Origin of the sequence: Rubrivivax gelatinosus (genome assembly GCF_004340905.1) — a bacterium.
Lineage (GTDB): Bacteria > Pseudomonadota > Gammaproteobacteria > Burkholderiales > Burkholderiaceae_C > Rubrivivax > Rubrivivax gelatinosus.
Genome location: NZ_SLXD01000017.1, coordinates 1 through 89,240, shown reverse-complemented (window position 1 = coordinate 89,240; position 89,240 = coordinate 1). Strand labels below are relative to the sequence as shown.

Here is an 89,240-nt window from a genome sequence, read left to right as displayed (position 1 = left end):
AACGACTCGGCCAAGATGGCCACCGACAAGGGCGTCATCCAGGGCTACTGCGGCGTGGCGACGGTGGACGCCGAGCACCAGGTCATCGTCGACGCGCAGGCCCACGGCACCGGCTCGGAGCAGGCGCTGCTGCTGCCGGCGGTGCGCGCCGCGCAGGCGCACATGAGCGCGGACACCGTCGTCACCGCCGACGCGGGCTACCACTCGGAGAGCAACCTGAAGACGCTGGCCGAGATGGGCGTCAACGCCGTCATCGCCGACAACCAGCGCCGCCAGCGCGACCCGCGGCTGGTCGACCAAGCCAAGCACCGCAAGGTGCCCGACCCGCTGCACGACAAGACCCGCAAGACGAGCAAGACCGTGCTCTTCGGCCCGAGGACTTCCGGCACGATGCGCTGCGCCGCTGCTGCAGCTGTCCGGCCGGGCACACGGCGCAAGGCGGCCACGAGGCGCAGCAGCGCGGGTACGTGTCGCTGCGCTACCGCTTCCAGGCCGCGCAGTGCGGGCCGTGTGCGCTGCGCGGCCAGTGCCTCAGAAAACCCGAGACGACCGCAGCGCGGCAGGTGGCGTTCTTCCAGGCCAACACCGGCAGCGCGCACCCGTACACCCAGCGCATGCGCGCGCTCATCGACAGCGAGGCCGGGCGCGAGCTGTACGACCGCCGCATGGGCACGGTGGAGCCCGTCTTCGCCAACCTGCGCCACAACAAGGGGCTGCGGCGCTTCACGCTGCGCGGGCAGACCAAGGTCGACGCCCAGTTCAAGCTCTTCTGCCTGGTGCACAACATCGAGAAGTTGGCCAAGGCGGGGTACGGGATGGGGTGATGGCCCCGGTGTGAGGGCTTGCGGGGCCTGCCGGCCGCATCCGCCGCGTTAACCGGCCTGCCGCGTCGATTTCGGGCGCTCGATCGCGAAAACAGTTCCGCCCAATGAAACGGCGCCCGAAGTGGGCGCCGTGTCGTGTTCGGGGCTGCAAAACAGGGTTTTGCTACAGCCTCAACGTTTGAATTCACCGGTCTTGCGCAGCTTCATGCGCAAGGTCCGGCGGAATGCCGGGTTGGGCTAGGCTTGAAGAGATGTTGCTCAAGTATTTCGCAACAACGAGCTGTGAACAAACTCTTCTTCTCCGGGCTATTTTGGTAGATACCCTTGAATGATTGTTGCATCGCTTCGCGACAGCTTTCTCGCCCGAAAGTTCTAGAGCTAATAAACCGAAAACCGCCCCCACGTTGCTGAGCGATCGACAGCGTATATATCTCCTTTGTGAAATCCATGCTATTTAAAGGCAACGCCAAGCGATAGCCGCTGTCGATGGTTAGATCCGAAAACACCACAAGCCGTTCGGCGTCAGTTATATCTGGACAGGGAACCATCAGTGTCCCGAATTTCTTCGAAAAGGAGACAACTTCACCAAAGCTGATCCCGTGCTTCATTATGTTCTGGCCGTTCTTCGGCGGATCAAATTCGTATAAATCAGATTTTGAGTATGCATGCTCAATTGCCTGGACCGCGAAATACTGGTCTGGAAATATCTTCTTTAAGCAAAATAGGTGAATATCCAGGGCCACAAAATGCTCAACGTCTTTAGTGCCATTGATCACGTCAACAAGTACCTCGGCTCGATCCGTTGACAGCTCCAACTTTTTACGATGCGCTCTGACGTCGATCTGGTTTAGTTGTTCAAGCTGCGGCCGCAGTGAGAGCGGTATCTCTGGGAACCTGTCCATCAGCTACCCACCTTCAGACTTGTCGATACATAGGCCCAACGTTCGAGCTGAGCCGCGCGCGGAGGCAGGCAGCGTAAGCCCGGGCTGAGACAATGTACGGAGTACCTCAGCCCGGGCTTACGCTGCCTGCCGTAGCGCGTCGGCTCGAGCGAGGGGTTTGGCTTCACTCGCTTGGCGCCGGCTTGAATCTTTCGAGCCGAGAAATTGCGTTGTTGATGTGTGGATCCACTATCCATTGCAGTGACATGGAGCTCACTTTTCCTGCTCGTACGGCGACTTCTTGGCGAAGCAAGCTGCCAACTTCAATGAGCCAGCCAAGCTCTGGCAGCAGTTCAGGATTGAACTGGTCAAAGCTATAGCGCTCCTTGAAAGTGTAGGCCACTGTTCTCCGGTTCTCGGGCGTTGTCGCCAGCAGGCGCCCTATGAAGTCTATCGGTGGAACGAAGTGGAGAATCGCCGTCTTGTAGTATCGGTTCTCTGCGTCGTTGTTGAGAACAAGGCGACGATAGAAGAGGTTTGTGTCAGTGTCGACCAGCGAGAGCAGCGCATTAGCTTGAGCAGGAAGACTTGCCTGCAAAGCGCTGCGACGACGCTCGTCGATGTATTCAAGGAAGTCCTGAAAAGCGTTGTCCTCCATACTGGCAAACCCAAGGCCGGCGTAAGAGTCCCGCTCAAAAGGCGACGGGCGCATGTTGGGTTCGATCATCGGTATCTCGCCACTCGCCAAGAGTTCGCTGACGTACTCCCTTGCCGACGTAACGACCTCCTCAACGGAGCGGCTGTAGATGCCGTGCTTGGCGTATCGGATCAGTAGGCCGGTGACATGGATGACTTCGCCAAGATTTCTGTAAGACCGGGCTGCCCACTCAGCGTCGACAGTAGCCAAGACACTTGCAAAATCATCGTCACTGAGGTTGGCGCCGTACCACAGCTTGACCCAGGTTGGCTGATTCTTGTCTTGGAAGTACTTGCTTTTCAGAAGCGACGCATTGAGTTCGGCTCGGGGTACCGAGCCGGTAGAGAAGATTGCCACCAAGACAGGCTGCTGGACGAGCGATGTGTACAGATTCAACCCTGAGTATTTTGCGCGGATGTCGTGGAAGTGTTGGTCGGGATCAGGCTCGTTGTTGTTCCGTCGCAGGTAGAGGCCCCAGTGGTCTTGCAGCTTTTCAACCTCGGATGGCTTGATCGCCCCGCTGTGCACCTCAAACGAATAAGCCAGAAACAGCGCAAGCAAGTCTTTTAGGAGCTCATCTGACTGTAGGACTGAAGGTTCCAAGGATTGAAGGAGTCTATCGAAATCCCACAGTGCGTGGCGAACCAATCGAAGGTTTTTATACTTCGAGCACTCGTAGACTTGCGTGATCAGTGGAAAGTTGGACCGAACAACCTGCTGCGCTCGTATGCTTGGCAAGTCCGCAGCGAAGTGCTCAAGAGCCAAGCCCACCTCGGGAATGACTTCAAATGTTCTTCCTATCAGCTTTTCTTTGATCCGAGCATAACCCGCAGCAGTGCCGGAAGCAGTTTTGAGAAGCTCCACCTCGTTTGCGATGAGTATGGCTTTTATTCCACCGTGCTCGATGAACTGGTTGACATAGCCCAGGAGGTCCGCAATTGGGATCGAGCATCGCTCCAGATCGTCGAGCACCAGTATTTTGGTCGCGTCAAGCGAGATTCGTTCAAGAAGCTTTTCAGCGGGCAGTCCGCCTGAGATGCTTCCGTCCGACTTTCCATCGCCATCAATATCGAAGTTGAGAGAGGTCTTAAGGACGCCGCGCGCAAGTCGATGCAGTACTCTGACCGGCTTTGAGCCAAGCACAGGGTGAAGCAGCCTGAAGAACTCTGACTCGATATCGTCGAAGGACTGCACCCCATACAGACTTAAGTAGAGTACCCGCTTAGGTTGATTTAAGTGAGTCTTGACAAAGTCCTTTATGAACCACGTCTTGCCACTTCCCCACAAGCCAACAAGCAAGACAGCGTACTGAGGCTCCTTTGGAAGACCGCAGTAGTAGTCTAGGAACTCGCGGATGTGCTGGTTGTCACTCATCGATGTTGGGGTTTATTGCAACGCTCAAACTTGCCGGCCGTTGCTTGTGAAGCCTAACGTTGCCGTTGACCGGCTGCCGCAGTCCGGTTGAACGGCTTGTTATGCAAAGCCCCAACGACGGAGCCGCGGTGGTTGTGCGCGGATGAAGGCACCGCGACACCCGCGATGACCGCACGCAGCAAGGGCGGCGGCGTTGGTCGTTACTGCGCGGCCGATGCATACCCGTGTTCCAGCGCCCCCACCGGCCCGCGGCCGTTACGGCAGCGCTCCTGGCTCGGCCGCGCCCCGCGGGCCGGCGCGCCGATGCTTGCGTACCCTGCCAGAGCCTGGCCGCCGCCTGGCGCCGCCGGCGGCCCGCCGAACTGAATCGAACTGGCCTTGAAATTAGCCGTTGCATAACTATTGTTATATGCAGCAACCAGACGCCGCATAACAAATCCAACGCTCGCGTAACAGACACCCTGGACGACAACTCAAGCCCTTGTCGCGCTTGAGATTTCCGTCGCCGTGCGATCCTCTCCGCAGGCGTAAAAAAGACGCCGAAAACGGCGTCGGTCGCGCACGATTCTGTGCCGCCCGATCATGGCCGCCAAGCCCACCGCCCGTCTTCGGGGGGAGGCCGCCAATCCGAGCGAACAAACCCCTCCCCGCCCTGCCGCGGACGCCGGGTGGCCGGTGGAGTGAAGTAGAGGAGGAGGCCCGGCGCAGCCGGGCCGGGGGACATGAACGGAACCGGCCACCCGGTGGCCGCGGCACGCGCAGGCGGTGGCGCACCCGGCCGGACGACGTCCGGCTCAACCAGCCAACAAGAATGGAGCGTCGACTGACGACGACGCCGACGCCGTCTCAGCAGCGGTGCCGACCGCGGTAGCCGTCCCCGCCAACGCGGCGGCAAGCGCGCCTCAAGCTCAGCGCTTGCGCCCCTTCGCCACAGAGCCCGGCTTTCCACCGCCGCCCACCGCCGGCCGCACACGCGCTGATCCGGCCGAAGCCGATGCCGACGACGACGCCGGCTTGCCACCAGCCCCCCGCCCCGGTGCCGCGCCCCGCGCAGCCCCGCCACCCGCCGCGCCAGCGGATGCCCCCCGCCCACACGGCAACCCCGCCCGCGGCGGCAGCCCCGTGTGCTGCGTCAGCACCGTGCCCTTGGACGGCGTGCTGTTCTTGCGCCGCGCGCTCTGGTAGCTGCCGTCGGTGGCGGGCTGGTAGGTCGGGATCAGGTGGTGCTTGCCGTTGCCGATCAGGTCGGCGCGGCCCATCTCCTTCAGCGCCTCGCGCAGCAGCGGCCAGTTGTTCGGGTCGTGCCAGCGCAAGAAGGCCTTGTGCAGCCGGCGGCGGCGTTCGCCGCGCACCACGTCCACACGTTCGCCGCGTTCGTCGCGGTGCACGCCCTTCAGCGGGTTCAGCCCCGAGTGGTACATCGCCGTCGCGGTGGCCATCGGGCTGGGGTAGAAAGTCTGCACCTGGTCGGCCTTGAAGCCGTTCTGCTTGAGCCACAGCGCGAGGTTCATCATGTCCTCGTCGGTGGTGCCCGGGTGCGCGGCGATGAAGTACGGGATCAGGTACTGCTTCTTGCCCGCCTCGGCGCTGAACTGGTCGAACAGCTGCTTGAAGCGGTCGTAGCTGCCGATGCCCGGCTTCATCATCTTGGACAGCGGCCCGCGCTCGGTGTGCTCGGGCGCGATCTTCAGATAGCCGCCGACGTGGTGCGACACCAGCTCGCGCGTGTACTCCAGGCTCTTCACCGCCAGGTCGTAGCGCAGGCCCGAGCCGATCAGCACCTTCTTGACGCCCGGCAGCGCGCGCACGCGGCGGTAGATCTTCACCAGCGGGCCGTGGTCGGTGCGCAGGTTCTGGCAGATGTCGGGGTAGACGCAGCTCGGCTTGCGGCAGGCGGCCTCGATCTCGGGGCTCTTGCAGCCCAGGCGGTACATGTTGGCCGTCGGCCCGCCCAGGTCGCTGACGACGCCGGTGAAGCCCGGCATCGTGCGCATCTGCTCGACCTCGCGCACGATGCTGTCGGCGCTGCGGCTCTGGATGATGCGGCCCTCGTGCTCGGTGATCGAGCAGAAGGTGCAGCCGCCGAAGCAGCCGCGCATGATGTTCACGCTGAAGCGGATCATCTCCCAGGCCGGGATCTTGGTCGCGCCGTCGTGGCGGCCGAACTCGTCGGCGTAACGCGGGTGCGGGCTGCGCGCGTACGGCAGGTCGAAGACGTGGTCCATCTCCGGCATGTTCAGCGGCAGCGGCGGCGGGTTGATCCACACGTCGCGCTCGCCGTGGCGCTGCACCAGCGCCCGCGCGTTGCCGGGGTTGGTCTCCAGGTGCAGCACGCGGCTGGCATGGGCGTAGAGCACCGGGTCGGCGCGCACCTGCTCGTACGAGGGCATGCGGATCACCGTGCGGTCGCGCGGCGGCGGCGCGGCACGCGCCGCGCGGCGCGGCACGATCGTGATCGGCTGCTCGGAGACAGCGGCAGCGGCAGACGCCGGTGCAGCCGGCTCGGCGTCGATGACGGTCGGGTCGGCGGCCTCGGGGCCTTCGATCGCGTTGCCGCCGGCGTGGTCGGGCGGCTCGTAGGGGTTGGGCAGCGCGTCGACGCGGCCCGGCAGGTCGACCTCGCTGGAGTCGATCTCGACGAAGCCCTGCGGCGCGAAGCCGCCGCGCACCAGGAAGGCGGTGCCGCGGATGTCGGTCATCGTCTCGATGGGCTCGCGCCGCGCCAGGCGGTGGGCGATCTCGACGATGGCGCGCTCGGCGTTGCCGTAGACCAGCAGGTCGGCCTTGCTGTCGGCGAGGATCGAGCGCCGCACCTTGTCCTGCCAGTAGTCGTAGTGGGCGACGCGGCGCAGGCTGGCCTCGATGCCGCCGATGACCACCGGCACGTCCTTGTAGGCCTGCTGGCAGCGCTGGGTGTAGACCAGCGTCGCGCGGTCGGGGCGCTTGCCGGCAGCCGCACCCGCCGTGTAGGCGTCGTCGCTGCGGATGCGGCGGTCGGCCGTGTAGTGGTTGATCATCGAATCCATGTTCCCGGCGGCGATGCCGAAGAACAGGTTCGGGCGCCCCAGCGCCTGGAAGGACTCGACGGCGTTCCACTCGGGCTGCGGGATGATGCCGACGCGGAAGCCCTGCGCCTCCAGCACGCGGCCGATGACGGCCATGCCGAAGCTCGGGTGGTCGACGTAGGCGTCGCCGGTGACGATGACGATGTCGCAGGAGTCCCAGCCGAGCGCCTCCATCTCCCGCCGCGTGGTCGGCAGGAAGGGCGCGGGGCCGAAACGCTTGGCCCAGAACGGCTTGTAGCCGGTGAGGGCGCGCGCCGGGCGCGGCGCAGTGGGGGCGTGGGACACGGCGTGCTCTCGGGTGGGGACAACAGGGCGAACCCGCGATTGTCGCCGCCAGGCGGTCGCCCAGGTGGCGGCAGGGCCGCAGCGGGCGCGCGGCGTGGCATTCGTCTCGCCGTGCGATGGCGATTCGCGCGTTTGCTCAAGTTGGCGCGCGTGCACGTCGATACGCGGGCGATGGACGCTTACTGGCCCCCATTGCTCGCCGCCGCACTGGTCTTCGTGGTGTTCAGCGTCGCCGCGGCCTGGTGGCACCGGCGCCGCGTGGCACAACTCCGGCGCCTGCTGGTCGACGCCGAAGACTCGCGTTTTGCGGCCGAAGCCGAGGCCCGCGAACTCAAGCGCCAGCTGCATCCGGCCCCGGCGCCCCACGACCAGACCGAACGCCGCGCCGCGCTGGACCGTGCGCTGGCGCCGCAGCAGGCCGCCCGCGCCGCCGACGCCGGCTGGGCCGAGACCCAGCCGATGTCGATGAGGCCCGACCCGCGCGACTTCGCGCCGACGCAGCCGTGGGTGGAGCCGCCGCCGCGCTGACCCGGCGCCGCCCCGCCCCGCCCGCTCAGCCCGCCGCCACCGCCGTCTCGTCGGCGTCGTCCTCGCCGAGGAAACCGCCGCTCTGGTGCGCCCACAGCCGCGCGTACAGGCCGCCGGCGGCCAGCAGGCTGCGGTGGTCGCCGACCTCGACGATGCGGCCGCGGTCCATCACCACCAGCCGGTCCATCGCCGCGATCGTCGACAGCCGGTGCGCGATCGCGACCACCGTCTTGCCTTCCATCAGCTTGTACAGGCTGTCCTGGATCGCCGACTCGACCTCGCTGTCCAGCGCGCTGGTGGCTTCGTCGAGCAGCAGGATCGGCGCGTCCTTGAGCATCACGCGGGCGATGGCGATGCGCTGGCGCTGGCCGCCGGAGAGCTTGACGCCGCGCTCGCCGACGTGGGCGTCGTAGCCCTGGCGGCCCTTGGCGTCGGCCAGGCCGGCGATGAAGTCGGCCGCCGCGGCACGCTCGGCGGCGCGGCGCATGTCCTCGTCGCCGGCGTCGGGCCGGCCGTAGAGGATGTTGTCGCGCACCGAGCGGTGCAGCAGCGAGGTGTCCTGCGTGACCATGCCGATCGCCGCGCGCAGGCTGGTCTGGGTGACGCCGGCGATGTCCTGGCCGTCGATCAGGATGCGGCCCGAGTCGATGTCGTACAGCCGCAGCAGCAGGTTCACCACCGTGCTCTTGCCGGCGCCGGAGCGGCCGACGAGGCCGATCTTCTCGCCCGGGCGGATGACGAGGTCGAGGTCGTCGAGCACCGGCTTGCGCGCGTCGTACGAAAAACGCACGGCCTCGAAGCGGATCTCGCCGCGCGAGACCTCCAGCGGTTTGGCCTCGGGCTTGTCGAGCACGCTGCGCGCCTTGGACAGCGTGGCCATGCCGTCGTGCACGGTGCCGATGTGCTCGAACAGCGAGGCCATCTCCCACATCACCCAGTGCGAGATGCCGTTCAGCCGGAAGGCCATCGCGGTGGCCGCGGCGACCGCGCCGACACCCACCTGGCCCTGCGTCCACAGCCACAGGCAGACGCCGGCGGTCGACGCGATCAGGCCCACGCTCAGCGCCTGGTTGGCGATCTCGAAGCCGCTGACCAGCCGCATCTGGCCGTGCACCGTGCCCATGAACTCCTGCATCGCGCTGCGCGCGTAACGCGCCTCGCGCTGCGAGTGCGAGAACAGCTTGACGGTGGCGATGTTGGTGTAGGCGTCGGTGATGCGCCCGGTCATCAGCGAGCGTGCATCGGCCTGCAGCTGGCCGACCTTGCCCAGGCGCGGCACGAAGAAGGCCAGACAGCCGATGTAGCAGAGCAGCCAGCCGGCGAAGGGCAGCACCAGCCACAGGTCGAAGCCGCCGACGATGCCCACCAGCGTGACGAAGTAGATCAGCACGTAGACCAGGATGTCGGCCAGGATCAGCCAGGTGTCGCGCACCGCCAGCGCGGTCTGCATCACCTTGGTGGCGATGCGCCCGGCGAACTCGTCCTGGTAGAAGCCCATGCTCTGCTCGAGCAGCTGGCGGTGGAAGTTCCAGCGCAGCCGCATCGGGAAGTTGCCGAACAGCGACTGGTACTTGACCAGCGCCTGCACGCCGGCGAGCACGATGCTGGCCACCAGCACGCCGGCCAGCAGCGCCAGCGTGCGGCCCTCCTGCGCCCACAGCCGGGCCGGCTCGACCTTGGCCAGCACGTCGATGACGTGGGCCATCATGCTGAACAGCAGCGCCTCGAAGGCGCCGATGCCGGCGGTGAGCAGGGTCAGCGCGAGCAGCAGCCCGCGCATGCCGCGCGAGCATTCCCAGAGGAAGGCGACGAAGGTCTTCGGCGGCGTGGGCGGCAGCGCATCCGGATAGGGATGCACCAGGCGTTCGAAACGCTGGAACACGGCGGGTCTCCAAGGCGCCTGGCAGGCGCGGCCGCGGCGGCACGACGGGCCGGCGGCGATGGGCGGCCGGGTCGGCCGCGGGGGGCGATTATCGGCACGGCGCGTGACACGCGGCGCGAGTGCCCGCTGCAGACGCGGGGGTGACAGGCCCGGCCGGCTCTGGGGCGATCTCTCCAATCGTGCTGGCTAAGATCGTCCGACAACCACAAGCACCGGAGACAAGCGTGTACGACTACCTGATCGTCGGGGGAGGGTCGGCGGGCTGCGTGCTCGCCGCGCGCCTGTCCGAAGACCCCGGCGTGCGCGTCGCGCTGCTGGAGGCCGGCGAGCCCGACCGCAGCGCGCTGATCCACTGCCCGGCCGGCATCGCGCTGATGGCGCGCACCGGCCAGGCCAACTGGGCTTTCGAGACCGTCGCCCAGGCCGGGCTGGACGGGCGCGCCGGCTACCAGCCGCGCGGCAAGGTGCTGGGCGGGTCCAGCTCGATCAACGCGATGATCTACATCCGCGGCCAGCACCAGGACTACGACGACTGGGCCGCCGAGGGCAACCCGGGCTGGGGCTGGGCCGACGTGCTGCCCTGGTTCCTGAAGTCCGAGCACAACGAACGCGGCGCCGACGCCTGGCACGGCAGCGGCGGCCCGCTCAACGTGATGGACCTGCCCGAGCCCAACCCCTGGACGCGGCGTTTCATCGAGGCCGGCCGCCAGGCCGGCTTCGCCGAGAACCCCGACTTCAACGGCGAATGCCAGGAAGGCGTCGGCATGTACCAGGTGACGCACCGCGGCGGTGAACGTTTCAGCGCCGCCAAGGCCTACCTGGCGCCGGCGCTGGCGCGGCCGAACCTGGAGGTGATCACCGGCGCGCAGGCGCTGAAGGTGGTGCTGGAGGGCCGGCGCGCCACCGGCGTCGAAGTGCTGCAGGGCGGCACGCGGCGGGTGCTCGCGGCAAGGCGCGAGGTCATCCTGTCGGCCGGCGCGCTGCAGTCGCCGCAGCTGCTGCTGCTGTCGGGCATCGGCCCGGGCGCCGAGCTGCAGGCGCTGGGCGTGCCGGTCGTGCACGACCTGCCCGGCGTCGGCCGCCATCTGCACGACCACCCCGACGTCGTGCTGCTGGTCGACGCGCCGGGCGCCAAGGAGACGGTGGGCGTGTCGGTGGGCGGCGCGCTGCGTGTGCTCGGCGGCGTGCAGCAGTGGCGCCGCCAGCGCCGCGGCCTGCTGACGACCAATTTCGCCGAGTCCGGCGCCTTCCTGCGCACGCGCGCTGGCGAGACCCGGCCCGACGTGCAGCTGCACTTCGTCATCGGCAAGCTCGTCGACCACGGCCGCAGCGCGGTGTGGGGGCACGGCTGGTCGGCGCACGTCTGCGTGCTGCGGCCCCGCAGCCGCGGCCGCGTGACGCTGAAGGCGGCCGACCCGCTGGCCCCGCCGTGCATCGACCCCGGCTACCTGAACCACCCCGACGACCTGCGCCGGATGATGGACGGCGTGCGGCTGACGCAGCGCATCCTCGAACAGCCGGCGCTGGCCGGCGGCGGGCGCACCGAGGTGGCGGGGCTGGACGACGCCGCGCTGGAGCACTGGGTGCGCCAGCACGCCGACACGATCTACCATCCGGTCGGCAGCTGCCGCATGGGGCCGGGCCCGGGCGACGTCGTCGACGCCGAGCTCAGGGTCAAGGGGATCCTGGGCCTGCGGGTTGCCGACGCGTCCATCATGCCCAGCATCGTCTCCGGAAACACCAACGCCCCGACCGTCATGATCGGCGAGAAGGCCGCCGAGTTCGTGCGCCGCGCCGCCGCCCACGTGTGATGCGCCTGTCGGTGCTGGACCAGTCGCCGGCGACGGCCGGCCGCGGCGAGGACGAGGCCATCCGCGCCAGCGTCGCGCTGGCCGAACTCGCCGACCGCCTGGGTTACGAACGTTTCTGGGTCAGCGAACACCACAACATGGACGCGCTGGTCGGCACCGCGCCCGAGCTGCTGCTGGCCGCCGCCGCGGCACGCACGCGCCGCGTGCGCCTGGGCAGCGCCGGCGTCATGCTGCCGCACTATGCGGCGCTGAAGGTGGCCGAGCAGTTCCGCGTGCTCGACGCGCTGGCGCCAGGGCGAATCGACCTGGGCGTCGGCCGCGCGCCGGGGGGCGACCTGCGCACCGCCGCGGCACTGAACCCGAACGCACTGACGGCCGCCGAGGCCTTCCCGCGCCAGGTGGCCGACCTGCAGGCCTGGGTGGGCGGCGGGCGCCATGGCGGCGTCGTCGCGCACCCGCGGGCGCCGGCGGGCTCGGGCGCCGCGCGCACGCCGCAGCTCTGGATCCTCGGCAGTTCGACCTACGGCGCGCAGCTCGCGGCGCAGCTCGGCCTGCCCTACGCCTTCGCCTATTTCTTCTCCGACGGCCAGGGCGTCGAGGCGGCGCTGGATCTGTACCGCGGCCTGTACCAGCCCAGCGAACGCCATCCGAAGCCCGAGGCGACGATCTGCGTCTGGGCGCTGGCCGCCGACGACGGCGACAGCGCGCGCCAGCAGGCGCTGCCGCGTGAACGCTGGTGGCTGGACCGCCGCCGCGGGCGCATCGCGCCGCTGCAGTCGCCCGAGGAGGTGGCGCTGGCCGGCTTCTCGCCCGACGAGCTGGCGCTGCTGGCCGGCACACGCGAGCAGGCGCTGGTCGGCAGCGCCGCCGAGGTCGGCGCGCGGCTGCGCGCGCTGGCCGCCCGGCTGGCGCTGGAGCACGTCGTCGTCAACACCTGGACCTACGACGAAGCCGTGCGCCAGCGCTCCTACGCCTTGCTGGCGGCCGAGTTCGGGCTCGCCGGCTCGCCCCAGGCGTTCTCGTAGACCGCGTCCTGCCACGGGCGGCGCGAGCGCCAGCCTTCGATCTCCAGCATCGGCGCCGGGTAGAAGGCCTCGACCGGCCCCAGGCAGAGGATGGCCAGCGGCATCGCGCCGGCGGGCATCGCCAGCAGCTCGGCCAGCGGCTGCGGCTCGAACATCGACACCCAGCCCAGGCCCAGGTTCTCCACGCGCGCGGCCAGCCACAGGTTCTGGATCGAGCAGGCGAGCGAGCAGACGACCATCTCGCGCGGCATCGTGCGCCGGCCGAAGACGGTGCCGTCGTCGGGCGGCAGCGCCGCGACCAGCAGCTCGGCGCATTCGCGGATGCCTTCGACCTTCAGGCGCAGGAACTCGGCGGCACGTTCGCCCATCGCGCTGGCGGTGGCGTCGCGCTCGCGGGCGACCAGCGCGGCGATCGCTTCGCGGCGCGCCGGGTCGCTGATGCGCAGGTAGCGCCAGGGCTGCATCATGCCCACCGACGGCGCGTGGTGCGCCGCCTGCAGCAGGCGCTGCAGGGTCTCGGGCGCGATGCGCTCGCCACGGCGGAAGTGGCGCATGTCGCGCCGCCCGGCCAGCAGGCGCTGCAGCCGGCGGGCGTCGGCCGGGCCGTAGTGTTCACCGCCGGGGGCGGCGGGCTGCGCGGCGGCCGGCGTGGCCTCGAAGTGCCGCGACAGGCGCACCGTCTCGCCGACGACCAGCGTGCCGGCGCCGGCGGCCAGCGCCGCCAGGCCGGTGGCGACGACGGTCTCGCCGTCGATGCGCGCGGCCGGGGTGTCCGCCGCCAGGCCGTGGCGTTGCAGCTCGGCGGCGATGCGGGTGGCCTGCGGGCCGCCGTCGGCGAAGACCCGCGTCTGGCCCGGCTCGGCCAGCGCCGACCAGTCGGCCGTGTCGAGCGCCCCGGCGTCCAGCAGCACGCAGCGCGACGCCAGGCCGGGCGCGGTCAGCGCTATGCCGGCGGCAGACACTGCGGCCAGGGCGGGCGGCAGGCCGCAGCAGGCGGGATCGGGACGGATTTCGGAGCGGGACATCGGCGGCGGCGGCAGGCGCGCCAAGGCGGCGCGCCGCGATGATACGGAGCCGCCAGGCCGCCGCCCAGCCGCGGCGGCCGTGCTCAAAAACGAGGCAATCCAGGAAAACCATAGGCCTGGCGCGCACTTGCGCGCCGGCCCCACGGTTTGTCCACAGGGATGCCAACGTCGGCCGGGGACATCCGGCCGGCAGCGTTCAGAGCGTGATCGACAGCGTGTTGTCGCCCGGCTGCGGGTCGTTCCACAGGCCGAGCACGAAGCCGCCGAGCATCGCCGTCATCGGGTCGGTGCTCTGCGCCATCGCCTGCAGCGTGGCCAGCACGCTGGCGTCGTCCAGCTGCTCGTCGCCGGCGTAGTGCGCCACCATCGCCGGCACGATCAGCGGCACCAGCGCGGCGACGGTCGCCTCGGGCAGCGAGTACGGCGCCGCGGTCAGCATCGCCGCCACCAGGGTCTCCAGCCCGGTCTCCAGGTAGTCCTGCGACCAGGCGATGAAGTCGCTCGGGTGGCTGCTCGTCGACTCGACGGTGCCGCTGGTGATGGCCAGCGTGCCGGCGGCGCGGTCGATCGTCACCAGGCGGTAGGGGCTGGGTGCAGTGACCGTCGAACCGGTCTCGACGTCGTGCACCATGACGCCGTCGTAGCTGGCACGCACGATGTCCTGGGCGTGGTAGTGGCCGGTGAAGACCACCGTCAGCCCGGCCGCGGCGAACGCGGCGGCCAGCGTTTCGCGGTCCTCGACGAGGTACTCGGGGAAGAAGCTCGACTGGCCGGGAAAGTGCTCGATCAGGCCGTGGTGCATCGTGCCGATGGCGGCGATGCCGCGTTCGCGCGCCTTGGCCAGCCAGCTCTGCAGCCAGGTCAGCGTGGCGGCGCGCACGCGGCCGGCGGTGATCGGCGTGCTCGGGTCCGCGCTTTCCGCGTAACGGCAGGAGTCGATGGCGAACAGCCAGACGCCTTCGCCCAGCTCGGCGACGTAGCTCAGCGAGGCCGGGTCGCGCGCGATCGCGTCGCCGTAGCCGCAGCGGGCGTAGATCGTCGCGAAGGCGGCGGCGTCGACGGTCTCGGCAGCCGTCGCCGGCACGGTGCTGAAGTCCTTGGCGTCGGGGTTGGCGACGTCGTGGTTGCCGGGGATCACGTAGGCCCGCACGCCCTGGGCACGCAGCGCCTGCAGCCGGGTGGCGAGCAGCTCGTGGTTGACACGTTCGCCGTCCTTGGTCAGGTCGCCGGAGATCAGCAGCGCGTCGGGTTTGGCGGCCACGATCGCGGCCAGCGCGGCGTCGAAGATCTCGACGCTCTCCTTGATCATCTTGCGGTCCTGCAGCAGGTAGGCGTCGAGCTCGCTGCTCGTGCCCAGCGTGGTGCTGTCGTAGAGGTGCACGTCGCTCAGCACGGCCAGGCGCAGCGGGCGGTCGTCGTCGCCGCCGCTGCCGCCGCAGCCGGCGAGCCAGGACGGCAGCGCGATGACGGACGCCAGGCCGGCGGCGGTCTGGAGGAAACGGCGGCGCGGGAGCGCGGGACGGGGCTTGTGGTCGTTCGGGGTGTTCATGACGTTCCTGTGGCATTCGTGCCGGCGGCACGACAGGCGGCATTGCAGGTACCCGCCGTGATCGGGCGATGACGCCGCGCCGGCATCGCGACGATCGTTGAGCCCGGTCATGCCCGCGGGCACGCGGCGCGCACCGCCACGGCTCCGTCATGTCCGCTTCACCCGGGCGTCACCCCCGGCCGTGACGATCGCGGTCCATGCCCGACACGACCCTGACTCCGCCGCACGCCGCCGCCCCGATCGAGGACCGCGCCGGTGCCCTCAGCTCCCGCGCCCCGCAGCCGAGCACGCCGGCGGAGGTTGCGCTCGCCGTCGACTGGGCGCGCGACGAGGACGAGGTGCGCGAGGCCCAGCGCCTGCGCCACGAGGTCTTCGTCGGCGAGATGGGCGCCCGGCTCGAGGTGCCGGCCGGCACGCCGCCGGGGCTGGACGTCGACCGCTACGACGCCTATTGCGAACACCTGCTGGTGCGCGCCCCCGGCGAAGCGGGCGAACCCGGCCCGGTGGTCGGCACCTACCGCGTGATGACGCCGGCGGCCGCGGCACGCGCCGGCGGGCTGTACAGCGACAACGAGTTCGACCTCGGCCCGTTGGCGCCGCTGCGCTCGACGATGGTCGAGCTCGGGCGCTCCTGCGTGCACCCGGACTGGCGCTCGGGCGGCGTGGTGATGGCGCTGTGGGGCGCGCTCGCCGCCTTCATGGTGCGCAACGGCCTGGAGACCATGGTCGGCTGCGCCAGCGTGGGCATGCGCGACGGCGGCCACGCCGCCGCCAGCCTGTGGCGGCGCCTGGAGGCCACGCACCTGGCGGCGCCCGAATGGCGCGTCACGCCGCGCCTGGCGCTGCCGGTCGACGAACTGCGCCAGGACCTGCCGGTCGACGCGCCGCCGCTGCTCAAGGGTTACCTGCGCTGCGGCGCGCGGGTGCTCGGCGCGCCAGCCTGGGACCCCGACTTCAACACCGCCGACCTGCCGGTGATGCTGCGCCTGGCGGACCTGCCGGCGCGTTACCGGCGGCACTTCATCGGGGCTTGAGCCCGCCGGCGGCTTGCCCGCCCGCACGGCCCCGGTGCGCGCGCCCGGCGGCCGTCGCAGCCTGCCACAAATTGTGGCAATCCGTTGAAAGCCCCGTTGAATCAAGCACCTGGCGGCGCCGCACACGAGTTGTCCACAGGGATGCCAACGTCGGGCGTGGAAATTCACACGGAAGACGCCGCAACCCGGCGCACCGAGGCCGGGCACCGGGAGAACACCGTCTGCACCGGGGCGGCGCATGGGTTGTCAGACAAGGGAAGTTGAGCAAGCTTCGGGCCTGCGGAGGCCCAAAAGCAGGCCCCAAAAGCAGGCCCCAAAAAGCGAAACCCCCTCCGGCCCAGGGGACCGGAGGGGGCGGGTGACCTCTCGTCACCGATGGAGCTCCAGAGGAAAGTGGTCCGGGGCTCCCGACGCGCAGGAATTGCGCCGTCTTCCTAGTTGCCTGCAGTCAGGCCTCTCGAAGTTAGGCGACGCGCCACGCGGATTCAAGGCGTAATTCGCGCCGGCGTCGCGTCAAGGGGGCGAGATCAAACGTTCGGCGAGCGAGCGCACGCGCTGCTCCACCGCGGCGTCCATCGTGATCGGCCGCCCCCACTCGCGCGAGGTCTCGCCGGGCCACTTGTTGGTCGCATCCAGGCCCATCTTGCCGCCCAGGCCGCTGACCGGGGAGGCGAAGTCCAGGTAGTCGATCGGCGTCTCGGAGACCAGCGTCGTGTCGCGCACCGGGTCCATGCGCGTCGTGATCGCCCAGATGACTTCGCGCCACTCGCGGATGTTCACGTCCTCGTCGGTGACGACGATGAACTTCGTGTACATGAACTGGCGCAGGAAGCTCCACAGCCCGAACATCACGCGTTTGGCGTGGCCCGGATAGGCCTTGCGGATGGAGATCACCGCCATGCGATAGCTGCAGCCTTCGGGCGGCAGATAGAAGTCGGCGATCTCCGGAAACTGCTTCTGCAGGATCGGCACGAAGACCTCGTTCAACGCCACGCCCAGCACCGCCGGCTCGTCGGGCGGTTTGCCGGTGTAGGTGGAGTGGTAGATCGGGTCGCGCCGGTGCGTGATGCGGTCGACCTGGAACACCGGGAACCAGTCCTGCTCGTTGTAGTAGCCGGTGTGGTCGCCGAACGGGCCTTCCAGCGCGTGCAGGTAGCCGCCGCGTTCGCACAGCCTGACGCCGCGGTCGGACTCGCCGGTGAAACCCGCCGGCGCCGGCGGGATGTGGCCCTCGAGCACGATCTCGGCGCTGGCCGGCACCTGCAGCGCACGGCCTTCGCCGACACCCGACTCGACGAGCTCGGTGCGGCTGCCGCGCAGCAGCCCGGCGAACTGGTACTCGGACAGGCTGTCGGGCACCGGCGTCACCGCGCCGAGGATGGTCGCCGGGTCGGCGCCGAGCGCCACCACGATCGGGAAGGGCTTGCCGGGGTTGGCGAGCGCGAACTCGCGGAAGTCCAGCGCGCCGCCGCGGTGCGCCAGCCAGCGCATGATCAGCTGGTTGCGGCCGATCAGCTGCTGGCGGTAGATGCCCAGGTTCTGGCGCAGCCGCGGGTTGGCCACCGCCTGCGGGCCGCGCGTGACGACCAGGCCCCAGGTCAGCAGCGGGCCGGCGTCGCCGGGCCAGCAGGTCTGGATCGGCAGGCGGCCGAGGTCGACGTCCGGGCCTTCGAGCACCACGTCCTGGCAGGGCGCGCGGCGCTGCACGGAAGGCTTCATGTCCCACAGCGCCTTGGCCATCGACAGCAGCTTGCCGGCGTCCTTCAGGCCCTTGGGCGGCTCGGGCTCCTTGAGCCCGGCCAGAAGCCGGCCGACATCCCGCAGTTCGGCGGTCGACGAGGCCCCCATTCCGAGGGCTACACGTTGGGGGGTGCCGAAAAGATTGAGCAGCACCGGGATCGAGAACCCGGTCGGGTTGCGGCACAGCACCGCCGGGCCGCCGGCACGCAGCAACTGGTCGCCCAGCGCGGTCATCTCGAGCACCGGAGACACCGGATCGGTGAGGGTGCGCAGCTCTCCGCGGGCCTCGAGCTGGGTGATGAAGTCCCGCAAGTCTCGGTAGATCATTCTTTCTGGATATAAGGGAAAGCTTTCATATTCTTGACCGGATATGAGAGCCTTCCTAAAATTCGTGCTGCCCTTGGATCTGGATCAGGGCAGACCCGTACCGTCCGCATCGTAATCATCAGGATCACCAGGACGGTCGCTGCAGTCCCGCTCCGCGCGGCCCGTTCGTCGGTCGCTTGCGGTAGTCGGTCGATTATCGCCGTCGCCCTGCCCCAGCGCCCCCTTGGCGCCGCGGCCTTCGGGCATCCGTGACGGCGTTTGGAAGAGGGATGCGATGAAAGCCATTGCCGTGCTGCGCAGCGCGCAGCAAGCCACGGGGCGCTCGCTGACGGTATTCGCTCGTGACGTCGGTCACGGCCTGCTCGAGATCGGGCACAACACCCTGGCCGTGGTCGGCCTGGCGGTGGTGGCGGTGCTCGTCTTCGTGGCCGGTCGGGAGGATCTGCGTCAGCAGGCCGAAACGATGGCCTTCGAGTGGTTGCAGACGCGCCATGAGGTGCGTGTCGCAGCGACCGCCGAAGCCGAGCTGGTGCCGGCCGAGCCGGAAGCCGTCAACCGTGCCACCGCGGCCGACCCGAAGGCGTTGACGCGCCAGCAGGCGGCCGTCGCGAGCTGGATCTCGCGCCGCTACAAGGTGGCGCCCGAGCCGATCAGCGCGCTGGTGCAGGAAGCCTGGGCCATCGGCCAGAAGGCCGGCCTGGACCCGACGCTGATCCTGGCCATCATGGCCGTCGAGTCGAGCTTCAACCCGTTCGCGCAGAGCTCGGTCGGGGCCCAGGGCCTGATGCAGGTGATGACCCGCATTCACGACGACAAGTACCAGGCCTTCGGCGGCACGCACGCGGCGTTCGACCCGATCAGCAACCTGCGTGTCGGGGTGCAGGTGCTCAAGGAGTGCATCACGCGCGCCGGCGGCCTGCAGCAGGGCCTGAAGCACTACGTCGGCGCCGCGCTGCAGGACAGCGACGGCGGCTACGTCGACCGCGTGATGACCGAGCAGGACTACCTGAAGCGCGTCGCCGCGGGCAACCGCGTGTCGATCAACGCGCCGATCATCGTGCCGCGTGAACCCGCGCCGATGCCGCTGCCGCCGGCGCAACCGACGCCGCCGCGCGCCGAGCAACTGGCGATGCTGGGCCGCTGAAGCGCGGCGTTTGACCTCGCCACGGCGGCGGCCCCGGCCGCTGCCGTTACACTCCGCCTCCTGCGCAACTGGCGATGAGGGGCCGCACCTGCCGGCCCCGAGGTGGACTGACCACCGGGAAGCGCAGGCCGGCCATGCGGCCGGCGCCCGCCGTTCGCCTGGGCAGCCCTCGACGACGCTCCGCCGCGGGCGCTCGAAGGCCCTTCACTCCGAAGAGGACTGCCGTGTTCGACCGTACCCAATCCACGCTCGCCAACGTCGACCCTGAAATCTGGGCGACCATCCAGGACGAGAACCGCCGCCAGGAAGAGCACATCGAGCTCATCGCGTCGGAGAACTACACCAGCCCCGCGGTGATGGCCGCGCAAGGCTCGCAGCTCACCAACAAGTACGCCGAGGGCTATCCCGGCAAGCGCTACTACGGCGGCTGCGAGTACGTCGACGTCGTCGAACAGCTGGCGATCGACCGCGTCAAGCAGCTCTTCGGCGCGAACTTCGCCAACGTGCAGCCAAACTCGGGCTCGCAGGCCAACCAGGCCGTGTTCTTCGGCCTGCTCGAGCCGGGCGACACGATCATGGGCATGAGCCTGTCCGAAGGCGGCCACCTGACGCACGGCATGCCGCTGAACATGAGCGGCAAGTGGTTCAAGGTCGTCAGCTACGGCCTGGACGCCAACGAAGCCATCGACTACGACGCGATGGAGCGCCTGGCGCACGAACACAAGCCGAAGCTGATCATCGCCGGCGCCTCGGCCTACAGCCTGCGCATCGACTTCGAACGTTTCGCCAAGGTCGCCAAGGCCATCGGCGCCTACTTCATGGTCGACATGGCGCACTACGCCGGCCTCGTCGCCGCGGGCGTCTACCCGAACCCGGTGCCGCATGCCGACGTCGTGACGTCGACGACGCACAAGAGCCTGCGTGGCCCGCGCGGCGGCATCATCCTGATGAACGACGAGGCGATCGCCAAGAAGATCAACAGCGCGATCTTCCCGGGCATCCAGGGCGGCCCGCTGATGCACGTCATCGCCGGCAAGGCCGTGGCCTTCAAGGAAGCGCTGGCGCCCGAGTTCAAGGCCTACCAGCAGCAGGTGGCAGCCAACGCCAAGGTGCTGGCCGAGACGCTGATCTCGCGCGGCCTGCGCATCGTCAGCGGCGGCACCGAGAGCCACGTGATGCTCGTCGACCTGCGCCCCAAGGGCCTGACCGGCAAGGAAGCGGAAGGCCTGCTGGGCAAGGCCCACATGACCTGCAACAAGAACGGCATCCCGAACGACCCGCAAAAGCCGATGGTCACCAGCGGCATCCGCCTGGGCACGCCGGCGATGACGACACGCGGCTTCAAGGAAGACGAGGTGCGGCGCACCGCGCACCTGATCGCCGACGTGCTCGACAACCCGCACGACGAGGCCAACCTGGCCGCGGTGCGCGAGAAGGTCGCGGCGCTGACGCGCGACTTCCCGGTCTACCGCTGAACAGGAGCGGCGGCGCATGCGTTGTCCGTATTGCGCCCACGGCGAGACGCAGGTCGTCGAGACCCGCGAGTCCGACGAGGGCGGCGTCGTGCGCCGGCGCCGCCGCTGCCTGAAGTGCGAGAAGCGTTTCACGACCTACGAACGCGCCGAGGTCGCGATGCCCGCCGTCGTCAAGAAGGACGGCGCACGTGTCGAGTTCGACCCCGAGAAGCTGCGTTCGTCGATGCTGCTGGCGCTGCGCAAGCGCCCGGTCGGCGTCGAGAAGCTGGACGCCGCGATCGAGCGCATCCAGGAGCAGCTCGTCGCCGGCGGGGGGCGCGAAGTGCCCAGCACCCGCATCGGCGAGCTCGTGATGCGCGAACTCGAGAAGCTGGACAAGGTGGCCTACGTGCGTTTTGCGTCGGTCTACCGCAGCTTCGAGGACGTCAACGAGTTCAGCCAGCTGATCCGCGACATCTGAGGCGCTGATCCCCCGCGTGGGGGCCGCCTCCGGCGGGCGCCCGCGCACCCGCCGCGAGGGGAGCGCGAGAGCGCCCCGGTCTTCCTAGAGTGCCTCGGCACGGGAGGACCTTCGATGGCCACGATCCGGATCCCAGGCCCGCGCCGTCTGCGCGGGATGACGCTGGTCGAAAGCGCCGTCACGGTGGCGCTGGCCGCCGTCGTGCTCGGCCTGGCCGTGCCGGGCTTCGCGACGATGCACGAGCGCGAGCGCCTGCGTGGCGTGGCGGCGCAGCTCGAGACCGACATCATGTTCGCGCGCAGCCTCGCGGCGGCACAGTCGGCCAGCGTGCGTCTGGAGTTCGACGGCGCGCACTGCTGGCTGCTGCACGACGGCGCCGCCGGCTGCCGCTGCGACGGCATCACGCCGGACTGCGAAGGCCGCAGCGTGCTGCGTTACGAGAACCTCGGCCCCGGCCACCCGGTGCAGGTGCAGTCCAACAGCGCCTCGATGGTCTTCGAGCCGACACGCGGCACGGTCACGCCGACGGCGACCGTGCGCCTGTCGCTGCCGTCCGGGCCGCACCTGCATCTGGTCGTCAACCTGATGGGCCGGGTGCGGCGCTGCTCGCCCGACGGCCTGCCGGGCGAGGTCCCCTGCTGATCCCTTGAACGCGGGTCCGCGGCGGCGACGAGCGGCGCCCAGGCCGCGACGAACGGTGCCGGCGCCGTCACGGCTGCGAATAATCGGTCACATGTCCATCCGCTGCCGTCGGTGTCGCGCCTGCAAGCCGGCGCGGGGCTTCACGCTCGTCGAGCTGGTGATCACGCTGGTCGTGCTGGGCATCCTCGCCGCGGTCGCCCTGCCGTCCTTCATGGACAGCATCCGCAAGGGCCGGCGCGCCGATGCCTACGCCGCGGTCGCGGCGGTGCAGCAGGCGCAGGAACGCTGGCGCAGCAACCACGCCCAGTACACGACCTCGCTGTCCGACCTGGCCCTGGGCAGCACGAGCTCCTCGGGCTACTACACGATCGAGCTCGCCAGCTCGGGCGCCAGCGGCGACACGCTGGCCAGCGCCTACGTCGTCACCGCGCGCGGCAACCGCGGCAGCAGCCAGGCCTCTGACGGGCAGTGCCGCAACCTCAGCATGCGGCTGCGCGGCGGCAACCTCGAGTACGCCGGCTGCGGCAGCTGCGAGGACTTCAGCTACGCCGTCTCCAACGCCTGCTGGCCCCGATGACGACGTTTCGCCGCCCCCGCTGCCACGGCCTGACGCTGGTCGAGCTGATGGTCGTCGTCGCCTTGCTGGGCGTGCTGCTGGCGCTGGGCGCACCTTCGCTGTTCGACTACATCCGCGTGCAGCGCCTGAAGAGCATCAGCGCCCAGTTCGGCACCGACGTGCAGTACGCACGCAGCCAGGCCGTGGCGCACGGCCTGCGCTCCTTCGTGCTGTTCCCGGCGGCGGGCTCGGCGGTGTCCTGCTACACGATCTACGAACTGCGCCCCGGTGCCGACGCCACCAAGCTGTACTGCGACTGCACACGCGGCGCGGGCCAGGCCTGCCCCAACCCGGTGTCGGTGGAGCTGCGCACCGTGGCCTTGCCGGGCGACGGTGGCGTGCACCTGAAGCTGCCCGCCGGTGACCGCGGCTTCGGCTTCGACCCGCTGACCGGCGGCCTGCTGACGCACAGCTCGGACTGGCTGCCCGAGCCGCTGAACGCCTTCGTCGTCAACGCCGAGCTCGACGGCTCGCGCTCGCTGCGCACGACGATCGGCCGCGCCGGCCGGCCGACCGTCTGCGCCAGCCAGGCTTCGCTGGGAGCAGCCGCATGCTGAAGCGCCGCCTTCCGGCCGGCGGCCGCCGCGGCCAGCGCGGCCTGTCGATCGTCGAGCTGATGGTCGGCGTGACGATCGGGCTGCTGGTCGTCGCGGCTTCGGCGCTGCTGGTCTCGGGCCAGCTCACCGAGAACCGCCGCCTGCTGCTGGAAACCCAGCTCCAGCAGGACCTGCGTGCGAGCACCGACATCATCGTGCGCGACCTGCGCCGCGCCGGCATCTGGCACGACGCGCAGAACAGCGGCCCCTGGTCGACCGAGAACACGCAGCCGCAGTGCAACCGCTACGCGACGGTGGTGATGGGCCCGGACGCCGACTCGGTCGTCTACCGCTACTACCGCAGCGGCGACAACAACAGCGCGCTCGGCATCAAGCTCGAAAACGGCGTGCTGAAGTCGGCGATCCACACCGCCGCGGTCGTCAACGGCACGACCTGCGTCCAGAACGCGACGCCGACCGGCTGGCAGGAGCTGACGGACAGCCGCACGATGCGCATCACACGCTTCGACGTCCACGATGCCGACGACGACGAGGATCCGCCGCTGCCCGACCCGGTGCCCCTGCCCTGCGCCAAGCTCTGCGACGACAACACCGACAGTTGCTGGCCGCGGCTGAAGGTGCGGCTGCTGAAGGTGGAAATCGAGGCCGAATCGGTCGCCGACCCGAGCGTGACACGCTCGATGGAGGCGACCGTCAAGCTGCGCAACGACTTCGTCGAGTACCGCGACGCCGCGCACCCGACACGCGTGTGCCCGACATGAGCGGCCGCAGCCCCCGCCCGCCCCGCCGCCGCCAGCACGGCCTGGCCGCGCTGGCGGTCGTGCTGCTGCTGTTCTTCGTCGTCTCGCTGGTGGCGGCCTACACCAGCCGCAACCTGATCTTCGAGCAGCGCACCGGCGTCAACCAGTACCGCTCGACGCAGGCGATGGAAACCGCCGAGGCCGGCCTGGAGTGGGCGCTGCTGAAGCTCAACGGCGGGCGCATCGACGCCGACTGCGAACCCAGCACCGACACCAGCGACACCAGCTTCCGTGAACGCTACCTGGTGACCAACGCCGACACCGGCTTCATCGGCGCGCGTGTCGACGGCAGCGGCAACGTCGCCTTCGCCACCTGCGTGCGCGACGGCGAGAACTGGAGCTGCCGCTGCCCGGCCAGCGGCATCACGCTGCCCGACGCGCCCACCACCGAGGGCCCGCACCCGGCCTTCCGCGTCGCGATCATCGGCTCCACCGCACGGCCCGGGATGGTGCGCATCTACGCCAACGGCTGCACCCGGCTGGTCGAGGACTGCCTGACCTTCTCGCCCAACATGAGCGCGCTGCCGATCGTGCGCGCGGTCGCACCATCGGGCGAAGGCTTCGCCGCGATCTCCACCTGGGCCGGCATGACCGGGCGCGTGGCGGCGGTGGAACGCGACGGCAGCAAACGTGTCACGGTGGCGCTGCCGCGGGACACGCTGGTGGTGCGCGAGACCGTGTCCACCGCGGCCGGCGGCACGCTGCGCGTCGCGCGCACCGGGTCGGACACGGGCTATGCGGTGCGCCTGGGCGGCGCCAGTCTCCCGTCAGCCGTGGAGACGCTGGGCGCCCCGGGCTCGCCAGCCGACGCCGGCACCACGCTCGTCGGGGATGACGCACTGAAAGACCTTGCCGAGCCTGGCGGCCCGCCGGCCGAGGTCCGCATGTTCGCCTCGGTCTTCCTGATGCGGCCCGAGACCTACCGCGACCAGCCGGCCGCCGTGGTGCTGGACTGCAGCGCCGTCACCTGCGACGGCGAGGCCGTCGAGGACACCATCGCGCTGAACCCCGGGCGCCCGATCTGGGTCGAGGGCGACCTGCTGCTCGACGGCAGCGGCGACATCGGCAGCAGCGCCGCGCCGGTCACGATCGTCGTCACCGGCGAGCTGGATTTCGACACCGGCGGCCGCACCGTCTACGGGCTGATCTACGGCCGCGCCGCCGACTGGCGGCTCGCCGGCACGGCGCGCGTCGAAGGCGCGCTGATCGCCGAGAACAACCTGATCGTCGAAACCGCCGCCGGCAGCACGATCGACTACGACGCCGACGTCGTGCGCCGCCTGTCGACGCTGGCCGGCTCGTTCGCACGCCTGCCGGGCGCCTGGAAGGACTTCCCGTGAACGCGGCCGGGCGCAGCCGGCGGCGTGCACGCGGCGTCTCGCTGGTCGAGGCGATGGTCGCGCTGGCGGTGATGGCGATCGGCCTGCTGGGTGTCGTCGGGCTGCAGGCCACGCTGCGCGCCAACGCCGACGTCTCGCGCCAGCGCAGCGAGGCGGTGCGCATCGCGCAGGAGCGCCTGGAGATACTGCGCGGCTACCGCTCGCTCGACGGTGCGAACGGCGTCAGCTACGAGTCGACGATCGCCACCGCACCGGGCCAGCCGATGCCCACCGCGCTCGCGAACACCGAGTTCACGCTGTACCAGACCGTGACCGAACTCGAGCCGGAGGCCGGCCGCGCGAAGATGGTCGAGCTGAAGGTGGCCTGGCGCGACCGGCGTGCCGAGAACGACAACCAGTGGGTCGATTTCGCCACCTTCATCGCCGGCACGCCGCCGGACCTGTCGGGCGCGCTGTTCATGCCCGGCAACACGACCGGCCTGGCCTTGCCCGGGGGGCGCCATCCGGCGATCCCGTCCGAGGCGGAGCTCGACGAGGGCGGCAGCACCAGCACCTTCCGGCTGCCGGACAGCGGCGGCGTGTCCTGGGTCTTCAACAACCTGACGGGCGTCATCGTCAGCATCTGCATGCCGTCGACACCCTGCGTCGCGAGCAACGCCTACCTGCTGTCGGGCTACGTGCGTTTTGCCACGGGCCAATCGCCGACACCCGAACTGGCCGAAGTGCCGCCGTCCTTGTCGGAAGCCGACCAGGACTCGATCCCGGACATGCCCGCGCCCTTCGTCACCGTGCAGCGCACCGGCTCACCGCTGCCGCCGGTCGTCGACTGCCTGCACCGGGTCTTTGCGGGCTACGTCGCCTACTACTGCGCCGTGCCGCTGGCCTCGGCCAGCACGACCTGGTCGGGGCGTTCGACACTGCAACTGAGCAAGCTTGCGACGCTGCCGCGCGACGACGTGCCCGGCACCCTGAGGGACGCCGACAAGCTGCGCGTCTGCCGCTACACGCCCATGCCGCGCCCGCCGCGCAACATCGACCACCCGCTGGACTACGTCGACGTCGTCGGCGCGCTGACGAACCAGAACTTCCTCGTCATCAGCGCCGGTGACGGCAGCAACCGTTTCGCCTGTCCGGACGACGACCCCGACACGGCGCCGATGACCAAGACGCTCGAACACCAGCCCGAACCCGAGCCGGTGCCGACGACGACGTCTTAGCATCGCGGCGCGGCAAGCTGCCGCTGCCTGGACCCACCCCGCGCCGATGTCTCCGCTGGACCGCACCCGTTTGTTCGAAGCCCTCGCCCTCGCCGAGGGCTCGATCGGCCTCAGCGACCCCAACCCGCGTGTCGGCTGCGTCATCGGCCACGAAGACGGCCGCGTGCTCGGCCGCGGTGCGACCCAGCGTGCCGGCGAAGCCCACGCCGAGGTGATGGCGCTGCGCGACGCGGCGGCCGCCGGCCACGCGCTGCGCGGCGCCACCGCCTGGGTCACGCTGGAGCCCTGCGCCCACCACGGCCGCACGCCGCCGTGCTGCGACGCGCTGGTGGCCGCGGGCGTCGCGCGCGTCGTCGTCGCGGTCGGCGACCCGTTCCCGCAGGTCGCCGGCGCGGGCATCGCGCGGCTGCGCGCCGCCGGCGTGCAGGTCGAGATGGCCGACGCGGACATCGCCACGGCCGCGCGTGAGCTCAACATCGGCTTCTTCTCGCGTGTCGAGCGTGGCCGCCCCTGGGTGCGCATGAAGATCGCCGCCTCGCTGGACGGCCGCACCGCGCTGCCCAACGGCGCCAGCCAGTGGATCACCGGCGCCCAGGCGCGCGCCGACGGCCACGCCTGGCGCCGGCGTGCCGGCGCCGTGCTGACCGGCATCGGCACCGCGCTGGCCGACGACCCGCGGCTGGACGTGCGCCTGGTGCCGACCGCGCTGCAGCCGATGCGCGTGCTCGTCGACTCGCGGCTGCGCCTGCCGGCCACCGCGCGGCTGCTCGCGCCGCCGGGGCGCTGCCGGGTCTTCCACGCCGCCGCGCAGCCGGCCGACACGCACCCGCTGCGCCTGGCGGGCGCCGAACTGCACGCCCGCCCCGGCGCCGACGGCCAGGTGGACCTGGCCGCGGTGCTGGCCGATCTCGCGGCGCTGGGCGTCAACGAACTGCACGTCGAAGCCGGCGCCCGCCTCAACGCGGCGCTGCTCGCCACCGGCCGGGTCGACGAGCTGCTCGTCTACGCCGCGCCTGTGCTGCTCGGTGCCGGGCGCGGCATGGCGGCGCTGGGGCCCTACGACAGCCTCGCCCAGGGCCTGCGCTTCACCTTTGCCGGCACCACCCGTGTCGGGGATGACCTGCGCCTGCTGCTGCGTGCCATGTGAATGGGGGGATGCCTCCTAGGGGGGCGTCGCTATCATCGTTTCGAGGGGTTGCGCCGTCCGGGTGCCGCTCGTGAGGAGGGTCTCGATCGATGGTCTCCATCCAACGCTGTGCACGGTTCGCGCTGACCGCGTGTTCGCTGTTCTTCGCGGGCGCGGCGCTCGCGGTGCCGACGACCTATTACGGCTTCGACGAAAGCCCGCAGGGCCAGGTGCCGACCGATGGCGAGTCCTATGCGGTTCGCTCCCAGTTCCTGTCCGACCTGAAGAGCGGCACGGTCGCGGGCGAGAGCTTCGAGAGCTACGAGTACCGCTCGACGCCGGCGACCCTGTTCGGCGGCAAGGCGGGCCTGTCGGTGGCCGACGTGCAAGGCCGCAGCCAGATCGGCCAGGAGACCTTCGACGACGGCGGCGTCAGCTCCGGGCGTTTCAACACCACGCCCGAGGGCCAGTATTTCTGGGAAAGCTCGCGTTCCTTCACGCTGACTTTCGCCACCGCGATCAACGCCTTCGGCTTCTACGCGACCGACGTCGGCGACTTCGACGGCCTGCTGACGGTGACCGTCAACGGCGAGGACTACGACGTCTACGGCGAGACCGGCGGCGGCACCGGCAGCCGGGGCTCGCTCACCACCACCGCCGACACCGACCCCGACTCGACCAACGGCAGCCTGATCTTCTGGGGCATCGTCGACCTCGAGACGGCCTTCAGCGAGATCGTCATCACGATCACCCAGAACCAGGGTGCCGACGCCGACGCGCTGGGCTTCGACGACCTGCTGGTCGCGACCACGGCGGCCCAGCCGCCGTCGGAGGTGCCCGAGCCGGCCTCGCTGGCGCTGGCCGCCTTCGCGCTGGCCGGTGCCGCGGTGGCACGCCGCCGCCGCCAGGGCTGACGCCGCCGCCGCGGGCGGCTCGATTTCACGGGCGGGCGCCGCGAGGCGCCCGCCCTTTCGTTTGCCTGTCCGGGCCGCGCCGGGAGCGACGCCTACAATTCCACGATGCCGATTTCCCCTGTCCCCGAGCTGGTCGCCGAACTGGCGGCCGGCCGCATGGTCATCCTCGTCGACGAGGAAGACCGCGAGAACGAGGGTGACCTCGTGCTCGCCGCCGAGCACGTCACCCCCGAGGCGATCAACTTCATGGCCCGCTACGGCCGCGGCCTGATCTGCCTGACGCTGACGCGCGAGCGCTGCGAACGCCTGCACCTGCACCCGATGGCCACGCGCAACGGCACCCGCATGGGCACCGCCTTCACGGTGTCGATCGAAGCCGCCACCGGCGTCACGACCGGCATCTCGGCGGCCGACCGCGCGCGCACCGTGCAGGCCGCCGTCGCGCGCGACGCCACGGCCCACGACCTGGTGCAGCCCGGCCACATCTTCCCGCTGATGGCCCAGGACGGCGGCGTGCTGATGCGCGCCGGCCATACCGAAGCCGGCTGCGACCTCGCCGGCATGGCCGGGCTGACGCCGGCCGCGGTGATCTGCGAGATCATGAAGGACGACGGCACGATGGCGCGCCTGCCGGACCTGGAGGTCTTCGCCCGCGAGCACGGCCTGAAGATCGGCACCATCGCCGACCTGATCCACTACCGCAGCCGCAACGAGACGCTGATCCAGCGTGTCGGCCAGCGCCGCGTGACGACGCCGCACGGCGAGTTCGACTGCATCGCCTACCGCGACAAGGGCGGCGGCCTGCACCTGGCGCTGACCCACGGCCACTGGACGCCGGCCGACGAGGTGACGGTGCGCGTGCACGAGCCCTTCACCGTCTTCGACGTGCTCGACGCCTGCGGCGGCAGCCACTCCTGGCCCCTGCCGGCGGCGCTGGCCGCGCTGCAGGCGGCCGAACGCGGCTGCGCGGTGCTGCTCAACTGCACCCACGACATCGAGACGCTGCTGCCGCAGGTCGTACCGCCGGAGCAGCGCGAGGCCGCACCGCGCACGCCGGCCGACCTGCGCACCTACGGCGTCGGCGCGCAGATCCTGCGCGAGCTGGGCGTGCGCCGCATGCGCCTGCTCGGCAACCCGCGCCGCATGCCCAGCATGCCGGGCTACGGCCTGGAGATCACCGGCTTCGTCGCCGCGCACGCCTGAGGAGCACCATGCAGAACGCCGAACAGGGCCAGGCCGCCGATCTCGACGGCAGCGGCCTGCGCATCGCCATCGTGCGGGCGCGTTTCAACGACCCGATCACCGCCGCGCTGGCCGAGGCCTGCCGCGCCGAGCTGGCGCGCCTGGACGTGGACGCGGCCGACGTGCGCGAAGTCACCGTGCCCGGCGCGCTCGAGGTGCCGGTGGTGCTGGCCGCGCTGGCCGCCTCGGGCGGCTACGACGCGCTGGTCGCGCTGGGCTGCATCATCCGCGGCGAGACCTACCACTTCGAACTGGTGGCCAACGAAAGCGGCGCGGGCGTCACGCGCGTCGCGCTGGACCACCGCCTCCCCATTGCCAACGCCATCCTGACCGTCGAGAACGAAGCCCAGGCCTGGGCCCGTGCCGAGGACAAGGGCCGCGACGCCGCGCGCGTCGCCGTCGAGATGGCGAACCTGCTGGAAGACCTGTCTTGAGCACCGAACCCACTGCCGCGCGCAAACGCGCCGCGTCCAAGTCCTCGCGCCGCCGTTCGCGCGAGATCGCGCTGCAAGGCCTCTACGAGTGGCTGATCAGCGGCGCCGACGCCGGCACCATCGACGCCCACATGCGCGAGCAGGACGGCTTCGACAAGTGCGACCGCGCCCATTTCGACGCCCTGCTGCACGGCTGCATCGCCGAAGCCTCGGCACTCGACGCGGTGCTCGCGCGCCACGTCGACCGGCGCACCAACCAGCTCTCGCCGGTCGAGCACGCGGTGCTGATGATCGGCGCCTACGAGCTGACGCACTGCCTGGAAGTGCCGTACCGCGTCGCGATCAACGAGGCCGTCGAGCTGGCCAAGAGCTTTGGCGGCACCGACGGCCACAAGTACGTCAACGGCGTGCTCGACAAGGCCGCCGGCGACCTGCGCCCGGCCGAGGTCGCCCAGCGCCGCGCCCAGGGGGCCTGATGCGCATCGCCAGCCGGGTCGCGCGCATCGACCCGTTCTACGTCATGGAGTGCGCCAAGGCGGCCGACCGCATCGCCGCCAGCCCCGCCTGCGACCCCGCACGCGGCGGCGAGCCGATGATCTACCTGAACATCGGCGAACCCGACTTCACCGCGCCGCCGGGCGTGCAGCGCGCCGCCGAGGCCTGCCTGGCCGCCGGCCGCACGCAGTACACGCCGGCGCTGGGCCTGCCCGCGCTGCGCGAGCGCATCGCCGGCTGGTACCGCACGCGCTGGGGTGTGGAGGTCGACCCGGCGCGCATCGCCGTCACCGCCGGCGCCTCCGCCGCGCTGCAGCTCGTCTGCCTGGCCTTGTTCGAGGCCGGCGACGAAGTGCTGATGCCGGACCCGAGCTACCCCTGCAACCGCCATTTCGTCGCCGCCGCCGGCGGCACGGCGCGGCTGGTGCCGGCCGTGCCGGCGGCGCGTTTCCAGCTCGACGCCGGCTCGGTGGCGGCGTTCTGGACGCCGGCCACGCGCGGCGTGCTGCTGGCCTCGCCGAGCAACCCGACCGGCACCTCGATCGCGCCGGCCGAGATGGCGGCCATCGCCGAGACCGTGCGCGAACGCGGCGGCGTGACCATCGTCGACGAGATCTACCTCGGCCTGGGCTACGACGAGGCCTTCGGCCACAGCGCGCTGGCGCTGGGCGAGGACATCGTCTCGATCAACAGCTTCTCCAAGTACTTCAGCATGACCGGCTGGCGTGTCGGCTGGGTGGTGCTGCCGACGGCGCTGGTCGGCGCGGTCGAGAAGCTGGCGCAGAACCTCTTCATCTGCCCCTCGACGGTGGCCCAGCACGCCGCGCTGGCGTGTTTCGAGCCCGAGGCCATCGCCGAGTACGAACGCCGGCGCGAGGAGTTCCGCCGCCGCCGTGACTTCATCGTGCCCGAGCTGCAGAAGCTGGGTCTCACGGTGCCGGTCATGCCCGACGGCGCGTTCTACGCCTGGGCCGACTGCTCGCGCTTCTCGCCCAGCAGCTGGGACTTCTGCATGCGCATGATGGAGCGCGCCCACGTCGCGATGACGCCGGGCCGCGACTTCGGCCCGACCGCCGCCGAACGCTACCTGCGCCTGTCCTTCGCCAACTCGATGGCCCAGCTGGAGACCGCGATCGCGCGCCTGGCGCGCGAACTCCGATGAGCCGGCGGCAGCCCCGCCGGCCGCCGGGCCGTTGCTGCGCTGCCGCATAATCGCCCGCCGATGTCCGAGCCCGCCGAATTCCGCCACCGCGTCCGCGTCTACTGGGAAGACACCGACGCCGGCGGCGTCGTCTACTACGCGAACTACCTGAAGTTCTTCGAGCGTGCGCGCACCGAGTGGCTGCGCTCGCTGGGCATCGGTCAGGAAGCCGGGCGCGTGGCCACCGGCACCGTCTTCGTCGTCGCCGACGCCAGCGTCTCGTACCGCCGCCCGGCGCGGCTGGACGACGAGATCGTCGTCACCGCGCGCGTGTCCGAGCTGTGCCGCGCCTCGCTCGTCTTCAGCCAGCAGGCCTGGCGCGGCGAGGAGCTGCTGGCCGAAGCCCAGGTGCGCGTCGGCTGCGTCGACGCCGCGACCTTCCGCCCCGTGCGCATCCCGCTCCCGATCTTCGACGCCCTCCGATGAACCAGGATCTCTCGATCATCTCCCTCGTGCTGCAGGCGAGCGCCGTCGTGCAGCTCGTGATGGCCGGCCTCGTGCTGGTCTCGCTGGCCAGCTGGACCGTCATCTTCGGCAAGCTCTTCGGCCTGCGCACCGTGCGCAGCCGCAACGAAGCCTTCGAACGCGAGTTCTGGTCCGGCCGCAGCCTGACCGAGCTGAACCAGGCGGCGACGAACAAGGCCGACGCGGCGCCGATCGAACGCATCTTCGCCAGCGGCATGCGCGAGTTCCTGAAGCTGCGCGAACGCCGCCTGGACGCCGGCGCCCAGCTCGACGGCGCGCGCCGCGCGATGCGCGCGAGCTTCCAGCGTGAGCTCGACGCGATCGAGAGCCACCTGAGCTTCCTCGCCTCGGTCGGTTCGGTCTCGCCTTACGTCGGCCTGTTCGGCACCGTCTGGGGGATCATGCACGCCTTCGTCGGCCTGTCCAACCTGCAGCAGGTGACGCTGGCCACCGTCGCGCCGGGCATCGCCGAGGCGCTGGTGGCCACCGCGATCGGCCTGTTCGCGGCGATCCCGGCGGTCGTCGCCTACAACCGCTTCGCACGCGACATCGACCGCATCGCGACCCAGTTCGAGACCTTCATCGAGGAGTTCTCGAACATCCTGCAGCGCAACGCGACCGGCCCCGCAGGGAGCGTCTGAGATGCCGGCCGTGGCTTCCCGCGGCGGCCGCGGCCGCCGGCGCTCGATGAACGAGATCAACATGGTCCCGTTCATCGACGTGATGCTGGTGCTGCTGATCATCTTCATGGTCACCGCGCCGCTGATCACCACCGGCCTCGTCGACCTGCCCTCGGTCGGCAAGTCGCAGCAGCGCCCGAGCGCGGTGGTCGAGATCGTCGTCGGCAGCGACGAGACCCTGAAGCTGCGCCTGATCGACGGCAGCAAGGCCGGCGAGCCCGACGCGGTCAAGCTGCCGCAGCTCGTCGAGCGTGTGCGCGAGGCCCAGGGCGGCAAGCCCGAGGTGCCGGTGGTCATCAGCGCCGACCGCAACGTCAAGTACGAGAGCGTCGTGCGCGTGATGGACACGCTGCAGCGCGCCGGCGTGCAGCGCGTCGGCCTCTCGGTCAAGCAGGGAGCCTGAACCCGTGGCGCACGACGCGCTGCAGCCCCGCCCGCCCGACAGCCTCGTGCCCGGCGCCGGGCTGGCGCTGCTCGTTCACGCGCTGCTGATCGTCGGCCTGACGGTCGCGGTCGACTGGCATTCGGCCGAGCCCGAGACCATCAGCGCCGAGCTCTGGGCCGCGGTGCCGGAGTTCGCCGCGCCACCGCCGGCACCCGAGCCGCCGCCCCCGGAGCCCGAACCCAAGCCCGCCCCCGAGCCGAAGCCGGCGCCGCCGCAGGCCGCGCCCGACCGCGACGCCCAGATCGCCACCGAACGCGCCGAACGCCGCAAGAAGGAAGAGGAGCGCGAGAAGCGCGAGCTCGCCGAGAAGCAGGCGGCGCAGAAGAAGGCCGACGAGCAGAAGGCGCGCGAGAAGGCCGAGGCCGAGAAGAAGGCCAAGGCCGAGGCCGACGAGAAGAAGAAGGCCGAGCAGCAGAAGCTCGCCGCCCAGAAGGCCGAGGCTCAGCGCCTGGCCAAGCTGCGCGAGGATCAGCTGAAGCGCATGCAGAACTCGCTCGGCGGCACCGGCACCGGCTCGCCGACGTCCACCGGCACGGCCGCGCGCGACGCCGGGCCGTCGGCGTCCTACGGCGGCAAGCTGCGCCGGCTGATCAAGGACAACACGATCTTCAGCGAGTCGGTGGCCGGCAACCCGCAGGCCGAGGTCGAGGTGCGTGCCGGCCCGACCGGCACCGTCATCGCGCGCCGCCTGGTCAAGTCCAGCGGCGTGCCGTCCTGGGACGAGGCGGTGCTGCGTGCGATCGACCGCATCGGCACGCTGCCGCGCGACGTCGACGGCCGCGTGCCGCCGGTGATCGTCGTCACCGCGCGGCCCCACGACTGATCAGCACTCGGCGCCGCCGGCCGCGCGCAGGTCCTGCGCCGTGGCCAGCGCGGCGGCCAGCGCCACGCGCACGCCCTCGACCTGGGTCGCCAGCGGCAGGCTGGGCCCGGGCCGGCGCGCCGCCTGCGCCGGCAGCAGCGGCAGGTGCATGAAACCGCCGCGCACGCCCGGCCGCGCCGCCAGCCGGTGCATCAGGCCGTAGAAGACGTGGTTGCAGACGTAGGTGCCAGCGGTCTGCGACACCGAGGCCGGCAGGCCGGCGGCGTGCAGCGCCGCGACCATCGCCTTGACCGGCAGCGTCGCGAAGTAGGCCGCCGGGCCGCCTGCGAGCACCGGCTGGTCGACCGGGCAGGCGCCGAGGTTGTCGGGAATGCGCGCGTCGTCGACGTTGATCGCCACGCGCTCGACGCTGAAGTCGGCACGGCCCGCGGCCTGGCCCAGGCACAGCACCAGCGCCGGCGAATGCCGCGCCAGCGCCTCGTCCAGCGCCTGCAGCGCCGCGCCGAAGGCGCAGGGCAGGCGCTGCGCGGCGACACGCGCGCCGCCGATCGGGTGGCCGTCCAGCGCCGCGCAGACCTCCCACGACGGGTTGATCTCTTCGCCGCCGAAGGGCTCGAAGCCGGTCAGCAGCAGGGTCGGGAGGCTATCGGTCATCGGATTAATGTCACTTTAAGTCGCGAGCCAGACAGTGCCGGCCGTGAACACCGCCGACACCGACCCGCCACGCTGGACGATAAACGCCCGCGTCGAGACCCTGCTGCTGGGCGCCAGCGTCTTCTGGGCGCTGGCCGTCAACCAGCGTTTCTTCGCCGGCGCGCTGGCCGGCCACCCGGGCAGCAGCCTGGGGTTCACGCTCGCGCTCGGCCTGGCACTGGTGGCGCTGCACTTCCTGCTGCTGGCGCCGTTCGCCACCCGCGTCACCGTCAAGCCGCTGCTGGCGCTGATGTTCGTCGCCACCGCCTTTGCCGCGCACTACATGAACCGGCTGGGCCTCTACCTCGACCCGTCGATGCTGCGCAACGTGCTGCGCACCGACCTCGCCGAGGCCAGCGAACTCTTCACGCCCTCGCTCGTGCCCGACCTGCTGCTGCTGGCCGGGCTGCCGATGCTGCTGCTCTGGCGGGTGCGTCTGGTGCGCCGCGGCGGCTGGGTCTCGGCGCTGGGCCTGCGCATCGCCTCGGTCGGCGTCGCCGCGGCGCTGCTGGTGGGCACCGTCGTCGCGCAGTACCAGCCGCTGGCCTCGCTGATGCGCAACCACAAGGAGCTGCGCTACCTGGTGACACCGGCCAACTACCTGTGGTCGCTGGCCAGCGTCTTCGGCCGCGAGGCGCGCGCCAGCGGGCCGAAGACGCCGATCGGCACCGACGCCCGGCCCGGCCAGAGCTGGCAAGACGGCGGCCGGGCACGCGTGGTCGTCTTCGTCGTCGGCGAGACCGCACGCGCGGCCAACTGGGGCCTGGACGGCTACACGCGCCAGACCATGCCGGAGCTGGCCACGCTGCCGGTCGTCACCTTCGGCGACGTGACCAGCTGCGGCACCAACACCGAGGTCTCGGTGCCCTGCATGTTCTCGGCGCTGGGCCGGCGCCATTACGACGAGCGTGCGATCCGCGGCAGCGAGTCGCTGCTGAACCTGCTGGCGCGCGCCGGCGTCGGCGTGCGCTGGCGCGACAACCAGGCCGGCTGCAAGGGTGTCTGCGACGGCGTGCCCTCGGAGACTGCGGCTGCGGTGGCACCTGCCGCGCTGTGTCCCGACGGCCGCTGCCTGGACGAGGCCCTGCTCGCCGGCCTGGACGACTGGCTGGCCGGCGTGAAGGGCCGCCAGATGCTGGTGCTGCACCAGCTGGGCAACCACGGCCCGGCCTACTTCCGCCGCTACCCGCCGCAGTTCGAACGTTTCAAACCCGCCTGCCGCGACGAGGACCTGCGCAACTGCTCGCGCGACGAGATCGTCAACGCCTACGACAACGCCCTGCTCTACACCGACCACCTGCTGGCGACGCTGGTGCGCACGCTGCAGGCGCACGCCGACCGCGTCGACGCGACGATGGTCTACGTCTCCGACCACGGCGAGTCGCTGGGCGAGAACAACTTCTACCTGCACGGCCTGCCCTGGCCGATCGCACCGCAGGAGCAGAAGAAGGTGCCGATGCTCGTCTGGTCGAGCGCCGGCGGCTCGCTGGACACCGCCTGCCTGGGCCGCCGCGCCGCCCAGCCGGCCAGCCACGACAACCTGTTCCATCTGATGCTGGGCCTGCTGGACGTGCAGACGGCGCTGTACGAGCCGGCGATGGATCCCAGCCACGGCTGCCGCCGGGACACCACGCCCTGATGGCCGCCGCCCTGCTGCGACGCGAGCTCGGCGTCGTGCTGGCCGCGCTGCTGCCCGTTCTCGCCTGGGACGCCAGCGGGCTGGACCTGCCGCTGCAGCGCCTGCTCGGCGGGCCCGAGGGTTTCGTCTGGCGCTCGCACTGGCTGACGAGCACCGTGCTGCACCAGGGCGGGCGCGCGCTGGCCTGGGTGATCGTCGTGCTGCTCGCGCTCAACGTCGTGCGGCCGCTGCTCGGCTGTGCGCTGACCCGCACCGAGCGGCTGCGCTGGCTGCTCGTCACGCTCGCCGTCTTCGCCGTCGTGCCGCTGCTCAAGAGCGGCAGCGCGACCAGCTGCCCCTGGTCGCTGGCCGAGTTCGGCGGCAACGCCTCCTACGTGTCGCACTGGCGCTGGGGCGTCGCCGACGGCGGCCCGGGCCACTGCTTCCCGTCGGGCCACGCCACCGCCGCGGCGGCCTTCTTCACCGGCTGGTTCGCGCTGCGCGGGCGCCATCCGCGCGGCGCGCGCCGCTGGCTGGCGGCGACGCTGCTGCTCACGGCGCTGCTCGGCGCCGCGCAGATGGCGCGCGGCGCGCACTACCTCAGCCACGTGCTCTGGGCGGCCTGGGTGTGCTGGCTGGCGGCCACCGTCACCGCCCCGCGGGCGTTGCCGCAGCCGGCCTACACCGGCTCGCCGTAACCGCCGCCGCCGGGTGTCTCGACGACGAAGACGTCGCCCGGCGCCATCACCACCGAGCCGATGTGGCCCAGCGGCTCGACACGGCCGTCGGCCCGTTCGACGCGGTTCACGCCCGGCGCGCCCGGCCGGCCGCCGGCCAGCCCGAAAGCCGGCACCTCGCGGCCGTTGCTGAGGATGGACGCGGTCATCGCCTCGAGGAAACGCACCCGGCGCACGCCGCCGTCGCCGCCGCGCCAGCGGCCGGTGCCGCCCGAGCCGGCGCGCAGCGCGTAGCTCTCCAGCAGCACCGGGAAACGCTGCTCCAGCACCTCGGGGTCGGTCAGGCGCGAGTTCGTCATGTGCGTCTGCACGACCGCCGTGCCGTCGAAACCCGGGCCGGCACCCGAGCCGCCGGAGATCGTCTCGTAGTACTGGTGGCGCTCGTTGCCGAAGGTGAAGTTGCTCATCGTGCACGGCCCCGAGGCCATCACGCCGAGCGCGCCGTAGAGCGCGTTGGTGACGCACATCGAGGTCTCGACGTTGCCCGCCACCACCGCCGCCGGCGGCCGCGGGTTGAGCATCGAGCCCTCGGGCACGATGACCTTCAGCGGCTTCAGGCAGCCGGCGTTGAGCGGGATGTCGGCGTCGACCAGGGTTCGGAAGACGTAGAGCACCGCGGCCATCGTCACCGCCTTCGGGGCGTTGAAGTTGTTCGCCAGCTGCTCGCTGGTGCCGCTGAAGTCGATCGTCGCCTCACGCGCCGCGGTGTCGACGGTGACCTTCACGCGGATCAGGGCACCGTTGTCCAGCGGGAGCTCGAAATCACCGTTCTTCAGGGCACCGATGACCCGGCGCACCGACTCCTCGGCGTTGTCCTGCACATGGCCCATGTAGGCGGCCACCGTCTCGCGGCCGTACTGGGCGACCATCGCACGCAGCTCGTGCACGCCTTTCTCGTTGGCGGCGATCTGCGCGCGCAGGTCGGCGAGGTTCTGCTCGGGGTTGCGCGCCGGGTGCGCGCCGGACGTCAGCAGCGCGCGCATCCCGGCCTCGCGCAGCCGCCCGCCTTCGACCAGCAGCACGTTGTCCAGCAGCACGCCTTCCTCGGCGATCGAGCTCGAGAACGGCGGCATCGAGCCCGGCGTGATGCCGCCGATGTCGGCGTGGTGGCCGCGGCTGGCGACGAAGAACGCCGGCTTCGCATCCGCGTCGGCCAGGTAGACCGGCGTGACGACGGTGACGTCGGGCAGGTGCGTGCCGCCGTGGTACGGGTCGTTGAGCACGTAGACGTCGCCCGGCTTCATCCCGGGGTTGCGCACGATGACGCTGGCGATGCTCTCGCTCATCGAGCCCAGGTGCACCGGCATGTGCGGCGCGTTGGCGATCAGCCGGCCCTCGGCGTCGAACAGCGCGCAGGAGAAGTCCAGCCGCTCCTTGATGTTCACCGAGTAGGCGGTGTTCTGCAGCCGCGAGCCCATCTGCTCGGCGATGCTCATGAAGAGGTTGTTGAAGACCTCCAGCAGCACCGGGTCGGCGTCGGTGCCGACGGCGTGCGCGGCGGCACGCGGCGCGATGCGCTCCAGCTCCAGCGAGGCGTCCGGGCGCACCCGCGCGCGCCAGCCAGGTTCCACAACCGTCGTCGCGTTGCGCTCGGCGACGATCGCCGGGCCGTCGATGCTCGCACCGGCGGCGAGCGTCTCGCGCTGGTGCAGCGCCGCGTCGTGCCAGCCGCCGTGATCCCCGTGGTAGAGGCGCACGTGCGCCGCCGGCTCGGGCGTGAACGGCGCCGGTTCGGCCGCGATGTCGGCAACGCCGAAGGCTTCGCCCGAGGCCACCGCCTCGACGCCGACGGCCTCGACGACCAGCGTGCGCCCGGGCATCGTGAACGCGAAGCGGCGGCGGTAGGCGGCCTCGAACGCCTCGGCCAGCGCCGCGGCGTCGCTGTTCCAGGCGAGTTCGAGCGCGGTGTCGGTGCCGGCGTACCGCAGGTGCAGGCGCTCGCGGCAGTCGATGGTCTCGCGCGCCACGCCCTGCGAGGCCAGCTCGCCGGCCGCCACCGCGGCCAGTTCGTCGAGCCGGGCACGCGCCGCGGCCAGGCCGGCGGCGTCCAGCGGCGCTTCCAGCGAGGCCTCGCGCATCACGATGCGGTCGGCCAGCCCCATGCCGTAGGCCGACAGCACGCCGGCCAGCGGATGCACGAAGACGCGGCCCATGCCCAGCGCGTCGGCCACCGCGCAGGCGTGCTGGCCGCCGGCACCGCCGAAACACTGCAGCGTGTAGCCGGTGACGTCGTAACCACGCGCCACCGAGATGCGCTTGATCGCGTTGGCCATGTTCTGCACCGCGATCGCGAGAAAACCTTCGGCCAGCGCCTCGGGCGTCGTCGGCCGGCCGGTCGTGGCCTGGACCTCGGCGGCCAGGGTGGCGAAACGCGTGGCGACGCCGTCGGCGTCCAGCGGCTCGTCGGCGCCGGGGCCGAAGACCTTCGGGAACCAGGCCGGCTGCACACGCCCGAGCAGCACGTTGGCGTCGGTCGTCGCCAGCGGGCCGCCGCGGCGGTAGCAGGCCGGGCCCGGATGCGCGCCGGCGCTCTCCGGGCCGACGCGCAACCGGGCGCCGTCGAAGGCCAGGATCGAGCCGCCGCCGGCGGCCACGGTGTGGATGCTCATCATCGGCGCGCGCATGCGCACGCCGGCGACCTGGGTCTCGAAAGCCCGCTCGAAGTCACCGGCCCAGTGGCTGACGTCGGTGCTGGTGCCGCCCATGTCGAAGCCGATCAGCTTGCGGTGGCCGGCCGCCGCGGCGGTGCGCACCATGCCGACGATGCCGCCGGCCGGGCCGGACAGGATCGCGTCCTTGCCCTGGAAACGCGTGGCCTCGGTCAGCCCGCCCGAGCTCTGCATGAACAGCAGCCGCACGCCGGGCATCTGCGCGCCGACACGGTCGACGTAGCGGCGCAGGATCGGCGACAGGTAGGCGTCGACAACCGTCGTGTCGCCACGCGGCACGAACTTCATCAGCGGGCTGGTCTGGTGCGAGGCGCTGACCTGGCTGAAGCCGGCCTCGTGCGCCAGCCGCGCCGCGGCGGCCTCGTGCGCCGTGTGCCGCCAGCCGTGCAGGAAGACGATGGCGCAGGACTTGAACCCGGCTTCGCGCGCCTCGGCCAGCGCGGCGGCCAGCGCCGCCTCGTCCAGCGGTTGCAGCACGCTGCCGTCGTCCTGCACACGTTCGTCGGCTTCGACGACCCGCGCGTAGAGCAGCTCGGGCAGCACGATGTGGCGGTCGAAGAGCCGCGGCCGCGCCTGCCACGCGATGCGCAGCGCGTCGCGGAAGCCGCGTGTGGTGACCAGCAGCGTCGGCTCGCCCTGGCGTTCGAGCAGCGCGTTGGTGGCCACCGTCGTGCCCATCTTCACGCAGTCGACGAGCTCCGGCGTGATCGCCTGTCCCGGCGCCAGGCCGAGCAGGCGGCGCATGCCCTCGACGGCGGCGTCCTCGTAGTGCTCCGGGTTCACGGACAGCAGCTTGAGCGTGTGCAGCGCCCCCGCCGGGTCGCGGCCGACGACGTCGGTGAAGGTGCCGCCACGGTCGATCCAGAACTGCCAGAGCCTCTTCGTCACGCGTCGCTCCTCGAAGCCGCCGATCGCGGCGCCGTCGAGTCTAGAAGCGCCGGGACGCGGCCGCCCCGGGGGACGACCCTGCGCCTGCAGGGGCGGCAGCACCGTCTGGCCCGGTTTCGTTGCGCTGTTCGAACCATCGCGGCCTCAGTCGCGGCCTAGCATCGGGGTCACGGCGCCATGGACCGGGCTCGGGCCTGGGCGTGCGCCGGAGACGGAAACACGATGACCGACCTGTCCTTTCCCCCGCTGCCCGGCGACGGCGAGCCTGCGCTGCCGCGCCACGAGCCTTTCGCCTGGCCGACGCCGCCGCTGCCGGGCTACCCGGCACCGTCGCGCGCGACCCAGCCCGAGGCCTGCGAGGTCGAGGGCCTGAACGGCAAGGGCATGGTAGGCCGGCTGATGTACTTCCACCCCGCCGACGGGCTGCTGAAGCTGCGGGTGGCCGCCTCGCGCATGACGATGACGCTGCGCTTCGACCAGTTCCGCCGCCTCAGGCTGCTGCAGCCGCTGGCGCCGCTGGGCAGCGGCGAGGCCGACACCGTGGCCGACGGCGGCGACGCGCGTCCGGCCGAACCCTTCGCGCTGCTGTTCAAGGACGGCACGACCGTCGAGGGCCTGACGATCGGCCGGCACGAGACCGAGCAGGGCCTGTACGTCTTCGAGCCGCTGGACCTGGCCGGCTCGGTGCGGCGCAGTTTCTTCCCCCGCGCCAGCTACCACCGCGCCTCGCTGGGCGGCAGTGCCTGGGCCGAGACCGACGCCGCGGTGCTCGACGAGGCCCCGCTGGCGGACGATGCGCCGGCGGGTGCTCCCGCCGTCTGCCAGACGCTGGGCGTGCGCCCGGTGGCCAGCATCGAGGACCTGGCGCAGGCCATCGACGACCAGGCGCGCATGCCGATGGTGCGCATCGGCGAGGCGCTGATCGCGCTGGGCTTCATCACGCCGCGCGAGCTCGACCTCGCGCTGGAGCAGCAGAAGAAGGAGCGCGGCGTCGCGCTCGGCCAGCTGCTGGTGCGCGAAGGCGTCGTCACGCAGGCCGACCTGCAGACCGCGCTGGCGCGCAAGATGCGCTACCCGCTGGTCGACGCGGCCAACTTCCCGGTCGACCCGCGTGCGCTGCAGCGCCTGCCCTTCGCGATCGCCCAGCGCCTGAGCGCGCTGCCGCTGATGCTGCACGGCGGACGCCTGGTCGTCGCGCTGGAAGACCCCTCGCTGCGGCTGACGATCGACGAGATCGAGTTCGCGTCGCAGTGCAAGGCCGTGCCGGTGCTGGCGCGCGCGGGCACGCTGGCCGCCGCGCTGCACGCCGCCTACGAGAAGGTGGGCGCCACGAACGAACTGGCGCCGCGCCGGCTCGCCGACGGCACGACCACGATCGAGTTCGAACCCGAGGACACCGGCAAGCTGCTCGCGTCGCTGGAGCAGACGCCCGAGGCCAAGGGCGGCGAGGACGACGGCCCGGGCATCGAGCAGAGCGACAACTCGCTGGTGCGGCTGATCAACACGATGATCCTGGAAGCCCAGGCCCAGGGTGTCAGCGACATCCACGTCGAGACCCAGCCCGGGCGCGAGAAGGTGCGCATCCGCTTCCGCAAGGACGGCCAGCTGCGCCCCTACCTGGAGCTGCCGCACACCTACCGCAACGCGCTGCTGGCACGGCTGAAGATCATGTGCGACCTCGACATCAGCGAGCGCCGCAAGCCGCAGGACGGCAAGATCAACTTCGCCCGTTTCGTGCCCGGCCAGCGGCTGGAGCTGCGTGTCGCGACGATCCCGACCTACGGCGGCCTGGAGGACGCGGTGCTGCGCCTGCTGGCCAGCGCCAAGCCGCTGCCGCTGGACAAGCTGGGGCTCAGCGCGCACAACTTCGAACGTTTCAAGGCCGTCGTCGCGCGCCCCTACGGCATGGTGCTGTGCGTCGGCCCCACCGGCTCGGGCAAGACGACGACGCTGCACTCGGCGCTGGGCTACATCAACACGCCCGACCGCAAGATCTGGACGGCCGAGGACCCGATCGAGATCACCCAGGCCGGGCTGCGCCAGGTGCAGGTCAACCCACGCATCGACTGGACCTTCGCCAAGGCGCTGCGTGCCTTCCTGCGCGCCGACCCGGACGTCATCATGGTCGGCGAGATCCGCGACCAGGAGACCTCGCAGGTGGCGATCGAAGCCTCGCTGACCGGCCACCTGGTGCTGTCGACGCTGCACACCAACAGCGCACCCGAGACCGTCACCCGGCTGCTGGACATGGGCATGGACCCGTTCAACTTCGCCGACGCGCTGCTCGCCGTGCTGGCCCAGCGCCTGGTGCGCCGGCTCTGCCCCGACTGCCGCCAGCCGCACGAGGCCACCGAGGCCGAGCTCCGCGAGCTGCTCGCCGACTACCGCCACGCGATGGGCGACGCCGAGGGCGTGCCGGGCGACGACGAGGTGCTGGCCGACTGGCGCCGCCGCCACGCCGGCGCCGACGGCCGGTTCAAGATCTACCGCCCGGCAGGCTGCCCCAAGTGCGGCGGCAGCGGCTACCGCGGCCGCGCCGCGATCCACGAGCTGATGACCGTCTCGCGTGCGATGCGCCAGCTGATCCAGACCGGCGCCCGCGCCGAGGAACTGCAGCGCCGCGGCCTGGCCGAAGGCATGCGCACGCTGCGCCAGGACGGCATCGACAAGGTGCTGGCCGGCCTGACCACGCTCGACGAGGTGCGCGCGGTCTCGAACTGATCGCCGGCCGCCAGACCTGAGCCCCGGCCCGCGCGCCGTGTGGGTGGAATCGCCGATGCGGCGGCCCCGCCGCTTCGCGCAGACTGGGGCGTGACTTCCAAGCGCCTGCCCCCCGCCGCCGCGTCGGCCGCCCGCCGGTGACGGCGCGTGCCGCGGTACGCGGCCTGGTCAAACGTTATGGCGAGCGGGTCGCGCTCGCCGGCCTGTCCTTCACGCTCGAGCGCGGCCAGCGTGTCGTGCTGCTCGGCCCCAACGGCGCCGGCAAGTCGACGCTGTTCCAGGTGCTGACGGGGCTCTTCGCCGCCGACGAAGGCGACGTCGAGGTCGCCGGCTTCTCGCTGCGGCGCTCGCCGGCACGCGCGCTGGCCGAGATCGGCGTCGTCTTCCAGCAGATGTCGCTGGACCTGGACCTGTCGGTGCGCCGCAACCTGCGTTTCCACGCCGCGCTGCACGGCATGCCCTCGCGCCTGGCCGAGGCGCGCATCGCCGAGGACTGCGCCGCGCGTGGCCTGGGCGCCGAGCTGGACCGCCCGGTGCGCGAACTGTCGGGTGGCAACCGGCGCAAGGTCGAGCTGGTGCGCGCGCTGCTGCACCGGCCGGCACTGCTGCTGATGGACGAGCCCACCGTCGGGCTGGACCCGAAGTCGCGCCGCGAGCTGCTCGCCGCCATCGACGCCGACGTGCGCGCGCGCGGCAGCACCGTGCTCTGGGCCACCCACCTCGTCGAGGAGGCCGACGGCGCCGACCGCGTGCTGGTGCTGCACCGCGGCCGGCTGCTGGCCGACGGGCCGCCGCCGGCGGTCAGCTCGGCGCTGGGCGGCGGCTCGCTCGAAGACGCCTTCCTGCAGGCCACCGCATGAACGACGGCCAGACCACCACGCCCGTGGCCGCCGAGGCGCTGCCCGAACGCCGCCGCGGCGCGGCGCACGCGCTGCAGGCCATGGGCGCGATCGTCATGCGCGAGCTGCTGAAGTTCTCGCGCCAGTACGGCCGGCTGGTGTCGGCGCTGGTGCGGCCGCTGCTGTGGCTGGCGGTGTTCGCGGCGGGTTTTCGCAACGTCTTCGGCGTCGCCATCGCGCCGCCCTACGACACCTACATCCCCTACGACGTCTACATCGCACCGGGGCTCGTGGGCATGGTGCTGCTGTTCAACGGCATGCAGAGCAGCCTGGCGATGGTCTACGACCGCGAGATGGGGCTGATGCGGCTGCTGCTGACCGCGCCGCTGCCGCGCTCCTGGATCCTGCTGTCCAAGCTGCTGGCCACCGCGGTGCTGTCGCTGGCGCAGGCGGCGGCCTTCGTCGCCGTCGCCGCGTTGCTGGGCACGGCGCTGCCGGTGTTCGGACCGCAGACGCCGCAGGTGCTGCTGGCGGCCGTCTGCTCGGCGCTGATGCTGGGCGCGCTGGGGCTGCTGCTGTCGGTGCACATCCGCCAGCTCGAGAACTTCGCCGGCACGATGAACTTCGTCATCTTCCCGATGTACTTCATGTCCACCGCGCTGTACCCGCTGTGGAAGCTGCAGGAATCGGGCGCCGAGTGGGTCTGGCAGATCGCGCGTTTCAACCCGTTCACGCACGCCGTCGAATGGATGCGTTTCGCGCTCTACGGGCAGGACGCCGGGGTCTCGCCCTGGATCGTCGTCGGCACGCTCGTCGTCTGCTTCGTGCTCGCGAGCTGGGGTTACGACCCGCAGCGTGGTTTCGGCGCGCTGACGCGGCGCCCGGGCCCGGCAACCTAGGGGGCGCCCGTCCCCACGTGAGACGAGGCCGACATGACGCAGGTTAAGGTGGCCCGATCACCATGCGTCCTCACGGCGTCCACCTCCATCACGGCCTGGAAACCGGCCACCAGCAAGGTGGCGAGCTGTCGCATCCGCTGTTCGACCTGCTGGCGGCGGTGCAGGCCTCGGGTTCGATCCAGCGCGCCGCGGCATCGCTGGGTGCGTCCTACCGCCACGTCTGGGGTGCGCTCAAGCGCTGGGAGTCCGAACTCGGCCGGCCGCTGGTCACCTGGACCCAGGGCCACCCGGCGCAGCTGACGCCTCATGCCCAGGCGCTGCTGGCGCGCGAGCGCCTGCTGCGCGCGCGCCACGCGCCGCAGATCGCCGCGCTGCGCGCCGACCTGGAGCGCCTGTTCGAGTACGCCGCCGGCGACGAGGCCCTGGTGCTGGAGCTGCCGGCCGTGCCCGATCTGGCGCTCACGCTGCTGCGCGACGCGGCGATCGAGCGCCACGGCCTGCACCTGGCGCTGCAGCCGCGTTGCAGCGCCGACGCGCTGGCGGCGCTGGCCAGCGGCCGCAGCCCGGTGGCGGCGTTCGCGCTGCCGCAGGACGCGGCGGCCGAACCGGCGCTGGCCGCGCCGCTGGCGGCGCTGGCCGGCGGCGGGTTCGTCGTGCTGCTGGCCTTGCGGCGCACGCTGGGGTTGATGGCGCCGGCGCAGGCGCTGCCCGGCGGCGTGGCTGCGGTCGTCGAAGCCGGGCTGCGCCTGGCGGGACGGCCGCCGGGTTCGTCGGCCGAGATCGTCTGGCGCCGGCTGTGCCGGCGTGCCGGCTTCGCGCCGCCGGTGCCGGCGCGCGTGGAGCCCACGCACGAGGCTGCCGCCACGGCCGTCGCCCAGGGTCTGGCCGACGCGGCCTTCGGCTGCGAGAGCGCGGCCGCGGCGCAGGGCCTGGCGTTCCGGCCGCTGGCCGAGGACCGGCTGCTGCTCGCCGCGGCAGCCGAGGCCCCCGAGCCGCCCGCCTTGGCGGCGCTGCGCGCGGCCGTCGCCGACGCCACCTGGCGCCAGGCGCTGTCGGCGCTGCCGGGCGTCGAGCCGCTGCCGGCGGCGACGGCGCTGGCCTCTTGAACGCCCAGCGGCCCGAGCGCAGGCGGCCCCGACCGAGGACGACGGGCAGGAACGTGCCGCCTGACTGCCGTTCCTCAAACTGGCTGGAGCACCCTCACGGAGGGGGGCTCGGGGGAGCCGTGCGTTCAGCCGCAGGCTAGGAGTCCGCGCGGCTTCTGCCGCGCGGACTCCTAGAGCGCGCCGACCCAGCGCAGCGCCAGCAGCGCGCTGCGCGGTGCACCGGTCTCGAAGAAGCGCCCGTTGGCGTCGTTGACGATCAGGCTGCCGGCGTAGTCGCGGTCGAAGAGGTTGTCCACGCGCAGCAGCAGCTCCAGCCGGCGGCCCTCGCCGACGGCCAGCGTGTGGCTCCAGCGCAGCGCCGCCAGCGCATAAGCGCCGGCGAAGTCGGTGTTGCGGTCGTTGGCCGCGGTGCGGCCGGCGGCGCGCCATTCGACCCCCCACTCGCCGGCCGCCGCGCTGCGCCAGGCGGCTTCGGCGAAGGCGCTGGCGCGCTGGGTGCCGGCGATGCGGTTGCCCGCCGGCACGGTGACGTCGGGCGCCGGGCACGGGATGCCGGAGCAGGCACGGAAGTCGTCGCGGTAGCGTGCGTCCAGCAGCGTCAGCGCCCAGCGCGTGCGCCAGGCCGGCGCCGGGCGCCAGGCGGCGGCCAGCTCGGCGCCGCGGCGCAGCGTGCGGCCGACGTTCTGGTACGAGGCGCGCCCGCCGGCGTTGCTGGCGATGCCGATCTCGTCGTCGACCAGGGTCTCGAACAGCGCGACATCCAGGTCCAGCGTCTCGCCGGCGCGCCATTTGGCGCCGACTTCGAGCTGGCGGCTCTTCTGCGGCTGCAGCGCCTCGTTGAAGCCGCTGGCGCCGTCGGCGCGGTAGGCCAGCTCGCCCAGCGTCGGCGCCTCGAAGCCGCGCGCCGCCGAGGCGTGCAGGTTCAGCCCCGGCATCGCCTGCCAGCGCAGGCCGATCACCGGGTTGGCGTAGCCGAAGGACAGATCGCCGGAGTCGTCGCCGTTGGCGAGGTAGCGGTCGTCGGCGGACAGCGTGACGCGGCCGGCGCGCAGGCCGGCGCTGGCCGCCCAGCGCGGCGCGAAGCGCCACTCGGCCTGGGTGAAGACGTCGCGCGTGCGGGCACGGTCGATCTCGTCGCGACGCTGCGTGCCGATGCGGCCGTAGACCGGGTTGCCGTCGGCGTCGAGCACGTAGTTCTCGTATCCGCGGCGGTCGTCGCGCTGGTCCTCGAGCGAGGCGCCGGCCATCAGGTCCAGCGCCTCCCAGGCCCAGCGCCACTGCGCCTGGGTGCCGCGGTAGTCGCGGTCGAAGTCGGCGACGCCGCCGCCGTGGCGCGGGTTGTCCTGCGTGCCCTTGGCGATCGCCAGCCATTGCGTGACGCTGCGCCGTCCGGCATAGGCGCTGGCCTCGAACTCGCGCAGCGCGCCGTCGGCGAAACGGTGGCGCCAGTTCACGCCCAGCTGATCCTGCCTGGAGCGTTTGCGCGTGTCGTAGGTCTGGGCCTCGGGCGCGGTCTGGCGCGGGTCCTCGTCGAACTGTTCGCGTTTGAGGCCCAGCGGATCGTCGGCCGGCTGCTCGTAGTGGCTGGCGCTGGCGATGACGGTGTCGGACTCGCCGCGCCAGCCCACGCGCAGGTTGCCCAGGCGGCGTTCGGCCTCGCTGTGCGGGCGGAAACCCTCCCAGTCCATCGCCGAACCCGAGGCACGGATCTCCCAGCCGCCGGCCAGCGGCGCCTGCACCGCGGCGCGCAGCTGGCGCAGGCCGTAGGTACCCAGGTCCAGCCCGGCCTCGGCCTCGGCACGGCGCACCGGCGCGCTGAGCACCGAGATCACGCCGCCCGAGCTGTTGCCGTAGAGCGCCGAGAACGGCCCGCGCAGCACCTCGATGCGTTCGGCGCCGGCCAGGTCGATGTGCGAGACCTGGCCCTGGCCGTCGGGCCCGCTGGCCGGGATGCCGTCGGCCAGCAGGCGCAGGCCGCGCACGCCGAAGCCTGCCCGGGCGCCGAAACCCCGCGAGCTGATCTGCAGGTCCTGGGCGAAGTTGCTGCGGTTGGCGACCACCAGCCCCGGCACCCGCGACAGCGCCTCGCTGAGGTTGATCATCGGCCCGGCCTGGCGCAGGTCCTCGGCGCCGACGACGCCGATCGCATACGGCGCGTCGAAGGCCAGGCGCTCGGCCACCGAGCCGGTGACGACGATGGTCTCGGTCTGTGCCGCCGCCGGCCCGGCGCCCAGGCCGGCCAGCGCCGCCAGCAACGGCGCCAGCGCGGGGCGCGGCGGGCGGCGGCAGGCTCGGGAGCGGGGCGGGCGACGGGCGGCGTGGACCATGGATGCGAGGGCGGATGGGTGGCAATGCGCCGATCAGGCCGGAGCGCGCCGGCCGCGCGCAGCCGCGATAACCCTCGGACGAAGCGCCGGCGCATCGCGGCGCCGGGCGGGCCTCGCGGGGATCATGAATCGCGCCCCGGGAAAGCCCGGTGCGGGCCCGGATCAGGCCCCGGCCAGGAAGATCAGCGCGGCGTTGACAGCGTAGGCCGCCGCCAGGCCGACGCTGACCCAGCTCGCGGTACGCAGCACGCGCCCCTGCGGCCGCATCACCAGGCCGACGATGACCAGGCCCGTCATCACCAGCGCGGTGGCCGCGCTGCCGGCGTGCGCCGGGTCGGCATCGGCGAGCAGCGGGCCGCGGGTGTAGACCAGGTCGTCGATGGCCAGGACCAGCACGTTGAACAGGTTGCTGCCCAGCAGGTTGCCGATCGCCATGTCCAGCGCGCCCAGGCGCAGCGCGGAGACCGTCACCGCCATCTCGGGCAGCGTCGTGACCAGCGCCATGAAGACGGTGCCGACGAAGCTGCGCGACAGGCCCAGCGCCTGCGACAGCCCGTCGGCCAGCCCCGGCAGCCAGGTGCCGGCCGCCAGGACCACCAGCGCGGCGGCACCGAAACGACGCCACTCGCGGCGCAGGCGCACGCCCGGCGGCCGGGTGGCCGCGGCGGGCGCCCCCGACGCACGCTGCGCGTTCTCGTGCGCGAACACGCTGCGCAGTGCGAGCAGGTACAGCGCCAGCAGCACCGGGCTGTACAGCCCGACGCCGAGGAACTGCGGCGCGGCGGCTCCGGTGACCAGGCTCATCGTCACGAAACCCAGCATCACGACGCCGAAGCCGGCGGACAGCAGGTGCGTGCTGCCGGCCTCGCGGTACATCGGCTGCCCGCGCTGCAGCAGGTCGACGACGACGAGGAAGGCCAGGTTGACGACGCAGGCACCGAGCGCATTGCCGACGGCAAGGTTGGGCGCGCCGACCAGCGCCACGGCGCTGACACCCGAGGCCAGCTCGGGCAGCGAGGTCACGGTGGCCAGCAGCGCCAGGCCCACCCAGCCGCGGCCCCAGCCGTAGGCCGCGGCCAGCGTGTCGGCACTGCGGCTGAGCACGAAGCCGGCCGCCGCGATCGCCGCAGCGCAGAGCAGGAACTGGATCGACAGCCAGGCCAGGTTCACCTCGGCCCCTCCCGCCGGCGCCGGCGCCGGCCACGGCCGCGGCCCGAGCCGGCATCGCGGAGATGCCAGGCCTGCCGGCTGGCGCTCGGAAGATCGGCAGAAGTTGCACGCTGCATGCGCAGGCCTGGGTCGTCGGGTTCCCGGTGCGATCCATTCTGCGCAAGACGATGACACGCCGGGCGCGGGGATTTGCCGCCGCTGCGCGCTGTCAAGCCAGAAGCCTGCAGCGCCCCGGCGCGGGGAACTTCGCCCGCCGGCACGGCTCCCTGGCAGAGGATGGTCAGGCCACGGGGGCGTGGCGGCCGCCGCGAAGGAGCACTCGATGACGACCCACGATCCACGGCCGCCACGAACCGCGGCAGCCCATGCGCTGGCCATGATGGTCGCGGCCAACGGCCGCGCCGACCCGCGCGAACTGCAGGCGCTGGAGGAACTCGACGCCTTCGGCCGGCTCGGCGTGCCACGCGCGCGGTTCGAGACCCTGGTGGACGAATGCCTGCACGAGGTCGGCAGCGGCCTGGCGGGCAGTTCCTGGCTGCACGCACGCGACCAGGCCTGCGTCGACCGCCTGCTCGACGCTGTCGTCGACGCGCAGGACCGGCTGCTGGTCTGCCGCCTCGCAGCCGCCGCGCTCACCGCCGACGGCCAGGTCTCCTGGGACGAGCGGCTGGTCTTCGACCATGCGCTGGCACGCTGGCACGTCACCCGCGCGATGCTGACCCAGGCCATCCTGCACGACCACACGCCCGCCGCCGGGCGCCACGCCCGCCCGCTGGTCGAGCGCCCGCTGGCCGGCTGAACGGCAGCCGCGCCGGGCCCGGCCTCAGGCCGCGCAGCTGCGAAAGCCGCAGAACATCGTGTCGGCCTGCGGCGGCGCGAAGCGGCGCGCCTTCGGGTGCACCTGGCGCCGCCGCGTCATCCAGGACGCACCCCGCAGCACGCCGGCCGGCTGCGGCGGCAGCGCGTCCAGCGCCGACGCGCCGGCGGCGCAGCCCGGCCAGGCGCGTGCGCTGCCGGCGACCCACTCGAACACCTCGCCCCAGAAGAAACCGCGGCCGGCGCCCTGCAGCGCGGCGCATTCCCACTCGGGTTCGGTGGGCAGGCGCCGGCCGGCCCAGCGGCACCAGGCCTCGGCTTCGTGGCGGCTGACGTGCAGCGCGGCCTGCCCCGGCGCGGCGCGGCGCAGCTCGCCGTGGCGCTGCACCAGCACGCCGCCGCGCAACTGCTCGACGTGGCGCGGCGCGCGCCGGCCCTCGGCCTGAAGCCAGGCCCAGCCGGCTTCGCTCCAGCATTCGCGCCGGTCGTAGCCGCCGTCCTCGGCGAACTCGGCGTAACGCGCCCAGGTGACCGGCCGGGCGTCGATCTCGAACTCGGGCAGCAGGACCTCGTGCGCCCAGCGCTCGTTCTCGGGCACCGCGCCGCCGCCGGGCGCCGAGCCCAGCATCAGGCGCTGCGCCGGCAGCCACAGCGGGTCGTGTGCGGCCGCGGCCGGCGGCTCGCGCCAGGGCAGCGGCGGCTCGCCGCCGGCATGCAGCTGCAGCGCCGCGGCCCGTTCGGCCAGCGCCTCGCCCAGACGGTCCTCGTGACGCAGCGCGCAGCGAAAGACGTACAGCCCGGCGTCGTCGGCATGCGCCGGGCCCAGCAGCTCCAGCGTCGTGTCCAGCGTCTGCGCCAGCCAGGCGCGCAGCGTGTCGGCCGTGGGGGCCGGCGCGGCGCCGGCCAGCCAGGCGTCGATCGCGGCGTCGGCCGGCGGCAGCCGCAGCGCCGAGGCGTCGGCGGCCTCGCCGCACTGGCGGCGCACGTTGCGCGCGATCCAGCGGTCCTGCCAGGCGCCGGCGCGCGCGGCCAGGACCTGCGGCGCCGGCCCGCCGTCGCTGCGGGCGAGCGCGTCGCGCGCCTCGAAGGCCGCGAGCCAGCGTAGCGTGTGGTTGCGCGCGTCCATCAGCGCCAGCGACAGCAGCTCGGCGCCGGCGACACGCATCGCCTGCGCGTCGTCCAGCGCGGCGGCACGCGGCCTCACGAGCCCACGAGCCCGTTGCGGATCGCGTAGACCGTCAGTTCGGAGTTGTTGGCGAGCTGCAGCTTCTCGAGCACACGCGCGCGGTAGACCGAGACGGTCTTGGGGCTGAGCATCAGCTCCTCGGCGATGTCGGCCAGGCGCTTGCCCGAGGCGATCATCACCAGCGTCTGCAGCTCGCGGTCGGAGAGTTTCTGGTGCGGCGTCTCGAGCACCGGCGCGGTCAGGCTCTCGACGAGCATCTGCGCGATCTCGGGCGTCACGTACTTGCGCCCCTGGGCGACGGTGCGCACCGCGTCGACGATCTGGCGCGGCTCGCCGCCCTTGTTGACGTAGCCGAAGGCCCCGCCGCGCAGCGCCCGGATCGCGTACTGGTCCTCGGGGTACATGCTGACGATCAGCACCTTCACCGCCGAGCCCTCGTCCTTCAGCGCGTGCAGCGCGTCCAGGCCGCTGCGCCCGGGCAGGTTGATGTCCAGCACCAGCACGTCGCAGCTCGTGCCGCGCATCAGCGTGCGCAGCTCGCCGTAGTCGCCGGCTTCGCCGACGACGCGGATGTCGGGCGCGTCGGACAGCGTGTCGCGGATCCCGCGGCGGATCAGCGCATGGTCGTCGCAGAGGATGACGTCGATCATCGGGTCGCTCCGTGACAGCGGGCCGCTACAGCGAGGCCCAGGCCGAAGGGTCGTGCTCGCGGTCGTCGCGCGGATCCAGCAGCGCGCCGGCGCCCGGGGTCAGCGGCACCGACAGGATCAGCGTCGTGCCACCGGGCCCGCTGCTGAGGTCGATCCAGCCGCCGACGGTGGCCGCCCGCTCCTTCAAGCCGCGGATGCCGAAGCTCTGCGCCTTGGCCAGGTCGACGCTGGACAGGCCGCGGCCGTTGTCGCTGATCTCCAGCGACAGCACGCCGCCGGTCAGCGACAGGTCCAGCGAGACCCGCGTCGCCTGCGCGTGCTTGGAGATGTTGGTGAGCGCTTCCTGCGCCGTGCGGTACGCCACCAGCGGCACGCCCAGCGGCAGCTGCGGTTTCTCATGGCTGGTGCGGAAGGCGCAGGGCACGCCGCAGCGGCGCTCGAAACGCCCGGCCAGCCACTGCAGTGCCGGCACCAGGCCCTGCTCCAGGATCGCCGGGCGCAGGTTGTGCATGATGCGCTGGCTGGCCTCGATCGCGTGCGTGACGGTGTCCAGCGCGCTCTGCACGCGCAGCTTCAGCTCCGCTGTCGTGACGCGTTGCCCGATCCAGTGCAGGTCGAACTTCAGCGCGGTGAGCGAGCCGCCGACATCGTCGTGGATCTCGCGTGCGATCGCGTTGCGCTCGGCCTCGACCGACAGCTGCAGATGCTGCGCCAGCTCCGACAGCCGCTCCTGCGAGGCCTGCAGCTCCAGGTCGGCGCGCAGCTTGGCGCGCCGCGTCTCGGCGGCGGTGATGGCGTGTTCGATCGCCGGCGCCAGCCGCGCGAGGTTGTTCTTCAGCAGGTAGTCGCTGGCGCCGTTGCGCATCGCCTCGACGGCCGTGTCCTCGCCGATCTCGCCGGAGACCAGGATGAAAGGCACCAGGCTGCCGCGCTCGCGCACGATCTCCAGCGCCTGCAGCCCGGTGAAGGCGGGCAGGTTGAAGTCCGACAGGATCAGGTCCCAGGGCCGTGCCAGCGCCTCGACGAAGGCCTCGCGGCTGTCGACACGCTCGACCTGGACCTGCAGGCCGGCGCGGCGCAGCTGCGCCATCGCGAGCGCGTGGTCGGCTTCGGAGTCCTCGAGGTGCAGCAGGCGCACCGGGGGCAGGGGAGCGCTCATTCGTGAAGTATCGCGCACCCGGCACGACGGGCCGGCGTGCTCCCAGGCACGGGGACGCAGAAATATGACGCGAATCGCCGCGTCTTCCGCTCAATGTTTGCAGGCCGCGTGCCGAAAATGGTTCGGAAGAGGCCCGGCCGGCCGCCCCGGGATGCACGCATCTGGTGCACCGGCGACCGGCCTGACATCGAAAAACCGAACACCCGGAGTCCGGATGCTCACCCAGGAAGCCCACGACACTGCATTCGACGGCGCACTGCCCCTGCTGGCAGCCGCCGACCTGCAGGACGACCTGCTCGTCGCCAGCAACGATCTCGATCGGCTGCAGCGGCTGCTCAGCGACGCCTGCGATGCGCTGCTCGGCCACTTCTACGGCGCCACCGGCGAACTCAAGCAGTTGCTGCACGCCGCCACGCCGCACCCGGAGATCGACAACCACCAGCTGCACGTGGCGATGGAGCACATGGCCGGCGCGATCACGGCGATGCAGTTCCAGGACATGGCTTCGCAGCTGGTCCACCACACGGCAAAGCGGCTGCGCAACTGCGCCGACCGCCTGGCCCGCGACACGATGGGCGACGACGAGGACGGCGTGACGCTCGTCGAGGAGGCGCCGCTGCGCCCCAACCCCGTGACCCAGGACGAGATGGACGCCGGGTCCATCGAGCTCTTCTGAACGCCCGGCGCCCGAGCATCCCAGAACTCCAACCTTCCTCCCGAGAGACCTCCTATGCACTCGATCCTTGCCGTTGATGACAGCGCCTCGATGCGCCAGATGGTGTCCTTCACGCTGAAGAACGCCGGATTCCAGGTCGTCGAGGCCGTCGATGGCCAGGACGCCTACGAGAAGGCGAACCAGCGCGACTTCAACCTCGTGCTGACGGATCAGAACATGCCGCGCATGGACGGCATCAGCCTGACCAAGAAGCTGCGCGAGAACCCGAAGTTCAAGAGCACGCCGATCCTCATCCTGACCACCGAGTCCAGCGACCAGATGAAGCAGGCCGGCCGCGCCGCCGGCGCCACCGGCTGGCTGGTCAAGCCCTTCGACCCCGCCAAGCTCGTCGAAGTCATCGGCAAGGTCATTCGCTGAGGTCCCGGTCGGGACCCCAGCAGGCAAACGGAGCACGACCATGGCCGACACCCAACAAGAAGGCGCCCACCTGTCGGCGGGCATCGATCTCTCGCAGTTCTTCCAGGTTTTCTTCGAGGAAGCCGGCGAGAACCTCGAGACGATGGAGCAGATGCTGCTCAACCTCGACATCGAGAACGCGGACGACGAGGAGCTCAACGCGATCTTCCGCTGCGCGCACTCGGTCAAGGGCGGAGCCGCGACCTTCGGCTTCACCGACGTGGCCGAGCTGACGCACGAGATGGAGACGCTGCTGGACAAGCTGCGCCGCCACGAACTGGCGCCCACCGCGGCGATGGTCGACGTGCTGCTGGCCTCGGGCGACGCGCTGAAGGCGCAGCTCGCGCGCCACCAGGGCAACGGCGCCGACCCGGTCGACACGCGCGACCTGCTGGTGTCGATCCGCGCGCTGGTCACCGGCCAGGCCGCTGCCGCGCCGCTGGTCGCCGCGCCGGCCCCGGTCGCCGTCGCGCAGACGCCGGCCGCCGAGCCCGTGCCCGCCGCCGCGCCGGCGGCCGGCACCGCGCGTGCGCTCGAGCTCACGGTCGGGCCGCTGCCGGACACCTCGATGGCCGACAACCTGGTCGAGCTGTTCAAGGAGATCGCCGACCTGGGCACGATCGAGCCGCTGGACGCCGGCCGCGCCGCCGACGGCATGCGCCGCTTCAAGGTCGTCACGACGACCGCGGACAACGACCTGCTGGACCTGTTCACCTTCCACGTGGCGCGCGAGCAGCTCAAGCTCGGCCCGCTGGGCCCGGGCTACGGTTTCCACGCCGGCGCCCCCGGCGCGCCCGAGCCCAGCAAGGCCGAACCCGAACTCGGCTACGGCTTCTTCGACGACGCGCCCGGCGCGCCGCAGGCCGAAAGCGCCGCCGCACCCGCCGCCGCCGCACCGGCTGCCGAGCCGGCCCGCGCCGCCGCGCCGGCCGCCCCGGCGCGCGTGGCGCCGAAGGCCGAGAAGGCCGCCGGCAGCCCCGAGTCGAGCACGCTGCGCGTCTCGGTCGAGAAGGTCGACCAGCTGATCAACCTCGTCGGCGAGCTCGTCATCACGCAGGCCATGCTGGCCCAGAACAGCAAGGGCGTGGACGCCGCGCTGTACCAGCAGATGTCCTCCGGCCTGGCCGATCTGGAGCGCAACACCCGCGACCTGCAGGAAGCGGTGATGTCGATCCGCATGATCCCGATGTCGCTGGTGTTCAACCGCTTCCCGCGCATGCTGCGCGACCTGGCCGCCAAGCTCGGCAAGAAGGTCGAGCTGATGCAGGTCGGCGAAGCCACCGAACTGGACAAGGGCCTGGTCGAGAAGATCACCGACCCGCTGACCCACCTGGTGCGCAACAGCTGCGACCACGGCATCGAGATGCCGGAAGAACGCCTGGCCAAGGGCAAGCCCGAGACCGGCACGATCACGCTGATCGCCAGCCACCAGGGCGGCTCGATCGTCATCGAGGTGCGCGACGACGGCAAGGGCCTGAACCGCGAGAAGCTGCTGAAGAAGGCCCGCGAACGCGGCCTGGACGCGCCCGACACGATGACCGACCAGGAGGTCTACGGCCTGATCTTCGCGCCGGGCTTCTCGACCGCCGACGTCGTCACCGACGTCTCCGGCCGCGGCGTCGGCATGGACGTCGTGAAGAAGAACATCACCGCGCTCGGCGGCACGGTCGAGATCGACTCGGCCGAAGGCTACGGCATGACGGTGCGCGTGCGCCTGCCGCTGACGCTGGCCATCATGGACGGCATGAGCGTGGGCGTCGGCGAGGAGTGCTACATCCTGCCGCTGTCCTCGGTCGTCGAGTCCTTCCAGGTGCAGCCGGGCATGATCAAGACGATCGGCGGCACCGGCCGCGTCGTCGAGGTGCGTGACGAGTACATGCCGGTGGTCGACCTCGAGCGCGTCTTCGACGTGCCGCGTTTCGACTTCGAGCGTGTCAGCAACATCATGGTCGTCGTCGAGGCCGAGGGCGGGCGCGTGGCGCTGCTGGTCGACGAGCTGCTCGGGCAGCAGCAGGTCGTCGTCAAGAACCTCGAGTCCAACTACCGCAAGGTCGACGACGTCTCGGGCGCCACGATCATGGGCGACGGCCGCGTCGCGCTGATCCTGGACATCGGTTCGCTGGTCCGTCGATCACGGCATTGACCCCCCCGAAGCGCCTGCGGCGCTCCCCCCCAGGGGGGCGCCGCCAGCGGCCGGGCAAAGCCCGTCCGCGGCGGCAGCTTGACGCTGACGCACCAGTGGCCTGCCTTTGAAAGTAACGCGATGAATGCACTGCTTGCCCTGATGCGCGGATTCACGATCCGCACGCGCATGCGCGGCGCGATCGCGGTCGTGCTGCTGTCGTTCGCGCTCGTCGGCCTCACCGGCTTCGTCGGCGGCCTGAAGCTGCGTGAACTGAACCAGAAGATCCTCGAGCAGTCGCGCGGCGAGCAGACGGCGACCGCGGCCATCGGCAAGCACCTCGCGGCGGCCCGCCTGCACGAGAAGCAGATGGTCATCGACTACGAGGACGCCGCCGCGATCGCCCGGCTGCGCGAGGAATGGAAACGCGAGATCACGGCGACCTCGACGGCACTGGCCTCGCTGCTCGAAGGCGAGGACGACGAGGACAACGCGCTGGCGCGCACCGGGATCGAGCAGCTGGCCGCCTACGAGAAGGCCGCCACGGCGGTGCTCGCCCGGGCCGAGGAAGGCGTGTTCGACAACGCCCGCGTGGTCGTGCGCATGCTCGGCCGCGCCGACAGCCACATCATCGCGGTCGAGGAGGCCGCCACCAGGATCGAGAAGATCGTGATGGCCGAGAGCACCGCGGCCGCCGAGCGCTTCGACGAGACGATGCAGCAGGCGATGGTGGTCTTCGTCGGCCTGATCGCCGTCGTGATGCTCGTCATCACGCCGATGACGCTGGCCAACTCGCAGTCGATCACCAACCCGATCGACCACGCCCGCAAGGTGGCGCAGGCGATCGCCGACGGTGACCTCACGCGCCCGATCCAGCTCCAGGGCCGCGACGAAGCCAACGACCTGCTGGCGGCGCTGGCGCGCATGCAGGAGTCGCTGCAGCGCATGGTCGGCCAGATGCGCAGCTCGGCCGACAGCATCGAGCTCGCCAGCCGCGAAGTCGCCGCCGGCAACGCCGAGCTGTCCAGCCGCACCGAGCAGACCGCCGGCAGCCTGCAGCAGACGGCCAGCGCGATGGAACAGATCACCGGCACCGTGCGCCAGAGCGCCGACGCCGCGCGCGAGGCCAGCCACCTGGCCGGCAACGCCGCCGAGGTCGCGCAGCGCGGCGGCGAGGTCGTCGGCCAGGTCGTGACGACGATGGACGAGATCAACGCCAGCTCGCGGCGCATCGGCGACATCATCGGCACCATCGACGGGATCGCCTTCCAGACCAACATCCTGGCGCTCAACGCCGCGGTCGAGGCGGCGCGCGCCGGCGAGCAGGGCCGCGGCTTCGCGGTGGTGGCCGGCGAGGTGCGTTCGCTCGCCCAGCGCAGCGCCGAGGCGGCGCGCGAGATCAAGGCGCTGATCGGCAACTCGGTCGAGAAGGTCGACACCGGCGCGCGCCTGGTCGCGGCCGCCGGCAGCACGATGACCGAGATCGTCGACAGCGTGCAGCGCGTCAACCAGATCATCAGCGAGATCAGCCGCGCGGCCGTCGAGCAGAGCTCGGGCCTCAGCCAGGTCAACGGCGCGGTCTCCGAACTCGACGGCATGACGCAGCAGAACGCCGCGCTCGTCGAGCAGTCGGCCGCGGCCGCCGAATCACTGAAGGAACAGGCCCAACGCCTGGGCGCGATCGTCGCCGCCTTCCGCACTGCAGCCGGCTCGGTCGGGCCGGCCGCCCAGGAGCTGACCACCCCGGTGGTCTGACGAGGCCGGCAGGCCTCCCCGGACCTCACGGGCGGAAGCTCGCCCTCTGGAGAAAACGATGAAAACCCTGTCCAACCTGCGCATCGGCACCCGGCTCGGGCTGAGCTTCGCGGCCGTGCTCGCGCTCATGGCGATCATGACGGCGGTCGGCATCTACGAGCTGCGCCGCATCGGCACGCTGGGCGCCGAACGCGATGTCGCGATCGAACGCGCCGCGGACCTGGAGACCTGGAAGTCCAACACCCGGCTGAACCTGGCGCGTGCGCTGTCCATCGCCGCCTCGGGCTTCCAGGAAGCGACCGTGGCGGCGATCGAGCCGCAGATGAAGAAGACCACGGCCGAGATCAGCACGCTGCAGAAGGCGCTGGAAGCGGGCAGCGAATCGGCCGACGAGAAGGCGGCTTTCGCCGACATCGCGGCCAAGCGCAAGGTCTACATCGACACCCGTAACAAGGCCTCGGCCGCGTTCAAGGAAGGCAGCGTCGTCGAGGGCGAGCGCCTCGTCAACGGCCCGATGACGAGCACCGCCGAGGCCTATCTGGCCGCCATCGAGGCGCATCAGCAGCGCGCCAAGGCGCATGCCCAAGAGCTGGCCAACCGGGTGAGCGGGGCCATCCGCACCGCGGTCTACACGCTCGCCGGCATGCTGGCCGCCGCCATCGCCGCCGGCCTGGCGCTGGGCTGGTCGATGACCCGCTCGGTGACACGGCCGCTGGCCGAGTCGATCGAGGCCGCGCAGCGCATCGCCGCCCACGACCTGACCCAGCCGGTGCCCGACACCGCGCGCGGCGACGAGATCGGCACGCTGCTGCGCGCGCTGCGCGACATGCAGGCCAGCCTGACGACGATGGTCGAGCAGATCCGCACCGGCACCAGCTCGGTGGCCGGTGCCAGCGGCGAGATCGCCTCGGCCAGCACCGACCTGTCGCACCGCACCGAGCAGACCTCGGGCTCGCTGCAGCAGACGGCCAGCACGATGGAGGAGATCACCGCCACCGTCGCCCAGACCGCCGACTCCGCGCGCACCGCCAACCAGCTGGCCAGCAGCGCCAGCAGCGTCGCCCAGCGCGGCGGCCAGGTCGTCGCCCAGGTCGTGCAGACGATGGAGGAGATCAACGCCAGCTCCAAGAAGATCGCCGACATCATCGGCACCGTCGACGGCATCGCCTTCCAGACCAACATCCTGGCGCTCAACGCCGCGGTCGAGGCCGCGCGCGCAGGCGAACAGGGCCGCGGCTTCGCGGTCGTCGCCGGCGAGGTGCGTTCGCTGGCGCAGCGTTCGGCCGAGGCCGCGCGCGAGATCAAGACGCTGATCGGCGGCTCGGTCGAGAAGGTCGAGTCGGGCGCCCGCCTGGTCGGCGACGCCGGCAGCACGATGAACGAGATCGTCGCCGGCGTGCAGCGCGTGGCCGACATCATCGGCGAGGTGATGGCCGCGGCCACCGAGCAGAGCCAGGGCATCGGCCAGGTGAACTCGGCGATCGCCGGGCTGGACCAGATGACGCAGCAGAACGCGGCGCTGGTCGAGGAAAGCACCGCTGCGGCCGAGTCGCTGCGCGAGCAGGCCGACCGCCTGTCCGCGCTCGTCGCCACCTTCCGCGTGCCGGGCTCGAACGCCGGCAGCCCGGTCAGCGCCCCGCCGCCGGCCCGGCCCGCGCCGGTGCGCGCGCAGGCCGCGCCGGTGGCCGCCGCCGTGATCGCCCGGGCGCGCGACAGCGCCCGCCCGGCGACGCCGACGCCGGCGCCCAAGGCCGCCACGACGGCCCCTGCACCCAAGGCCGCGGCGGCACCCGCCGCGCGCGCCGAACCGGCGGCTCCCGCCGCCCCGTCCTCGCCGCGTGCCGACGACGACTGGGAAACCTTCTGACACCCGCCAACGGCGTCGCCCGCGTGACGACGAGAGCTGTATGAACCTCGACTTCAACGACCGGGCGATGCTCGCCTCGATGGCACTCGTCGTGCTCGGCGCCGCGGCCTACGGCGCCGTCAACGACGGCATCGGGCTGGCCCTGGGCGGGGGCGTGCTGCTGCTGGCGGCCGCCGCCGCGCTCGCCGGCCTGGGCGGCGGCAGCCGCCACGCCAGCAGCTTCATCGGCCTGCCGGTGCTGGGCATGGCCACCGTGGCGCTGCTGATCCACGTCGCGCACGGCGCCGCCGAGGCGCACTTCGCGGTCTTCGCGCTGCTCGCCGCCACCGTCGTCTACCGGCGCTGGGAAGCCGTCGTCGCCGGCGCGGCGGTGATCGCCGTGCACCACCTGAGCTTCAACTACTTCCAGCAGTGGGGCTGGGGGCCGATGTGCTTCACCGAGCCCAGCCTGCTGAAGGTCGTCGAGCACGCCGCGTTCGTCGTCGGCGAGTCCGCGGTGCTGGTGATGCTGGCGCTGCGCAGCCGCGCCGACTACCGCACGACCGACGAGCTGGTGGCGATCGCCGAGGGGCTGGTCGACGCACGCGGCGACGTCACCTTCGAGCCGGCGCACCTGCCGGCGCAGTCGCCGGCCGCGCACCGGCTGCAGCAGGCGCTGCGCCACATCGAGAAGACGCTGGCCGCGGTGCGCACGAGCGCGGACTCGATCCGCACCGCCTCCAGCGAGATCGCCACCGGCAACCTCGACCTGAGCCAGCGCACCGAACAGACCGCCGGCAACCTGCAGCAGACCGCCAGTTCGATGGTGCAGCTGACCGGCAACGTGCAGCAGAGCGCCGACGCCGCGCGCCAGGCCAACCAGCTCGCCGGCAGCGCCGCCGACACCGCCCAGCGCGGCGGCGTGGTCGTCTCGCAGGTGGTCTCGACGATGGACCAGATCAACACCAGCTCGAAGAGGATCGCCGACATCATCGGCGTCATCGACGGCATCGCCTTCCAGACCAACATCCTGGCGCTCAACGCCGCGGTGGAGGCGGCACGCGCCGGGGAGCAGGGCCGCGGCTTCGCGGTCGTCGCCGGCGAAGTGCGGGCGCTGGCGCAGCGCTCGGCGGCCGCGGCGCGCGAGATCAAGACGCTGATCGGCGACTCGGTCGACAAGGTCGAGGCCGGCGCCCGGCTGGTGGGCGACGCCGGCAGCACGATGCAGGAGATCGTCGCCAGCGTGCAGCGCGTCACCGACATCATCGGCGAGATCACCGCCGCCACCAGCGAGCAGAGCACGGGCATCGGCCAGGTCAACGCCGCGGTCAGCCAGCTCGACCAGATGACGCAGCAGAACGCCGCGCTGGTGGAGGAGTCGGCCGCCGCCGCCGGCTCGCTGCGCGAGCAGGGCACCCGGCTGGCGGAGCTGGTGGCCACCTTCCACCTGACGCAGACGGCGCCGCCGCCGGCACTGGCCCAGGCGGTGATCGCGCGTGCCGCCGACAGCGCACGCACGGCGGCCGCGGTTCCTGCGGCCCCCCGAGCCCGCGAACCGGCCGCGCCGGTGCGGGCCACCGCCCCCGCGGCGGCCAGGCCTGCCGCTCCCGCGCCCGCCAGGCCCGCGCCCGCCCGCCCCGCCCCGGTGCGCACCGAGCCCGCCCGCGCGGCCGCCCCGGCGGCGCGCGACGACAGCGACTGGGAAACCTTCTGACCCCCGGCGTGGCAGACGCCACACCCGAGCCCTCAACTCCGCGGCGTGACGGCCGATAAACCCGTACGACGCCTTCCTGAAGGAACCGAAATGGACATGCTGACCGAAGTTGCCCCCAACGCCCGCACCGAGCGCTCCCGCGCGGGGCTCGCCTCGCCGGCCTCCGCGGCCGCCGAAGGCCAGGCCGGCGGTGAATTCCTGACCTTCCGCCTCGGCGGCGAGGAGTACGGCATCGACATCCTGCGCGTGCAGGAGATCCGCTCCTACGAGCCGCCGACGCGCATCGCCAACGCCCCGTCGTTCATCAAGGGCGTGGTCAACCTGCGCGGCGTGATCGTGCCGATCATCGACCTGCGCCTGAAGCTCGGCTGCGAGAACGCCGAGTACAACGGCTTCACCGTGGTCATCGTGCTCAACGTGCGCGGCCGCGTCGTCGGTGCCGTCGTCGACTCGGTGTCGGACGTGCTGGAACTCAACCGCGAGCAGATCAAGCCGGCGCCCGAGCTCAGCTCGAGCATCGAGGCCCACTACATCACCGGCATCGGCGCGGTGAAGAACGGCGACGCCGAGCGCATGCTGATCCTGGTCGACATCGAGGCGCTGATGAGCAGCGCCGACATGGGCCTGATGGACAGCGTCACGCACTGACCCCCGGGAGACGGGTGGCGCCGACGGCGCCGCCCCGCCCGCATGAGGACCGCTCGCCCCGCAAGCCGGAAGGCTGGACGGTCGCGCCGCCGCCGCCCCGGGCGGCATTGCCGTTTGCAGCCGGCGCCGGCCCTGCACGCCCGCGACGGACTCGCCGGGCGCTGCCGCAGCCGCGCCCCGCGGCCGCCGCGCACGCGACCGCGCCGCCTGCGTTTCGCCGCCGTTGCGGCGCGCACCGGCAGCGTCTGCCGGTCGGCGCGTCGCAGCCTGTGCTGACCGAACCAGGAAAGACATCTCTCCCATGACGAGGCCCTCCTCCACCTCCCGGCGTGGCTCGATCGCCCGGCGCGTGTCGCTGGCCGGCGGGCTGGGGCTCGCGCTGGCGCTGGGTGCCGCGGCCGCGCTGCAGAGCGGGGTCACGGTGCGCAACGCCAACGAGGCCAACGCCGAACGGTTCGGCGAACGCGCCCAGGCCGTCGCCGACATGGCCGAGGCCTTCGACGGCGCGGCGCGCACGATGGCCGACAAGCTCTACGGCGCCTTCGCCGCCGACCTCGCCGGGCCCTACGCGCTGGCCGGCGAGACGCTGACGGCACAGGGCCAGGCGCTCAACGCCCAGTTCTCGCAGGTCGACCGCTTCGCCGAGCTCACCGGCGGCGTGGCGACGGTGTTCGCCGCCCAGGGCGACGACTTCGTGCGCATCACGACCTCGCTGAAGAAGGAGGACGGCTCGCGCGCCGTCGGCACGCCGCTGGGCACCCAGCACCCGGCCTACGCCGCGCTGAAGGCCGGCGGCTCCTACGTCGGCCCGGCGCAGCTCTTCGGCAAACCCTACATGGCGCGCTACGAGGCGCTGCGCGACGCCGAGGGCCGCGTCGTCGGCGTGCTCTTCGTCGGCTTCGACCAGAGCGCCTACCGCGCCGCGCTGCGCAGGCTCGCCGGCGAGGCCCGGTTCGCCGAGACCGGCGGCATCGTCATCGTCGACCCCAAGGGCGGCAAGCCCGAGGACGCGGTCTTCGTCGCCCACCCCAAGGCCGCCGGCGCCAAGGTGCTGGAGACCGTGCCCGCGGCGGCGCCGCTGCTGGCCGCGCTGCCGGGCGCCGAGGCCACGCAGCGGCTGCCCTCGCCCGGGCTGGTCGACGCCGACAGCGGCGACACCTGGGTCGTCGCGCGCGCCGTGCCGTCCACCGGCTGGGTGGTGCTGGCCGAGGTCTCGCAGGGCCACGCGATGGCCGCCACCTGGGCCGCGCTGCGGCCCTTCTGGCTGCTGCTGGCGCTGGTGGCCGCGGGGCTGGCGGCCACGCTGTTCCTCGTGCTGCGGCGCTGGGTGGCCGAGCCGCTGCGCGACCTGGCGCACGCGGTGGAGGCCGTCGCCGCCGGCGACCTGACGCGCCACGTCGAGAGCGAGCGCGACGACGAGGTCGGCGAGCTGATCCGCGATGTCGAGGCGATGCGCCTGCGCCTGGGCTCCACGCTGTCCCAGGTGCGCCAGTCGGCCGAGTCGATCGACACCGCCTCGGGCGAGATCGCCGCCGGCAACGCCGACTTGAGCCAGCGCACCGAGCAGACCGCCGGCAGCCTGCAGCAGACCGCCTCCAGCGTCGGCCAGCTCGCCGGCAGCGCACGCCACAGCGCCGACGCCGCGTCGCAGGCGCGTGAACTCGCCGGCGCCGCCGCCGGCACCGCCCGCCGCGGCGGCGAGGTCGTCGGCCAGGTCGTGGCGACGATGGACGAGATCAACGCCAGCTCGCGGCGCATCGGCGACATCATCGGCACCATCGACGGCATCGCCTTCCAGACCAACATCCTGGCGCTGAACGCCGCCGTCGAGGCCGCGCGCGCGGGCGAACAGGGCCGCGGTTTCGCGGTCGTCGCCGGCGAGGTGCGCTCGCTGGCGCAGCGGGCGGCCGAAGCCGCGCGCGAGATCAAGGCGCTGATCGGCAACTCGGTGGAGAAGGTCGAGAACGGCTCGCGCCTCGTCGCCGACGCCGGCAGCACGATGGCCGAGATCGTCGCCAGCGTCGAACGCGTCAGCGCCACCATCGCCGAGATCTCGGCCGCGACGGCCGAGCAGCACGGCGAGATCGGCAGCATCAACGACTCCGTCGCCACGCTGGACCGCATGACGCAGCAGAACGCCGCGCTGGTGGAGCAGTCGGCCGCGGCCTCGGAATCGCTGCGAGAGCAGGCGCGCCAGCTCTCGCAGGCCGTTGCCGCATTCCGCGTCAACACCACCTGAACCCGTGCGGGCCGTGTCGGCCCACACGAACCGATGCCCTGGCGCGGGTTTCGAGCGCCACGCCCGGCCCCAGAATACGGGCCGGATCAGACGGAGCGCCCCGTGCCACCCCTGAAGCCCCCCGCGCAGGCGGAGGACGACGGCATCGCCAGCGCCGTTCGCACGTCGCAGGTCGCCGAGCACGCCTCCGCCCTCACCTTCTCGGCGCTGGGCAGCGCCAGCATCGCCGCGTTCGTCGCCTGGGCGCTGCACGGCCTCGTCGTCACCGGCGCGCTGGCAGCCTGGGGCACGGCACTGCTGCTGCTGCTGGCGGTGCGCCTGGACTTGCTGCGGCGCTACCGGGCCGCCGCCACGACCCCCGAGGCGCAGGCGCCGTGGCTGCTGCGCTTTCGGCTCGGCATCTTCCTGAGCGGCGTCATCTGGGGCTCGGCCGCACTGCTGCCGATGATCGACCGCCAGCAGGCGCTGGCGGTGCTGACGATCGCGCTCGCCGGCCTGTCGACCGCGGCGCTGGTGCTCGGCCACTTCGACCGCCTCGCCGGTGCGCTGTTCGCGCTGCCGGCCGCGCTGCCGATCACGCTGCGCGTGCTGGCCGAGGACCACCCGCCCGCGCCGGCAGTTCTGATGGGCGTCGCGGTGGCGCTGCTGCTGGGCCTGTACGGCATCTTCGCGGCCGAACGCCACTGGCGCCAGCGCCTGGCGCTGGCGGCCGCGCGGCGCGACGAGCAGCGCAGCCTGGCCGCCGCGCAGGAGAGCGAGGCGCTGCTGCGGCTGATCTTCGACCACGTCGACGAAGGCCTGCTGGTCGCCGGCGCGGACATGCGCGTGCGCACGATGAACCCGCGTTTCAGCGAGATCACGCGGCTGGATCCGTCGCTGGGCGCGCCGGGCACCCCGGTGCGCGAGCTGCTGGCCGCGCAGGCACGTGCCGGCCGCCTGGGCGGCGGCGACCCCGAGGCCGCCGTCGAACGCTGGATGGCGCTGCTGCGCGACGGCGGCCACGGCCGGTCGGTGCGCCGCCTGCCCGACGGCCGCACCGTCGAGCTGCGGCGCAATCCGACCCCCGACGGCGGCTTCGTCGCCGTCGCGCTCGACATCACCCAGCGCGACGCCGCCGAGACCGCGCTGGCCGAGAAGCAGCGCATGCTGGCGCTGCTGCTGGACAACACGGCACAGGGTTTCTGGTTCATCGACAACGCGCTGCGCACCACCGACGCCAACCCGGCGATGTGCCGCATGCTCGGCATCGAACGCCACGAACTGCTCGGCCGCACGGTCTGGGAGTTCGTCGACGAGGACCAGGCCGGCATCCTGCGCGAGCAGATGCGCCGGCGCGAGGCCGGCGAAGCCAGCCTCTACGAGATCCGCCTGCGGCGCGCAGACGGCTCGCCGCTGTGGTGCATGAACCAGGGCACGCCGATCTGCGACTCGGACGGGGGCAAGATCGGCGCCATCGGGCTGTTCTCCGACATCGGCGAACTGCGCCAGGCCACCGAGCTGCAGCGGCGCACCAGCCGGCTGCTGGAGGAGAAGTCGCGCCTGCTGGAGGCGACGCTGGAGAGCCTGCCGCAGGGCGTGCTGACGCTGGACGAACAAGGCCGCACCGCGGCCTGGAACCGGCGACTCGTCGAGATCACCGGCGTGCCCGAGGAACTGCTGCGCAGCCGGCCGGCGCTGGGCGAGTTCGTGCGCTGGCAGATCGACCACGGCGGCGTCGGCCCGGCGCCCGGCGAACTCGACCCGACGGCGCGTGAGCCCATCGAGGCCGCGCTGCGCGGCGACCTCGACGCGCTGCCTACGCGCTACCAGCGCACCGGCGCCGACGGCCGCACGCTGCAGATCGAGACCTATCGCAGCCGCGGCGGGCCGGTCGTGCGCACCTTCACCGACATCACCGACGCGCTGCACGCCGAACAGGCGCTGCGCGAGAGCGAGTCGCGCTTTCGCTCGCTGGCCGACGCGGCGCCGGCGCTGGTCGTTGTCTGCGACGCCGACGGCCGGCCGGAATGGGTCAACCAGCGCTGGCAGGACTTCACCGGCTGCAGCGGCGCCGACGCGCTGGCCGAGCCCTGGGACGCCCGCGTGCACGCCGACGACCAGGCCGCCTGCCACGCCGCGTTCGACGGGGCGAGGCCCGAGGCCCGCAGCTTCGCCGCCGAGTACCGGCTGCGCCGCGCCGACGGCCGCTGGGGCTGGATCGCCGAGACCGGCGTGCCGCGGCGCACGCCCGACGGCGTGCTGCAGGGCTGGATCCGCCACGGCTGGGACATCACCGCTCGCAAGGCCGCCGAGGCGGCGCTGATCGCCGCACGCGACGACGCCGAACGCGCCAACCGCGCCAAGTCCGAGTTCCTGTCGCGCATGTCGCACGAGCTGCGCACGCCGCTGAACGCGGTGCTCGGGTTCGGCCAGCTGCTGGAGTCCGACCCGGCCGAGCCGCTCACGCCGCTGCAGCAGCAGCGTGTGCAGCAGGTGCTGCGCGGCGGCCGCCACCTGCTGTCGCTGATCGACCAGGTGCTGGATCTGGCGGGCATCGACGGCGGCACGCTGGGCGTGCGCCTGGAGGCCGTCGACGCCGCCGCGGCGGTGGCCGAGGCCTGCCGCCTCGTCCAGGCGCTGGCGGCCGAACGCGGCGTGCAGCTGCAGCCGCCGCCCGCGCCGCCGCCGGGCCACGTGCTCGCCGACCCGGTGCGGCTGCGCCAGGTGCTCACCGGGCTGCTAGGCAACGCCATCCAGTACAACCAACGCGGCGGCACGGTGAGCGTCGCCTGGCGCGACGACGGCACCCGGCTGCGGCTGGAAGTCCGCGACGACGGCCCCGGCATCGCGGCGGCCGACCAGCGCCGCATCTTCAAGGCCTTCGAACGCCTGGACGGCGCACGCGCGGCCACAGGCGGCGCCGGCGTCGGCCTGGCGCTGGCCAAGTGGCTGGTCGAGGCGATGCACGGGCGCATCGGCGTGGACAGTGCGCCCGGGCTGGGCAGCAACTTCTGGGTCAGCCTGGAACGCAGCTCGGCCGACGCCGGCGCCGCCGCCGCACCGGCCCGGCGCACCGTGCTCTACGTCGAGGACAACACCGTCAACCAGATGCTGATGGAGGCGATGCTGGCGCGCCGGCCCGAGATCGAGCTGCTGCTGGCCGACGACGCCGAGTCGGGCCTGGCCCTGGCCGTCAGCGCGCGGCCGGCGCTGGTGCTGCTGGACATCCAGCTGCCCGACGCCGACGGGTTCGAGCTGCTGCGCCGGCTGCGGGAGCGGCCCGAGACGCAGGCCGTGCCGGTGGTGGCGGTCAGCGCCGACGCGATGCCCGAACGCATCGCCGCCGCGCGAGCCGCGGGTTTCGTCGACTACCTGACCAAGCCGCTGGAGCAGGCCCGGCTGCTCGAGGCCATCGACCGCGTGCTCGACGCGGCCTGAGCGGGCTTCACTGCACCGTGGCGCGGCGCAGCGTCTCGACGACCGGGCGGCGCAGCACGTCGCGCAGCCCCCACCAGCCCGCCGCCAGCGCCAGCACCGCGCCGGCCGCCGCGCCGGCCAGCGGCACCAGGGGCGAGGGCCGCCAGTCGAACTCGAAGGCGTAGCGCGCCAGCGCCCAGCCCACCGCCATCGCCGCCACCGAGGCCAGCAGCCCGGCCAGCGCGCCGACGCCCAGCAGCTCGGCACGCTGCACCTGGGCCAGCAGGCGGCTGCCGGCGCCCATCGCGCGCATCACCGCGAACTCGCGCGAGCGCGACTCGCGTGTCGCCGACACCGCCGCGAACAGCACCACCAGCCCGGCCACCAGCGTGAAGCCGAACAGGAACTCGACCGCGCGGATCACCTGGTCGAGCACTCCCTGCACCTGGGCGATCGAGGCCGAGACGTCGATCGCGGTGACGTTGGGGTAGGCGCGTGCCAGCGCGTTGTCGAAACCCGGCTGCGGCGGCGCGCGGAAGGCGCCGATGTAGCTGGCCGGCAGCTCGGGCAGCTCGGCCACCGGGAAGACGACGAAGAAGTTCACCCGCATCGAGCCCCAGTCGACCTTGCGCAGGCTGGTCACGCGGGCCTCCTGCTGCAGCCCGGCGACGTCGAAACGCAGCGTGTCGCCGAGCTTCAGGCCCAGGGTCTGGGCGATGCCCTCCTCCACCGACACCGCGCCGGCCTCGCCCGGCGTCCAGCGGCCGGCGACGATCTCGTTGTGCTCCGGGCGCTGCTCGGCGTGGCTGAGGTTGAACTCGCGGTCCACCAGGCGCGCCGCGCGGTCCTCGCTGAAGTCGTCGGGGCTGACGGCGCGGCCGTTGATCGCCACCAGGCGGCCGCGGATCATCGGGTACCAGTCGTAGCGCGTGACGCCGGCGTCGGCCAGCGTCTGGCGGAACGGCCCGGCCTGGTCGGGCTGCACGTTGATGACGAAGCGGTCGGGCGCGTCCGGCGGCGTCGCGCCGCGCCAGCTGGCGACGAGGTCGGTGCGCAGCAGCACCAGCAGCACCAGCGCCAGCAGGCCGACGGCCAGCGCCGAGACCTGCAGCACCGCGAAAGCCGGGCGCGCGGTGAGCTGGCGCGTCGCCAGCACCAGCCAGCGCGGGGCGCCGGCCTCGGGCACGGCGCGGCGCAGCAGCAGCACCGCCAGCCAGGACAGCAGCGCGAACACCGCGATCGCCGCGGCGAAGCCGCCGACCGCGATCAGCCCGAGCTTGGGGTCGGAGGCCACCGCCAGCAGCAGCGCGGCGAACCCGCCGGCGCCGGCGGCCAGCACCAGCAGCGAGGCGGGTTTCAGCGTGCCGACGTCGCGCCGGATCACACGCAGCGGGGGCACACGCGCCAGCTGCAGCACCGGCGGCAGGCCGAAGCCCAGCAGCAGCGTCATGCCGACGCCGACCCCGAAGGCCGCGGGCCACGGCGACGGCGCCGGCAGCGTCGTGTTCACCAGCCCGGCGAGCAGGAAGACGAAGACGTGGTGCACCGCCCAGCCGACGGCGACGCCGGCGGCACTCGCCGCCAGCCCGAGTGCGGCGAACTCCAGCGCGTAGGCGCCGGCGATGCGGCGCTGCGCCAGGCCCAGCACACGCAGCATCGCGCAGTCGTCCAGATGGCGGGCGGCGAAGTCGCGCGCGGCGATGGCCACCGCCACCGCGGCCAGCAGCGCCGCCAGCAGCGCGACGAGGTTCAGGAACTTCTCGGCGCGGTCCAGCGTCTGGCGCATCTCGGGCCGGCCGCTTTCGAGCGACTCCAGGCGCACGCCGCGCAGCGGCACGGCGTGGATGCGTTCGTCGGCCTGCTGCACGAACTGGCGCACCAGCGCGTCGCGGCCCTCGGGCGCGGCGACGGCGAAGCGGTAGTTCAGCCGGCTCGCCGGCTGCACCAGCCCGGTGGCCGGCAGGTCGGCCTCGTGCAGCATCACCCGCGGAGAGAAGCTGGTGAAGCCGGCGCCGCGGTCGGGTTCGACGGCGATCACACGCGCGATGCGCAGCGTGGCGTCGCCCAGGTGCAGCGGCTGGCCCGGCGCGAGCTGCAGCGAGCCCAGCACCGCGGCGTCGACCCAGACGGTGCCGGGTCTCGGGCCGGCAGCCACCGTCTCGACGCCCTCGCCCTCGAGCGCCTTCAGCTGCAGCGCACCGCGCAGCGGGTAACCGTCGCTGACCGCCTTGACAGCCACCAGACGGCTGGCGCCGCCGAGCGGGTCGGGGGCCCGCGCCATGCTCGGGAAGGACACGCTGGTGGCGCTGCGCAGCCCGGCGCGGGCGGCCAGCTGCACCAGCTCGGGCGGCGTCGGCCGGTCGCTGCTGACGAGCGCGTCGCCGCCGAGCAGCTGGCGCGCGTCGCGAGCGAGGCCGCCGTTGAGCCGGTCGGCGAAGAAGCCGACGGCCGTCAGCGCGGCCACGGCCAGCATCACGGCGAAGAACAGCAGGCGTAGCTCGCCGGCGCGGAAGTCGCGCAGCGTCTGGCGCCACGCGAGCGCGGGGGTCGAGGCATGCATGGGCCGCACGGTACCCGAAAGCCCTTGAACGGCCTGTGCAACCGGGCTGAACCCGGACAGCCCGGCGGGCTGCTGAAATGGCGCCATGAACCCGCTGCCCACGCTCTTCCTGTCCCACGGCTCGCCGATGACCGCGCTCGAACCGGGCGCGGCCGGCGAGTTCTTCCATCGTCTGGGCCCGGCGATCGACGCCGCCTTCGGCCGCCCGCAGGCGATCCTCGCGATCTCGGCGCACAGCCTGACGCGCGAGCCGGTGCTGGTGGCCGGCGCGCGCCACGAGACGATCCACGACTTCGGCGGTTTCCCCGACGCGCTGTACCGGCTGCGTTACGACGCGCCGGGTGCGCCCGGACTCGCGACGCGTGTGCAAGCCCTGCTGGCCGACGCCGGCATCGCCGTGCAGCGCCACGACGGCGGCGGCCTGGACCACGGCATCTGGACGCCGCTGCTGCACGTCTACCCGGCCGCCGACGTGCCGGTACTGCCGCTGGCCTGGCCGCCGGGCTGGACGCCGGCGCAGCTGTTCGCGCTCGGCCGCGCGCTGGCCCCGCTGGCCGCCGAGGGCGTGCTGGTGCTGGCCAGCGGCAGCATCACGCACAACCTGCGCCGTGTCTTCGCCGCGCTGGGCGCCGGCCAGGTCGACGCGCCGGCGACGCTGGAGAGCACGGCCTTCCGCGACTGGTTCGCCGACCGCGGCGCGGCGGCCGACTGGCCCGCGCTGCTGGCCTGGCGCAGCCAGGCGCCGCACGCGGCGCTGATGCACCCGACGGACGAGCACCTGCTGCCCTTCTTCGTCGCCGCCGGCGTGGCCGGCGAGGCGCCGACGGCGTTGCGCGTGCACGCCAGCCTGACCTACGGCGACCTGGGCATGGACGCCTACGCCTTCGGGCCGCAGGCGGCGCGGCTGGCCGAAACCCTGACGGCATAAGGCACGCGGCGCCCGAGGCTTCGGCGTCGCCGTTATCGTCGCGCCATGATCGCCTTCATCTGGATCGTCACCGCGCTGGGTCTGGCCTTGTGGTCGCTGGGCGCCTGGGGCCTGCACACGCTGCTGCGGGCCGACGCCGGCTGGGTCGGCGACCTGGGCGAACTGGTCGACCGCGTGCCCTACGGCGCGCTCATCGACCGCTGGTTCCCCGGCTGGCAGGCGCTGATGCACGCCCTGCTGGACCTGACGCAGAGCACGCTGGGCCTGCTCGGCGCGGCGGCGCCGCTGATCGTCTGGTCCGCCTGGGCGGTGGGTGCGCTGGGGCTGGCGCTGTTCGGCGGTTTCCTGACGCTGCTCGTCGTGCTGCTGCGCCGCGACGATCGCGGCCGCGCCGCGGCCTGATCAGCCGGCGGCGAACACCGCGTCGAGTTCGCGCTTCCAGCGCGCCTTCTGCTCGGCCGGCACGAAGCTGGCCTCCAGGCTGTTGGCCGCCAGCGCATGGGCCTCGTCGCGGCCCAGCGCCGGATGGGCGTCGAAGACGGCGCGGTAGTTGTCCAGCAGGTAGCCGCCGAAGTACGCCGGGTCGTCGCTGTTGACGGTGACGCAGACACCCGCGGCCAGCAGCTCGGGCAGGCGGTGCGACGCCATGTCGGGGTAGACGCAGAGCTTGACGTTGGACAGTGGGCAGACCGTCAGCGGCACCCGTTCGGCGGCCAGCCGCGCGACCAGCGCCGGCTTGTCCAGGCTGCGCACGCCGTGGTCCACACGCTCGACCTTCAGCAGGTCCAGCGCCGTCTCGACGTACTCGGCCGGGCCCTCCTCGCCGGCGTGGGCGACGAGGTGCAGGCCGAGTTCGCGGCAGCGTGCGAACACGCGCGCGAACTTCTCCGGCGGGTGGCCGCGCTCGCTGCTGTCCAGGCCGACGCCGATGAACAGGTGGCGGTACGGCAGCGCCGCTTCCAGCGTCGCGAAGGCGTCCTCTTCGCTCAGGTGGCGCAGGAAACACAGGATCAGCGAGGCGCTGATGCCCAGCTCGGCGTGGGCACGCTGGCAGGCGTGGTGCAGGCCGACGATGACGGTCTCGATCGGCACGCCGCGCGCGGTGTGGGTCTGCGGGTCGAAGAAGAGTTCGGCGTGCACGACGCCGTCGGCCGCGGCGCGCTCGAAGTAGGCCCAGGCCATCTCGAAGAAGTCGGCCTCCTTCAACAGCACGCTGGCGCCGGCGTAATAGATGTCGAGGAAGCTCTGCAGGTCAGTGAAGGCGTAGGCCGCACGCAGCGCGTCGACGCTGGCGTAAGGCAGCGCGACGCCGTTGCGCCCGGCCAGGCGGAAGATCAGCTCGGGCTCCAGCGTGCCTTCGATGTGCACGTGCAGCTCGGCTTTCGGCATCTTGCGCAGCAGGGCGGTGAGGGACATGGCGCTCTCTCGGTTTTGCATTGGGGCGCGACTGTACGCCGCCGCCTACGACATCTGTCGTATTGGCCGGCGAAGCCCCGCTCCCGACACTGGCCCCAGTTCAACCGGCCGCCCGGCCACCTGGAGGGGTCCACCACATGGCTACTGCCAACCGCCGCAGCTTCGTCCTGCAAACCGTCGCCGCCGCCGCGTTCGCCGCGGCCGGCCTCGGCTCCGCCCACGCCGCCGACACGATCAAGGTCGGCGTGCTGCACTCGCTGTCGGGCACGATGGCGATCTCCGAGACGGTGTTGAAGGACACCATCCTGATGGCCATCGACAAGGTCAACGCCAAGGGTGGTGTGCTCGGCAAGAAGCTGGAGCCGGTGGTCGTCGACCCGGCCTCGAACTGGCCGCTGTTCGCCGAGAAGACGCGCCAGCTGATCGGCAAGGACAAGGTCTCGGTGATCTTCGGCTGCTGGACCAGCGTCTCGCGCAAGAGCGTGCTGCCGGTCGTCGAGGAGCTCAACGGCCTGCTCTTCTACCCGGTGCAGTACGAAGGCGAGGAGCTGAGCAAGAACGTCTTCTACACCGGCGCGGCGCCCAACCAGCAGGCCATTCCCGCCGTCGAGTACCTGATGAGCAAGGACGGCGGCGGCGCCAAACGTTTCGTGCTGCTGGGCACCGACTACGTCTACCCGCGCACGACGAACAAGATCCTGCGCGCCTTCCTGAAGAGCAAAGGCATCGCCGACGCCGACATCCTCGAGGAGTACACCCCGTTCGGCCACTCCGACTACCAGTCGATCATCGCCAAGATCAAGAAGTTCGCCGCCGAGGGCAAGAAGACCGCGGTGGTCTCGACGATCAACGGCGACTCCAACGTGCCCTTCTACAAGGAGCTGGGCAACCAGGGCCTGAAGGCCACCGACGTGCCGGTCGTGGCGTTCTCGGTCGGTGAAGAGGAGCTGCGCGGCGTCGACACCAAGCCGCTGGTGGGCCACCTGGCGGCGTGGAACTACTTCATGTCGATCAAGAACCCGACCAACGCCGAGTTCATCAAGAAGTGGTCGGCCTACGCCAAGGCCAAGAACATCCCGGGCCACAAGGACAAGCCGCTGACCAACGACCCGATGGAAGCCAGCTACATCGGCTTCAACATGTGGGTGCAGGCGGTGGAGAAGGCCAAGAGCACCGACACCGACAAGGTGATCGCGGCGATGGCCGGCCAGACCTTCAAGGCGCCCAGCGGCATCGTGTCCAAGATGGACGAGAAGAACCACCACCTGCACAAGAGCGTGTTCATCGGCGAGGTGAAGGCCGACGGCCAGTTCAACGTCGTCTGGAAGACGCCGGGGCCGGTGAAGGCCCAGCCGTGGAGTCCGTACATCCCCGAGAACAAGGGCAAGAAGGACGAACCGGTCGTCGCAGCGAAGCCCTGACGGAACCCGCCGCACGGGCTCCCTCCCCCTCTCCCGCTGGCGGGAGAGGGTTGGGGTGAGGGCGGTGGCGCACCACGAGCCCTCACCCCCCGCCCTCTCCCGCGTTGCGGGAGAGGGAGCCACGCGCCCCGCCCCCGCACCCTGACCGCGGTTCCCCGACGATGCTCCACCGACTCCTTCTCTGCCTGGCGCTGCTCGCGCCGCTGGCCGCCCAGGCGCTGACGCCCGAGCAGGCGGCGCGCATCGCCGCGGGCGACAGCGACGAGCGCATCGCGGCGCTGAACGAGGCCGTCGCCGCCGGCGACGCGGCGCTCGCGCCCTTCGTGCAGGCCTTGCTCGACGACGCCGTCAAGGTGGCCGGCGGCAAGGCCTACGTCTTCGACGGCAGCGACACGCGCCTGGCCGGCACGGCCCAGGTCGTCGTGCTGCCCGACGACGCCGAGGACGTGGTCAACAACAACCGCATGCGCCGCGAGCTCGAAGCCGCGCTCGCCGGCCTGCGCCTGTTCTCCGCCGACCGCGCCGAACGCGCCGCCGCCATCGAGGCGCTGAAGGACGGCGTCGACGAAAGCCGCCTGCCGCTGCTGGCCAAAGCCGAGGCCGCCGAGCCCGACACCACGCTGAAGGCACGGCTGGCGATGCTCAAAGCCAGCGCGCTGATCACCGCCGAAGACCCGGCCAAACGCCTGGCCGCGGCAAAACTGCTGGCCGACAGCCCCGAGCCGGCGACCAAGTCGCTGCTGCTGGAGCGGCTGCAGGCCGAAACCGACGCCAGCGTCAAAGGCGCGCTGGTCGCCTCACTGGACCGCGTCGAATCGCGCCTGGCCTGGGGCGAACGCCTGGGTGTCGTCTTCACCGGCATCAGCCTGGGCTCGATCCTGCTGCTGGCCGCACTCGGCCTGGCCATCACCTACGGGCTGATGGGCGTGATCAACATGGCGCACGGCGAGCTGATCATGATCGGCGCCTACGCGACCTACGTCGTGCAGGGCCTGTTCCGCAGCTGGCTGCCGGGCGCCTTCGACTGGTACGTGGTCGCGGCGATCCCGGTGGCCTTCCTCGCCAGCGCGCTGGTCGGCGCGGTGCTGGAACGCAGCGTCATCCGCTTCCTCTACGGCCGGCCGCTGGAGACGCTGCTGGGCACCTGGGGCATCAGCCTGATCCTGATGCAGAGCGTGCGCACGCTGTTCGGCGCGCAGAACGTCGGCGTCGAGAACCCCGCCTGGCTGTCGGGCGGCGTGCAGCTGCTGCCCAACCTGGTGCTGCCCTACAACCGCATCGCGATCATCGTCTTCGCGGGCCTGGTGCTGGCCGGCGTGGCGCTGCTGATCGGCAAGACGCGGCTGGGCCTGTTCGTGCGCGGCGTGACGCAGAACCGGCGCATGGCCGCCTGCGTCGGCATCGACACCGCGCGCATCGACACCTACGCGTTTTCGCTCGGCGCCGGCATCGCCGGGCTCGCCGGCTGCGCGCTCAGCCAGGTCGGCAACGTCGGCCCCGACCTGGGCCAGGGCTACATCGTCGACTCCTTCATGGTCGTCGTGCTCGGCGGCGTCGGCCAGCTCGCCGGCACCGTCTACGCCGGCCTCGGCCTGGGCGTGCTGAACAAGCTGCTCGAAGGCTGGCAGGGCGCGGTGCTGGCCAAGATCACCGTGCTCGTCTTCATCGTCGTGTTCATCCAGAAACGTCCGCAGGGCATCTTTGCCTTGAAGGGCCGCAGTGCGGAGGCTTGAGGAGATGGCCCAGATGCAGGAACCCGCCCTCACCCCGGCCCTCTCCCGCCAGCGGGAGAGGGGGGAAGACGGCGCTGCCGGTGTGGCGCCCTCTCCCGCTGGCGGGAGAGGGCGGGGGGTGAGGGCCGGTGTTCTCGCCGCCACCATCACCATCACCACCGTCGTCCCGCTGCTGAACCTGGCCGTGCCCGAGACCAGCGCGCTGCACCTGAGCGACTACGCCGTCAGCCTGCTCGGCAAGATCCTCTGCTACGCGATCTGCGCGCTGGCGATGGACCTGATCTGGGGCTACACCGGCATCCTGTCGCTGGGCCACGGGCTGTTCTTCGCGCTCGGCGGCTACGCGATGGGCATGTACCTGATGCGCCAGATCGGCAGCGATGGCCAGTACCGCAGCACGCTGCCGGATTTCATGGTCTTTCTCGACTGGAAGGAGCTGCCCTGGCACTGGGCGTTCAGCGACTCCTTCGTCTTCCAGATGGCGCTGGTGCTGCTGGTGCCGGGGCTGCTGGCGCTGGTGTTCGGCTTCTTCGCCTTCCGCTCGCGCATCAAGGGCGTGTACTTCTCGATCATCACGCAGGCGCTGACCTTCGCCGCGATGCTGCTGTTCTTCCGCAACGAGACCGGCTTCGGCGGCAACAACGGCTTCACCGACTTCAAGCGCATCCTCGACCTGCCGATCGCCACGCCCGGCATGCGCGTCGTGCTGTGCGTCGCCAGCGGCCTGGTGCTGATCGGCTTCTTCGTGATGGCGCGCGCCATCGTCACCAGCAAGTACGGGCGTGTGCTGCAGGCCATCCGCGACGCCGAGAGCCGGGTGATGTTCACCGGCTACAACCCGCTGGCCTACAAGCTGAGCATCTGGGTGCTGTCGGCGGTGATGTGCGGCGTGGCCGGCGCCTTGTACGTGCCGCAGGTCGGCATCATCAACCCCGGCGAGATGAGCCCGGCGGCGTCGATCGAGATCGCGATCTGGACGGCCGTCGGCGGCCGCGCGACGCTCGTCGGCCCGATCGTCGGCGCCTTCTTCGTCAACGGCGCCAAGAGCTGGTTCACCGTCGCCTTCCCCGAGTTCTGGCTGTTCTTCCTGGGCGCGCTGTTCATCGCGGTGACGCTGTTCCTGCCCCAGGGCCTGGTCGGCCTGCTCCGGCGCCGCAAGAAGGAGACGCGACCGTGACCCCGGACCTGATGGCCGCCGGCGCCGAGCGCCTGGCGCGGCTGCAAGCACGCGAGGCCGAACGCGGCGGCTCGGGCGGGCGCAGCGCCGCCTACGGCCGCGTCGCCGGCGCCGAGGCCGACTTCGCACACGGCGTCGCGCTCTACGTCGAGGACGTCAGCGTCAGCTTCGACGGCTTCAAGGCGCTGAAGTCCTTGAGCCTGGCGATCGACGTCGGCGAGCTGCGCTGCATCATCGGCCCCAACGGCGCCGGCAAGACGACGATGATGGACTGCATCACCGGCAAGACGCGCCCCGACAGCGGCCGCGTCAGCTTCGGCAGCAACATCGACCTGCTGCGCCTGTCCGAGGCCGAGATCGCCCAGGCAGGCGTCGGCCGCAAGTTCCAGAAGCCGACGGTCTACGAGGAGCTGTCGGTCTTCGAGAACCTGGAGCTGGCGCTGAAGGCCGACCGTGGCGTGCGCTCGGCGCTGTTCTGGCGCCTGAACGGCGAGCAGCGCGACCGCATCGCCGAGGTGCTGGCGCTGATCCACCTGAAGGACGAGCTGGCACGCACCGCCGGCCTGCTGAGCCACGGCCAGAAGCAGTGGCTGGAGATCGGCATGCTGCTGATGCAGGACCCGAAGCTGCTGCTGCTGGACGAGCCGGTGGCCGGCATGACCGACGAGGAGACCGAGCGCACCGCCGAGCTCTTCCTCAGCCTGGAAGGCCAGCACAGCCTGGTCGTCGTCGAGCACGACATGAAGTTCGTCGAGCAGCTCACCGAAGGCCGCAAGAAGGTCACCGTGCTGCACGAGGGCAGCGTGCTGGCCGAAGGGCGGCTCTCGGACGTCCAGGCCAACGAGAAAGTGGTCGAAGTCTATTTGGGACGTTAACGCCATGCTGAAGGTCGAGGGACTGAACCAGTACTACGGCGGCAGCCACATCCTGCGCAACGTGTCGTTCGAGGCGAAGGTCGGCGAGGTGACCGTCGTGCTGGGCCGCAACGGCGTCGGCAAGACGACGCTGCTCAAGAGCCTGATGGGCGTGGTGCCGGTGAAGACCGGCACGGTGGCGCTGGACGGCGCCGACCTGAGCAAGGCCACGAGCTACGAGCGTGTGCGCCGCGGCGTCGGCTACGTGCCGCAGGGGCGCGAGATCTTCGGCCGCCTGACGGTCGAGGAGAACCTGCGCATGGGCCTGGCGACGAAGCCCGCCGGCACCGAGATCCCGGCCGAGCTCTTCGAGCTGTTCCCGGTGTTGAAGCAGATGCTGGCGCGCCGCGGCGGCGACCTGTCGGGTGGGCAGCAGCAGCAGCTGGCCATCGCGCGCGCGCTGGCCGCCGGCCCCAAGCTGCTGATGCTCGACGAGCCCACCGAGGGCATCCAGCCCAGCATCATCAAGGACATCGGCCGCGTGATCCGCATGCTGGCCGACCGCAAGACCATGGCCATCGTGCTCGTCGAGCAGTACTACGACTTCGCCGAGGAACTGGCCGACCAGTACCTGGTGATGGAACGCGGCGAGATCGTCGCGCGCGGCCGCGGCGCCGACATGCAGGCCGACGGCGTGCGCCAGCGCATGTCGATCTGATCGCGGGGCCGGCAGCCGGCGTAGGATTCAGTCCCACGCCACCGGAGACCGCCATGCGTTCGACGCAGCAGTTCAGCATCACGCTGCCGCACGAAATGGCCGACGCGGTGCGCGCCAAGGTCGCCTCGGGCCAGTACGCCACCGAGAGCGAAGTCATCCGCGACGGCCTGCGCGTGCTGCTGGCGCGTGACTCGGCGGTGGAGAAGTGGCTGCATGACGAGGTCGCGCAGACCGTGGACGCGATGCGCGCCGACCCATCGAGGGGGCTCAGCGTCGAGGACGTGAAGGCCCGACTGGCGGCGCTGCACCGCAGACACGGCGGCGCCTGATGCGTTACCGGGTGATCTACTCGCCGAAGCCGCGCGCCATCTCGACGAGCTGTACGTCTACATCGCGCTGGAGGGCTCGCCCGCTGCTGCGGAGCGCTACACCAGCGCGGTCGTCGCGACCTGTGAGTCGCTGTCGACCTTCCCCCAACGCGGGACGCCAAGAAGCGAGATTCGGGCAGGCTTGAGGCTGACCTTCCACGGCAAGCGCACGGTGATCGCCTACACCGTCGACGATGAAACAAGGCGGGTCGAGATCGCCGGTGTGTTCCATGGTGGACAGGACTACGCCGCCGCCATGGTCTCCCGAGACGACTGAACCCGCTCCCGATGCAAGCGCCATTCGGACACCCCGCATGAACCCGCCCGACCTGCTCGCCCGCCTCGACGCCATCGGCCGCTCGCTCGCCGCCACCGGCCAGGCCCTGGCCCTGATCGGCCTGGGTTCGGTGGGCCGCGAAACGGCGCGGCTGGACGCCTGGTCCGACCTGGACTTCTTCGCCATCGTCGAGCCCGGCGCCAAGGCGGGTTACCTCGACCGCCTGGACTGGCTGGACGCCGCGCACCCGCTGGCCTGGCACTTCCGCAACACCGCAGACGGCCACAAGGCGCTGATGGCCGACGGCGTGTTCTGCGAGTTCGCGGTCTTCGAGCCGCAGGAGCTGGCCGGCATCCCGTTCGCACCCGGCCGCCTGGTCTGGGCGCGCGACGGCGTAGCCCCGGCGATCGTCGAACCGCGCCGCCCGCTGCCGGCCGCCACCCTGCCCGATGAGACCTGGATCGTCGGCGAGGCGCTGTCCAGCCTGCTCGTCGGCCTGCAGCGCTGGCAGCGCGGCGAGAAGCTGAGCGCGATGCGCCTGGTGCAGGTCCATGCGCTGGACCGGCTGATCGAGCTGGACACGCTGCGCGCCGCCCCGGCGCCGGGCGACCCGTTCAACCGCGAACGCCGGCTGGAAGCCCGCCAGGCCACGCTGGCCGCCGAGCTGCCGGCGCTGGCGCCCGGCTACACGCAGACGCCGGCCGCCGCGCTGGCGCTGCTGGCCGCGCTGGAACGGCGCGGGGCGCTGCTCAACGGCGCCGCGGTGGCCCGCATCCGCGCGCTGGCCGGCGGCTGACAGCCCCGCCGCCGCCACGCTTTCCTTCTCGACGGGCCCCGGGCGCGCGCGCGATCATGCGCCGCACGGGTGCGGCGCACCGCGCCCGGCCGGCGCCGGCGCACCCGCGGCGCATTCCGACAGACCCCCCCCACGCTGAAGGAGAACCGCATGGCACGCACGATGAAAGCCGCCGTCTTCGTCGAGAAGGGCCGCATCGAATTGCGCGAGAAGCCGATCCCCGAGGTCGGCCCCAACGACGCGCTGCTGCGCATCACGACGACGACGATCTGCGGCACCGACGTCCACATCCTGAAGGGCGAGTACCCGGTGGCCCCGGGGCTGACGGTGGGCCACGAGCCGGTGGGCGTGATCGAGAAGCTGGGCTCGGCGGTCGTCGGCTACCAGGAGGGCCAGCGCGTGATCGCCGGCGCGATCTGCCCCAACTTCAACAGTTATGCCGCGATGGACGGCAAGCCCAGCCAGGACGGCAGCTACCTGATCCCGTCGGGCCGCTGCGGCTGCCACGGCTACAAGGCGACGGCCGGCTGGCGCTTCGGCAACCTGATCGACGGCACCCAGGCCGAGTACGTGCTGGTGCCCGACGCCCAGGCCAACCTGGCGCCGGTGCCCGACGGTCTGAGCGACGAGCAGGTGCTGATGTGCCCGGACATCATGTCCACCGGCTTTGCCGGCGCCGAGAACGCCGGCATCCGCCTGGGCGACACGGTGGTCGTCTTCGCCCAGGGCCCGATCGGCCTGTGCGCCGCGGCCGGCGCGCGGCTGATGGGCGCCACCACGGTGATCGGCGTCGACGGCAACGACCACCGGCTGGAAGTCGCCCAGCAGATGGGCGCCGACATCGTGCTGAACTTCAAGCGCTGCGACGTCGTCGACGAGGTGATGAAGCTGACCGGCGGCCGCGGCGCCGACGCCGCGATCGAGGCGCTGGGCACGCAGCAGACCTTCGAGGGCGCACTACGGGTGCTGAAGCCCGGCGGCACGCTGTCCAGCCTGGGCGTGTATTCCGAAGACCTGCGCATCCCGATGGCGGCGTTCGCCGCCGGCCTGGGCGACCACACGATCAAGACCGCGCTGTGCCCCGGCGGCAAGGAACGCATGCGCCGGCTGATGAACGTCATCGAGGCCGGGCGGCTGGACCTGTCGCCGATGGTGACCCACCACTACCCGCTCGACGACATCGTCGCGGCGTACGAGCTGTTCTCGCATCAGCGGGATGGAGTGTTGAAGGTGGCGTTGAAGCCCTGAGCCGGGCCGCCGGGCGGCGCGCCTGGCGTGTTGCACCGCTCGAAGGGTGGCAGCCCGGGCAGGCTGTCAGGGGGATCGCGACGATCCTGGCGGGCTGGCCAGGAAGCGGTGCGCCCGAGCAGATGGTCGTAGAGACGCCCGGGCTCGTCCTTCGCGCTCTGCCTGAATGCGACCCTAAAGCTCAGGTCGAAGCGGGGCGGTACTTGCCTCGCAAATGCGCACGCCGGGCCTCCAGCTTGGCCTGAAGCTCGGCGTGGACCTCATCGACTGAGTAGCTGACGCCGGTGCTTCGGTACTCAGCCCATGCAGCATCCGCGCGGGCCAAAAGCTCTTTCTGGGCGAGGCGGTGCTGCACCGCGCTGCGCACCGTGGCCTCGACGAACCCGGACAAGGTCTCGCCTTCGCGAAGCACCGATTCGAGATCCGCGCGCAGCTGGGGATCCACGTGCACCGGGGGAAGGATGGCGCTCTTCATGCAGCCAGCGTGTTGCACAGGCGTTGCAGCGTCAAGGACTTCGGGGCTTGTCCTGATGGCGGCCATCACCGCCGGGCTGCCACACGATCAGGACCGCTGCGCCCCGGCGGCCGGCTGGGCCTGGGGACGATGGTGAGCCAGCACTACCGGCTGGACGACAGCGTCGCGGCGTGCGAGCTGTTGGCTCATCAGCGGGATGGGGTTGGCTCCGAAGCCCTGATTGAAAGCTTGAGGGTGATGGGTCGGTGCTGCGCCGGCATCGGCGCGTAGCGCCCCGCCCCCCACCCACCGGCAGCTCCGACTTCGCTGCGCTGCTCGGTTTCGCGGTCGCGCGGCCCAACTCGCTGCGCTCACTGGCGTGAGCTCCGCTCAAACAGTCGGCCGCGAGTCAGATCACGAAGCGCGCTAAAGCGCGCCGACCGCGAACCCTGCGCTGCTCGCCGCCGAAGAGTCGCAGCCGGCGGGTGGGGGGCGGGGCGCTTGGGGACGCTCGTGGGTCGCCGTCAATCGGCTGCGGTGCGCCAGTTCGGTTCGTCGCCCGACCAGCGCTCGCGCACGAAGTCGACGAAGCAGCGGACCTTGGGCGACTTGTGCGCGCCGGGCAGATGCAGCGCGTACAGGCTGCTGCCCAGGTTGCCGTGGGCCTGGTGGTCAGCGAGCACTTGGGCCAGGCGGCCCGCGGCCAGATCGTCCTCGACGGCGAAACGCGGCAGCAGCGCGAAGCCAAGGCCGCGAACGGCCAGGTCACGCACCGCCTCGCTGCTGTTGACCGAGACGCGCGTCGTCACCGGCACTTCCTGCGTCGCCGCGCCTCGCGTGAAGCGCCACCGCGCGCTGCGGCTCTTGAAGCCGTAGAACAGGCAAGGCCGGTCGTGCAGGTCGGCCGGCGTGGCGACGCCCGCGCCGTGCGCCAGCCCGGGCCTGGCGACGACGGCGTAGTCGATGGCGCACAGGCGCTGCGCCACGAGGGGGTCGGGCGGCGTGTCGCACAGCCGCAGCAGCACGTCGACGCCCTCTTCCACCGGGTCGACGTGGCGGTCCAGCAGGCAGAGCTGCAGTTCCACCTCGGGGTATCGCTGCATGAACGCCGGCACCAGCGGGACGAGGTGGCGCGTGCCGAAGGCCACCGAAGCGCTGACGGTCAGCACGCCGCGCGGCTGGCTGCGCCGCGACAGCGCGTCGGCCTGGGTCTGTTCCAGCTCCTGCAGCACCCGCTGCGCACGTTCGTAGACCTGCGCGCCGGCTTCGGTGAGCACCAGGCGCCGGGTGCTGCGGTGCATCAGCCGCGTGTCCAGCAGTTCCTCCAGCGCGCGAAGCTGGCGGCTGACCGCGCCCTTGTCCAGCCCGAGGGTGGCCGCCGCGCCCGAGATGCTGCCCTGCGCCGCGATGTGCGCGAAGGTGATCATCAGCTTGGCTTGCTGGACAGGGGAGGAAACAGCCATGTTGTCCTGTAGTCAACGATCGTTTGCCGATTAGACCGCTACCGCCGCATTGGCGGAGTTTCAACAATGGTGGCCTCTCTCCCCGTCGAAGGAGCCGCCATGACCACCACCGCCGCCCCGCTGGCCGCCGCGCCTGGCGCCACCGCCCCGACGACGCCGCTGCTCTGGCCGGCGGTCTTCATCCTGATGTGGAGCACCGGCTACGTGGCCGGCAAGCTGGGCCTGCCCTATGCCGGCCCGTTCACGCTGCTGTTCCTGCGTTTCGGCGTCGCCGCGGCCGTGCTGATGGTGGTGGCGCTGGTGACGCGGGCGCCCTGGCCGCGCACGGCGCGGCAGTGGCTGCACGTCGTCGTCGTCGGCCTGCTGATCCAGGCGCTGCAGTTCTCAGGCCTGTACGCCGGGCTGGCGCTGGGCGTGTCGGCCGGGGTGTCGGCGGTGATCGTCGGGCTGATGCCGGTCTGCACCGCACTCGGCGCGGTCGTCTTCCTCGGCGAGCGCATCGGCCTGCGGCAGGTTGTCGGGCTGACGCTGGGGCTGGCCGGCGTGGCGCTGGTCGTCGCGCACAAGCTGGGCGGCGGTGGGGGCGGCGTGGCCGGCCATCTGGCCGTGGGCCTGGCGCTGCTGGGCATCACCTCCGGCACGCTGTACCAGAAGAAGTTCTGCGCCGGCATGGACTTGCGCAGCGGTGGCGCCATCCAGCTCGGCGCGTCGACGCTGGTCGTCGGCGTGCTGGGCGCCTGGCACGAAGGGCTGGCGCTGCAGTGGACGCCGGCGCTGGTCGGTGCGTCGCTGTGGCTCAGCCTGGTGAACTCGATCGGCGCCGTCAGCGTGATGTTCCTGCTGCTGCGCCGCGGCGAGGCCAGCCGGGTGGCGAGCCTGTTCTACCTGATCCCGGCGGTGACGGCCGTCATGGGGTACGCGGTGCTCGGGGAGACGCTGACGGTGTGGCAGGGGGTGGGGGTCGGGGTGTCGGCGGCGGGGGTGTATCTGGCGACGAGGCGCCTGCCGGCGTAGGGATTTCCGACCGTGAAGGGTGGTGCGCCGGCTCCGGCGTGTAGCGCCCTCGGAAGTTGCATCGTGCGGCCGAATAGAACAGCAGGCTTCACCTCGACGGTAGAGATTCCAAAACCGTAAGTATCTTTCGAAGCGCGTCGACTTCGTCTCGATAGCCAACGGCCGCGATTATGTTTGGCATGCCGAGAGCCATCAACGTCACATGACCTTCACCGATCTGAAGCCAATGTTTACTGCCGTCAGGGTTTTCATACTGCGTCTGCGCGACGCCCGCGCTTGTTGAGTCAAAAATTATCACGCCAGGGATGTCACTTTGTTCGGCTATTTGCAGCTCAATTCCAACCCCAATCGACGGATAGCTACACTCCGCGACGACCAAATCAGCCCACTCCACCAAATCCCGATCCCACTCATAGCATAATTTCGCCCGATCCCCGAAAGATTGCATTGACAGCTGCGGATCGCTATCCTTAAGAGGATATCGGACCTCTGCACCAAAGTCCTGCATTCCCAGAGCAAGGCGATGAATCAGTCGGACGTATTTCTCGAAGTCGGATCTTGGGACATGAGTGAGTCCGCATGCGAGGTAGATTTTCATGACCATCAACTTGCTGGGCGAACGTTTGGGGTCATGCATTGATGCCCAGTGATCTCTGCCGCCATCTCATCAATGAACTGCGGCAGCGACATTTGAATGAATTCGCTTAACAGCCAATTCTGATGCCCACTAAATAGTTTGGCAATCTGCATAGGGCTATATCTCGACAGCTCGCTGAGGCGATGCATCGCGGCAAGAGAGATTGTGAGCGGCGAACGGCGTATAGCACGCTCTCCGTTTTTCGGCTGTGCCTTCGCATACCAAAGCGTTGTTGAGCCGGCAATATATTGAACATCCGGCCGCAGCGCTCTATTAAGCTCTTTAATGCCGTTGATGTCCACAGAATTAACCAGCGCAGCAGACTCAATTTTCACACTCGCAGACGATCTTACACTACGGTCGCCGGACACCGCCGAGTCATCAACCAAAGTCTTTGGTAGGCGGCATAGGTAGGAATTACAATCAAAATCTGAGCTGATTTGAGCAGCAAAGTGCGCTCGCCCGTTAGTCGGATCAAATACGTATCTACAGTTCGTAAGCGGAATAAATAGCTCCGCTCTTTTATCGTATGTAATACAGAATGTTCTATGAATACAGAGAAGATTGAAAAGCAAATCGTATAAACTGTAGACAGTATCAGCTTCACTCTCCCCCAGGCACCTCGACAGCATTGGAAGAATCCCCTTCTTCCGCATCATTACGCCTTCGTTATGCAAGTCAATTCCGCCTTGCTTTTTCGTTGCGCGCGTTACGCCGTGAAACTCTTCGAGCTGCATCCCCCTGGAAGCCAATAATGCCTTTGCAGCATTCATGTAGCAATAATAGAGAGGCAGAGGAGCCGACTCGTTTGGCAGCCCTTGCGCTGCAGCCGCAAAGGCCTTTGCCTGAGTCCAGTAAAAGGCAGCCGTCCCCGCGGCCTCGTCATTTCTTCGCTGCAGCCAGAGTTTTACATATTCCCACGGACTGTTAGTTAGCACCGTCCGGCCGCCGAAATCAGCTTCGCAGGTTGCCTTGTGCGGCTTGACGTCACGGCCAAAGAGCTTCAAGTTTTTAGTTTCCATCAATCTGGTTTCGCTGCCGCAATCAATCTGACCATGCCTCAGGGAATTTCGATTTTGAACTGCAAAATCTGCTTCCGGGGCGCGCCGCCGAGACGACTTATGCGGGTATGTATATCCTTCGTAGTTCCTCGACAATTTGATCAGCAGCCGGCACTTGCCATTGCCAATCCGCCCTCGATTGCTCCCTAGCAACTCGTTCAGAGAGATCGTCCATCTCTAACGACAACAGCCGCAGCGATTCGAACTTCTCGTCGCTTTCCAGAATTAGTCGAGATCCATCGGGTGTTCTTAGGGTGCTCGCGAAGTTTGGGCGTCGGATGAGGTCATCCAAAAAGCGCGTCGCCTCGGCCAATATAGCCAGTTCGTTTGCGATACCGACCGTCAGCGCCGCCATGTCCGAATGCCACAGGGCCGAAGCAAGGTCATAGCTTGACAACTCGATTTTGGTCCCATCATTAATTGCGTCAGCCTTGACGTTCTTGCATAGGCGGATAGCCTTTTTCAAGCCGCCCGCGCTGAGTTGATCTCGCGCATTGATCTGCCGGATGTGCTTGAATGGTGTATTGAGCACACGCTCAGGCACGTCCTTGTTGAGTATGTGAACCCCGCGGTCAACTTCATTGAAACTGTACTGATAAGCGACCGTATCAAACCAGTTGGACGGAACAACATCGACGGGGCGTCGCAGCGACCCGCCGGACACGTTGATTGCCTTTGCTCCATCCTTCTTCACCTTTGCCGCCGGAAAGGAGGCATCAAGGATCGATTCAGACTCCTTTCGGAGTTCGACCAGCGCCTGCAATGTGTCGTAGGTCACCGGGCTTGCATACCCACCAGACAAGGCTTTTTGTCCATTCAAGTCGTAGTGGATGTAGCGACCATCCAGTACAAGCAAGTCCACGTCACTGACACCACGAATGTGAATGTCGCAAGCGACTGAGCCCTGCAACCGAAACTCAGGCGAGATTGCTTTTTTTTCTAGACCTTTCTTCAGCTGCTCCTTCACCCGTTCTGCCTCTTCTAGGCTGATGCGGGTGTATTCAGGGTCCACCGCCTGCATCGCCCCGAGCGCGTACTGTGTGTGCTTCTGGAATGGTGCTCGCCTCGCGTAAGACTCCTGCGACAGGCTCTTCGCGATTACCTGCGTCGCTGACTCCATCGCCAAGTCGGCGATCCGGTCCTTGCCTGTCCGTCGCTCCCGCAACGAGTTGAGTCGCTTGTCGATATCACGTGCCATTCTTCCCCCTTCGTATCAGTTTCAGGGTGCCGAACGTGTAGCGCCCATGGCCGTTGAAGTATTCCCCCTCGGCGCTCTGAAGATCCGACGAAAATGTAAGCTCAGCAGATCCTCGGTGGCCCTTCAGGTTGGCTTCTCCGATGCGCGGCTCATTCTTGTAGTTGTACAAGAGCCTAAATCCATCGGCTTGGTCATAGACGAGCGCAGCAGCCACGCTGCTCGACCTCGATTGCCCGGTTTTGAGGCGAACACGCAGCTTGTCCCAACTCTGGACAATCGTAACTTCACCTGCCCACGGTGATCCACCTTCGCTCAGGGTTTGGCCTTTGCAGTCCCAGGTGCCCGACAAGTCCGGTACCTTGAGCAGGTTAGCCAGCTTGGACCATTTCCAGATACGTGACTCGAAGAGCCAGTAAAGGGCCATGTAGATCAGCCCTGCAGTCAACGGCCACATTACCAAGCCCGGCACATGGTCTCCGAGGCCTAGCTTCTTTGCCAAGTCGATCAGCCATAAGGCAAGTGACCCAAGCCCGGCAGCTATCGCAGATGCGGCGATGCTCAGGTACCGACCTATCGCGGCACGGTTGAGTCCGCCGAGGACTGAGTATTCGTGTTCCAAGCGGCTTTCCCCAAGAATTTATATTGACCTTGCCTCTGAATCCCGCAAGATGCCATTGAAGTTCTTCGTCTCCAACAGGTAGACGACCATCCCGCGCGTCAGGATCAGGTGGTCGATCTGCACCACCTCGCCGTCGACCTGGAAACGCAGGTCGTGCAGCAGCATGCGGTCGGGGTCGTCCCGCAGGTAGTTGTCGAGGAAGTGCGCCGCATCGCGCTCGCCGGCGATGCCGCGTTTCAGGCGGAACTGCTCGTCGCGCAGCGAGTCGCGCTGGCGGCGGTCCAACAGCGGGGATTTCTGCAAATCCTCGAGCAGTGCGAGCCGCTTCGACTTGTCGTCGGCGGACTTGATCAGCACGCGATGACCTCCCTGGTCACTTTTGCCAGGGATCATGCCACCGCGTTACGCCCGCATACAAAGCTTCGCCCGCCCGATGCGCGCGAACTGCGGCACACGGGGCGGGCGAATGCGGGGCTGTTTCGGCGCGGTTTGCGCCAGATCTAATCCGCCACCGGCGTCAGCTTGCGCCTGGCGCCCCGCGGGACACCGAGGCGGCGGGCAGCAGCGTGGCGGTGGCCGCGCAAGCCACGCGCGGCACCTTGCACGCGGTCTTCAACCCGACGCGACGAAGACTGGAGCCCCATAGTGCTGTCGCCCCGCCGTCTTGCGGCCACAAAAGCCAACGCCCCATTTCAGCCACAACTTCCTTGGCTGCAGCAGATAGTGCAAGTACGTTTGCACTAAACGACGGTCCTGATTAGAAATGTTCGTCAGCCTGCCTGATCACCTTGCCAGTTCTCGGCGCGGCGCGAGCGACGTCGACTATGAGACGAGCGACGAGGCCC

75 protein-coding genes, 1 pseudogene and 1 riboswitch are annotated in these 89,240 nt (G+C 70.9%); of the genes and pseudogenes, 53 read left to right on the top strand and 23 right to left on the bottom strand.

Annotated elements, in window-relative coordinates; all coding sequences use genetic code 11:
- Positions 1–15 precede the first annotated feature (15 nt).
- A pseudogene (locus EV684_RS24480) lies at positions 16–252 on the top strand (transposase); the annotation flags it as partial.
- A gap of 143 nt (positions 253–395) precedes the next feature.
- Positions 396–824 (top strand): transposase, encoded by a 429-nt coding sequence (locus EV684_RS24475; protein ID WP_242478727.1) that lies wholly within the window; start codon positions 396–398, stop codon positions 822–824.
- Positions 825–1,027: 203 nt separating this feature from the next.
- Here the strand turns inward: EV684_RS24475 and EV684_RS21775 are convergent, their stop codons facing one another.
- The 3 genes from EV684_RS21775 to EV684_RS21765 form a co-directional block, all read right to left on the bottom strand.
- Positions 1,028–1,726 (bottom strand): BrnT family toxin, encoded by a 699-nt coding sequence (locus EV684_RS21775; protein ID WP_132649448.1) that lies wholly within the window; start codon positions 1,724–1,726, stop codon positions 1,028–1,030.
- Positions 1,727–1,889: 163 nt separating this feature from the next.
- The gene (locus tag EV684_RS21770) at positions 1,890–3,776 is read right to left on the bottom strand and encodes a P-loop NTPase fold protein (RefSeq protein ID WP_132649447.1); all 1,887 of its coding nucleotides are present in this window, start codon (positions 3,774–3,776) and stop codon (positions 1,890–1,892) included.
- A gap of 908 nt (positions 3,777–4,684) precedes the next feature.
- Positions 4,685–7,126 (bottom strand): YgiQ family radical SAM protein, encoded by a 2,442-nt coding sequence (locus tag EV684_RS21765; RefSeq protein WP_132649446.1) that lies wholly within the window; start codon positions 7,124–7,126, stop codon positions 4,685–4,687.
- 171 nt (positions 7,127–7,297) lie between these two features.
- Between EV684_RS21765 and EV684_RS21760 the strand changes: the two genes are divergently transcribed.
- Positions 7,298–7,654 carry a hypothetical protein gene (locus tag EV684_RS21760; protein ID WP_242478762.1) on the top strand — a complete coding sequence of 119 codons (357 nt, stop codon included), beginning with the start codon at positions 7,298–7,300 and terminating at the stop codon, positions 7,652–7,654.
- A 25-nt stretch (positions 7,655–7,679) separates the two neighbouring features.
- On the opposite strand, the gene EV684_RS21755 is transcribed toward EV684_RS21760, so the two are convergent.
- A complete protein-coding gene (locus EV684_RS21755; RefSeq protein WP_132649445.1) occupies positions 7,680–9,536 on the bottom strand; it encodes an ABC transporter ATP-binding protein in 1,857 nt (618 codons plus the stop codon).
- A 224-nt stretch (positions 9,537–9,760) separates the two neighbouring features.
- On the opposite strand from EV684_RS21755, the gene EV684_RS21750 reads away from it, so the two are divergent.
- Positions 9,761–11,347, top strand: a complete 1,587-nt coding sequence (locus EV684_RS21750) for a GMC family oxidoreductase (RefSeq protein ID WP_132649444.1) — start codon at positions 9,761–9,763, stop codon at positions 11,345–11,347.
- The gene (locus EV684_RS21745; RefSeq protein WP_132649443.1) at positions 11,347–12,372 is read left to right on the top strand and encodes an MsnO8 family LLM class oxidoreductase; all 1,026 of its coding nucleotides are present in this window, start codon (positions 11,347–11,349) and stop codon (positions 12,370–12,372) included. The genes EV684_RS21750 and EV684_RS21745 overlap by 1 nt, the downstream gene beginning before the upstream one ends.
- Here the strand turns inward: EV684_RS21745 and bluB are convergent.
- Together bluB and EV684_RS21735 are read right to left on the bottom strand one after the other, a co-directional pair.
- A complete protein-coding gene (gene bluB, locus EV684_RS24215; protein ID WP_200222416.1) occupies positions 12,315–13,397 on the bottom strand; it encodes a 5,6-dimethylbenzimidazole synthase in 1,083 nt (360 codons plus the stop codon). The two genes, EV684_RS21745 and bluB, sit on opposite strands and share 58 nt — an antisense overlap.
- 196 nt (positions 13,398–13,593) lie before the next feature.
- Positions 13,594–14,946 (bottom strand): metallophosphoesterase family protein, encoded by a 1,353-nt coding sequence (locus tag EV684_RS21735; RefSeq protein ID WP_132649442.1) that lies wholly within the window; start codon positions 14,944–14,946, stop codon positions 13,594–13,596.
- Between the two features lie 197 nt (positions 14,947–15,143).
- On the opposite strand from EV684_RS21735, the gene EV684_RS21730 reads away from it, so the two are divergent.
- Positions 15,144–15,980 carry a GNAT family N-acetyltransferase gene (locus EV684_RS21730; RefSeq protein WP_132649441.1) on the top strand — a complete coding sequence of 279 codons (837 nt, stop codon included), beginning with the start codon at positions 15,144–15,146 and terminating at the stop codon, positions 15,978–15,980.
- 513 nt (positions 15,981–16,493) lie between these two features.
- Here the strand turns inward: EV684_RS21730 and EV684_RS21725 are convergent.
- Positions 16,494–18,047: a UbiD family decarboxylase gene (locus tag EV684_RS21725; protein WP_132649440.1), complete on the bottom strand. Its 1,554-nt coding sequence runs from the start codon at positions 18,045–18,047 to the stop codon at positions 16,494–16,496.
- A 274-nt stretch (positions 18,048–18,321) separates the two neighbouring features.
- On the opposite strand from EV684_RS21725, the gene EV684_RS21720 reads away from it, so the two are divergent.
- From EV684_RS21720 to tolA, 19 genes are all read left to right on the top strand, one after another.
- A complete protein-coding gene (locus tag EV684_RS21720) occupies positions 18,322–19,191 on the top strand; it encodes a transglycosylase SLT domain-containing protein (RefSeq protein ID WP_132649439.1) in 870 nt (289 codons plus the stop codon).
- A gap of 54 nt (positions 19,192–19,245) precedes the next feature.
- A riboswitch (ZMP/ZTP riboswitch) is annotated at positions 19,246–19,362 on the top strand.
- Between the two features lie 53 nt (positions 19,363–19,415).
- Positions 19,416–20,666, top strand: coding sequence for a serine hydroxymethyltransferase (glyA, locus tag EV684_RS21715; RefSeq protein ID WP_132649438.1), 1,251 nt, complete (start codon positions 19,416–19,418; stop codon positions 20,664–20,666).
- A 16-nt stretch (positions 20,667–20,682) separates the two neighbouring features.
- A complete protein-coding gene (nrdR, locus tag EV684_RS21710; RefSeq protein ID WP_132649437.1) occupies positions 20,683–21,126 on the top strand; it encodes a transcriptional regulator NrdR in 444 nt (147 codons plus the stop codon).
- Between the two features lie 114 nt (positions 21,127–21,240).
- On the top strand, positions 21,241–21,768 hold the full coding sequence (locus EV684_RS21705) for a GspH/FimT family pseudopilin (protein WP_132649436.1): 528 nt from the start codon (positions 21,241–21,243) through the stop codon (positions 21,766–21,768).
- Positions 21,769–21,859: 91 nt separating this feature from the next.
- Complete coding sequence (locus tag EV684_RS21700) at positions 21,860–22,345, top strand: type IV pilin protein (RefSeq protein WP_132649435.1); 486 nt, start codon at positions 21,860–21,862, stop codon at positions 22,343–22,345.
- Positions 22,342–22,941, top strand: coding sequence for a pilus assembly FimT family protein (locus EV684_RS21695; RefSeq protein ID WP_132649434.1), 600 nt, complete (start codon positions 22,342–22,344; stop codon positions 22,939–22,941). Before EV684_RS21700 ends, EV684_RS21695 begins: the two co-directional genes overlap by 4 nt.
- A complete protein-coding gene (locus EV684_RS21690; protein WP_132649433.1) occupies positions 22,935–23,702 on the top strand; it encodes a PilW family protein in 768 nt (255 codons plus the stop codon). Before EV684_RS21695 ends, EV684_RS21690 begins: the two co-directional genes overlap by 7 nt.
- Positions 23,699–25,081, top strand: coding sequence for a PilX N-terminal domain-containing pilus assembly protein (locus tag EV684_RS21685; protein WP_132649432.1), 1,383 nt, complete (start codon positions 23,699–23,701; stop codon positions 25,079–25,081). Before EV684_RS21690 ends, EV684_RS21685 begins: the two co-directional genes overlap by 4 nt.
- Positions 25,078–26,298: a type IV pilus modification PilV family protein gene (locus EV684_RS21680; RefSeq protein WP_243651258.1), complete on the top strand. Its 1,221-nt coding sequence runs from the start codon at positions 25,078–25,080 to the stop codon at positions 26,296–26,298. The genes EV684_RS21685 and EV684_RS21680 overlap by 4 nt, the downstream gene beginning before the upstream one ends.
- A 46-nt stretch (positions 26,299–26,344) precedes the next feature.
- A complete protein-coding gene (gene ribD / locus EV684_RS21675; RefSeq protein ID WP_132649431.1) occupies positions 26,345–27,445 on the top strand; it encodes a bifunctional diaminohydroxyphosphoribosylaminopyrimidine deaminase/5-amino-6-(5-phosphoribosylamino)uracil reductase RibD in 1,101 nt (366 codons plus the stop codon).
- Between the two features lie 89 nt (positions 27,446–27,534).
- Complete coding sequence (locus EV684_RS21670) at positions 27,535–28,338, top strand: PEP-CTERM sorting domain-containing protein (RefSeq protein ID WP_132649430.1); 804 nt, start codon at positions 27,535–27,537, stop codon at positions 28,336–28,338.
- A gap of 105 nt (positions 28,339–28,443) precedes the next feature.
- Positions 28,444–29,541, top strand: coding sequence for a bifunctional 3,4-dihydroxy-2-butanone-4-phosphate synthase/GTP cyclohydrolase II (gene ribBA / locus EV684_RS21665; RefSeq protein WP_132649429.1), 1,098 nt, complete (start codon positions 28,444–28,446; stop codon positions 29,539–29,541).
- Positions 29,542–29,549: 8 nt separating this feature from the next.
- The gene (ribH, locus tag EV684_RS21660) at positions 29,550–30,014 is read left to right on the top strand and encodes a 6,7-dimethyl-8-ribityllumazine synthase (RefSeq protein ID WP_132649428.1); all 465 of its coding nucleotides are present in this window, start codon (positions 29,550–29,552) and stop codon (positions 30,012–30,014) included.
- Positions 30,011–30,490, top strand: a complete 480-nt coding sequence (nusB, locus tag EV684_RS21655) for a transcription antitermination factor NusB (RefSeq protein ID WP_132649427.1) — start codon at positions 30,011–30,013, stop codon at positions 30,488–30,490. Before ribH ends, nusB begins: the two co-directional genes overlap by 4 nt.
- Complete coding sequence (locus EV684_RS21650; protein ID WP_132649426.1) at positions 30,490–31,671, top strand: pyridoxal phosphate-dependent aminotransferase; 1,182 nt, start codon at positions 30,490–30,492, stop codon at positions 31,669–31,671. The genes nusB and EV684_RS21650 overlap by 1 nt, the downstream gene beginning before the upstream one ends.
- 60 nt (positions 31,672–31,731) lie before the next feature.
- Positions 31,732–32,136, top strand: a complete 405-nt coding sequence (gene ybgC, locus EV684_RS21645) for a tol-pal system-associated acyl-CoA thioesterase (protein ID WP_132649425.1) — start codon at positions 31,732–31,734, stop codon at positions 32,134–32,136.
- On the top strand, positions 32,133–32,816 hold the full coding sequence (gene tolQ / locus EV684_RS21640) for a protein TolQ (RefSeq protein WP_132649424.1): 684 nt from the start codon (positions 32,133–32,135) through the stop codon (positions 32,814–32,816). Before ybgC ends, tolQ begins: the two co-directional genes overlap by 4 nt.
- A 1-nt stretch (position 32,817) precedes the next feature.
- Complete coding sequence (locus EV684_RS21635; RefSeq protein WP_132649423.1) at positions 32,818–33,258, top strand: ExbD/TolR family protein; 441 nt, start codon at positions 32,818–32,820, stop codon at positions 33,256–33,258.
- Between the two features lie 4 nt (positions 33,259–33,262).
- The gene (tolA, locus tag EV684_RS21630; RefSeq protein ID WP_132649422.1) at positions 33,263–34,123 is read left to right on the top strand and encodes a cell envelope integrity protein TolA; all 861 of its coding nucleotides are present in this window, start codon (positions 33,263–33,265) and stop codon (positions 34,121–34,123) included.
- On the opposite strand, the gene pcp is transcribed toward tolA, so the two are convergent.
- Positions 34,124–34,777, bottom strand: coding sequence for a pyroglutamyl-peptidase I (gene pcp / locus EV684_RS21625; protein ID WP_132649421.1), 654 nt, complete (start codon positions 34,775–34,777; stop codon positions 34,124–34,126).
- Positions 34,778–34,820: 43 nt separating this feature from the next.
- Here pcp and EV684_RS21620 point away from each other — a divergent pair, with 43 nt between their 5' ends.
- Both EV684_RS21620 and EV684_RS21615 read left to right on the top strand, forming a co-directional pair.
- Positions 34,821–36,455: a phosphoethanolamine transferase gene (locus EV684_RS21620; protein ID WP_132649420.1), complete on the top strand. Its 1,635-nt coding sequence runs from the start codon at positions 34,821–34,823 to the stop codon at positions 36,453–36,455.
- Positions 36,455–37,132 carry a phosphatase PAP2 family protein gene (locus EV684_RS21615; RefSeq protein WP_132649419.1) on the top strand — a complete coding sequence of 226 codons (678 nt, stop codon included), beginning with the start codon at positions 36,455–36,457 and terminating at the stop codon, positions 37,130–37,132. The genes EV684_RS21620 and EV684_RS21615 overlap by 1 nt, the downstream gene beginning before the upstream one ends.
- Here the strand turns inward: EV684_RS21615 and EV684_RS21610 are convergent.
- Entirely contained in the window at positions 37,114–40,728 is a 3,615-nt protein-coding gene (locus EV684_RS21610) for a hydantoinase B/oxoprolinase family protein (RefSeq protein ID WP_132649418.1), read from the bottom strand. The genes EV684_RS21615 and EV684_RS21610 overlap by 19 nt on opposite strands.
- Before the next feature lie 222 nt (positions 40,729–40,950).
- Between EV684_RS21610 and EV684_RS21605 the strand changes: the two genes are divergently transcribed.
- The 4 genes from EV684_RS21605 to EV684_RS21590 all read left to right on the top strand — a co-directional run bounded on the left by EV684_RS21605 (position 40,951) and on the right by EV684_RS21590 (position 46,293).
- Positions 40,951–43,449 (top strand): GspE/PulE family protein, encoded by a 2,499-nt coding sequence (locus EV684_RS21605; protein ID WP_200222417.1) that lies wholly within the window; start codon positions 40,951–40,953, stop codon positions 43,447–43,449.
- 137 nt (positions 43,450–43,586) lie between these two features.
- Positions 43,587–44,309: an ABC transporter ATP-binding protein gene (locus EV684_RS21600; protein WP_132649417.1), complete on the top strand. Its 723-nt coding sequence runs from the start codon at positions 43,587–43,589 to the stop codon at positions 44,307–44,309.
- A complete protein-coding gene (locus tag EV684_RS21595; RefSeq protein WP_132649416.1) occupies positions 44,306–45,187 on the top strand; it encodes an ABC transporter permease in 882 nt (293 codons plus the stop codon). The genes EV684_RS21600 and EV684_RS21595 overlap by 4 nt, the downstream gene beginning before the upstream one ends.
- Positions 45,188–45,249: 62 nt before the next feature.
- Positions 45,250–46,293 carry a substrate-binding domain-containing protein gene (locus EV684_RS21590; RefSeq protein ID WP_132649415.1) on the top strand — a complete coding sequence of 348 codons (1,044 nt, stop codon included), beginning with the start codon at positions 45,250–45,252 and terminating at the stop codon, positions 46,291–46,293.
- Between the two features lie 170 nt (positions 46,294–46,463).
- Here EV684_RS21590 and EV684_RS21585 read toward each other — a convergent pair whose 3' ends face one another.
- Both EV684_RS21585 and EV684_RS21580 read right to left on the bottom strand, forming a co-directional pair.
- A complete protein-coding gene (locus tag EV684_RS21585) occupies positions 46,464–48,548 on the bottom strand; it encodes a TonB-dependent receptor family protein (RefSeq protein WP_243651255.1) in 2,085 nt (694 codons plus the stop codon).
- A gap of 234 nt (positions 48,549–48,782) precedes the next feature.
- Positions 48,783–49,790, bottom strand: a complete 1,008-nt coding sequence (locus EV684_RS21580) for a sodium:calcium antiporter (protein WP_165908561.1) — start codon at positions 49,788–49,790, stop codon at positions 48,783–48,785.
- Between the two features lie 322 nt (positions 49,791–50,112).
- On the opposite strand from EV684_RS21580, the gene EV684_RS21575 reads away from it, so the two are divergent.
- On the top strand, positions 50,113–50,589 hold the full coding sequence (locus EV684_RS21575) for a hypothetical protein (protein WP_242478655.1): 477 nt from the start codon (positions 50,113–50,115) through the stop codon (positions 50,587–50,589).
- 24 nt (positions 50,590–50,613) lie between these two features.
- Here the strand turns inward: EV684_RS21575 and EV684_RS21570 are convergent, their stop codons facing one another.
- Genes EV684_RS21570 through EV684_RS21560 form a run of 3 tightly spaced genes read right to left on the bottom strand, consistent with a single transcriptional unit; the run spans position 50,614 to position 53,601 of the window.
- Positions 50,614–51,810: an SUMF1/EgtB/PvdO family nonheme iron enzyme gene (locus EV684_RS21570; protein ID WP_243651253.1), complete on the bottom strand. Its 1,197-nt coding sequence runs from the start codon at positions 51,808–51,810 to the stop codon at positions 50,614–50,616.
- Positions 51,807–52,442: a response regulator gene (locus EV684_RS21565; RefSeq protein WP_132649412.1), complete on the bottom strand. Its 636-nt coding sequence runs from the start codon at positions 52,440–52,442 to the stop codon at positions 51,807–51,809. The genes EV684_RS21570 and EV684_RS21565 overlap by 4 nt, the downstream gene beginning before the upstream one ends.
- Before the next feature lie 25 nt (positions 52,443–52,467).
- Entirely contained in the window at positions 52,468–53,601 is a 1,134-nt protein-coding gene (locus EV684_RS21560; RefSeq protein ID WP_132649411.1) for a hybrid sensor histidine kinase/response regulator, read from the bottom strand.
- A 214-nt stretch (positions 53,602–53,815) separates the two neighbouring features.
- Here EV684_RS21560 and EV684_RS21555 point away from each other — a divergent pair, with 214 nt between their 5' ends.
- From EV684_RS21555 to EV684_RS21515, 9 genes are all read left to right on the top strand, one after another.
- Positions 53,816–54,277 carry a hypothetical protein gene (locus EV684_RS21555; RefSeq protein WP_132649410.1) on the top strand — a complete coding sequence of 154 codons (462 nt, stop codon included), beginning with the start codon at positions 53,816–53,818 and terminating at the stop codon, positions 54,275–54,277.
- Between the two features lie 54 nt (positions 54,278–54,331).
- Positions 54,332–54,694 (top strand): response regulator, encoded by a 363-nt coding sequence (locus tag EV684_RS21550; RefSeq protein WP_132649409.1) that lies wholly within the window; start codon positions 54,332–54,334, stop codon positions 54,692–54,694.
- Positions 54,695–54,734: 40 nt separating this feature from the next.
- The gene (locus EV684_RS21545) at positions 54,735–56,876 is read left to right on the top strand and encodes a chemotaxis protein CheA (RefSeq protein WP_132649408.1); all 2,142 of its coding nucleotides are present in this window, start codon (positions 54,735–54,737) and stop codon (positions 56,874–56,876) included.
- 120 nt (positions 56,877–56,996) lie between these two features.
- On the top strand, positions 56,997–58,610 hold the full coding sequence (locus tag EV684_RS21540) for a methyl-accepting chemotaxis protein (protein ID WP_132649407.1): 1,614 nt from the start codon (positions 56,997–56,999) through the stop codon (positions 58,608–58,610).
- 58 nt (positions 58,611–58,668) lie between these two features.
- Entirely contained in the window at positions 58,669–60,477 is a 1,809-nt protein-coding gene (locus EV684_RS21535) for a methyl-accepting chemotaxis protein (RefSeq protein WP_165908560.1), read from the top strand.
- Positions 60,478–60,517: 40 nt separating this feature from the next.
- Complete coding sequence (locus EV684_RS21530) at positions 60,518–62,170, top strand: methyl-accepting chemotaxis protein (protein ID WP_132649406.1); 1,653 nt, start codon at positions 60,518–60,520, stop codon at positions 62,168–62,170.
- Between the two features lie 90 nt (positions 62,171–62,260).
- Positions 62,261–62,818 (top strand): chemotaxis protein CheW, encoded by a 558-nt coding sequence (locus EV684_RS21525; RefSeq protein WP_132649405.1) that lies wholly within the window; start codon positions 62,261–62,263, stop codon positions 62,816–62,818.
- 301 nt (positions 62,819–63,119) lie between these two features.
- Complete coding sequence (locus tag EV684_RS21520; protein ID WP_132649404.1) at positions 63,120–65,057, top strand: methyl-accepting chemotaxis protein; 1,938 nt, start codon at positions 63,120–63,122, stop codon at positions 65,055–65,057.
- A 102-nt stretch (positions 65,058–65,159) separates the two neighbouring features.
- The gene (locus tag EV684_RS21515; protein ID WP_132649403.1) at positions 65,160–68,474 is read left to right on the top strand and encodes a PAS domain S-box protein; all 3,315 of its coding nucleotides are present in this window, start codon (positions 65,160–65,162) and stop codon (positions 68,472–68,474) included.
- 7 nt (positions 68,475–68,481) lie between these two features.
- Here EV684_RS21515 and EV684_RS21510 read toward each other — a convergent pair whose 3' ends face one another.
- Entirely contained in the window at positions 68,482–71,013 is a 2,532-nt protein-coding gene (locus EV684_RS21510) for an ABC transporter permease (RefSeq protein ID WP_132649402.1), read from the bottom strand.
- Between the two features lie 85 nt (positions 71,014–71,098).
- Between EV684_RS21510 and EV684_RS21505 the strand changes: the two genes are divergently transcribed.
- Together EV684_RS21505 and EV684_RS21500 are read left to right on the top strand one after the other, a co-directional pair.
- Entirely contained in the window at positions 71,099–71,941 is an 843-nt protein-coding gene (locus tag EV684_RS21505) for a dioxygenase family protein (RefSeq protein WP_132649401.1), read from the top strand.
- A 45-nt stretch (positions 71,942–71,986) separates the two neighbouring features.
- Positions 71,987–72,343: a hypothetical protein gene (locus EV684_RS21500; RefSeq protein WP_132649400.1), complete on the top strand. Its 357-nt coding sequence runs from the start codon at positions 71,987–71,989 to the stop codon at positions 72,341–72,343.
- Here EV684_RS21500 and EV684_RS21495 read toward each other — a convergent pair whose 3' ends face one another.
- Entirely contained in the window at positions 72,344–73,357 is a 1,014-nt protein-coding gene (locus EV684_RS21495) for an adenosine deaminase (protein ID WP_132649399.1), read from the bottom strand.
- Positions 73,358–73,494: 137 nt separating this feature from the next.
- Here EV684_RS21495 and urtA point away from each other — a divergent pair, with 137 nt between their 5' ends.
- The 9 genes from urtA to EV684_RS21450 all read left to right on the top strand — a co-directional run bounded on the left by urtA (position 73,495) and on the right by EV684_RS21450 (position 81,949).
- Positions 73,495–74,778, top strand: coding sequence for an urea ABC transporter substrate-binding protein (urtA, locus tag EV684_RS21490; protein WP_132649398.1), 1,284 nt, complete (start codon positions 73,495–73,497; stop codon positions 74,776–74,778).
- 161 nt (positions 74,779–74,939) lie between these two features.
- Complete coding sequence (gene urtB, locus EV684_RS21485; RefSeq protein WP_132649397.1) at positions 74,940–76,511, top strand: urea ABC transporter permease subunit UrtB; 1,572 nt, start codon at positions 74,940–74,942, stop codon at positions 76,509–76,511.
- 118 nt (positions 76,512–76,629) lie between these two features.
- Positions 76,630–77,688 (top strand): urea ABC transporter permease subunit UrtC, encoded by a 1,059-nt coding sequence (urtC, locus tag EV684_RS21480; RefSeq protein ID WP_132649396.1) that lies wholly within the window; start codon positions 76,630–76,632, stop codon positions 77,686–77,688.
- Positions 77,685–78,563 (top strand): urea ABC transporter ATP-binding protein UrtD, encoded by an 879-nt coding sequence (gene urtD / locus EV684_RS21475; protein ID WP_132649395.1) that lies wholly within the window; start codon positions 77,685–77,687, stop codon positions 78,561–78,563. The genes urtC and urtD overlap by 4 nt, the downstream gene beginning before the upstream one ends.
- A gap of 4 nt (positions 78,564–78,567) precedes the next feature.
- Positions 78,568–79,260, top strand: coding sequence for an urea ABC transporter ATP-binding subunit UrtE (gene urtE / locus EV684_RS21470; RefSeq protein ID WP_132649394.1), 693 nt, complete (start codon positions 78,568–78,570; stop codon positions 79,258–79,260).
- Between the two features lie 53 nt (positions 79,261–79,313).
- On the top strand, positions 79,314–79,589 hold the full coding sequence (locus tag EV684_RS21465) for a ribbon-helix-helix domain-containing protein (protein ID WP_132649393.1): 276 nt from the start codon (positions 79,314–79,316) through the stop codon (positions 79,587–79,589).
- Between the two features lie 49 nt (positions 79,590–79,638).
- On the top strand, positions 79,639–79,905 hold the full coding sequence (locus tag EV684_RS21460) for a type II toxin-antitoxin system RelE/ParE family toxin (protein WP_132649392.1): 267 nt from the start codon (positions 79,639–79,641) through the stop codon (positions 79,903–79,905).
- Between the two features lie 37 nt (positions 79,906–79,942).
- Complete coding sequence (locus EV684_RS21455) at positions 79,943–80,701, top strand: hypothetical protein (RefSeq protein WP_132649391.1); 759 nt, start codon at positions 79,943–79,945, stop codon at positions 80,699–80,701.
- Positions 80,702–80,851: 150 nt separating this feature from the next.
- Entirely contained in the window at positions 80,852–81,949 is a 1,098-nt protein-coding gene (locus EV684_RS21450) for an NAD(P)-dependent alcohol dehydrogenase (protein ID WP_132649390.1), read from the top strand.
- Positions 81,950–82,130: 181 nt separating this feature from the next.
- On the opposite strand, the gene EV684_RS21445 is transcribed toward EV684_RS21450, so the two are convergent.
- Both EV684_RS21445 and EV684_RS21435 read right to left on the bottom strand, forming a co-directional pair.
- Positions 82,131–82,424 (bottom strand): YlcI/YnfO family protein, encoded by a 294-nt coding sequence (locus tag EV684_RS21445; protein ID WP_132649389.1) that lies wholly within the window; start codon positions 82,422–82,424, stop codon positions 82,131–82,133.
- 503 nt (positions 82,425–82,927) lie between these two features.
- Positions 82,928–83,866: a LysR family transcriptional regulator gene (locus EV684_RS21435; protein ID WP_132649387.1), complete on the bottom strand. Its 939-nt coding sequence runs from the start codon at positions 83,864–83,866 to the stop codon at positions 82,928–82,930.
- Between the two features lie 99 nt (positions 83,867–83,965).
- Here EV684_RS21435 and EV684_RS21430 point away from each other — a divergent pair, with 99 nt between their 5' ends.
- The gene (locus EV684_RS21430) at positions 83,966–84,880 is read left to right on the top strand and encodes a DMT family transporter (RefSeq protein WP_132649386.1); all 915 of its coding nucleotides are present in this window, start codon (positions 83,966–83,968) and stop codon (positions 84,878–84,880) included.
- 88 nt (positions 84,881–84,968) lie between these two features.
- Here the strand turns inward: EV684_RS21430 and EV684_RS21425 are convergent, their stop codons facing one another.
- The 5 genes from EV684_RS21425 to EV684_RS21405 form a co-directional block, all read right to left on the bottom strand.
- A complete protein-coding gene (locus EV684_RS21425) occupies positions 84,969–85,478 on the bottom strand; it encodes a TIR domain-containing protein (RefSeq protein ID WP_132649385.1) in 510 nt (169 codons plus the stop codon).
- A 5-nt stretch (positions 85,479–85,483) separates the two neighbouring features.
- The gene (locus tag EV684_RS21420; RefSeq protein WP_207896862.1) at positions 85,484–86,524 is read right to left on the bottom strand and encodes a YaaC family protein; all 1,041 of its coding nucleotides are present in this window, start codon (positions 86,522–86,524) and stop codon (positions 85,484–85,486) included.
- A gap of 112 nt (positions 86,525–86,636) precedes the next feature.
- Entirely contained in the window at positions 86,637–87,776 is a 1,140-nt protein-coding gene (locus EV684_RS21415; protein ID WP_132649383.1) for a nucleotidyltransferase family protein, read from the bottom strand.
- The gene (locus EV684_RS21410) at positions 87,766–88,395 is read right to left on the bottom strand and encodes a Cap15 family cyclic dinucleotide receptor domain-containing protein (RefSeq protein WP_132649382.1); all 630 of its coding nucleotides are present in this window, start codon (positions 88,393–88,395) and stop codon (positions 87,766–87,768) included. The genes EV684_RS21415 and EV684_RS21410 overlap by 11 nt, the downstream gene beginning before the upstream one ends.
- Before the next feature lie 18 nt (positions 88,396–88,413).
- Positions 88,414–88,752 (bottom strand): nuclease-related domain-containing protein, encoded by a 339-nt coding sequence (locus EV684_RS21405; protein WP_243651252.1) that lies wholly within the window; start codon positions 88,750–88,752, stop codon positions 88,414–88,416.
- Positions 88,753–89,240 lie beyond the last annotated feature (488 nt).

Bases quoted from the DNA above. Each gene is read 5' to 3' on its own strand.
- EV684_RS21775 (WP_132649448.1), bottom strand. From the start codon at position 1,726: ATGGACAGGTTCCCAGAGATACCGCTCTCACTGCGGCCGCAGCTTGAA.
- EV684_RS21770 (WP_132649447.1), bottom strand. From the start codon at position 3,776: ATGAGTGACAACCAGCACATCCGCGAGTTCCTAGACTACTACTGCGGT.
- EV684_RS21760 (WP_242478762.1), top strand. From the start codon at position 7,298: ATGGACGCTTACTGGCCCCCATTGCTCGCCGCCGCACTGGTCTTCGTG.
- EV684_RS21745 (WP_132649443.1), top strand. From the start codon at position 11,347: ATGCGCCTGTCGGTGCTGGACCAGTCGCCGGCGACGGCCGGCCGCGGC.
- bluB (WP_200222416.1), bottom strand. From the start codon at position 13,397: ATGTCCCGCTCCGAAATCCGTCCCGATCCCGCCTGCTGCGGCCTGCCG.
- EV684_RS21735 (WP_132649442.1), bottom strand. From the start codon at position 14,946: ATGAACACCCCGAACGACCACAAGCCCCGTCCCGCGCTCCCGCGCCGC.
- EV684_RS21730 (WP_132649441.1), top strand. From the start codon at position 15,144: ATGCCCGACACGACCCTGACTCCGCCGCACGCCGCCGCCCCGATCGAG.
- EV684_RS21725 (WP_132649440.1), bottom strand. From the start codon at position 18,047: ATGATCTACCGAGACTTGCGGGACTTCATCACCCAGCTCGAGGCCCGC.
- EV684_RS21720 (WP_132649439.1), top strand. From the start codon at position 18,322: ATGAAAGCCATTGCCGTGCTGCGCAGCGCGCAGCAAGCCACGGGGCGC.
- nrdR (WP_132649437.1), top strand. From the start codon at position 20,683: ATGCGTTGTCCGTATTGCGCCCACGGCGAGACGCAGGTCGTCGAGACC.
- EV684_RS21705 (WP_132649436.1), top strand. From the start codon at position 21,241: ATGGCCACGATCCGGATCCCAGGCCCGCGCCGTCTGCGCGGGATGACG.
- EV684_RS21700 (WP_132649435.1), top strand. From the start codon at position 21,860: ATGTCCATCCGCTGCCGTCGGTGTCGCGCCTGCAAGCCGGCGCGGGGC.
- EV684_RS21695 (WP_132649434.1), top strand. From the start codon at position 22,342: ATGACGACGTTTCGCCGCCCCCGCTGCCACGGCCTGACGCTGGTCGAG.
- EV684_RS21690 (WP_132649433.1), top strand. From the start codon at position 22,935: ATGCTGAAGCGCCGCCTTCCGGCCGGCGGCCGCCGCGGCCAGCGCGGC.
- EV684_RS21685 (WP_132649432.1), top strand. From the start codon at position 23,699: ATGAGCGGCCGCAGCCCCCGCCCGCCCCGCCGCCGCCAGCACGGCCTG.
- ribD (WP_132649431.1), top strand. From the start codon at position 26,345: ATGTCTCCGCTGGACCGCACCCGTTTGTTCGAAGCCCTCGCCCTCGCC.
- EV684_RS21670 (WP_132649430.1), top strand. From the start codon at position 27,535: ATGGTCTCCATCCAACGCTGTGCACGGTTCGCGCTGACCGCGTGTTCG.
- ribBA (WP_132649429.1), top strand. From the start codon at position 28,444: ATGCCGATTTCCCCTGTCCCCGAGCTGGTCGCCGAACTGGCGGCCGGC.
- ribH (WP_132649428.1), top strand. From the start codon at position 29,550: ATGCAGAACGCCGAACAGGGCCAGGCCGCCGATCTCGACGGCAGCGGC.
- EV684_RS21650 (WP_132649426.1), top strand. From the start codon at position 30,490: ATGCGCATCGCCAGCCGGGTCGCGCGCATCGACCCGTTCTACGTCATG.
- ybgC (WP_132649425.1), top strand. From the start codon at position 31,732: ATGTCCGAGCCCGCCGAATTCCGCCACCGCGTCCGCGTCTACTGGGAA.
- tolQ (WP_132649424.1), top strand. From the start codon at position 32,133: ATGAACCAGGATCTCTCGATCATCTCCCTCGTGCTGCAGGCGAGCGCC.
- EV684_RS21635 (WP_132649423.1), top strand. From the start codon at position 32,818: ATGCCGGCCGTGGCTTCCCGCGGCGGCCGCGGCCGCCGGCGCTCGATG.
- pcp (WP_132649421.1), bottom strand. From the start codon at position 34,777: ATGACCGATAGCCTCCCGACCCTGCTGCTGACCGGCTTCGAGCCCTTC.
- EV684_RS21615 (WP_132649419.1), top strand. From the start codon at position 36,455: ATGGCCGCCGCCCTGCTGCGACGCGAGCTCGGCGTCGTGCTGGCCGCG.
- EV684_RS21605 (WP_200222417.1), top strand. From the start codon at position 40,951: ATGACCGACCTGTCCTTTCCCCCGCTGCCCGGCGACGGCGAGCCTGCG.
- EV684_RS21595 (WP_132649416.1), top strand. From the start codon at position 44,306: ATGAACGACGGCCAGACCACCACGCCCGTGGCCGCCGAGGCGCTGCCC.
- EV684_RS21590 (WP_132649415.1), top strand. From the start codon at position 45,250: ATGCGTCCTCACGGCGTCCACCTCCATCACGGCCTGGAAACCGGCCAC.
- EV684_RS21575 (WP_242478655.1), top strand. From the start codon at position 50,113: ATGACGACCCACGATCCACGGCCGCCACGAACCGCGGCAGCCCATGCG.
- EV684_RS21565 (WP_132649412.1), bottom strand. From the start codon at position 52,442: ATGATCGACGTCATCCTCTGCGACGACCATGCGCTGATCCGCCGCGGG.
- EV684_RS21560 (WP_132649411.1), bottom strand. From the start codon at position 53,601: ATGAGCGCTCCCCTGCCCCCGGTGCGCCTGCTGCACCTCGAGGACTCC.
- EV684_RS21555 (WP_132649410.1), top strand. From the start codon at position 53,816: ATGCTCACCCAGGAAGCCCACGACACTGCATTCGACGGCGCACTGCCC.
- EV684_RS21550 (WP_132649409.1), top strand. From the start codon at position 54,332: ATGCACTCGATCCTTGCCGTTGATGACAGCGCCTCGATGCGCCAGATG.
- EV684_RS21545 (WP_132649408.1), top strand. From the start codon at position 54,735: ATGGCCGACACCCAACAAGAAGGCGCCCACCTGTCGGCGGGCATCGAT.
- EV684_RS21540 (WP_132649407.1), top strand. From the start codon at position 56,997: ATGAATGCACTGCTTGCCCTGATGCGCGGATTCACGATCCGCACGCGC.
- EV684_RS21535 (WP_165908560.1), top strand. From the start codon at position 58,669: ATGAAAACCCTGTCCAACCTGCGCATCGGCACCCGGCTCGGGCTGAGC.
- EV684_RS21530 (WP_132649406.1), top strand. From the start codon at position 60,518: ATGAACCTCGACTTCAACGACCGGGCGATGCTCGCCTCGATGGCACTC.
- EV684_RS21525 (WP_132649405.1), top strand. From the start codon at position 62,261: ATGGACATGCTGACCGAAGTTGCCCCCAACGCCCGCACCGAGCGCTCC.
- EV684_RS21520 (WP_132649404.1), top strand. From the start codon at position 63,120: ATGACGAGGCCCTCCTCCACCTCCCGGCGTGGCTCGATCGCCCGGCGC.
- EV684_RS21510 (WP_132649402.1), bottom strand. From the start codon at position 71,013: ATGCATGCCTCGACCCCCGCGCTCGCGTGGCGCCAGACGCTGCGCGAC.
- EV684_RS21505 (WP_132649401.1), top strand. From the start codon at position 71,099: ATGAACCCGCTGCCCACGCTCTTCCTGTCCCACGGCTCGCCGATGACC.
- EV684_RS21500 (WP_132649400.1), top strand. From the start codon at position 71,987: ATGATCGCCTTCATCTGGATCGTCACCGCGCTGGGTCTGGCCTTGTGG.
- EV684_RS21495 (WP_132649399.1), bottom strand. From the start codon at position 73,357: ATGTCCCTCACCGCCCTGCTGCGCAAGATGCCGAAAGCCGAGCTGCAC.
- urtA (WP_132649398.1), top strand. From the start codon at position 73,495: ATGGCTACTGCCAACCGCCGCAGCTTCGTCCTGCAAACCGTCGCCGCC.
- urtB (WP_132649397.1), top strand. From the start codon at position 74,940: ATGCTCCACCGACTCCTTCTCTGCCTGGCGCTGCTCGCGCCGCTGGCC.
- urtE (WP_132649394.1), top strand. From the start codon at position 78,568: ATGCTGAAGGTCGAGGGACTGAACCAGTACTACGGCGGCAGCCACATC.
- EV684_RS21465 (WP_132649393.1), top strand. From the start codon at position 79,314: ATGCGTTCGACGCAGCAGTTCAGCATCACGCTGCCGCACGAAATGGCC.
- EV684_RS21455 (WP_132649391.1), top strand. From the start codon at position 79,943: ATGAACCCGCCCGACCTGCTCGCCCGCCTCGACGCCATCGGCCGCTCG.
- EV684_RS21450 (WP_132649390.1), top strand. From the start codon at position 80,852: ATGGCACGCACGATGAAAGCCGCCGTCTTCGTCGAGAAGGGCCGCATC.
- EV684_RS21445 (WP_132649389.1), bottom strand. From the start codon at position 82,424: ATGAAGAGCGCCATCCTTCCCCCGGTGCACGTGGATCCCCAGCTGCGC.
- EV684_RS21435 (WP_132649387.1), bottom strand. From the start codon at position 83,866: ATGGCTGTTTCCTCCCCTGTCCAGCAAGCCAAGCTGATGATCACCTTC.
- EV684_RS21430 (WP_132649386.1), top strand. From the start codon at position 83,966: ATGACCACCACCGCCGCCCCGCTGGCCGCCGCGCCTGGCGCCACCGCC.
- EV684_RS21425 (WP_132649385.1), bottom strand. From the start codon at position 85,478: ATGAAAATCTACCTCGCATGCGGACTCACTCATGTCCCAAGATCCGAC.
- EV684_RS21415 (WP_132649383.1), bottom strand. From the start codon at position 87,776: ATGGCACGTGATATCGACAAGCGACTCAACTCGTTGCGGGAGCGACGG.